101 protein-coding genes, 1 riboswitch and 1 other annotated feature (1 of these 103 running past the window's edge) are annotated in these 115,343 nt (G+C 45.8%); of the genes, 87 read left to right on the forward strand and 14 right to left on the reverse strand.

What is annotated here, in order from left to right; translation table 11 throughout:
• Positions 1-43 precede the first annotated feature (43 nt).
• From DWW60_RS08675 to DWW60_RS08710, 8 genes are all read left to right on the forward strand, one after another.
• On the forward strand, positions 44-385 hold the full coding sequence (locus DWW60_RS08675) for a DUF4234 domain-containing protein (protein ID WP_004852487.1): 342 nt from the start codon (positions 44-46) through the stop codon (positions 383-385).
• Positions 386-610: 225 nt separating this feature from the next.
• The gene (locus DWW60_RS13825) at positions 611-1,381 is read left to right on the forward strand and encodes a DUF4234 domain-containing protein (RefSeq protein ID WP_117875068.1); all 771 of its coding nucleotides are present in this window, start codon (positions 611-613) and stop codon (positions 1,379-1,381) included.
• 26 nt (positions 1,382-1,407) lie between these two features.
• Entirely contained in the window at positions 1,408-1,797 is a 390-nt protein-coding gene (locus DWW60_RS08685; RefSeq protein ID WP_015534309.1) for a DUF2752 domain-containing protein, read from the forward strand.
• Between the two features lie 190 nt (positions 1,798-1,987).
• Positions 1,988-4,024 (forward strand): methionine--tRNA ligase, encoded by a 2,037-nt coding sequence (gene metG, locus DWW60_RS08690; protein WP_022217505.1) that lies wholly within the window; start codon positions 1,988-1,990, stop codon positions 4,022-4,024.
• Positions 4,025-4,224: 200 nt separating this feature from the next.
• A complete protein-coding gene (locus DWW60_RS08695; protein ID WP_055146187.1) occupies positions 4,225-4,446 on the forward strand; it encodes a hypothetical protein in 222 nt (73 codons plus the stop codon).
• A gap of 49 nt (positions 4,447-4,495) precedes the next feature.
• A complete protein-coding gene (gene glmS, locus DWW60_RS08700) occupies positions 4,496-6,319 on the forward strand; it encodes a glutamine--fructose-6-phosphate transaminase (isomerizing) (protein WP_055146190.1) in 1,824 nt (607 codons plus the stop codon).
• A gap of 52 nt (positions 6,320-6,371) precedes the next feature.
• The gene (locus tag DWW60_RS08705) at positions 6,372-7,430 is read left to right on the forward strand and encodes a DUF6382 domain-containing protein (RefSeq protein WP_015534306.1); all 1,059 of its coding nucleotides are present in this window, start codon (positions 6,372-6,374) and stop codon (positions 7,428-7,430) included.
• 151 nt (positions 7,431-7,581) lie between these two features.
• Positions 7,582-11,562, forward strand: a complete 3,981-nt coding sequence (locus DWW60_RS08710; RefSeq protein ID WP_117875070.1) for a hypothetical protein — start codon at positions 7,582-7,584, stop codon at positions 11,560-11,562.
• 111 nt (positions 11,563-11,673) lie between these two features.
• Here DWW60_RS08710 and DWW60_RS08715 read toward each other — a convergent pair whose 3' ends face one another.
• Complete coding sequence (locus DWW60_RS08715) at positions 11,674-12,429, reverse strand: hypothetical protein (RefSeq protein WP_117875071.1); 756 nt, start codon at positions 12,427-12,429, stop codon at positions 11,674-11,676.
• Positions 12,430-12,590: 161 nt separating this feature from the next.
• Between DWW60_RS08715 and DWW60_RS08720 the strand changes: the two genes are divergently transcribed.
• From DWW60_RS08720 to DWW60_RS08740, 5 genes are all read left to right on the forward strand, one after another.
• Positions 12,591-13,484 (forward strand): hypothetical protein, encoded by an 894-nt coding sequence (locus DWW60_RS08720; RefSeq protein WP_015534304.1) that lies wholly within the window; start codon positions 12,591-12,593, stop codon positions 13,482-13,484.
• A gap of 145 nt (positions 13,485-13,629) precedes the next feature.
• Positions 13,630-16,137 carry a PAS domain-containing protein gene (locus DWW60_RS08725; RefSeq protein ID WP_117875073.1) on the forward strand — a complete coding sequence of 836 codons (2,508 nt, stop codon included), beginning with the start codon at positions 13,630-13,632 and terminating at the stop codon, positions 16,135-16,137.
• Positions 16,138-16,151: 14 nt separating this feature from the next.
• Complete coding sequence (locus tag DWW60_RS08730) at positions 16,152-17,144, forward strand: rod shape-determining protein (protein ID WP_015534302.1); 993 nt, start codon at positions 16,152-16,154, stop codon at positions 17,142-17,144.
• 39 nt (positions 17,145-17,183) lie between these two features.
• Complete coding sequence (gene recD2, locus DWW60_RS08735; protein ID WP_055146199.1) at positions 17,184-19,526, forward strand: SF1B family DNA helicase RecD2; 2,343 nt, start codon at positions 17,184-17,186, stop codon at positions 19,524-19,526.
• Positions 19,523-20,254: a ComF family protein gene (locus tag DWW60_RS08740; RefSeq protein WP_117875075.1), complete on the forward strand. Its 732-nt coding sequence runs from the start codon at positions 19,523-19,525 to the stop codon at positions 20,252-20,254. The genes recD2 and DWW60_RS08740 overlap by 4 nt, the downstream gene beginning before the upstream one ends.
• On the opposite strand, the gene DWW60_RS08745 is transcribed toward DWW60_RS08740, so the two are convergent.
• Positions 20,251-20,910: a YesL family protein gene (locus DWW60_RS08745; RefSeq protein ID WP_022217511.1), complete on the reverse strand. Its 660-nt coding sequence runs from the start codon at positions 20,908-20,910 to the stop codon at positions 20,251-20,253. The genes DWW60_RS08740 and DWW60_RS08745 overlap by 4 nt on opposite strands.
• 42 nt (positions 20,911-20,952) lie before the next feature.
• Entirely contained in the window at positions 20,953-22,365 is a 1,413-nt protein-coding gene (locus DWW60_RS08750) for an AAA family ATPase (protein WP_015534300.1), read from the reverse strand.
• Between the two features lie 191 nt (positions 22,366-22,556).
• On the opposite strand from DWW60_RS08750, the gene hisA reads away from it, so the two are divergent.
• The 21 genes from hisA (at position 22,557) to DWW60_RS08855 (ending at position 47,902) form a co-directional block, all read left to right on the forward strand.
• Positions 22,557-23,333, forward strand: coding sequence for a phosphoribosylformimino-5-aminoimidazole carboxamide ribotide isomerase (hisA, locus tag DWW60_RS08755; RefSeq protein WP_055146208.1), 777 nt, complete (start codon positions 22,557-22,559; stop codon positions 23,331-23,333).
• A 1-nt stretch (position 23,334) separates the two neighbouring features.
• A complete protein-coding gene (locus tag DWW60_RS08760; protein WP_117875077.1) occupies positions 23,335-25,608 on the forward strand; it encodes a glycoside hydrolase family 9 protein in 2,274 nt (757 codons plus the stop codon).
• A 130-nt stretch (positions 25,609-25,738) separates the two neighbouring features.
• Positions 25,739-28,741 (forward strand): GtrA family protein, encoded by a 3,003-nt coding sequence (locus DWW60_RS08765; RefSeq protein ID WP_243002938.1) that lies wholly within the window; start codon positions 25,739-25,741, stop codon positions 28,739-28,741.
• A gap of 232 nt (positions 28,742-28,973) precedes the next feature.
• Positions 28,974-30,719 carry an ATP-binding protein gene (locus DWW60_RS08770; protein WP_015534296.1) on the forward strand — a complete coding sequence of 582 codons (1,746 nt, stop codon included), beginning with the start codon at positions 28,974-28,976 and terminating at the stop codon, positions 30,717-30,719.
• Between the two features lie 157 nt (positions 30,720-30,876).
• A complete protein-coding gene (locus DWW60_RS08775; RefSeq protein ID WP_055271950.1) occupies positions 30,877-31,260 on the forward strand; it encodes a hypothetical protein in 384 nt (127 codons plus the stop codon).
• 165 nt (positions 31,261-31,425) lie between these two features.
• A complete protein-coding gene (locus DWW60_RS08780) occupies positions 31,426-31,941 on the forward strand; it encodes an A24 family peptidase (protein WP_022217516.1) in 516 nt (171 codons plus the stop codon).
• A 4-nt stretch (positions 31,942-31,945) separates the two neighbouring features.
• Positions 31,946-32,890, forward strand: a complete 945-nt coding sequence (locus DWW60_RS08785) for a hypothetical protein (RefSeq protein WP_330410625.1) — start codon at positions 31,946-31,948, stop codon at positions 32,888-32,890.
• Positions 32,887-34,143, forward strand: a complete 1,257-nt coding sequence (locus DWW60_RS08790) for a CpaF family protein (protein WP_117875081.1) — start codon at positions 32,887-32,889, stop codon at positions 34,141-34,143. The genes DWW60_RS08785 and DWW60_RS08790 overlap by 4 nt, the downstream gene beginning before the upstream one ends.
• Positions 34,137-34,889: a type II secretion system F family protein gene (locus DWW60_RS08795; protein WP_055271948.1), complete on the forward strand. Its 753-nt coding sequence runs from the start codon at positions 34,137-34,139 to the stop codon at positions 34,887-34,889. The genes DWW60_RS08790 and DWW60_RS08795 overlap by 7 nt, the downstream gene beginning before the upstream one ends.
• 13 nt (positions 34,890-34,902) lie before the next feature.
• Positions 34,903-36,234: an immunoglobulin-like domain-containing protein gene (locus DWW60_RS08800; RefSeq protein ID WP_117875083.1), complete on the forward strand. Its 1,332-nt coding sequence runs from the start codon at positions 34,903-34,905 to the stop codon at positions 36,232-36,234.
• Positions 36,235-36,262: 28 nt separating this feature from the next.
• Positions 36,263-36,433 (forward strand): Flp1 family type IVb pilin, encoded by a 171-nt coding sequence (locus DWW60_RS08805; protein WP_015534291.1) that lies wholly within the window; start codon positions 36,263-36,265, stop codon positions 36,431-36,433.
• Positions 36,434-36,444: 11 nt separating this feature from the next.
• Positions 36,445-37,893, forward strand: a complete 1,449-nt coding sequence (locus DWW60_RS08810; RefSeq protein ID WP_015534290.1) for a DUF5702 domain-containing protein — start codon at positions 36,445-36,447, stop codon at positions 37,891-37,893.
• 64 nt (positions 37,894-37,957) lie between these two features.
• Positions 37,958-38,830, forward strand: coding sequence for a TadE/TadG family type IV pilus assembly protein (locus tag DWW60_RS08815; RefSeq protein ID WP_147341854.1), 873 nt, complete (start codon positions 37,958-37,960; stop codon positions 38,828-38,830).
• Between the two features lie 34 nt (positions 38,831-38,864).
• Positions 38,865-39,311 (forward strand): hypothetical protein, encoded by a 447-nt coding sequence (locus DWW60_RS08820; RefSeq protein WP_015534289.1) that lies wholly within the window; start codon positions 38,865-38,867, stop codon positions 39,309-39,311.
• Positions 39,280-40,686 carry a DUF6382 domain-containing protein gene (locus DWW60_RS08825; RefSeq protein WP_055222453.1) on the forward strand — a complete coding sequence of 469 codons (1,407 nt, stop codon included), beginning with the start codon at positions 39,280-39,282 and terminating at the stop codon, positions 40,684-40,686. Before DWW60_RS08820 ends, DWW60_RS08825 begins: the two co-directional genes overlap by 32 nt.
• Positions 40,687-40,755: 69 nt before the next feature.
• Positions 40,756-42,402, forward strand: coding sequence for a DNA polymerase III subunit gamma/tau (gene dnaX / locus DWW60_RS08830; protein ID WP_117875087.1), 1,647 nt, complete (start codon positions 40,756-40,758; stop codon positions 42,400-42,402).
• A 48-nt stretch (positions 42,403-42,450) separates the two neighbouring features.
• On the forward strand, positions 42,451-42,801 hold the full coding sequence (locus DWW60_RS08835) for a YbaB/EbfC family nucleoid-associated protein (RefSeq protein ID WP_015534286.1): 351 nt from the start codon (positions 42,451-42,453) through the stop codon (positions 42,799-42,801).
• A complete protein-coding gene (gene recR / locus DWW60_RS08840; protein ID WP_022217523.1) occupies positions 42,801-43,400 on the forward strand; it encodes a recombination mediator RecR in 600 nt (199 codons plus the stop codon). The genes DWW60_RS08835 and recR overlap by 1 nt, the downstream gene beginning before the upstream one ends.
• A 53-nt stretch (positions 43,401-43,453) precedes the next feature.
• Positions 43,454-44,530, forward strand: a complete 1,077-nt coding sequence (locus tag DWW60_RS08845; RefSeq protein ID WP_015534284.1) for a 6-phosphofructokinase — start codon at positions 43,454-43,456, stop codon at positions 44,528-44,530.
• Positions 44,531-44,626: 96 nt separating this feature from the next.
• The gene (locus DWW60_RS08850; RefSeq protein ID WP_015534283.1) at positions 44,627-45,184 is read left to right on the forward strand and encodes a hypothetical protein; all 558 of its coding nucleotides are present in this window, start codon (positions 44,627-44,629) and stop codon (positions 45,182-45,184) included.
• Positions 45,185-47,902, forward strand: a complete 2,718-nt coding sequence (locus DWW60_RS08855; protein ID WP_055280321.1) for a hypothetical protein — start codon at positions 45,185-45,187, stop codon at positions 47,900-47,902. It abuts the gene before it with no gap.
• A 99-nt stretch (positions 47,903-48,001) separates the two neighbouring features.
• Here DWW60_RS08855 and DWW60_RS08860 read toward each other — a convergent pair whose 3' ends face one another.
• Positions 48,002-48,172 (reverse strand): DUF362 domain-containing protein, encoded by a 171-nt coding sequence (locus tag DWW60_RS08860; protein WP_015534282.1) that lies wholly within the window; start codon positions 48,170-48,172, stop codon positions 48,002-48,004.
• Positions 48,173-48,367: 195 nt separating this feature from the next.
• Here DWW60_RS08860 and DWW60_RS08865 point away from each other — a divergent pair, with 195 nt between their 5' ends.
• Both DWW60_RS08865 and DWW60_RS08870 read left to right on the forward strand, forming a co-directional pair.
• The gene (locus DWW60_RS08865) at positions 48,368-48,580 is read left to right on the forward strand and encodes a DUF1858 domain-containing protein (protein WP_015534281.1); all 213 of its coding nucleotides are present in this window, start codon (positions 48,368-48,370) and stop codon (positions 48,578-48,580) included.
• Positions 48,581-48,615: 35 nt separating this feature from the next.
• Entirely contained in the window at positions 48,616-49,395 is a 780-nt protein-coding gene (locus tag DWW60_RS08870; RefSeq protein WP_015534280.1) for a CpsB/CapC family capsule biosynthesis tyrosine phosphatase, read from the forward strand.
• A gap of 64 nt (positions 49,396-49,459) precedes the next feature.
• Here DWW60_RS08870 and DWW60_RS08875 read toward each other — a convergent pair whose 3' ends face one another.
• A complete protein-coding gene (locus tag DWW60_RS08875; RefSeq protein WP_015534279.1) occupies positions 49,460-50,353 on the reverse strand; it encodes an adaptor protein MecA in 894 nt (297 codons plus the stop codon).
• Between the two features lie 553 nt (positions 50,354-50,906).
• Complete coding sequence (locus DWW60_RS08880; RefSeq protein WP_022217526.1) at positions 50,907-51,677, reverse strand: N-acetylmuramoyl-L-alanine amidase; 771 nt, start codon at positions 51,675-51,677, stop codon at positions 50,907-50,909.
• Between the two features lie 176 nt (positions 51,678-51,853).
• On the opposite strand from DWW60_RS08880, the gene DWW60_RS08885 reads away from it, so the two are divergent.
• The 21 genes from DWW60_RS08885 to DWW60_RS08985 all read left to right on the forward strand — a co-directional run bounded on the left by DWW60_RS08885 (position 51,854) and on the right by DWW60_RS08985 (position 73,074).
• On the forward strand, positions 51,854-52,906 hold the full coding sequence (locus DWW60_RS08885; RefSeq protein WP_022217527.1) for an L-threonylcarbamoyladenylate synthase: 1,053 nt from the start codon (positions 51,854-51,856) through the stop codon (positions 52,904-52,906).
• Between the two features lie 42 nt (positions 52,907-52,948).
• Complete coding sequence (gene rpiB / locus DWW60_RS08890; RefSeq protein ID WP_015534276.1) at positions 52,949-53,374, forward strand: ribose 5-phosphate isomerase B; 426 nt, start codon at positions 52,949-52,951, stop codon at positions 53,372-53,374.
• 379 nt (positions 53,375-53,753) lie between these two features.
• Positions 53,754-54,065, forward strand: coding sequence for a vacuolar (H+)-ATPase G subunit (locus DWW60_RS08895; protein WP_015534275.1), 312 nt, complete (start codon positions 53,754-53,756; stop codon positions 54,063-54,065).
• 37 nt (positions 54,066-54,102) lie between these two features.
• On the forward strand, positions 54,103-56,130 hold the full coding sequence (locus DWW60_RS08900) for a V-type ATP synthase subunit I (RefSeq protein WP_117875089.1): 2,028 nt from the start codon (positions 54,103-54,105) through the stop codon (positions 56,128-56,130).
• Positions 56,131-56,158: 28 nt separating this feature from the next.
• Positions 56,159-56,632 (forward strand): V-type ATP synthase subunit K, encoded by a 474-nt coding sequence (locus tag DWW60_RS08905; RefSeq protein WP_004850778.1) that lies wholly within the window; start codon positions 56,159-56,161, stop codon positions 56,630-56,632.
• Positions 56,633-56,656: 24 nt separating this feature from the next.
• Positions 56,657-57,259 carry a V-type ATP synthase subunit E gene (locus DWW60_RS08910; RefSeq protein WP_022217530.1) on the forward strand — a complete coding sequence of 201 codons (603 nt, stop codon included), beginning with the start codon at positions 56,657-56,659 and terminating at the stop codon, positions 57,257-57,259.
• A gap of 14 nt (positions 57,260-57,273) precedes the next feature.
• Positions 57,274-58,245 carry a V0D/AC39 family V-type ATPase subunit gene (locus tag DWW60_RS08915; protein WP_117875091.1) on the forward strand — a complete coding sequence of 324 codons (972 nt, stop codon included), beginning with the start codon at positions 57,274-57,276 and terminating at the stop codon, positions 58,243-58,245.
• Positions 58,238-58,558 carry a V-type ATP synthase subunit F gene (locus DWW60_RS08920; protein ID WP_117875093.1) on the forward strand — a complete coding sequence of 107 codons (321 nt, stop codon included), beginning with the start codon at positions 58,238-58,240 and terminating at the stop codon, positions 58,556-58,558. Before DWW60_RS08915 ends, DWW60_RS08920 begins: the two co-directional genes overlap by 8 nt.
• Positions 58,559-58,594: 36 nt before the next feature.
• A complete protein-coding gene (locus tag DWW60_RS08925; RefSeq protein WP_117875095.1) occupies positions 58,595-60,358 on the forward strand; it encodes a V-type ATP synthase subunit A in 1,764 nt (587 codons plus the stop codon).
• A gap of 4 nt (positions 60,359-60,362) precedes the next feature.
• Entirely contained in the window at positions 60,363-61,733 is a 1,371-nt protein-coding gene (locus DWW60_RS08930) for a V-type ATP synthase subunit B (protein ID WP_004850771.1), read from the forward strand.
• A gap of 262 nt (positions 61,734-61,995) precedes the next feature.
• The gene (locus tag DWW60_RS08935; protein ID WP_015534270.1) at positions 61,996-62,679 is read left to right on the forward strand and encodes a V-type ATP synthase subunit D; all 684 of its coding nucleotides are present in this window, start codon (positions 61,996-61,998) and stop codon (positions 62,677-62,679) included.
• A gap of 73 nt (positions 62,680-62,752) precedes the next feature.
• Complete coding sequence (locus tag DWW60_RS08940; RefSeq protein ID WP_227135321.1) at positions 62,753-62,926, forward strand: hypothetical protein; 174 nt, start codon at positions 62,753-62,755, stop codon at positions 62,924-62,926.
• A gap of 22 nt (positions 62,927-62,948) precedes the next feature.
• Positions 62,949-64,406, forward strand: coding sequence for a glycoside hydrolase family 32 protein (locus tag DWW60_RS08945; RefSeq protein WP_117875097.1), 1,458 nt, complete (start codon positions 62,949-62,951; stop codon positions 64,404-64,406).
• A gap of 314 nt (positions 64,407-64,720) precedes the next feature.
• Complete coding sequence (locus DWW60_RS08950) at positions 64,721-65,503, forward strand: TraX family protein (RefSeq protein WP_117875099.1); 783 nt, start codon at positions 64,721-64,723, stop codon at positions 65,501-65,503.
• Positions 65,500-66,654 carry a M20 metallopeptidase family protein gene (locus DWW60_RS08955; RefSeq protein ID WP_117875101.1) on the forward strand — a complete coding sequence of 385 codons (1,155 nt, stop codon included), beginning with the start codon at positions 65,500-65,502 and terminating at the stop codon, positions 66,652-66,654. The genes DWW60_RS08950 and DWW60_RS08955 overlap by 4 nt, the downstream gene beginning before the upstream one ends.
• Positions 66,655-66,706: 52 nt before the next feature.
• Positions 66,707-67,600 carry a hypothetical protein gene (locus tag DWW60_RS08960; protein WP_117875103.1) on the forward strand — a complete coding sequence of 298 codons (894 nt, stop codon included), beginning with the start codon at positions 66,707-66,709 and terminating at the stop codon, positions 67,598-67,600.
• 593 nt (positions 67,601-68,193) lie between these two features.
• Positions 68,194-68,418, forward strand: coding sequence for a hypothetical protein (locus DWW60_RS08965; protein ID WP_015534264.1), 225 nt, complete (start codon positions 68,194-68,196; stop codon positions 68,416-68,418).
• A 33-nt stretch (positions 68,419-68,451) separates the two neighbouring features.
• Entirely contained in the window at positions 68,452-69,900 is a 1,449-nt protein-coding gene (potA, locus tag DWW60_RS08970) for a polyamine ABC transporter ATP-binding protein (protein WP_015534263.1), read from the forward strand.
• A gap of 14 nt (positions 69,901-69,914) precedes the next feature.
• The gene (locus DWW60_RS08975; RefSeq protein WP_004850757.1) at positions 69,915-70,715 is read left to right on the forward strand and encodes an ABC transporter permease; all 801 of its coding nucleotides are present in this window, start codon (positions 69,915-69,917) and stop codon (positions 70,713-70,715) included.
• Entirely contained in the window at positions 70,715-71,506 is a 792-nt protein-coding gene (locus DWW60_RS08980) for an ABC transporter permease (RefSeq protein WP_055146251.1), read from the forward strand. Before DWW60_RS08975 ends, DWW60_RS08980 begins: the two co-directional genes overlap by 1 nt.
• Positions 71,503-73,074, forward strand: a complete 1,572-nt coding sequence (locus DWW60_RS08985) for an extracellular solute-binding protein (RefSeq protein ID WP_117875105.1) — start codon at positions 71,503-71,505, stop codon at positions 73,072-73,074. Before DWW60_RS08980 ends, DWW60_RS08985 begins: the two co-directional genes overlap by 4 nt.
• A 125-nt stretch (positions 73,075-73,199) precedes the next feature.
• On the opposite strand, the gene DWW60_RS08990 is transcribed toward DWW60_RS08985, so the two are convergent.
• Together DWW60_RS08990 and DWW60_RS08995 are read right to left on the reverse strand one after the other, a co-directional pair.
• Positions 73,200-73,841, reverse strand: a complete 642-nt coding sequence (locus tag DWW60_RS08990; RefSeq protein WP_022217543.1) for a phosphoribosyltransferase — start codon at positions 73,839-73,841, stop codon at positions 73,200-73,202.
• Positions 73,842-73,896: 55 nt separating this feature from the next.
• Positions 73,897-74,967, reverse strand: coding sequence for a pyridoxal phosphate-dependent aminotransferase (locus DWW60_RS08995; RefSeq protein ID WP_117875107.1), 1,071 nt, complete (start codon positions 74,965-74,967; stop codon positions 73,897-73,899).
• Between the two features lie 186 nt (positions 74,968-75,153).
• Between DWW60_RS08995 and DWW60_RS09000 the strand changes: the two genes are divergently transcribed.
• From DWW60_RS09000 to rlmD, 10 genes are all read left to right on the forward strand, one after another.
• Positions 75,154-78,720: a DUF5717 family protein gene (locus DWW60_RS09000; RefSeq protein WP_022217545.1), complete on the forward strand. Its 3,567-nt coding sequence runs from the start codon at positions 75,154-75,156 to the stop codon at positions 78,718-78,720.
• Positions 78,721-78,753: 33 nt separating this feature from the next.
• Positions 78,754-80,679, forward strand: a complete 1,926-nt coding sequence (locus DWW60_RS09005; RefSeq protein WP_117875109.1) for a DUF5716 family protein — start codon at positions 78,754-78,756, stop codon at positions 80,677-80,679.
• 7 nt (positions 80,680-80,686) lie between these two features.
• Complete coding sequence (locus DWW60_RS09010; protein ID WP_117549702.1) at positions 80,687-81,523, forward strand: hypothetical protein; 837 nt, start codon at positions 80,687-80,689, stop codon at positions 81,521-81,523.
• A gap of 61 nt (positions 81,524-81,584) precedes the next feature.
• Positions 81,585-81,800: a binding site (T-box leader), on the forward strand.
• A gap of 95 nt (positions 81,801-81,895) precedes the next feature.
• Positions 81,896-84,538, forward strand: coding sequence for a valine--tRNA ligase (locus tag DWW60_RS09015; protein ID WP_022217547.1), 2,643 nt, complete (start codon positions 81,896-81,898; stop codon positions 84,536-84,538).
• A gap of 130 nt (positions 84,539-84,668) precedes the next feature.
• The gene (locus DWW60_RS09020) at positions 84,669-84,977 is read left to right on the forward strand and encodes a rhodanese-like domain-containing protein (RefSeq protein WP_117875111.1); all 309 of its coding nucleotides are present in this window, start codon (positions 84,669-84,671) and stop codon (positions 84,975-84,977) included.
• 32 nt (positions 84,978-85,009) lie between these two features.
• Positions 85,010-86,167 (forward strand): THUMP domain-containing class I SAM-dependent RNA methyltransferase, encoded by a 1,158-nt coding sequence (locus tag DWW60_RS09025; RefSeq protein ID WP_117875113.1) that lies wholly within the window; start codon positions 85,010-85,012, stop codon positions 86,165-86,167.
• Entirely contained in the window at positions 86,164-87,858 is a 1,695-nt protein-coding gene (locus DWW60_RS09030) for a lectin like domain-containing protein (RefSeq protein WP_117875115.1), read from the forward strand. The genes DWW60_RS09025 and DWW60_RS09030 overlap by 4 nt, the downstream gene beginning before the upstream one ends.
• Before the next feature lie 39 nt (positions 87,859-87,897).
• Complete coding sequence (locus DWW60_RS09035; protein WP_022217550.1) at positions 87,898-88,500, forward strand: XTP/dITP diphosphatase; 603 nt, start codon at positions 87,898-87,900, stop codon at positions 88,498-88,500.
• A gap of 61 nt (positions 88,501-88,561) precedes the next feature.
• Positions 88,562-89,086, forward strand: a complete 525-nt coding sequence (locus DWW60_RS09040; protein WP_117549689.1) for a metallophosphoesterase family protein — start codon at positions 88,562-88,564, stop codon at positions 89,084-89,086.
• 133 nt (positions 89,087-89,219) lie between these two features.
• A complete protein-coding gene (rlmD, locus tag DWW60_RS09045) occupies positions 89,220-90,872 on the forward strand; it encodes a 23S rRNA (uracil(1939)-C(5))-methyltransferase RlmD (protein WP_117875117.1) in 1,653 nt (550 codons plus the stop codon).
• A 142-nt stretch (positions 90,873-91,014) separates the two neighbouring features.
• Here rlmD and DWW60_RS09050 read toward each other — a convergent pair whose 3' ends face one another.
• From DWW60_RS09050 to DWW60_RS09075, 6 genes are all read right to left on the reverse strand, one after another.
• Entirely contained in the window at positions 91,015-91,299 is a 285-nt protein-coding gene (locus DWW60_RS09050) for a hypothetical protein (RefSeq protein ID WP_015534248.1), read from the reverse strand.
• A gap of 161 nt (positions 91,300-91,460) precedes the next feature.
• A complete protein-coding gene (locus DWW60_RS09055; RefSeq protein WP_117875119.1) occupies positions 91,461-91,904 on the reverse strand; it encodes a hypothetical protein in 444 nt (147 codons plus the stop codon).
• 3 nt (positions 91,905-91,907) lie between these two features.
• Entirely contained in the window at positions 91,908-92,366 is a 459-nt protein-coding gene (locus DWW60_RS09060; protein WP_015537323.1) for a DUF1700 domain-containing protein, read from the reverse strand.
• Positions 92,363-92,722, reverse strand: a complete 360-nt coding sequence (locus tag DWW60_RS09065) for a PadR family transcriptional regulator (protein ID WP_015534245.1) — start codon at positions 92,720-92,722, stop codon at positions 92,363-92,365. The genes DWW60_RS09060 and DWW60_RS09065 overlap by 4 nt, the downstream gene beginning before the upstream one ends.
• Before the next feature lie 562 nt (positions 92,723-93,284).
• The gene (locus tag DWW60_RS09070) at positions 93,285-93,947 is read right to left on the reverse strand and encodes a sigma-70 family RNA polymerase sigma factor (protein ID WP_054324425.1); all 663 of its coding nucleotides are present in this window, start codon (positions 93,945-93,947) and stop codon (positions 93,285-93,287) included.
• On the reverse strand, positions 93,928-94,767 hold the full coding sequence (locus tag DWW60_RS09075) for a helix-turn-helix domain-containing protein (protein WP_015534243.1): 840 nt from the start codon (positions 94,765-94,767) through the stop codon (positions 93,928-93,930). The genes DWW60_RS09070 and DWW60_RS09075 overlap by 20 nt, the downstream gene beginning before the upstream one ends.
• 233 nt (positions 94,768-95,000) lie before the next feature.
• Here DWW60_RS09075 and DWW60_RS09080 point away from each other — a divergent pair, with 233 nt between their 5' ends.
• From DWW60_RS09080 to DWW60_RS09175, 20 genes are all read left to right on the forward strand, one after another.
• The gene (locus DWW60_RS09080; protein ID WP_054324426.1) at positions 95,001-95,621 is read left to right on the forward strand and encodes a CHC2 zinc finger domain-containing protein; all 621 of its coding nucleotides are present in this window, start codon (positions 95,001-95,003) and stop codon (positions 95,619-95,621) included.
• Positions 95,596-96,969 (forward strand): DNA primase family protein, encoded by a 1,374-nt coding sequence (locus DWW60_RS09085; protein WP_054324427.1) that lies wholly within the window; start codon positions 95,596-95,598, stop codon positions 96,967-96,969. Before DWW60_RS09080 ends, DWW60_RS09085 begins: the two co-directional genes overlap by 26 nt.
• 593 nt (positions 96,970-97,562) lie before the next feature.
• The gene (locus DWW60_RS09090) at positions 97,563-97,781 is read left to right on the forward strand and encodes a hypothetical protein (protein ID WP_015534241.1); all 219 of its coding nucleotides are present in this window, start codon (positions 97,563-97,565) and stop codon (positions 97,779-97,781) included.
• Between the two features lie 2 nt (positions 97,782-97,783).
• Complete coding sequence (mobV, locus tag DWW60_RS09095) at positions 97,784-98,770, forward strand: MobV family relaxase (protein WP_117875121.1); 987 nt, start codon at positions 97,784-97,786, stop codon at positions 98,768-98,770.
• Positions 98,754-98,951 carry a hypothetical protein gene (locus DWW60_RS09100; RefSeq protein ID WP_054324429.1) on the forward strand — a complete coding sequence of 66 codons (198 nt, stop codon included), beginning with the start codon at positions 98,754-98,756 and terminating at the stop codon, positions 98,949-98,951. The genes mobV and DWW60_RS09100 overlap by 17 nt, the downstream gene beginning before the upstream one ends.
• 87 nt (positions 98,952-99,038) lie before the next feature.
• A complete protein-coding gene (locus DWW60_RS09105) occupies positions 99,039-99,284 on the forward strand; it encodes a helix-turn-helix domain-containing protein (RefSeq protein ID WP_054324430.1) in 246 nt (81 codons plus the stop codon).
• The gene (locus tag DWW60_RS09110) at positions 99,271-100,947 is read left to right on the forward strand and encodes a recombinase family protein (protein ID WP_117875123.1); all 1,677 of its coding nucleotides are present in this window, start codon (positions 99,271-99,273) and stop codon (positions 100,945-100,947) included. The genes DWW60_RS09105 and DWW60_RS09110 overlap by 14 nt, the downstream gene beginning before the upstream one ends.
• Before the next feature lie 190 nt (positions 100,948-101,137).
• The gene (locus DWW60_RS09115) at positions 101,138-101,731 is read left to right on the forward strand and encodes a DUF6037 family protein (protein WP_243002939.1); all 594 of its coding nucleotides are present in this window, start codon (positions 101,138-101,140) and stop codon (positions 101,729-101,731) included.
• 158 nt (positions 101,732-101,889) lie between these two features.
• On the forward strand, positions 101,890-102,483 hold the full coding sequence (locus DWW60_RS09120) for a hypothetical protein (protein WP_117875125.1): 594 nt from the start codon (positions 101,890-101,892) through the stop codon (positions 102,481-102,483).
• Positions 102,484-102,592: 109 nt separating this feature from the next.
• Positions 102,593-103,027: a DUF6572 domain-containing protein gene (locus tag DWW60_RS09130; RefSeq protein ID WP_117549554.1), complete on the forward strand. Its 435-nt coding sequence runs from the start codon at positions 102,593-102,595 to the stop codon at positions 103,025-103,027.
• A 61-nt stretch (positions 103,028-103,088) separates the two neighbouring features.
• Positions 103,089-103,607, forward strand: coding sequence for a type IV toxin-antitoxin system AbiEi family antitoxin domain-containing protein (locus DWW60_RS09135; RefSeq protein WP_243002940.1), 519 nt, complete (start codon positions 103,089-103,091; stop codon positions 103,605-103,607).
• Positions 103,604-103,753 carry a hypothetical protein gene (locus DWW60_RS13405; protein WP_158547590.1) on the forward strand — a complete coding sequence of 50 codons (150 nt, stop codon included), beginning with the start codon at positions 103,604-103,606 and terminating at the stop codon, positions 103,751-103,753. The genes DWW60_RS09135 and DWW60_RS13405 overlap by 4 nt, the downstream gene beginning before the upstream one ends.
• Positions 103,754-103,815: 62 nt before the next feature.
• Positions 103,816-104,493 (forward strand): GDSL-type esterase/lipase family protein, encoded by a 678-nt coding sequence (locus DWW60_RS09140; protein ID WP_117875129.1) that lies wholly within the window; start codon positions 103,816-103,818, stop codon positions 104,491-104,493.
• Positions 104,494-104,518: 25 nt separating this feature from the next.
• A complete protein-coding gene (locus DWW60_RS09145; protein ID WP_117875131.1) occupies positions 104,519-105,247 on the forward strand; it encodes a helix-turn-helix domain-containing protein in 729 nt (242 codons plus the stop codon).
• The gene (locus DWW60_RS09150) at positions 105,234-106,355 is read left to right on the forward strand and encodes a hypothetical protein (protein WP_117875133.1); all 1,122 of its coding nucleotides are present in this window, start codon (positions 105,234-105,236) and stop codon (positions 106,353-106,355) included. The genes DWW60_RS09145 and DWW60_RS09150 overlap by 14 nt, the downstream gene beginning before the upstream one ends.
• A 145-nt stretch (positions 106,356-106,500) precedes the next feature.
• Complete coding sequence (locus tag DWW60_RS09155; RefSeq protein WP_117875135.1) at positions 106,501-107,334, forward strand: hypothetical protein; 834 nt, start codon at positions 106,501-106,503, stop codon at positions 107,332-107,334.
• Positions 107,335-107,607: 273 nt separating this feature from the next.
• A riboswitch (cobalamin riboswitch) is annotated at positions 107,608-107,750 on the forward strand.
• A gap of 162 nt (positions 107,751-107,912) precedes the next feature.
• Entirely contained in the window at positions 107,913-114,155 is a 6,243-nt protein-coding gene (locus DWW60_RS09160; RefSeq protein ID WP_243002941.1) for a DUF4430 domain-containing protein, read from the forward strand.
• A 44-nt stretch (positions 114,156-114,199) separates the two neighbouring features.
• Positions 114,200-114,481: a homing endonuclease associated repeat-containing protein gene (locus DWW60_RS09165; RefSeq protein WP_117875137.1), complete on the forward strand. Its 282-nt coding sequence runs from the start codon at positions 114,200-114,202 to the stop codon at positions 114,479-114,481.
• 174 nt (positions 114,482-114,655) lie between these two features.
• Positions 114,656-115,048 (forward strand): helix-turn-helix domain-containing protein, encoded by a 393-nt coding sequence (locus tag DWW60_RS09170; RefSeq protein ID WP_243002942.1) that lies wholly within the window; start codon positions 114,656-114,658, stop codon positions 115,046-115,048.
• Positions 115,049-115,090: 42 nt separating this feature from the next.
• Positions 115,091-115,343, forward strand: the 5' end (the start) of a protein-coding gene (locus tag DWW60_RS09175) for an HD domain-containing phosphohydrolase (protein ID WP_117875139.1). Its footprint extends 1,649 nt past the window's final position; only the first 253 of its 1,902 coding nucleotides appear in the window; the start codon lies at positions 115,091-115,093; its stop codon lies off the right edge, out of view.

The raw sequence follows: 115,343 nt of genomic DNA on the forward strand, positions 1-115,343 counted from the left end.
ATTTTTATAAAAAATTTATAATTAAATCAAGGGAGGACATTTTATGATCAAACAGAGGAACATTGCTTTGTGCATAGTATTTTCAATCATTACATTTGGAATTTATGCACTGTATTGGTTCGTTTGCCTTACAAACGATGCTAATCAGGAATCCGGACAGACAGATGCAACAAGCGGTGGGGTAGCATTGTTGCTTACTATCGTTACATGTAATATCTATGGATGGTTCTGGGCATACAAGATGGGCGAGAAGATTGATGCAATAAAGACAAAGAATGGTCAGTCAGCAGGAAATTCAAGCATACTTTTCCTTCTGCTCCAGTTATGTGGACTTGGAATTGTATCATATGCTATTATGCAGGATACCATCAATAAAAATGCGTAATGAATCAAATTGCATACAAATATACATTGAAAAATGTATAGATGCAGTTGCGTACAGACAAAATGTATGAGAAAATAGTCCCGTAGACTGAGTTGTGTCTGCGGGGCTATTCTGTTATTTTTATTGCAGTTATGCAGTGGTTTACATATGAGTGGAATAATTGCAGTCATACACAAGTCCTACATAATTCAATTAAGGATTTAAGTTTAAGGAGGATTATCAATTATGATCAAACAGAGGAATATTGGAATATGTATTCTGCTTTCAATTGTGACATGCGGAATATATGGATTGTATTGGTTTGTTGTGCTAACAGACGATATCAATCAGGAGTCAGGAGAGACAGATGCAACAAGTGGTGGAATGTCGCTTTTGCTCACTATCGTTACATGTAACATCTATGGATGGTTCTGGGCATATAAGATGGGCGAGAAAGTTGATATCATAAAGAATAAGAACGGTGTACCATCAAGCAACTCAGGCATCTTATACGTCCTTCTTCAGGTATTTGGACTTGGAATTATTGCATATGCGCTTATGCAGGACACTGCAAACAAATATGCAGAGGCTATACCTCAGATGAATACAGGATATGGTCAGCAGACCTACAGTCAGCAGCCATATGGTCAGCAGGGATATGATCAGAATGCATACAACCAGCAGGGATATGGTCAGAATACATACAATCAGCAGGGATATGGTCAGCAGCCATACAGCCAGCAGGGATATGATCAGAACGCATATAACCAGCAGGCATACGGACAGCAGCCATATGGTCAGCAGGGATATGACCAGAATGCATATAACCAGAATGCATATAACCAGCAGGCATACGGACAGCAGCCATACAGCCAGCAGGGATATGATCAGAATGCATACAATCAGCAGGGATATGGTCAGCAGGCCGGTTTAGACCAGAATACATTTGGCCAGCAGTCAGATCAGAATATTAACACATCAGCAGATGCTTCAGGCAGTGATAACAGCCAGCAGTAGTCGGCGGAGACAAAGAAATACAGAGCATGGATCAGATACAGAAATCAAGAAGAAATGCGATAATTAAAAGGGATGCCATCCTCGTGGGGATAGGCATCCTCTATTATATATTCATAAGAGTGACAGGACTTGCCATACCATGTATATTCAGAAAGATAACCGGATTTTTATGCCCAGGATGCGGGATAACACGGGCTATCCTTGCGGCCGTAAGGCTGGATCTTGCAAAGGCATTTGCTTATAATCAATTTATGTTTATAGCTCTTCCGGCGTTGGCATACATAATTGTAAAAAACGATTATGTATTCGTAAGATATGGAAACAGAAAGTTATCACGATTTGACAATATACTTATATTTATATGTATTGCCGGGGCGGTGATGTTTGCCGTTCTCAGGAATGTGATGCGCTTTTGAGAGAGAGACGATGACAAGTTTATTGGCAGTGTTATAGAATGACCATCGTAACAGACTTATTTAATATCCCATCTTCTTGACAATAAATAATAAAAAGGCATATAATTTACAATTACCGAGGAGTTTTTCGGTAAAGTTGCACAAGCATTTCATTTGTGCTTGTAGTATTTTTTCAGGGAGGGTTTTTGAAATGGCAAAAAAACCGTATTATATTACAACCGCCATTGCATATGCATCAGGTAAACCTCATATAGGCAACACCTACGAGATCGTGTTGGCTGACAGCATTGCAAGGTACAAGAGATTCGCAGGTTATGATGTAAGATTCATGACAGGAACAGATGAGCATGGACAGAAGATCGAGAACAAGGCTTTTGAGAACATGCAGACCCCAAAGGAATTCGTTGATGAGACATCAGGTGAGATCAAGAGAATATGGGATCTCATGAATACTTCATATGACAAGTTTATCCGTACAACAGATGATTACCATGAGAAGCAGGTACAGAAGATATTTAAGAAGCTGTACGATCAGGGTGATATATATAAGGGACATTATGTAGGAAAATACTGTACACCATGTGAGTCGTTCTTCACAGATGGACAGCTCATAGATGGCAAGTGTCCGGACTGTGGAAGACCTGTTCAGGAGGCCAAGGAGGAGGCATACTTCTTCAAGATGAGCAAGTATCAGGACAAGCTCATGAAGCATATAGAGCAGCATCCTGAGTTTATACAGCCTGAGTCAAGACGTAACGAGATGGTTAACAACTTCCTTAAGCCGGGACTTCAGGACCTGTGTGTATCAAGAACATCATTCAAGTGGGGAATCCCAGTGGACTTTGATCCAAAGCACGTTGTATATGTGTGGGTTGACGCACTTTCAAACTACATAACTGGACTTGGATATGACGTAGATGGAAAGAGCGATGAGAAGTTTTATAAATACTGGCCGGCAGATCTTCACTTGATCGGCAAGGATATCCTGAGATTCCATACCATTTACTGGCCTATCATGCTGATGGCACTCGGACTTCCGCTTCCAAAGCAGGTATTCGGTCATCCTTGGCTCCTCCAGAGTGATGGCAAGATGAGTAAGTCGAAGGGCAACGTAATGTACGCTGACGATATGGTCAATATATTTGGCGTGGATGCTGTCAGATTCTTTGTTCTTCACGAGATGCCATTTGAGAATGATGGAGTTATCTCATGGGAGCTCATGGTTGAGAGACTCAACTCAGAGCTTGCAAATACACTTGGAAATCTGGTCAATAGAACCATATCGATGTCAAACAAGTATTTCGGTGGCATTGTGACAAATACCAACGTCACAGAGCCTGTCGATGAGGATCTTAAGAAGGTCGTTATGGACTGCAGATACAAGGTTGCAGAGTGCATGGATAAGCTCAAGGTTGCAGATGCGATCACAGAGATATTTGCACTGTTCAAGAGATGCAACAAGTACATAGATGAGACAATGCCTTGGGCACTCGCAAAGGAGGAGGACAAGAAGGACAGACTGAACACAGTTCTGTACAACCTTGTCGAGAGCATCGTTATAGGTGCAACACTCCTTGAGCCATATATGCCTGAGACAACTGAGAAGATCATGGCACAGCTCAATACCGAGAAGAGAAAGGTCACAGAGCTTGGAAAGTTTGGTCTGTACAAGTCAGGAACAAAGGTAACAGAGCAGCCTGAGATCCTATTCGCACGTCTTGACGTGAAGGAAGTTATGGCTAAGGTTGCCGAGTTCGCTCCAGTGGAGAAGGAGTCCATGTACGAGCAGGCCAAGAAGCAGAAGGAAGAGAAGGAGAATTCTGCTGAGACCAAGAAGATCAAGATAGCTGAGGCGAAGGTCCAGGCACTCAAGGCCAATCCTGATGTAGTTGACAAGCAGGAGATAAGCATTGAGGAGTTCCAGAAGATGCAGCTCATGATCGGCGAGATTGTTGCATGTGAGGAGGTTCCTAATTCAAGAAAGCTTCTCTGCTCACAGGTAAGCTTTGGCAAGAACAATGTAAAGCAGATAGTATCAGGAATCAAGGGTACATACTCAGCAGAGGATATGGTAGGTAAGAAGGTTGTGGCTATAGTAAATCTTAAGCCATGTAAGCTTGCCGGAGTCGTATCAGAGGGTATGCTTCTGTGCGCAGAGGATCCTGAGGGCAATCTGTCACTCCTGACCACCGAGAAGGACTTCCCAGGTGGATGCTTTATAAGCTAAGATATAAAATAGTGGATATAATGAGGGAAGCATCACAGGCCGGGCACACGGCCGGGATCCGTGGTGTTTCCCTGTTTTTATTTATAAAGCTGAAGTAAATTTTATGTTACAAAGATTATACGCAGAGGCCTTTCTGCATTGATTTATTAGATGTTTCATGATAGAATTTTGTTAGGTGCACGGACAGGAGGAGTGTGCCTTTGGAAAGATTTAGAAATCTTAGCGCCATGACCCCTGGGCTTTGGCTTTCAGGGATAACGAGGTTGAAGGTTATCGAATATTCGGCGGATGCCTTCACGCAGAGTCTGGATGCGCACATGATATCCAAATATGGGGGTAACTCCAAAACAAAGAATCATGACCAGACACCCATAGCTGTTATGTATGGTGGTTTCACCTTTTTTAAGTGCGCCATATTATAATATTATCAGTATACAGCGTGGTTATAAGCCGAAAGGAGATTAATTTAATATGTGTGGAATCATAGGATATGTAGGAAAGAAACCAGCCAAGGACATTCTTATTGACGGACTGGCAAAGCTCGAGTACAGGGGATATGACAGTGCGGGAATAGCACTGCTTAATGATGATGATACACTGACGATCAAGAAGAAAGCCGGCAGAGTGGAAGACCTCAGGGAGATGTGCAGCGACGACAGTCCTGTGTACAGATCAACCTGTGGAATAGGCCATACGAGATGGGCTACTCACGGCGGAGTTACGGATGTGAATGCACATCCACATAGGTGCGGAGATGTGGCACTTATACATAATGGAATTATAGAGAACTATAACGACATTGTGAGAGAATACGGACTGGCCGACAGGTTGGTATCCGAGACGGACACAGAGGTAGTAGCAGCACTTCTGGACACACTGTACGATGGCAATCCCATCGAGACTATCAGAAAGGCTGTTAAGGCTATAGCCGGTTCATTTGCACTCTGCATTATGTTTGCAGACAGACCGGGCAAGATATACGCAGTGAGAAATGTAAGTCCGATGATCGCTTCATACACAGATGAGGGATCGATCATTGCATCAGACCTCACAGCGATAATATCATTTTCAAAGGAATACTTTGTTGTGCCGGAGTATCATATACTGACACTCTCAAGCACAGGCATCAGAGTAGAAGACATGAAGGGGAACATGGTAGAGCCGGAGATGCTCAAGATAACATGGGACATAACGGCAGCTCAGAAGGGTGGATATCCGCACTTTATGCTGAAGGAGATCTATGAGCAGCCAGAGGCACTGAGAAACACGATAACTCCTCGTATAGTGAATGAGCTTCCTGATTTCACTGAGGACGGCATCGATGATGAGGTGTTTAAGAATCTTGAGAACATCACAGTGGTTGCATGCGGAACAGCTATGCACGCCGGAATAGTCGGCAAGGCCATGATTGAGAAGGAGTTAAAGATTCCTGTTAATGTTGAGATAGCATCAGAATTCAGATACAAGGAACCACTCATAAATGAAAAGACTCTCGTAATAGTTACATCACAGTCAGGAGAGACTATTGACACACTCGAGGCACTCAGACTTGCCAAGAGATGTGGATCAAAGGTTCTGTCCATAGTCAATGTAAAGGGATCGACCATCGCCAGAGAGAGCGATTACGTCCTTTATACACATGCCGGTCCTGAGATCGCAGTTGCAAGTACCAAGGCATATTCGGTACAGATGGCTGCAATGTATCTCATTGGATGCAGACTTGGCTATGTCAAGGGTATATACTCTGAGGACAGGGCAAAGGCATTCATCAGACAGCTTCAGGGCGTTATCCCGGTGATAGAGGAGACACTCAAGCAGGCAGATGAAGTAAAGACAGTTGCAAACTATATAAAGATGGCTCCGGATGCATTCTTCATAGGAAGAGGACTGGATTATACACTGTCACTGGAAGGTGCACTGAAGCTGAAAGAGATTTCTTATGTTCACGCTGAGGCTTATGCGGCAGGGGAGTTAAAACATGGAACGATAGCACTCATAACTGAGAACGTTCCGGTCATAGCTTTGGCTACACAGGAATCTGTATACGGAAAGATGATTTCCAATATACGCGAGGTTAAGGCAAGAGGCGCATACGTCATTCTTGTCAGCATGGATGAAGAGTACAATGATAAAGATGTATGTGACAAACACATATCCATACCAAAGCAGGATGGATTGTTCACGGTATTTTCGGCTGCTGTCATCCTGCAGCTTATAGCGTATTACACGTCCGATGCAAAGGGGTTGGACGTAGATAAGCCACGTAATCTGGCAAAGTCAGTTACAGTAGAATAATTGACTCCGGGACTTACATGGATATCGTGCGATAAATATCGGAGGGTTTTATATGAGTGATAAGATGTATTTGTGTGATGAGTACAAATTGTACTTTAAGATTGAAGACGATGTAGAGGTTCTTCACAATGAGGTAGAGCTGTACAATGCTCAGTTTGTGGGCAATAATGCGTTCTGCCATGAGGAATATATAGATGGTCAGAGAGCTCTGACATATTCTATTCCAGCCATGACTACCATGAATCAGTTCCTTGAGAAGAAGATACACAAGGATGAGCTGGTTGATCTGATATTCAGTATTGCAGATCAGCTCATGTATCTCAAGGCGAATGATCTGTCCATTGGAAAGGTTATACTGAATAAGGGATATATGTATATAGACTTCCAGAATATGGCTGTTCAGCTCATATTCCTGCCTATAGATAAGCCTATGGACAGATGTAATATGGAGAAGTTTATAAGGGATCTTATGGGCAATATGAAGTTTGCGAATAAGAAGGCATCCGATGCCGGATATGAGCTTATCAAATACTTTGATCACAATCCTACATTTTATCTGTCAGAATTTTATAAGTTTATAACAGACCTGAAGAATGACAATATAGCACATCCTGAGGATGAGCAGGAGCTTATGAAGTCAGCGGGAGTCAGCCCGGTCAATGTGGCTAAGGTAGAGGTTCCTGAGACTCCTCATGTTACAACTTCTTCATTCAAGCTTGCAAAGGAAGTTAAGGATTTCTCATCAAATGATATTGGATTTGATGACAACGATGACGGTTCGACAACAGTTCTCACAGCCAACAACCGTGGCAAGAGCGGCCCTGTCATCATAAGAACCAGAACAGGTGAGAGGATAAGGATCGACAAGCCGATATTCTGTATCGGTAAGTCTACACAGGGAGTTGACTATCAGGTAACTGACAACAATTCAGTCAGTCGCCGCCATGCTTACATTATCAATGTCAACGGCGTGTACTATCTGAGAGATAACAAGTCGACCAACCACACTTACCTTGGTGGCAAGATCATAAGCAGCGGAACGGATATGATGCTCATAGATGGTATCAGATTCAAGCTTGCGAACGAGGAGTTCACCTTCAAGGAGAAATAAAATAGTATATTATACTGGATAAGGAGACTTGTTTATTATTATAATGAGTCTCCTTATTTTATAATAAATCCCCTGCATGGGCGCGCCGGAGTACATGTGGGTAAAGGGGTAATATAAATAGAATGTGAAAAAAGGGGGAGTATCAAAGATTATGAAAAGAAAAGGAAGCTTATCGGGAAGGACACTGTGTAAAAAAGCAGCAACAGTGGTAATGTGTGCAGTGCTGATGCTGACGGCAGGTATTCAGACGACAGGTATTCAGACTGTTAAGGCCAGTACCCTTGACCAGCAGATAGAAGAGGCTCAGAGTGAGTTGGAACAGGTGAAGAAAGATCAGAGTGAAGTGATGACCGTATATGATCAGGGCTCTATAGGTTTTGTAGACTGGATGCTTGCGAAAAGCAACCTGACAACAAAACAGAAATATGATCTGAATCGGGCCAAGGCTGTCCTGCAGGAGGCATGTGAGGAAGATTTCTCCAAGTGGGCGGGAGGAAATAATACAGGTCTTCCGGAATCGAGAAATAACAAGGTTGTTGTTACCGGAGATAAGAAAGACGCCATATCGCTTGAAAACACAAAGGCGACATTTGCGGTATTGAATAAAATTAATTCGTTAAGGGACACAGACGAAAACTATGTCGGGGCAATGAAGAGGAATGCGGCTAAGACTAATTTCTATTTCATGGCGGTGGCACAGTCAGGCGCGGACAGAGGTGCAGGACTCACAAATCATTCACTTCTTCAGGTGTCATGTGAGAATCTGGCGTTTGGATATACTGATCCGGCGGCAGGATGGAACAGTGAGAAGGCATCTTTTAACAAGATAAGGGATGAGCTGGGATATTCATCCATAACTTCGCAGAGTCAGCTTACAGCTGTTGAACAAAAGGCGGATTCGGAGGGAGTCACGGTTGGACATTATACCAATATGTTCTGGGCAGCAGATCAGGTGATGGGAGTCGGATTCACACTCTATGGCAGGTATGGCAATACTTCATGCTTCAATGCAAGCAAGCTTTCAAACTATACTAGCCAATATGAGGTGTACACAATAGCTGAATTTGAGAAGCTGTTTGATGAATATTATGAGACTGTAGATCCGGAGAAGTGGCAGAAAAAGGTGGATGCAGCGCAGGCCAAGCTGGATAAGCTGCTTGGACAGCGGTATGATGCATGCACGGAGCATGTGTATGGTGAAGGTGTGAAAAAAGAGGCCACATGTACAGAGACAGGTGGAACAGTATACACATGCGCTAAATGTGGCTACAAAAAGATAGAGGATGAGGTTCCGGCTCTTGGGCATAGCTTTACAGATGGCGTATGTACGAGATGTAAAGTAACAGGACCAAAGACGATGTACGTGTACTGGAGATTATCGGAAACTGCTTCATCAGCCACATATGATCAGGAGTTCGAAGTAGGAAAGGATATAGAGACATACATATCTTTCTCGACGGCATCAGATAGCAAATCCGATGACAAATTCGTGTTTGATATAGCAGACCCGTCTATTATTTCGTATACCCCTTCGTCTAACTATGCTGGAACATTCCATATGAATAAGATAGGTGAGACGACGGTTACTGTATATCCGGTCGTGAATCCGGATATGAAGAGGGTAATCACTGTGTCGGTAACAGATGTGGGTGGTCATGACTATGTAATAAGTCAGGCAGAACCGGGATCTGGAGAGACAGAAAAAATTTGTTCAAAGTGCGGGACGACAAAAACGGTGACAATCCCGACGGCAATAACACGTACTGTATGGTGGAGTGATAGTAATGGATATTACAAGCCTGCTGATGTGGAAGTAGGTGATGAGATCAATCTGGAAGTAGATTATGCACCAACGAAGGTCGACAACTCTGAGTTTATAGTTACATCATCGGATGAAGGTATTGTAAAAGTGAGTGATCCGGAATCTTCTTATAGAAGATATGATGCTAAGCTTACGGCGGTCGGAACAGGTGATGTAACCATAAGAATAGTTCATAAATATGACAGCTCAATTTGTCAGGAATACACGTTCAATGTGGCAGATCAGGGGGGACATGAGTATGTCATATCAGAGGCAGATGAGGGTGAAAGCCAGACAGTAGAGACGTGTTCAAAGTGCGGATATGAGAAGATCGTGTCACTTCCTACCAGTATCAGATATGTGTATTGGCAGGAGAAGGACAGCGATAACAGGACTACTTCACCAAGTGAGTATGAAATTGGAGCGGAACTGAGTATAAATATAATGGATTGGCCAACGAGAGCGGACATACATGAGTATGCGGTTACATCGTCGGATGAGACTGTTGTAAAGGTGAATGAAGTGTCTAGGACTGCGGCATCACTTTCGGCAATCGGCAACGGCGTTGTAACGATTACGGTTGCCAGTAAATATAATCCGTGGGTGAAGGCTGAGTATGAACTTGATATAACAGAGATAGGCGGACATTCATACACTGCGGAAATAGTAAATGATGAAACTCTTGCACAGGCTGCGACCTGTACAACTGCTGCGAAATATTATTATTCCTGTGATAACTGTGGAAGAGTGAATCGCAAAAAGACATTTACACATGGGGATAGCCTGAGACATGATTACGCCCCAAAGTATGAGTGGTCAGCAAATGGCAACACTTGCAAGCTGGTTCTCACCTGTACCAGAGATTCGAGTCATGTGATCAGTGAACCGATGACTGTAACAAGCAAGATAACGCAGGCATCCTGCGAGAACGATGGTGCAAAGGTGTGTACAGCAAAATGCACGCTGAATGGCAAGAGTTATCAGAGTACCAAGAAGATAGCCATTGGTGCATTGGGACATAGATGGGATTCAGGCGTGGTTAAGAAAAAAGCTTTGTGTGCAGCAGAAGGTCTGATCAGATACACATGTGAGCGATGCCAAAAGACAAAGGATGAGAAGACAGAGCCACTCGGACATACCCAGGGAAAGGCTGTGTATGAGAATGTAAATCTGGCTACATGTCAGGCTGAAGGCAGCCGAGACAAGGTTATATACTGCACCGTGTGCAAGGCAGAACTCAGCAGGACTACTGAGATTCTTCCAAAGACAGACCATGATAGAACGCTTGTAGGAGAGAAGAAAGCTACCTGTATGGGCGGCGGATATACAGGAGATGTTGTCTGCAGCATGTGTGGTGAGATTTTTGAAACCGGTACAGCAACAGACCCAGTCGATCACAGCTACACAGCAAAGAAAACAACTGCACGATATCTGAAGAAGGCAGCAGATTATGATTCTCCGGCAGAGTATTACTATGCATGTGTATACTGTGGAGAAAAGGGTGAGACTAGCTATGCGTATGGCTCAAAGCTCACGCGTAAGAGCATATCGTCAGCAAAGGTTACACTTAACAAGACAGAATATACATATGATGGTAATTCGAAGAAGCCGGCTGTAACAGTAAAGCTTGGCGACAAAACGCTGGAGAAGGATACAGATTATACGGTTTCATACAATAAGAACAAAGCAGCCGGAACAGCAGAGGCTGTAATTATAGGCGCTGGCACATATCAGGGACAGAAGACGATCAATTTTACGATCAAAAAGGCGCCGAACAGCATAACGCTGAAAAAGCGCAGCTACAGAATAGAGATGTCAACCAGCTCGAAGAGAATATCTATTTCACAGAGCGTGAGCGCACGTGCCGGAAAGCTCAGCTACAGCTCGGATAAAAAAGCTGTAAAGGTAGACTCTGCTGGAACAATAACGATCGCAGCCCGGTATATAGGCAAGGCAAACATCACCGTATATGCTGGAGATTCGAATCATGTGAAGGTGAAGAAGATAATACCTGTTACTGTCAGCCCGAAGATACCAGGTATAAGCCAGATAAAGAGCCCATCGGCTGCGTCTGTAAGATTAAAGTGGGGAAAGATAAGCTGCGCAGATGGCTATCAGATCCAGTATTCAACAACATCAAACTTTAAAAAGGGTACATATGCATTCACGGTGTTAAGCGGTGGAAGCAAGACGACTGCGAGTCTTGGAGCAAAGCAGCGGATTAAAGGCGGAAAAACATATTATGTAAGGGTTAGAAGCTTTTCGAACAAGTTTGGCACAAGATGCTACTCAGCATGGAGCAAGACAAAGTCAGTCAGGGTGAGAAAGTAGCCGGAGATAACATATATATAAAGCTCAGCCTGTGTGATGGATTCAGTAGAAATCACACAGGCTGAGCTTTTCTTAATGTATATTCTTAAGACACATTCTTAATGCATATAGTTACTCGGCGGTCTCGCCACCCGAGGAGATATCGCCTTCGTCTGAACTGTCCTCGCTTGAGCTGTCAGAGCTGTCAGAGCCTGAGCTCTGCTGGGAACCCTCTATTGCAAGCATGGATGCATCAACCTGGGACAGCCCCGCCGGGTCAACACAGTAATAGTCGCCGTCATCGGTTATCTTCACAGAGACCACAACAGGACTGCGGTAATCCATGTCTGCGGCTTTATTCTGAAGGATATCCGACACGCCCTGGGCAAATTCTTTCTCGTAATCTTCCTTTGTGGTGTTGTTGAAATCGCCGGCGCTGATCTTCTTGTTATAGTCGTCGATATATGCGAACACATCGTCAAATGCCTGATTGAGAATGTCCATAGGATACACGGTCACGTCCACATAGTAGTCGCTTCCGCTCTTATAGGCTCTTGACACCTCGTATTTGGCCTTAGAGTAGATGACCTTTGCGGTCTCGTCAAATATAGCATCCACCTCGTCTGTCTCTGCGTTGTTCAGTGAGTAATGATTGATGAGCTGGCCGGCCAGATAATCTATGCTGTCGCTGTACATGGCTGAGGCGTCCTCCTCGGAGCCGTCGTTGTCCTTCACGTATCCGTCAAAGCTTCCTTTGTAGTTGACGTCGAGAATGTTCTGCATGTATGTCTGATAGGTGGTCTTCTTGCGGTGAAGACAGCCTGTGAGTGATGTCATCACGAGGGTTGCCGCGAGACCTAATATGACAAGTTTTGAATGGTGTTTCATCTATATGATCCTCCGTAAAATTTAAATTCAATGAGCAGTTACAATATAGCATAAAAAAAGTGGTTTGTAATCATAAAAGGTAAAAATACTTTGCTTACAGAATTATGTGTGCTATAATTACGGAGTATCTACAATAGGATTAGTTTTTCGGAGGTAAGGTCATGGCAAAACAGGTAGAAGATGTTGTAACTGACGATAGAGTAGAATCACTGAAGACAGTGAAGTTTGGTGGATATGATAAGGCATCCGTTGATTACTATATTGATGAACTTAAGGAAAAGCACAATAAAGAAGTAGAGGAGCTTAAGGCGAACGTCAACAAGCTCAGCGAGGCTGTTCTGAGTCTCAAGACCATGAGAGAGGTCAATATGACAGAGTCTTCCAAGACCATAGAGACTCTCAAGAAGACCAATTCAGAGCAGGAGAGCGAGATAGAGTCACTCAAGGAGCAGATCAATGCATACAAGCAGAGAGAGCTTGAGAATGCAGGAAGATACGAGTCAATATCAAGAACACTTCTTGAGGCCCGTGAGAGCGCAGACGCACTGATCGCACAGACTGAGAAGGAGTGCACAGACAAGAAGAATACTATAACTGCAGAGCTCGAGGCATACGAGACAGATGTCAAGGAGAGATGCACAAAGCTCCAGACAGATACAGAGATACAGTGCCAGCAGATGTATGATCAGACCGAGGCAAAGTGCAACAGCATGAAGGATGAGGCATACTCAGAGGCAGAGAAGACAAGAAATAAATCTCACGCAGATGCAGAGGCTCTGTCGGCAAAGACAGATTACGAGTGCAAGGTTATGAGAGAGGAAGCTCAGAAGGATGCTGCCAATACAAGAAATGCAGCCACAGATGATGCAACCAGACTTCGCAACAATGTGAAGAAGGAGTGCGAGAGCGTAAGCAGATATATGTCAGATCTTCTGTCATCACTGGACAATGTTATTTCTGCATGTGCTTCAACAAAGGATGTTGCCGACAAGGCATTTACCGGACTGAAGAGCGAGGCAACTGCTATGGTTAGTGATGCTGAGGATGCACAGTAGTAATATATGATATATGGTAACATGAAACTTTTCTATGTGATGGGACATAGGAAAGTTTTATGTGCATTAAGGGGTAAATAATATACGGGGTGTATAATAATGGGATAAAACTGCACTTGTGCAGTGGATATATGGAGAGATATTTATGGAGATAAACAGACTTAGTGGTTATTCAGATTTTCTGGGAATAGTTGAATATCCTGCGGTTGTGTTCTGCGAGGATGGTGAAGTCCTCAGCATAAACAATGCCGCAGTTAAGATCGTGGGTTCGGATGTTGAATCCATTGCCATGGAGCCGGATAAGTTTATGGTCAGCGATGAGTTCTGGCCGACACTTGACGACAAGAAGGCTATCATATGGCACAGACTTGGACTTATAGTTAACGACAAGGACAGATATGTAGTCAGTGGATTTGTCAACCAGTTTGAATATGGTGACAAGAAGGCGTATATGGTATTGTTTGAGCTTCGATCAGACGTTACGATAGGAAGCGTGAGTCTTGAGAGGATCATAAACCATATAGGCGTTATAGCTCTGTATCTGTATAAGCCGGAGGGTGTATGGAGAACGAGATACGTATCTAAGAACATATCTGAGTATGGATATACAGATGGCAATTTCTACAGTGGGCTGGTGGGACTCAGCGACCTGCTCCCTAAGAGTGATTATGACCTTCTGATCGGACAGCTCTACAAGGTTCAGAATACCGGAGTGGATGATTTTGAGATGGAGACTAGGATCGTATCAGCTCACAGAGATATAAATAAGATGAGACTTAAGTGTCACATCGTGAGAACCACAGATGGCGACATGGATGGAATAGAGCTCCTGTTCATAAAGGACAAGGAGACCGGATACAATGAGGATCAGGCGGCGTATATATTATCTGCCATGTCTAAGATCAAGAGCTTTGTCATGGTACAGCAGTACGAGAATGGCAGACCGATCTTCAAGTATATAACCCCGAACGCCAAGCAGATGGGAATAAATGTGGATGCCATCAAGCTTGGTGACAGACTCATAGAGGATTATATCCATCCGAAGGACAGAAGCAGGGTTATGGCGAATGTCAGAAACGCCACGAAGCGCGAGGACAAGGACTACGAGGAAGAGTTCAGGATAGTCAACGACAGAGGCGAGGTTATTTGGGTGAAGTCCCAGAGCTCTGTGACACAGGCGGCTGATAACACATACACGGTTGAGTATTTTATATCTGATATTACGGACAAGAAGGCTCTTGAGAACAGTGTTGAGCGCGCTAAGAAGGAGTTCGATGACAAGCTCTCATACATTATGAAGACAAATACCCAGTCGGATGAGGAAAGGAATCAGATAGATACCGAGAAGTGGACTCTGATAACGAAGGCGTTCTCTGCACTCACAGGACTTTATACAACTATCATAGATCCTGTGGGCAAGAAGATGGTTGAGCCGGCCGGCCCTCAGAAGCATATGGGTTATTTCTATGATATGTTTGAGAAGCCTCAGTATAAGCAGATATATATGAAGTTAAATGAGGTAGTTCTCAGGAACAATGTTCCGGTTATGATGGAAATGGACGATGACATCACGGGAAGTATGATCTGTGGTGCACCGATCATGATAGATGGCAAGCATGTGGCAACATGGATATGCTGCTCATATGATGACGAGGATGCGAAGAAAATGGAGAGCGTATACAAGGTGCAGTGGCAGCTTGGACGCATTTTCTCCGAATACGCATTCAGCTCTCAGATCCTGGCAAAGGAGGCGATCCGTGCCAAGTCAGAGGAGGTCATAATGGAGAACAAGCTGCAGTGGCAGAAGATTCTGCTTGATGCCCTGAACACTTCAGATAAGAGCTCCCAGCAGGTTATCAATGACGTGATAGCACAGGTGGGCGAGGTCTTAAATGCTGACGTGGCAGCCCTGTATGTGAAGGACAAGCAGGGAGATCTGGATTGCCAGTATATCTGGTCCAAGAATCAGAGCATGTCTGCGGAGGAGTATGTGACAGAGTGGCAGCGCGCCAACATGAAGTTCAGATCATGGCAGAATGGTCAGGGCTCGGGCAAGCTGGTGGACAAGGGATACCTTGTGATAGATGCAAAGCATATGGATGAAGCAGCTAAGAAGATCATGTCAGGGGGGCCTGTTAAGAGCTTTACCGCAGTTCCTGTGTATGTCAATGGCAATTATGGAGCGGTATTTGTGTTGGCGAATACCTCTATCAACAAATTGTGGACCACAGAGGAGATTGAATTTGTAAAGCAGACAGGTGATGTACTCAGAAGTGCCATTGAGAAGATAGAGAGCGATGACAGCGTTAAACGCATAAACAGTGTTCTCCTCGATACATATAACTATATTGATGAGGGTATATTTATTAGAGAAGTTGATACTGGAAGAGTGCTGTTCTCGAACAGGACTCTGAACGATATGCTTGGATATGATTTTACAGACAAGGACAGTAAGCTCCTTATAGAGAATCTCAGAGATAAGTACAAGCTCATGGGAGGTCCGGATCAGCATCTGGCTACGGACAGCAAGGAGGTCCACTGGAGAAGCTATATAAGAAGTCTCGACAAGATCATGGATTTGACTGAAGTTAGCATGAAATGGCTTGACGGCAGCAATGCATCTCTTGTAATATTAAGGGACGTGAACGAATAGAAGGGAGACTTGTGATGGCAAGCGCAGATATTGGTATAGATTTAGGTACAGCCAGTATACTGGTGTATGTGAAAGGCAAAGGAGTCGTACTCAAGGAGCCTTCAGTAGTTGCATACGACAGGGATACTAATAAGATAGTGGCTATTGGTGAAGAGGCGAGACTTATGCTTGGAAGAACTCCGGGTAATATAGTGGCCATCAGACCTCTCAGGCAGGGCGTAATCTCTGATTATACGATAACAGAGAAGATGCTCAAGTATTTCATACAGAAGGCTGTCGGAAGGAGTTATTTTGGAAGACGACCTAGGATCAGCGTATGTGTACCTTCTCAGGTTACAGAGGTTGAGAAGAAGGCAGTTGAGGATGCAACTTATGCGGCCGGTGCCAGGGATGTGTCCATAATTGAGGAGCCTGTGGCAGCAGCCATTGGCGCAGGAATAGATATATACAGACCATGTGGTAACATGATAGTTGATATAGGTGGTGGAACTGCCGATATAGCAGTCATCTCTCTCGGAGGTCCTGTTGTCAGTGCATCCATTAAGGTGGCCGGAGATGATTTTGATGAGGCAGTTGTCAGATTCATGAGAAAGAAGCATAACCTTCTCATAGGAGAGAGAACCGCCGAGGAGATCAAGATCAAGATAGGTACATGTTACAGAAGACCTGAGAATATAACGTTGGATATACGAGGCAGAAACCTTGTAACCGGTCTTCCGAAGACTGTTACGGTCACATCGGATGAGACGGAGGAGGCACTTCGTGAGCCTGCGTCCCAGATATGTGAAGCTGTTCATTCAGTTCTGGAGAGAACTCCTCCTGAGCTTGCTGCTGATATTGCAGATCGTGGTATAGTTCTGACTGGTGGTGGTGCGCTGCTCCACGGACTTGAGGAGCTGCTTGAGGAGAAGACAGGAATAACCACCATGACAGCGGAGGATCCACTCAGAGCGGTGGCCATTGGTACAGGAAAGTACATCGAGCTTCTCAGCGAGAAGAACAATTAAGACAGGAGCTGAGGACTCAGTCTTCAGAGGAGAGAAAACTTGGTAAGAGAAGGTTACGTAGAGAAAGTTATATATAAGAATGAAGACAATGGGTACGCCGTCTTCGCCGTTGAGGGCGAGGACGGCGAAGATATTTTTGTGGGGAATCTTCACGGCGTTGCAGAGGGGATCTATGTATCGGCGGAGGGGGATTATGTAGAGCATCCAACTTATGATTTGCAGTTCAAATTCACCTCATGTGAGATCAAGATGCCGGATGATGTGCTCAGTATTGAGAAGTACCTCGGTTCGGGCATCATAAAGGGTGTCGGAGAGGCTCTGGCAAAACGTATAGTGAAGAAGTTTCGCATGGACTCACTCAGGATAATCGAGGAAGAGCCGGAGCGCCTTGCGGAGATACGTGGAATATCAGAGAGGAAGGCCAGAGACATTGCCGTGTCATACAACGAGAAGAAAGAGATGCAGGATGCGCTCATGTTCCTGACCGGTCTCAATATCCCGGTGAACCTCGCTGTAAAGATCTACAATGAATACGGTGACGAAGTGTACGACATAGTGAGGACAAATCCCTATAAGATAGCAGAGGATATAACGGGCGTTGGATTCAGGACAGCGGACGAGATTGCGGACAGACTTGGTATCGGAAGAGATTCTGATTTCAGGGTAAGAGCCGCTATTATGTATGCCCTATCCGGTGCAAATGGACTTGGCCATATGTATATTCCCCAGAAGATGCTGGTAGACAAGACATATTCATTGCTGATGAATGAGTACATGCCATATGATCCGGAGCTTGAGATGTCTATATGCAATCAGATACTTGAGCTCAGCGTTGCCGGCAAGATAATCATAAAGGAGTTGAAGGACGATCCAGATTCAGGGGAGCTCCCAGATGTGAGCCTTGATGATCCGGTGGCTGACATAGACATGGATTTGCTGGATACGGAGTCAGAGTCAAACGTGACAAATGCCGTGTATGCAGCACCTAATTATTATATGGAGCTCAATTCGGCAAGACTTCTGTGTGAGCTCAACATAGATTTCTCAAAGGCAAAGCTCAAGATAGACAAGGTTGTTGAGACGGTAGAAAAGTCAGAGAATATGAAGCTGGCTGATGCCCAGAGACTTGCCATAAGAAATGCCGTGGATCACGGCGTTGCGGTCATAACCGGAGGCCCCGGAACCGGAAAGACAACGATCATAAATGTACTTATCAAGATATACGAGAGCTTCAGGATGAAGATAGTTCTCGCTGCGCCTACAGGACGTGCAGCCAAGAGGATAACAGAGGCCACAGGATACGGAGCACAGACCATACACAGAATGCTCGAGCTTACGGGCGGAGTGGAAGGAGAAGAGACTTCTGCGTATACATTTATGCGGAATGAGAGCAATCCACTTGAGGCCGATGTTATCATAATAGATGAGATGTCCATGGTTGACAGCAGCATTTTCTACAGTCTGCTCAAGGCTGTGGCTCCGGGCACAAGACTTGTGCTTGTGGGTGATTCGGATCAGCTTCCGTCAGTTGGCCCGGGAAATGTGCTCAAGGATATCATAGCGTCCGGTGTGTTCAGCGTGTCGGTGCTGGACAGGATATACAGACAGGGCGAGGACAGCGATATCATAGGCAATGCCCACAGGATAAAGGATGGAGAGCATGTGGAGATCAAGAACAAGAGCAGGGATTTCTTCTTTGTTCCAAGGAATGGCTACAATGAGATCGTGGCAGAGCTCAAGGTGCTTCTGACAAAGCAGCTTCCATCATATTTTGGTGTGGATAAATCGGATATACAGGTGCTGACACCTATGCGTAAGTATGATATGGGTGTTGAGAACCTCAACAAGCAGCTTCAGGATGTCCTCAATCCGGAGGGACACGGAAAACCCGAGCATGACCGGGGCGATGTGGTGTTCAGACAGGGCGATAAGGTCATGCAGGTCAAGAACAATTACAAGCAGGAGTGGAAGATACTGGATCCGTCGGGCAGATTTGCCAAGGAGGAAGGAGTCGGAGTGTTCAACGGCGATATTGGATTTGTAAAGGCTGTTGACGACTACGAGCAGAGGATCGTGGTGGAATTTGACGATGGAAGACAGACTGAGTATCCATACAACCAGCTTGAGGAGCTTGAGCATGCATTTGCGATAACCATACATAAGTCGCAGGGAAGTGAGTATCCCGTGGTTGTGATCCCGCTTCTCAGATGCCCACCTAAGCTTTTGAACAGAAACCTGCTGTATACGGCGGTGACGAGAGCCAGAAGAAGCGTGGTCATAGTGGGCAATATAGGACTGGTAAATACGATGATAGACAATGAGGATGAACAGAAGAGATACACCTCATTTGCACTGAGACTCAGGGAGATGGAGAGAAGATGAAACGATGCGCAGATAAGTTCGGGTTCGGACGACTGCTCACGGATCTCCTGTATCCCCGCCGGTGTGCGATATGTGACGAGGTGCTTCCGATGGGAGAAGGGCTGATATGCAGAGGGCATAACAGCCTTCCCTATGTGAAGCCTCCGTCATGTATGGTGTGCGGCAAGGAGGTCGACAGTGAAGAGCGGGAGCTCTGTCTGGACTGTGAAAAACATTCAAGAAATTTCGAAAGAGGTTTCCCCGTATTTAATTACATGGAACCCGTCAAAGCCAGTGTTCTGGCGATAAAATACCATAACAAAAAAGAATATTGTGATTTCTACGGAGCTCAGATGGCGGAGAAGGTGCGCCCGTATGTCAGAAGGTATGAAATAGATGCGGTCACCTGTGTACCTTTGCACAGGAGAAAGCAGAGACAGCGCGGCTACAATCAGGCGGCTGTACTGGCGAAGGTTGTCGCTGATGAACTGGGGCTTCCATTCTGTGAGGATATGCTGGTGAGAAGAAAGTACACCACACCGCAGAAGAAATTGGACAACCTGGAGAGGGCAAACAACATAAAGACATCCATGGACATAGGCAGAGTGTACCCGGAGTACAGAAATATCCTGCTTGTGGATGACATATATACAACCGGTGTCACCATAGACGTGTGCGCCGGCCCTCTGAAGAAAGCCGGCGCACGCCATGTATATTATTCATCTGTATGTGTTGGCAAGGGGTGTTAGTCCTCGTCTGTATCGTCAACTATATGGAAGTCCTCGTCGCTCTTCTCTTCCTCCTCCGGCATGTACTCGTTGAAGATGTGTACAAATACCAGTGAGCACAGATAAGCGTGAAGTCCTGCGACACATATGAGCATAAGACCGAGCACGGTGGAGCTGAAATAGCATCCCGCTGCGATCGCTGCCGTTATCGCAACCATGAGAAGTGTCCATGGAAGATTCTTGATGGACATGAGGAATGCGTTCTTGATGGTCGCTTTGACTGTGTTCTCAAACTGCGCCTGAAGTGGGAATACATACAGTACAGTGAACAGGTAGATAAGTGACATGATGGTGAATATGACCAGCATACTTTTGATGTTCCTGCTCACGGCGAACCACATGTCAAATGCACACAGGACACCGGCAAGCAGAGCCAGAACTCCTATCCCTGTGGCCTGTTTGAAATTCTCCCTGAAGCTCTTGAAGAACAGCTTGACCACGCCGCCCTGACCGTTTCTGATGCATTTCATGGTGGTGTAGTAGAGTGCTGTGGTCGATGCACCTATCGTGAGGATTGGCAAGGAAGTCAGCAGCCACAGAAAATGCAATATTACTATATCGCACACTATGGTTAGAAAATTCATGATAGGATTATCTGTCGATAATGATCTGTTCAAAATAAAATACCTCTCTTTCTTTATCCAAAAAATATTACAAGCCTAAGCCATCAGATCTTCCTTTGTAAGGGTCTCAAGTGTGGCTACGTCAATGTTGTCCATGGAAACTATTCTGGTGGCCTGCCTGGATATGGCGGATTCCATAAAGTTACGGACTTCACGGGCGTTGGCAAATGTATCGTCGTGATGTGCGGCTTTGTCGTGCCAGTATTCTGAGGCGTATGCGCGGGCATCATCGTCCAGCTTGTATTCCTGCTTGGAACACATGCTCTCGAAGATGGACATAAGCTCGTCCCCGGTGTAATCCTCAAATGTGATGAATTTGTTGAATCTGGAACGAAGTCCCGGGTTGGAGCTCAGGAACCGTTCCATGAGATCCGGGTAGCCGGCAACTATGACTATGAGATCATCTCTGTGATCCTCCATAGCTTTGAGCAGCGTGTCCACTGCCTCCTGGCCGAAATCATTCTCACCTTTGCCTGCGGTGAGAGTATAAGCCTCATCTATAAATAAGATCCCGCCGAGGGCTGATTCTATGACCTCGGTTGTCTTGACGGCTGTCTGACCAATATATCCCACAACAAGTCCGCCTCTGTCGACCTCGACAAGCTGTCCTCTTGACAGTATGCCCAGACCCTTATAGATATTTGCAAGAAGTCTTGCCACCGTGGTCTTTCCTGTTCCCGGATTGCCGGAGAATACAAGGTGGAGAGATACGGACGGTTGTTTCATGCCGTTTTCCTCGCGGAGCTTCTTGATCTTCAGAAGGTTTACGAGGTTGGTGATGTCCTTCTTCACGCTCTCGAGTCCGGTCATGGAATTCAGTTCCTCGAGAAGAGTGTCCACATCCTTGACGGGTTCAGCCCTTTCGGAAGCTGTCGACTTAGCCGGAGTCTGTGAGACTGGGGAAGCACTCTTTGGGAGTGCGTTGTACTTGTCGAGCAGTGGGCTTGGATCTATGGCGTACAGGTTCATGGACTTGAGATATTTGTCGAGCATGAGGCAGTAGCCTGTGAGCCTTGCTATCTCGTTGTCGTCAGTCATGTTGTTGCAGGCGATGAATTCCTGACCCATGAGCTTGAACATTCTGACGTAATCTCTGGAACGGTATACTGATCTGGGATTTACCTTTGCCCGGGCCAGATCGCCCTGTACAAAATATGTAAGGGATCTAGGTGGTGTCACGGCAAAATCCCCGGTTGTTCTCTCATATTTGAATGTGCGGAATTTGTCTGTTGTAAAGTGCTGGTTCAGGTATTCGCGGACAAATTTTATCTCCAGGGTAAGTTCTGCCTGGTCGGAGCTGGACAGATATGCAAGAAACTGAAGCAGGTCAAACTGAAGCATCTCTCTTGTCTTGAGTCCTGTCTTCTGGCGCGCACCGTAGCCGTCGTTGTCCAGCGAATCGGCATAGGAATAGCAGTTGTCCAGTTCGGCTTTTAGTGAGTAATTCATAAGTTGTTCCCCATCCTTTCCATAAAGCACATAATTGTATCTATTGTAAAGCCTTTGGCCCATGTAATCAAATAAAGTTTTGCCTGGTTAATCCATTTATTGTGTCATATTTGTATTTTGTATGATAAAATAGCAGTTATATGAGCAAAATTTACACCAAAAGGTGACAAAAGCGACAGGAGACAGACGATATGAGATTCAGACCATGCATAGACATACACAATGGACAGGTAAAGCAGATAGTTGGAGGCAGTCTCTGTGATGAGGGTGACAGAGCAGATGAAAACTTTGTATCACAGAAGGACGGAGACTTCTTTGCTGAACTGTACAAAAGCTATGGACTTAAGGGTGGTCATATCATACTTCTCAATCCTGCGTCCAGCGAATACTATGACGCCGATGTAAGACAGGCACAGCTCGCTCTGGCTGCATATCCGGGAGGACTGCAGATAGGCGGGGGAATAAATGCTGACAATGCACAGCGGTTCATAGATATGGGTGCGTCACACGTCATAGCCACATCATTTGTGTTCAGGGATGGAGAGATCAACTACGACAACCTGAAGGCACTTGAGAAGGCTGTGGGCAGAGAGCATCTGGTGCTGGATCTGTCCTGCCGGAAGAGGGACGGAGAGTATTATATTGTCACTGACAGATGGCAGAAATTTACAAATGTAAAGGTGGAGGAGGCAACGCTTGACCGGCTCTCAGAATACTGCGACGAGTATCTCGTTCATGCGGTGGATGTGGAGGGCAAGGCGTCAGGCATAGAGACCCATGTTGCGGACATGCTTGGAAGATGGGGAAAGCTGCCGATGACATATGCCGGAGGTGTGGCATCATTTGACGATCTGGAACAGCTCAGAAGTCTCGGAAGGAACAGGATAGACGTGACCATAGGGAGTGCACTGGATATCTTTGGGGGACATATGGCGTTTCAGGAGATTATAAGGTTTATGGAGGGTTAACATGGCAAAGATGAAGAAGGTGCTGGCCATTGCGATGGCTGCGGCTATGGGTATGTCCATGCTGGCTGGCTGCGGAGGTCAGGGCAAGGACGATGTGACAGAGGCGACAAGCCAGGCGGAGACCAGCGAGGCTGCGACCTCGGAGGAGAAGACAGAGGAGGCTGCTTCGGAGGAGGCTGAACAGGAGAAGACAGAGGTCAAGGCAGGGGATGTCCTGATAGACCTGAACTTTGATGACAATGACACGGACGAGTGCCATACATATTCAAATGGCGGACAGGCCGTACTCGGAGCAGAGAACGGAGAACTGTGTCTGGATATAACCGGAACAGGAAGCCTGGATTATGCGAACCAGATATACTATGACGGATTTGAGCTCAACCAGGATTGTGTGTATGAGCTGTCATTTGACGTGCACAGCACCATTGAGAGAGGAATTCAGTACAGACTTCAGATAAATGGCGGTGATTACCACGCTTATGTGATGGATGACATAACGATAGGCACTGAGACACAGCACATATCCAACCAGTTCACCATGAGTGAGGCATCGGATCCGGCACCTAGAATGTGTATGAATCTGGGACATTTCGAGGGCGTTGGTGATGACAGCGTGCCTCACAAGGTATACTTTGACAATATCAAGCTCACTGTAGTTGACGCCTCAAGCGCACAGAGCGTTGAGGGTATTCCTGATCCAAAGCTGGTTGGCATCAACCAGATGGGTTACGGCAAGGATGCGAAGAAGCTTGCCACAGTGACTGACAGAGACGCCAAGAGCTACGAGGTAAAGAGCGTCGCTGATGACAAGGTAGTCAGCAAGGGTGACGTATCTGGCTGGGATTACGATCCTGCTGTGGGCGACAAATGTGCGGTTATAGATTTCTCTGATGTCAAGGATCAGGGTACATACAAGATAGTTCTCGACACCGGAGCAGAATCATACGAGTTCCCTGTTGGGGATGGCGTGTATGACGATATATACAAGGCGTCAGTGCTCATGTTCTATGACCAGAGATGTGGAACAGAGCTTGATTCAGCCATAGCCGGTGATTTTGCACACGCTGCATGTCACACGGGAACTGCCATAGTGTACGGCTCAGATGTTGCAAAGGATGTGACCGGCGGATGGCATGATGCCGGAGACTACGGAAGATATGTTGTTCCGGGCGCAAAGGCGGTACAGGATCTGCTCCTTACATATGAGGATTCAGAGTATGCGGCAAAGGACGACGCTATCGGAATACCTGAGAGCGGCAACGGTGTTCCTGACGTTCTGGATGAGGTCAGATACGAGCTTGACTGGATGCTCAAGATGCAGGATGAGACCAGCGGCGGAGTTTATCACAAGGTTACCGGAGAGGTGTTCCCTGAGATGGTGGCTGCTGTTGAGGAGACTGCACAGATGATACTCTCACCTATATCCAACACAGCAACAGGCGATTTTGCGGCTGTTATGGCAAAGGCTTCAGTTGTATACAGAAAGTACGATGCAGCATTTGCAGATTCATGTCTTGCTGCAGCTCAGAAGGCATGGAAGTATCTTGAGCAGCATCAGGGAGATGCAGGCTTTAAGAACGTTGGAAGCATAGTTACAGGTGAGTATCCTGACAGCAATGACAGCGATGAGTACCTGTGGGCAGCAGCGGAGCTGTATATCGCAACAGGTGATGAGTGCTACAATGATTATGTGAAGACAGCCATCGAGGGAAGCGTTAAGTACGGCCTTGGATGGGCGGATGTCGGATATTATGGAATATATGACTACTGTGTAAATGTAAAGGACTGCGCAGCAGAGAAGGAGATACTTAAGAAGGGTGCTGACAAGCTTGTAGATAACTATGCCGGCAGCGGCTTCGGTTCAACAACAGGCGGCTCTTATGTATGGGGAAGCAACATGGTCGTTGCGGATAACGGAATCCTTCTGCTCATGGCATCAAAGGTTCTGGGCGACGATTCATATGTGGACTATGCGGCAGACCAGCTCAACTATATACTTGGAAGAAATGCAGTCAGCTACTGTTATGTGACAGGATATGGTTCACAGACTCCTGAGAATCCACACCACAGACCTTCAGAGGCACTGGGCAAGGCAATGCCTGGAATGCTTGTGGGCGGTGCCGATGGAAACCTTGAGGATCCATATGCGAAGGCTGTTCTTGCAAAGATTCCAAAGGAGAGATGCTATGTCGACAACGCACAGAGTTATTCATGTAATGAGGTAACGATCTACTGGAATTCACCTCTTGTATATCTTCTTGCGAACTTCAAGTAGCAAATATTTAAGAATATGTAACTATAATTAGTACATCATATTTGATATAACTATTGAATATCATGTAAGGAATCGGTATGGAAATATGAATGAATATGTAGACAAAATAAAAAAGCTTATGGAGAAAGAGATGGTCAGATATGTTATAGCCGGAGGAATGACCACGGCTGTGAATCTTGTATCATTCTTTGTGTTGAGACTTGTGACGGATCTGTCGCGAAGTGCGGCGAATATCATAGCGATAATGCTTGCCATATTATTTGCCTACTTTGCAAATGGATTTTACGTGTTCAGGTCGGAGCAGAGGAAGAGCGTAGGCCGGATCATAAGGGAGTTCATATCATTTGTGGGCATGCGTCTGTTTGCCATGGTGGTGGAGGTCGTTGGAACCAACCTGCTGTGCGACTCCTTCAGATACAATGAGTTTATATCAAAGATAATAATTCAGGTAGTTGTACTTGTAATAAACTATATATTCAGCAAATGCTTCGTATTTAAGAAGGATAAAAAGCCTGTAAAGGATATATTGGCTGACAACTATATCATGATAATCGCTTTTATCATCCCGGCGATATTTATGTTCGTGCTGTGGGTGGTGGCGGAGATAGGACCATTTGGCGGACACAGCCTTACCATGGTGGACAGTCTTCACCAGTATCTGCCATTCTTCTCTGATTATCATGACAAACTGGTGAACGAGGGAAGCCTGTTCTATACGTGGGACATAGGCATGGGAAGCAATCTGCTTGACATAATCGCCTACTATATGGCTTGCCCTCTGAACTTTATAATCGTGCTGTTCAGCAGGGAGCATCTGTACATAGCGATGTGCCTGCTCATAAGTATCAAGATAGCTCTGTCCGGTATGACCATGGCGAGCTATCTTGGATACAAGTGCAGGAACAAGAACAACCTGCTCATCATTCCATTTGCTGTGGCATATGCACTCAGCAACTATGTCATAGGATATTCATGGAATCTCATGTGGATGGACTGTATACTGATACTTCCGCTTATCATGCAGGGCTTCGAGCAGATGATGGAGGACGGCAGCAACTACAGACTGTACACACTCAGTCTGTTCTATGGACTTCTGTGTAACTACTATATATGTTTCATGATATGTGTGTTCCTGGTTCTCCAGTTTATACTCACCAATCACAAGAACATATACAAGGGCGCAGAGGACACTTTGAGATTTGCGGGAACATCTGTCATGGCTGCGGCTATGTCTGCGTTTCTGCTGATCCCGGCTTATATCGGGATTAACACCACGGCGTCTGCCACCAGACATTTCCCTAAATGGGAGTGGTACGGAAGCATATGGGATATGATAAAGCAGATGTTTGTCTTGACTGAGCCGATAAAGAGCCAGCAGTTTGACGGCGGTGTGAACCTGTACTGCGGTACATTTGCCATACTGCTGATAGGAATATATATTTTCAATACAAAGATCAAATGGTACGAGAAGCTTAAGAATGTGATACTGATCGTATTTCTCATGATGAGCTTCAACAATACGCTGCTCAACTATATATGGCACGGCTTCCATGATCAGTACGGAATCCCGAACAGATTTTCATTCCTGTTCATCTTCATTCTGCTGAGCATGGGATACGAGGCCATTGCAAATACAGACAAGAAGCAGATACCGGGAATAGCCCTGGGAATCATCGTGGCGTTCGGTTTACTGGTTTATGCAGACAAGAATATTGATATGGACAGGACGGTAATTATCCTCACATGGGTGCTGTTTGCTGTGTACTCGGCGGGAATCCTGGTGCTGGGACTTGTCCGCGGCAAAGGCAGATTCGCAGTGGCAGCTATACTTTCAGTGTTGTGTCTGACTGAGATCGTGTTCAGCGCGGCAAAGGGATACGAGAGCAACGGAACGGTGAACATACCGGATTACTATGGCGATGCTGCTAGTGTGCAGGCCGCTATAGATTCTGTTAAGACAGGCCATTTTCCGTATAGAACGGAGCTCAACAACACCAAGGTGGTGGATGAATCTACCTATTACAATATGCAGGGAGTCAGCCTGTTTGGTTCGACGGTTTCAAATGACCTTGTGAATGCCATGCACGGACTTGGTTTCTACACAGGTGCCAATGAGTTCCTGTTTGACGGAGCAAATCCGGTGTCAAGTTCGGTTCTGGGCATAAGATATTTGTTCAGGAGACAGGATGAGCATATGTCCTACGATATGGACTATGTGGATACAGTGGATGGCGTTGATGTATACCAGAACAGCCGGGCGCTCAAGCTGGGCTTCATGGTGAATAACGAGCTGAAAGACTGGACTTCTGACGCATCGAATATGTTTGACAGTATAAATAATTTCGTGGAAAAGTCGACTGGGGTGGCTGGTACGTTCAGCCAGATATATCCGGAGGTAACTGGCTCTTCAAATGACATCACGATAACACATGACAATCCGTACAGTGAATACTTTGGACTTTCCGATATCACACCGGGTATCGTGAGCTTTGGACTCAGCTTTGACATAACAGAGGAACAGAATGATCTGTACATCATAGCGAACTGCAATGGAATCACCAAGATAAGGATATATGTGAACGGTGAGGAGCAGAATTACGAGAGACTTCAGTACCAGACATACCATGTGGGACATCTGATAAAGGGAACCAACGTGGAGGTCGAGTATTATTTCTCTGCGGGTGTACCTGACAATACATCTGCAAGACTTACGATAGCCACTCTCAACGGTGCTGCATTTGACCAGGCGTATGAGGGATGGGCTGACAATCAGTTAAATATCAACAAATTTGAGGATGGATATGTGAAGGGACATATATCAGTCGATGAGGCTGGCCTGATGTTCACATCCATACCATATGATTCGGGCTGGACTGCCTATGTTGATGGCAGAAAGACCGATATACAGACTGTTGCGGGAGCATTTATCGCACTGGATCTTGAGAAGGGAGACCATGTGATAGAGTTCAAGTATTTCCCTAGAGGACTCAAGAGCGGCCTGATATTCACATTTGCCGGATGGCTTGTGTTTGCACTGCTTATGAATGCGAAGACCATCAAGGAGAAGCGCGGAAGTAAAAAGGGGAAGCCAGAGGATGAGGATCGGACAGATGATGAAGCAGCGATAGAGTAATGCAGATCTGTTGATAGATAAAATATACATAATAACGAGGTGGAATGGCTGAAAAGTCATAAAAAGTAGTCCAATATGTACAAAATAACAGAGAAAATTTGTACATTATTCAGCATAAAAAACTATATGAGCGTTGACCTTAATAATTATTTATAATATAATGTATCCATGTGGATATGCATAGGAGTGTCTATGTGGCAAACGCAATATTTATAGAAACAGAGGTGCATTAATGGACAAAATTAAGGAAATTGGGATTAAGCCGCTTGCACTGGCCATGGCTGTTCTGGCTTTGCTGGCGGGAGTGCTGGGAGTCGCCGGTATAGGTGTGGGAGCTATTATATGTGGCGTCCTGGCAGCGGTCGTTGCTGTTCTGGTATTACTGGTATTCGGAGATGGCAACATGGGATCAGCAGGAAAGTCTGATAAGTATAAGAAGCTTTTCATGAACCTTCCTATAGGATTTGCACAGGCGAGGATCGTTAATGATCCTGTCAACGGAACAAACTACGAGATAGTAGACGCCAATGAGATATTTGGGGAGTATTTCAAGCTCGATGTGTCTGACTACAAGGACAAGATACTGAAGGAGAGCAAGATAGAGGTACTTCAGGATATCAATGCATGGTTCACAGCTTATAACAACTCCGGCACCAAAGAGGGAGATCTGATGGATGTTGAGATCACCATGGAGTCACTTCAGAAGGTGTTCAACACGGTTATGTATAAGTCAGAGGCTGATTACATCAACATGGTAGTCATAGATGTGACCAAGCAGAAGGAGACTGAGGAGAAGCTCAGCAAGGCCATCGTGGATGCGAATGCAGCATACAAGACACAGGCCGAGTTCCTTGCAAACATGAGCCACGAGATAAGAACACCTATCAACGGTATTCTCGGTATGCTCCAGCTCACACTTATGGCTGAGGATCTTCAGGCTGATTACAGAGATAACCTTATCACAGCTAAGAACTGTGCAGACACACTGCTCAGACTTATCAATGATATTCTTGATATAAGCAAGCTTGAGGCTGGTAAGTACAAGATCAAGGAAGAGACATTTGACATCAGGACTGCCATTGAGGACACAGTTGCTGCACAGGTTCCGATCGCAACCAACAAGGGACTGCAGCTCGACTGTTCATTTGGAAGCAATATTCCAAAGCTTGTCCGCGGTGATGGACAGAGAATCCAGCAGGTTCTCAACTGCCTGCTTTCAAATGCTATCAAGTTTACATCCGAGGGAAGCGTAAGAGTCAAGATAGCATCCATGGATGATGGGGACAACAAGATTAAGATCAGAATGGCAGTTGCAGATACCGGTATAGGTATCTCAGAGGCTAACATGAGCAAGCTGTTCATAAGATTCAGCCAGGTAGATGCATCAGATACAAGAAAGTACGGTGGTTCAGGTCTGGGACTTGTCATCACCAAGCAGATCGTTGAGCTGATGGGTGGTAACATCACAGTTCAGAGTAAGGAAGATATAGGTTCAACATTTATTGTTGAGATACCTCTCAAGGTCATCAAGGCTGCGGATGCGGCAGATGAGTTTCTCAAGGAGAAGGAGGAGCCAGCGGTATTCTCCATCAATGCACACAGCAAGGCAAGGATACTTGTTGCAGAGGATGAGCCGGTCAACCAGCAGGTTATCGGTAAGCTTCTCGGTATGGCAGGATTCTCATACGATATAGCTGAGAATGGCCAGAAGGCTGTTGAACTGTTCAAGACCAAGATATATGATGCGGCACTGTTTGACGTACAGATGCCAGTTATGGACGGTATAGCAGCTACACAGGAGATCAGGGAGATAGAGCGCAAGGAGAAGAGAAAGAGACTTCCGATCATTGCGGTTACGGCGAGAGCCATGTTCGGTGACAAGGAGAGGATCCTTGAGAACCAGCTTGATGATTATATCGCAAAGCCTTATAATCTCAATGATGTGGTTGATACACTGAATAAGTACATAGACGACTGATGTGAAAGGTCATAAGTATACATGACATAGTGAGAAACAAAGTCAAATTAAAAATCGGGGATTATGGAATCAACACCCATATTCCCGGTTTTTTTAGTTTTACATGGATATATTAAGGCAGATAAAGAAAGATCTATATTACATGGAGGTATATGATATGTCAGATTTTTTCCAGGATGTGTTCAACAAGACCAAGAAGTTTGCAAATAATGCGGTGGATGAGACGAAGGACGCAGCGCAGAAGGCAAAGCTCAACAACAAGATATCAAATGAGGTGCAGATGATCGACAGGAACATGGTCGAGATTGGCAAGTATTTCTACGAGCAGAACAAGGAGAATCCACCTCAGGAGCTGCTCCAGTATTTCAACAATGTAAAGGTTCTTCAGGACAGTATAGCCATAAGCAGGAGCGAGATACAGAACATTGATAATGCCATGGCGGCAAGGAAGCAGGCTGATATGAATCCTAATCAGAGTCCTAACCAGAACTATAACCGGAACCCAAATAACAATCAGAACATGGGAAATGGACAATTTTAGTAAAAAAAATTATATATACATGCTGTAAAATCAGAAGCCCGTTCGTAACAGGACGGGCTTTTTGTATATTGAAATTGGGCAATATACAGCCTGTATATAGCCGCAATTTATAAAATTTTCTTTATGAAATCCCCCCTTTACAAAGGCTGAGAGAGGGTGTAAGGTGTGCTTACAACTCAGAGAGAAGGGAGGACAGAGATCATATATTATGTAATACCATTGATCGCAACTGTGAGCATGGCGGTGGTATCGGACTTCAGAGACTGGAGGATTCCGAACAGGCTTATCGCAGTTGGCATGATACAGGGATTCCTGATGTCGGCAGTTGTCAGAGGACCGTGTGATGGACTTCTGAGCAGTGTGGCAGGCTGTGTTATTCCTGTGGTGATCTTGTTTGTATTATTTCACAAAAAAGCCTTGGGGGCAGGTGATATCAAGCTGCTGGCGACGGCTGGCACATTTGTAGGAACCGATGTGATCCGGGTGATTGTTTACTCCTTTTTGGCCGGAGGAGTTATATCTTTATTTTTTCTTTTAAAAGAAGTTTTAATGTCAGTTACGAATCGTAAAGAAATTTCAACAAAACAATTTTATAGGAATCTGATGAAGTCCAGGGTACATTTCTCTGCTGCCATAATGGGCGGAGTCATGTATTACGTGTGCACTACAGAGTGGAGGTGACAAAATTCAGCAGTACAAGATTGGAATACTAGATGGTGACAGGGCTTACATGATAAGTCTTATGAACCATATCAATTCGGACAGGGACAATCCGCTGTTTGCGCTTGCATTTTCATCGGAGGGAGAACTGTATGGGTATCTTGAGACTAAGACTCTGGATGTTCTGCTGATGGATGAGAATATTCCTCTGGATGAGAGCAAAGTGCCGGTGGCCTGCCGGATGATATTTATGACGAGGGATAGAGTCGATGGATCAGAAGAGATCAGCCATAACAGGATATTCAAATATTCCAGGGTACGGAACATTTCTTCAGAGATCCTCAGATATATGAATATAGACGATACGGACCGCAGAAGAAAGCTGTTCAGGTCGTATGCAGTTATATCACCCATAGGGAGGTGTGGTAAGACAAACCTTGCGGTCAGCCTGTGCATGAATGATGAGGTGCGGGGCGGCCTGTATGTGGGCATGGAGGAGTACAGTGCATTTCACGACCATGAGGACGTTCTGGCGAATGTGATATATCTGGTGAAACAGAGGTCACCGGATCTGACCGGATATATGGAGCAAAATATCGTGGAGCTTGAGGAATACAGCGTGCTTGGATATCTGGGATCGTACATAGATGCACTGGAGCTGGACACGGAGGATATGGTGTGGCTCATAGACGAGTTCCGCAGATGGGGCAGATATACAACGGTTGTGTTTGATATGGGACAGGCGGTTCTCAAGGATCTGGCGATACTTGGGGCATTTGACGAGATAATGGTTCCTGAGCTTAAGGATGAATTGTCCCAGGACAAGCTTGGGATGTTCGAGAGGGTTCTGGAGAGAAGGGAGCTCGGCAAGATTGCTCGGAGGCTGCACAGGTTGAACGTGCCGCTGGCGGTTCCGGGAAGTGCGGAGATGCTGAGATTTATAGAAAGTGAAATAGGAAGCAGAAGATGAAACAGGATGACAGACAGTTGATACGAAGCAAGGTCATGCAGAGTATAGATATGTCGGGTGACATAGGAGATGAGCAGGTCAGCGATATGATCGACAGGTGTATTCTCGAATCTGAGTCCGGGAATGTGCTGAGCGTGAGGGATAAGCTTGCGCTGAAGAAGGAACTGTTCAACAGTCTGAGGAGGCTTGATATATTGTCAGAGCTTCTCGACGATGAAGCGGTGACTGAGATAATGATAAATGGCTGCAGCAATATATTTGTCGAGCGGGCAGGAAGGATGTACAGGTATGACAAGGCATTTGAGAGCGAGGAACGGCTCAAGACCATAATCCAGAGCATCGTAGCGGAGTGCAACAGGATAGTAAATGAGGCATCGCCGATAGTGGATGCAAGGCTTAAGGATGGTTCGAGAGTGAATGTGGTGCTGCCGCCGGTGAGCCTGAGCGGCAGCGTGATGACCATAAGAAAGTTTCCGAAGGACAAGATGACCATGGACAAGCTGGTGGAGATCGGATCAGTCACCATGGAGGTTGCTGATTTCCTGAAGAATCTGGTCGTGGCGGGCTACAACATAATCATCTCGGGAGGAACCGGCGCGGGCAAGACGACATTTCTGAATGCCCTGTCAGGGTATATACCGGCGGATGAGAGAATTGTCACGATAGAGGATTCGGCGGAGCTTCAGCTTGCGGGCATCGACAATCTGGTGAGCCTTGAGGCGAGAAGTGCAAATGTCGAGGGCGAAAATGCGGTGAGCATAAGGGATCTTATCAAGACGAGCCTCAGAATGAGACCTTCACGGATAATAGTGGGTGAGGTCAGGGATGCGGCGGCGATAGATATGCTTACTGCCATGAACACAGGACACGATGGAAGCCTGTCAACAGGACATGCAAACTCTGCCCGGGACATGCTGACGAGGCTTGAGACCATGGTTCTGATGGGTGCGGATATGCCTGTTCTGGCGATAAGGCAGCAGATAGCGTCGGCGGTGGACATAGTTGTCCAGCTTGGAAGACTGAGGGACAGATCCCGAAGATGTATAGAGATAAGCGAGGTCACAGGACTGGAAGGAGGTGAATTTGTCATGAATAAATTGTATGAATTTCATGAGAGCAATATGGGAAAGGACAGGGGGCGAGTGGAAGGAATGCTTAGAAAGATAAATGATCTTCACAACACATCAAAGCTCGTGGCGGCTGGATTTATAAGCGTTAATGAGAGCAGTGATTCAAGGAGGGATGTGTGCTGAGACAGGGTATAGATTATGATTCTTATAAACTAAGTGTCAGGGAAATCGTAACCGGTATCGCTGTGTATTCAGTCATAGCGGTGATGGTGTCGGTGCTCTTCTTTGACAGTCTTATACCGTGCCTGGTGTTCACGCCGGGGATTCTGGTATTTCTCAGGAAAATTGCCGATGGTAAATGCCGGCAGAGAAAGAATAAACTTAATAATGAATTTAAGGAAATGCTGCTGTCCCTGTCCGCAAATATGGCGGCGGGATATTCATTGGAAAAAGCGTTTGTTCCAGCTTGTCACGAGCTGGACGGAATGTATCAGGGGAAATCTTATATCAGACAGGAAATGCTGCTCATAATAAACGGCCTTGAGATGAGCTCTGATGTTGAAAGTCTTTTGAGGGATATGGCGGACAGGTCAGGACTTCAGGATGTGAAGGAATTTGCTCATGTGGTCGCAGTTGCAAAGGGCTCCGGGGGAAATCTCATCAGGATGATGAAGAAGATGGTTGAAAATATTGACAGGCGTCTGGAAGTGGAGGAAGAGATAGACACGATGATAACGTCAAAACGGCTGGAGCAGAATATCATGTCTGCCATGCCATTTGTCATCATTCTGTATCTGAGGGTGTGTAATCCTGGATATATGGATGCGCTGTATGGCAATGCTCTGGGGATAGCTGCCATGAGTGCGTGTCTGGTGATCACGGCGGCGACGGTGATATGGGGCAGAAAGATCACAGATATACATATGTGAAAGGATGATGGATATGCTGAAAAGGGCTGCGGGAAAAATATACGGCTGGATAGAACCGCATATGGACAATGACAAGATGCTCACGAAGATAAAGAGGGTATACATATGTACGGATGCCGCGGCGAGGGATAAATGTGCGGAGATGTACACAGACATTATTGCGAAGATTCTGCTGGCGCTTTTGGTGACATGTATTCTTGCGGTGATCCTTGTGGCAAAGGAAGCATTTGCGCCTCATCAGGTGGTGCTCACCAGAGATGGGTACGGAGGGGATGTGTCCACCGTCACTCTGGAGACTGACATAGATGGAGAAAAGACTGATTTTGATGTGGATGTCATGCCGCTGGAATATGATCCTGACGATATGGAAGCTGTGTTTGAGCAGGGATTTGGTGAGATTGAAGACCTGTATCTTGGGGAAAATGAATCCCCCGACGAAGTGATATATGATCTGGAGCTTGTGGATCACCTGGATGCGCTCGGACTCGATGTGCAGTGGATAAGCGAGGACAACGAGCTGGTGTCGTCCGATGGACGTATCGGCGATATAGCGGAGGGAGAAGACAGAATAGTGTCCATCACGGCTGTTCTTACATACAGGGAGCTGAGCGCGGAGAGAACATATCAGATACGCGTGTGCGGAAGGGAAGAGACAGGCAGGAAAAAGGCTCTGAAGGATATAAGGGAAGGCATCAGGGAGATACAGGCGGGAAGTGGAGATTCGAGCGAGGTGGCGCTGCCGGAGCAGATAAACGGATATGCGGTCAGGCCCACCTCGGGAGGCGGAAGCGGTCTTATGATACTGTTTCTCGGTGGTTTCGCAGCCATTTGTATATGGGGTGGAAACAGGTCGAAGATCCGGGGAATGGAAAAAAAGAGATCCGACGAGCTCATGTCGGAGTACCCGGAGTTTGTGGATAAGCTGACGCTCTATCTTGGAGCAGGAGTCACGGTCAGAGGTGCATTTGCAAGGATAGTGAAGAGTGGCAGGGAAGATTGTGCCGGTACGGATCAGGGCGGGAGTGTCCTGACCAGGGAACTGATTTATACGCTAAATGAGATCCAGGCAGGAGTATCCGAGAGTGAGGCTTACTACAACATGGGGCACAGGATAAATCTGCCGGTGTATATAAAGCTCATGTCGCTTTTGTCACAGAATGTGAAGAAAGGCACGAGAGATATATTGATCATGATGGCGGGCGAGGAGCAGAACGCAATGCAGACCAGAAAGGAGATGGCGAAGAGAAAGGGGGAGGAAGCCGGGACAAAGCTGCTTCTTCCGATGGTGGTTCTGCTGGGAGTGGTCATGGTAATAGTCATGCTGCCCGCAATAATAAATTTTTAAGATAATAAGTTTTAAGGAGGAAAAATGTATGAAGAGATGGGAAGATTTTATGGAAGATGAGTCAGGTATGGGAGTGGTCGAAATAATCCTTATAATGGTGGTCTTGATCGCGATGTGCGTCATATTCAAGCAGCAGATAACTTCTCTGGTGAACAACATATGGAACTCGATCAACAAGAGTGCAAAGAAGATATATTAAGGGGGAGCTGTATGAGAAATCAGGGACATGTAACGGTTTTTCTGAGTATAATCCTGATCTCCATGCTGCTTCTGGGGCTCTCCGTGCTTGAGATGGCGCGGATAAGAATGGGCAGTGCCAAGGCCGCAATGGCGGCCGAGGGCGCAGCCTGTGATGTGAAGGCGGCGTACGACAAGGAGTTGTTTGAGGAGTATCATCTGCTGGCAGTCGACAGCACATTTGGCGGACACGGTGAGGGAAAGCTTGAGCAGATGGCGCAGGATTATCTGGAATATACTCTGGAAAATGGTCAGGGCGACAATATGAGCGTTGAAGATGTGGCGCTGGCAGAGTGCAGGGGACTTCTGGAGAATGACTGCGAGAATATGAAGCTGCAGATAACCGACCATATGAAGGTGTACATGGAGGAGAAGGGAATAGAAGACATTCTTGAGATGATAACATCCGGGGATAAGGCCATGGAGGATGCTTCTGGAGCTGTGGAAAATGGTAAGAATGAGTCGAATCAGGATGAGAGCAGTTGGAGCGGTACGGATCCTAGAAAAGCGCTGAAAAGCATCCTGACAGGTGGACTTCTGAATGTTGTCACGCCATCCGGGCGGGTGGTGTCAGATCAGGCATACGATCTGGATGGCTTTCCGTCAGACGGACAGGCGGAGGATACGAGACAGTGGGAGGACATAGAATTTGACGATCTGGATAAATTCCAGAGGCAGCTCATGTTGGATGGAGAGAGATCACAGACCGGAATAGTGGATGACATATATGGTGTCGGGTATGCACTGGCGAATTTCAATACATTTACTGACAGGAAACAGGACAGACCATTTGAGTGTGAGGTGGAATACATTATCGCCGGAAAGGATAATGACCATGACAATCTGCAGGGGGTCGTGAACAGGATAGTGCTTCACAGACTGCCGCTCAATCTGGCATATCTGCTCTCAGACAGCGCAAAGATGGCCGAAGTGTCATCCATAGCTGCGGTGCTGGCTCTTGTGCCGGGGGTCACCTATGGGGCGGCGAAATATCTGCTGCTCGGATGCTGGGCTTATGCTGAGACAATTGTTGATATAAGGCTGCTGCTTGACGGCAAAAGCGTTCAGTTTATGAAGACAGACGAATACTGGGTGACGGACATCAACAATCTTGACAAGCTGATGAATCTGGATTCCGTGGACTATGAAGGCGTGGATGCTGTGAGCTACAGGGATTATCTGGCGATACTTCTGATAGAGAATAAAGGAGGCATGTATTACAGGATGGCGGATCTTATACAGCTTAATTTCAGACAGACGGATGAGTCGTTTGAGATGAAGAATATGATGTATTCTCTGACATTTGATGTTGAGGTCAGTCAGGACAGGAAATTTGCATCGTTTATAGAAGATCACGAGGGCGTATCGAAGATAGATGACGGACTGTACAGGTACAGCTTCAGGCAGTGTGTGAGTTATTGAGATATGAAAATATCCTGAAGGGGGGTGTTATATGTTCTCTTGTTGTATGTTGAAAAGTAAATATATGAAAGATAAATCGCCTCTCCAAGCGCATATTACTATAGATTTTGTTCGGATCAGGTATGGCAGGAGAATATATAAGACAGCTCCTTTGGGATGTGACCGTGGTAGTGCCAGTGTGGAGGCATCGCTGGTGCTGCCAGTGTTTATATTTGCCATGCTGACTGTGTTTGCCATGGCCGGATGTATACGGACACGGACTGTGATATATGAGGGCTTACATGAGACGGCTGCGTATCTTGCGGAATACAGCTATGCGTATGAGCTAGCCGAAAAGGGCGCGGACATGGGGCCGTATGCTGAAGGTATGGCAGATGGTGTGTCGCTCGTGTTGGCGAACAGGAAGATCAGGGAGTACATAGATGACAAAGGCACGGTGAACACATATGTCGACGGCGGAATGTCCGGGGTTAAGGTGATAAATGCAGAGCTGTCGGATGACGGATTTGTGTGCCTCAAGGTCAGATATATGCTGAAGATCAATCTGCCATTTGCCGGAGGATCCACCGTGGGGTGCGTGGACAGGATAAGACAGAGGGCGTACCTGGGATATGACAGGTCGCAGGATGATGACGATGATGATGAGTATGTGTATGTGGCTGAGAATGGTTCGGTGTACCACAACTCGCGGAGCTGTTACCATATCAGGATATCTGTGAGAAGCGTGAGTGGGGAGGTTCTGGATGACAGATATTCCGGGCTTTCGGTGTGCAGGATCTGTGGAAGATATAAAAGCAATGGTGTGATTTATGTCACTGAACAGGGAGACAAATATCACTATTCGCTGGGCTGCTCCGGCTTGAAGCGGACGATATACAGAAAGAAAAAGTCAGAGTGCGGGGGACTTCCTCAGTGCTCTGAGTGCGGGAAAAGATAGGAGAAGAGAAGAAAAGACAGGAGGAGTCAGATATATGGATGACAATGGATCTATAGTTCTGGAGATGTGCCTGATAACACCGATACTTGTGTGTGCCGTGTTTGTGGTGATGAACATGTTGTTTATAGCGTTTAACCATGCGGCGGCATCGGGGGAGGCATATCTGGTACTGTACAACCGAGAGGAATACAGGATCAATGAGAGTGGTGAGGGGGATACGGACAGTGCAGAGAAAGCGATGTCCACAAATGTATCCGAGACCGTGATATGTGCCGATGGTGTGAATGCGGAAATGGCCATGAATGGGAAGAATCTGGTTGCGGAGATAACTTACAGAGAGTCATTTCCGGGGATACAGATATTGATAGATGACGGCAGATGTGACAGAAAGACTGCGGCCAGACAGGAGATAAGGGATGTAGGAAATGAACTTAGGAGGTGGCAGGAATATGGTAAGTTATTGCCAGGTAGAGGGAATTAACACTTTTTTTGTGGTGGAGGTCAGTGCAGCGGCCATAAATTCCTATGAGACGGACATGCTGTACAATAATTTTGTCGAGGGAATAATACAGCCGGAATTCAGGGCCATCAACGGAGATATGTTCATATACTGCAAAATAAATGGCATGAAGAGCCTGGACGATATATCTGACAGGGGGATAATGTCCATGGAGCAGGCTGTTGCTCTCATAAGATCGTTGTGCAGTGTGGTCATGGAGACGGGAGAATACATGCTTGAGCCGGACAATCTTCTGATAGAATCCGACAAGATATTTTACTCGGATGCAGAGAAGAGTTTCAGATACGTGTATGTGCCGGGACAGGGAACGGATGTCAGAATGGGAATAAAGAATCTTGTGGAGAAGATCATAAAGAGGGTAGATCACAGGGACACTGAGCTTGTGGATTTTATGTATGAGATATATGACATGGTGGTGTCGGCAAATTATGACATGGAGCGGATGCAGAAATATGTGGATGAGGTTTCTGCCCGTGAGCAGGAAAAATGCTGCTCCGGCAATAGAAAAAGAAATGTGGAATCTTTGGCTGCGGCCCGTGAGCAGGAGCTTTTGATGGATGAGGTGTTCGGAACGGATCAAAGCAGTGCGGCGGCGTTGACGATACCGACAATGGAGAAAAACAAATATGATAGGATATTTTTCATACTCATAGGATTTACTGTGGTGGCATTTACGGGAATAGCGGCTGTTCAATTTTATATACAGGGGCATGCGGCGGATGTGAGATTTATAATGCTGGCACTCATCGTGCTGTCCGTGGAGTTATTTGTCTATGTGGAGATGAAGAGGAAGCTGTCTGCTGCTGAGGATGAACGGCGGGGACAGGAGGGCGTGGAGTGCTCAGAGCTGCGATATGCGGAGGAAGATGAAAACAGAAGACCTAAAAAACAGAATGTTGATGCATTGGAACATGTAAGTCTGGCTGACGAAATACCTGGCGATACCACGGTGCTTGGCTCGGAGGATGACTGTACAACCCTGCTTACACAGCATAATCTCGATGGCAGAGAGTCCGCACAGGAGCAGAGACTGTCTGTGAGACTGATCGAAGACGGAGGCATTGTGGCTACTGAATTCCCGGTGACGCCGGAGGGAGTTGTATTGGGGCGGGACAGACGACAGGCGGATCAGGTTATAGAGGATATCAGCGTCAGTAGAAGGCACATAAGGATATACGAGGATGCAGAGAAGATCTATGTCGAAGATCTTGATTCCACAAATGGAACTGTCATAAATGGGATCAGGCTTCCGGCGGGCAGGAGCTGGCAGCTTGCGGACAGAGATGTTCTGTGTATAGGCACCAGGCAATACCATATTCAAATATTGCTTATCTGATTGATATAAAATGTAAATTCAGATATAATAGTCTGTGTGAGTTTTATGATACAAAGGTAGGTATTGGTGATGTCGTATGTAGCTTTATATAGAAAATGGAGACCTGATACTTTTGATGAGGTAAAGGGGCAGGATCATATAGTTACCACTCTTAGAAACCAGATTAAGAATGATAGACTTGGTCATGCCTTTTTATTTTGCGGTACGAGAGGAACAGGTAAGACTTCGATCGCCAAGATATTTGCCAAGGCATGTAACTGCGAGCATCCGGTGGACGGAAGCCCATGTAATGAATGTGCAAGCTGCAGAGCCATATCGGATGGATCATCGCTTAATGTCATTGAGATAGATGCGGCCTCCAACAATGGTGTTGACAATATAAGGCAGATAAGGGAGGAGGTAGCATATCCTCCTACTGAGGGCAAGTATAAGGTATACATCATAGATGAGGTTCATATGTTGTCTCCGGGAGCGTTCAACGCTCTGTTAAAGACTCTCGAGGAGCCGCCATCATATGTAATATTCATACTGGCTACCACGGAGTCCCACAAGATACCTATAACCATATCGTCAAGGTGTCAGAAGTACGACTTCAGACGTATCCCGGTGGATGTCATCTCGGATCGACTGGAGGAGCTTATGGACAGGGAGGGACTTGATGCGGATAAGAAGGCGATAGATTATATCGCAAAATCCGGCGATGGTTCCATGAGAGATGCCTTATCTATTCTGGATCAGTGCGTTGCATTCAATCTCGGACAGAAGCTTACATATGATAATGTGCTTGAGACCATAGGAGCTGTGGACATAGATACATTTGCAAGACTTCTGGAGTGCGTGCTGGAATCTGATGTTGAACATGCAATAGATGTGGTTGACGAAGTTGTGTGGCAGGGACGTGAGCTTGGCCGTTTCGTAAATGAATTTACATGGTTTCTCAGGAACATACTCGTTGTCAAGCTGTCCTCGGCGGAGGGCGACAGATTGGATATGACCAAGGAGAATTTGGAACGCATAAGAGAGATATCCGGTCATATGGAGGAGAGCACCATAGTAAGATATATAAACGTGTTCTCGGATACAGCCGCCAGCATCAAGTATTCCTCACAGAAGAGGATAGTGCTTGAGATGGCTGTCATAAAGCTGTGCAGACCACAGATGGAGGTTGATACCACAAGTCTGATTGAGAGGGTAAGGATGCTTGAGAAGAAGCTTGATGACCTTGAGGCAAATGGCATACAGGCTGCGCCGGTTCAAAGTGCTGCCCCCGTAAGCCCGGCTGACGATGTGATAGATCAGAAGGGCATGAAGGAATATCAGGACAAGCTGGCAATGGAGCTTCCAAAGGCAGAGTTCGAGGATCTGCAGAGAGCTGCGGAGAACTGGAATGATATACTGGAGAAGCTGTCGGTTCCTGCGAGAAGATATCTCAAGAGAAATGATGCTGATCCGGCCATAAGGACGAAGCTCATACTGTCCGATGATCACAGAAGACTTCTGCTCATGATCCCGCTGACGGATGACGATATGCCGAAGTTATACTTTGACAAGCCTGAGAATGTGGAGCATGTGAAGAGTGTGATCGAGGAATATCTTGGAAGAGAGATTGAATTTGAGATACTTTGTACAAGGAATTCCCACAGTGATAATGGAAGGCTTGAGACGGAGAATATACTGAACCTGAACAAGATCAACTTTCCAATAGATAAGAAATGATGATATCATATTATAAATTATTTAATCAGAATAAGGAGGACTATTGTAATGGCTAAGAGAGGCGGTTTCCCAGGAGGTATGATGCCTGGTAATATGAACAATCTTATGAAGCAGGCACAGAAGATGCAGAAGCAGATGGAGGAGACAACTAAGACACTTGAGGATAAGGTGTATGAGTCATCTGTAGGTGGAGGAGTTGTCACTGCAAAGGTGTCAGGTAAGAAGGAACTCATGGAGATCAAGCTTGATCCTGAGGTTGTTGATCCTGATGATATAGAGACACTTGAGGATCTTATCATATCGGCTGTGAACGAGGCACTGAGAGCACAGGAGGATGACTACAATAGCAGTATGGGCAAGATCTCAGGTGGAATGGGACTTGGAGGATTGCCGTTCTAATGGAAGTTTATGGAGGAGAAGTAAACAGACTTATAGAAGAGCTGGGAAGACTCCCGGGAATAGGCTCCAAGACGGCTCAGAGACTGGCGTTTCACATAATCAGTATGCCTGAGGAGAGGGCGCTGGCGTTATCCGATGCCATTGTGAATGCAAAGAAGAACATAAAATACTGCAGTTGTTGCTACACGATAACTGACAGGGAGGTATGTCCTATATGCAGTTCACCAAACAGGAATCACAAGGTGATAATGGTGGTGGAGACCCCGAGGGATCTGGCGGCATATGAGAGAACAGGACAGTTTGATGGTGTTTACCATGTGCTCCACGGAGTTATAAATCCTGCCCTGGGTATCGGCCCAGCGGATATCAGGATATCCGAGCTCATGAGAAGGCTTCAGAATGAAGATGTGGATGAGCTCATAATCGCTACAGGTTCAGGCCCGGAGGGTGAGGCGACTGCGATGTATATATCAAAGCTTGTGAAGCCGGCTGGTATCAAGGTCAGCCGTATAGCAAGCGGTGTGCCTGTAGGCGGAGATCTGGAGTGTATAGATGAGGTTACGCTTCTGAGGGCTCTTGAGGGAAGAGTATACTTATAATGTATACAGACAGTCTGTGTACATAAGAAAAATAAAAGAAAGAGGTGCAGAGTATGTTAAGAGTAGGTTTTTTGACTAGTGGTGGTGACTGTCAGGCATTAAATGCAACTATGCGCGGAATCGCAAAGGGTTTGTATGAATTGTTTGACGAGGTTGAGATCTATGGATTCCTTGAGGGTTACAAGGGACTCATAAGAGGCAACTATATCAAGATGAAGCCGGCTGATTTCTCAGGTATTATCAACAAGGGTGGAACGATCCTCGGCAGTTCAAGACAGCCATTCAAGCTCATGGGAGAGCCAACTGAGGATGGTCTGGACAAGGTAAAGTCCATGAAGGATACCTATAAGAAGCTGAAGCTGGATTGCCTGTGCGTTTTAGGTGGAAATGGTTCACAGAAGACCGCAAATCTCCTCAGTGAGGAGGGACTCAATGTCATCGGTCTGCCAAAGACCATAGACAATGATCTGTGGGGAACTGACATGACATTTGGTTTCCAGAGTGCTGTTGATATAGCGACCCAGACAATAGACTGTATCCACACAACCGCTGCATCGCATAACAGAATCTTTATCGTTGAGATTATGGGCCACAAGGTTGGCTGGATAACTCTCCACGCCGGAATCGCCGGTGGCGCAGATGTGATCCTGCTCCCGGAGATCCCATACGATATCGATAAGGTATATAAGGCTATAGACAAGAGAACAAAGGACAACAAGGGCTTCACGATAGTTGCAGTTGCCGAAGGTGCTATTCCGAAGGAGATCGCAGAGCTTCCAAAGAAGAAGAGAAAAGAAGCGATAGCCAACAATCCATATCCATCAGTTGCGTATGAGCTGGCTGATAAGCTCAAGGCGTACACAACACAGGATATAAGAATAGCAATACCTGGACATACCCAGAGAGGTGGAAGTCCGGATGCATATGACAGAGTCATATCATCAAGATTTGGAGCAAAGGCAGCAGAGCTCATAAAGGCAAAGGATTTTGGAAAGCTTGTTGTATTCCTTGACAACAAGGTTACAGCTATCCCACTCTCAGAGAGTGCAGGAAAGCTCAAATACGTATCTCCTGATGACGACATCATCAGCGAGGCAAGAACACTTGGCATCTCATTCGGAGACAGATAAAGTAAGCTCTGAAAAAAGTAACAGAGATATTCACACATTCTCCCCATCTGCATATCTATGTAATAGACACACAACAATGCAGATAGGGAGATTTGTATGAGTGAAGAATTTAAGTATATTCCTTACAGCCCGGACGATGAAAACCTCAGGGGGCTTATAAGGGATGGAAATGTCTATAATATCAAGACACCTGTGATACCCGGTATGGGTGAGACTGGTGGATACAGTATGAGTTCGACAGGAATCATGCTTCCTGACTGTGATGATGGGACAGATGAAATGATGAGGGATATTGAGTACATGAAGGAGATGTACCCGGAAGAACTCCGAAAGGTCAGTATGGCCGTGGAGGAGGAGTGTGACAAGCTCGAGTATGAGGGCAGTCCGATGCTTGTTCAATATCCTGACAGAGAAGAGATGCGCCGTGTTGCGCGAAGGGTGTACGATGATCTGAGCGAAAGTGGGCAGATATCGGAGGATTGTTATGCAGGAATGGCTTCGGCAGGTGAAGCTTCGTACGAGGAACCGCCATATGTTCCAGAGGGACCCGGATGCGCCAATTGTGTTATGAGAAATATAATCGAACTGCTTGTGTGCAATGAATTCTGTATGAGACGCGACAGGCATAGAAGACGTAGAAGAAGGTTTTATTAAGTGAAGAAGAAAATAAATGTACTTGTAAGAATACTTGTGATGGTAGCAATATTTGTGGTCACAATATATTTGGTCAATATATTTCAGAATAGAAGTTACAAGAATCTGGCTGCGGAGATGAAGGATGCAGAGTTGCCATTAGCTTATGTGTGCTATGGCGATTCGCTTCTCAATTGTATGCATGGTTATACAGGGGAGGTCGACCTCACACTTCTCAGGGACTCTGTGACGCCGATAGATGAGAATAAGAATCTTGAGATAATGGTGGAGAATGATGCATTTAAGGATGCGTCGTATTCGTATGAGATCAGGTCGATATCCGGAGATTCCCTTATAGAGAAGGGTGATCTGGAGGCGGCCTCGGGAACTGATGGCTACGATGTGCTTGATATAAGTGCGAGAATGGATCTCAAGCAGGATATGGAGTATATGCTGGTTGTCAAGCTTAAGAGCGGTGATGGCAGGAGTGCTTCATACTATACCAGAGTGGTCGTAAATGACAATTATCATGAGTCTCAACTGCTGAATGCCGCAAAGGATTTCCACGATGCGACATTTGCATTTGACAAGCTGGAGTCGGAATCTGTCATAGGAACCTACAAGCAGGAATACACGGGCGGCGGAACGGGAGATTCCTACGGACTGGGACATGTGAATCTTGCAAATGCATACTCGGATCTCCTCTGGGATGGACTTAAGCCTACGGTTATAAGCGATGTAAACACATATATAAAGGAGATAGATGTCAACTATGCGGTGATCGAGATGGAATATAAAGCCATGTCCATCACATCGCAGGATGTCATGAGCTATTATACAGTTAAGGAGTTCTATAAGATCAGCTACAAGGATGTGCCTGTTGCCAGCCAGACTGATGAGGCGGACGGAGCCGGCACTGATGGAATATATTTTGACGAAACAGCTTCGTATGATGAGGCCTATTCGGATGAACAGGATGCAGATACTGTTACGGAGACTGAGCCGAAGATCACCATGCTCAGCTATGACAGATATGTGGACGAGTATTTTGACAAAGACGGCATAGATGCCATAAACAATGTGTATGAGATAGGTATCGTGTCATCGGATGATCTGGAATACCGCTACACAGAGGATAACAAGAAGATCGCATTTGTGAGAAATGGACAGCTCTGGATGTATGACTACGGCGATGGACAGATAACTCTGGTGTACGGATCAGGAATGGATGACCATGCAAATGATTCAAACACTTACGCCGACCATGACATGAACATCATAAGCTTTGACAAAGATGGAAATATGACATTTGCGGTGTATGGATATATGAACAGCGGAGATCATGAGGGAAAGCTCGGAGTTGCGCTGTATACATTTGATTATACGACTCTGGAGGTGGACGAGCTTCTGTTCGTCGAGTGCAATGTGCCTTATGAGGCTATGAAGAGCGAGACCTCCAGACTGACATATTACGACGGAGATAAGTTTTATTACATGCTCGGCGGAAAGGTGAACGCCGTGGACATGAAGACGAGACAGCAGTCTTATATTGCGGAGGGACTGTCAGCCAGCGATGTCAAGGTGTCGGTGAACATGGAAGTTATGGCGTATGGAGAGAGCGAGGACCAGAGCAGCAATACAAAGCTGACTCTGATGAATATGCATACCGGAAAGAGTTATGAGATAACCGCCGGAGCAGGGGAATGTCTGATATGCTATGGCTTTAAGGACTCAGATATGGTATACGGAGTGTCAAGCATATCTGATGCGCAGGTTGATGTGGATGCCGAGTCGTTTGTTGGTACGAGGTACAGCGAGGAGTCCAGAGATAACATACCTGCATCCAGATTGTATATAGTAAACAGCGATGGCGAGCAGATAAAGGAATACGCAAAGAGCGGGTATTATCTGATGCAGGTTGATGTGGATACGAATCTGCTGTATCTGACAAGAGGAGAGAAATCCGACAGTGGATTCAAGTCTGTGGACGATGATTTCATAACCTTCAAGGAGGACGATACAAAGGAGACGATAGGAACTACCCATCTGTCATCCATAACCGGATATGACAGGCTGTATTTTACGGTCCCGTCAAATATGTATCTGAGCTATATACCGGCGCTGAACATAACAAAGGAAAAGATAGATCCTGATGCTGCAAGTATGATAATGACAGTAGTGCGTGATAAGGTGACCTATCATGTGTACGACAATCTTGGACTTTCAAAGATATATGACGTGGCGGGTGATGCGATAAATTATGCAGTGTCTGTATCAGGTATAGTGGTGTCAAGCGAAGGCGAGGTAATATACAGGCAGGCTGAGAGCCAGGAATACAACACCATTGCCTCTGGAATATTCCATCGCAGTACACGAAGTGTGGATGCGTCACTCGGCGACTGTCTGTACATGGTTCTGACGTATCAGGGAGTACAGGTGACAGAGGATGATATAGCACAGTATACAGATCCTGTCGAGGCTCTTAACTCTCTTGGAAAGAGACAGGGCATAGATGTTACAGGTCTTTCGCTGGATATGCTCCTCGGTTATGTGAGTTCGGGAATACCGGTAATATCGAGGATAAGCGATGGCAGATATGTTCTCATAGTGAGCTATAATGAGGCAGATATAAGATATTATGATCCTGTCGAGGACAAGGAGATAGTTGTGTCAAGAGATGAGTATACGGATATGATGCTCCAGTGGCACAATGAATCCTACACTTATGTTGAGGAATAAAGATAAAAAGAAAACGGAGCGAGTTACCGCTCCGTTTTCTTTATAATAGTTGTAGTATAAGTTACTTAGCATGGATCCGAATGTTACGGATCATGTAGATTACTCCTCTGCGATTGTTCCTACTGGACAAGAACCAGCACAAGCACCACATGAGATACACTGTGAACCATCGATAACAAATACGCCGCCATTATCGCTGATAGCACCTACTGGACAAGCACCAGCACATGAACCACAACCGATACATGAATCGCCAATAACGAATGCCATAATTGTTTCCTCCTTATAAAGTAAAAATAATCACACGCTTATTGTAAAACAAAACTCATTAATTAGCAAGTGATAATAATATTTATCAACAACGGGTTTTATCAATAAGTAACAATAAAAGGGATAGACATTTAAAATTGGGTATAATATAATGTGAATGCTGAGTAAGAGCGCAATCTAAGGAGGATATAAATAATGGTAAAGATAAGTAAAGACATGCTTATAAATGACATTCTTGCAGTTGATGCAGGAAATGCAGCAATACTGATGGCAGCAGGTATGCATTGCATAGGATGCCTTGCAGCAGCAGGAGAGAGTCTTGAGGAGGCAGCAGCCGTTCACGGACTTGATGCAGAGGAGCTTGAGCAGGAGATCAATGATTATCTTGCAAAAAAGGAGGCTGAGTAGTATACTTGCCAAAGTAACCAGGTGTACTATAAAGGATGGAGAGATATATGAAGACAGACGGAACAAATCCTCCCGGGCAGGGAATATTTGGACTGATAGATATTAATTGTCATATTTTACCGGGAACAGAGGATGGACCGGATAATTTCCGGGAAGCGGCAGAGATGCTCAGAATAGCGTATGATGAGGGAATAAGGACGATAGTTGCCACCCCGCCATACAACAAGAAGAATCCGATAATGGATGGAGACAAACTGGACAGACTTGTGGAACAGCTCAACGTTGAAGCTGGGAAGATAGATCCGGATTACAGAGTCTATCTTGGAAGAGAGATAGAGTATAACGATGAGAACCACCAGAAGATCATATCTGGTCAGTTGGATTCCATGGCAGACAGCAAGTATGTTATGATCAGATTCCCTTACGATGTGGATTTTGAGACGATATCTGAAGCTATAAGAGACATCAATATGGACGGATATATACCGATAGTTGCCAATGTAGAACAGTATGAATGTCTTGAGGAAGACGAGGACAAGGTCGAGGAGCTCATTCAGTTTGGTGCATATGTACAGATAAGTGCATCGGCTGTGGTTGGAGATCTTGGACATGACATCAAGAATTTTTCGAGAAAGCTTCTCAAGGGAGAGCTTGTTCACTTTGTGGCAAGTGATGCATTGGATTCAGAGGATAAAGCACCATACCTCAGGGAGTGTGCTGAGTACATAGAGCGAAAGTATGGAGAGGATTACATGACGGAGCTCTTCTACACCAATCCAAAAGCAGTTATCGAGAATGATGATATTGACATATAAAACAAAAAGACGTATCGCTTGTGCGGTACGTCTTTTTTGCTGCGCCGGAATCTCTGGCTATTACTTATAATGCTGACAGTGTCTGAAGTGCTTCCTCCGGCATAATAGCGGTGAAGTGCTCCTTGAAATGTGCCGGCATGGCATATGTGAGCTTCTGTGCTGTTCCGTATTCTGCAAGGATATTGCAGACTCTCACAAATTCCTGGCTTGTGTTATTGCTGTTCGTGAGAACCAGATAATATCTTCCGTTGGAAGGATTCTTGTACAGGCAGTTCTCGCTGAAGTAGAAAGAAGCAACCTGTTTTGCTGCACTTATGATGGTTGCAAGTGAGTCAAAGATGTACAGTGAGCACATGCTCTCCCTTGCTGAACCTGATTCCTTTGTGCTGCCTGTTGTACTGGCGGCAGTGCCTGTGGTGCTGTCATCAGATGATGTATTGCTGCCATTTGCCGCAGCGGCAAAATCTCCTGCGGTTCCGGCAAGTCCGGATATGGTGTTGAAAATGCCCTCAAGTGCCTCTCTTACGCCCTGTGGAACGGAACCGGATCCACTGATCTCAAGTCTTGCGATGGTTCCGTTGTTATCCCTGGACTCATCGTTGTCGTCAAGATCGTCATCTATGTCATCATCATCCATGTATTCGTCATCGTCATCAATATCATATTCGCTGGTCTTTGAGAATCTGGAAAAGCGGGTATCCAGTTCTTCCGGATCTTCAACCTTTGTCACAATGAGTATGAGACAATCTGGTGATACCGGTATGGCTTCGATCATAAGTGGAGTGTCGTCAGCCTCAAAGCCTAATTCTACAGATGCCTGCTGCATCATATCCTTGAAGAGCTCTTTTGCCTTCGGTGTGCCATAGGCAAGCTCGGAGATCTTGAGCTGCTTTTCGGTGAGATCGGCTTTGTTGAGTGTGCATCTTATCTGATTTTCACTTAGACGTTCAATCTTCATAGAATCGACCCCCTTCAATAATTTAATGGTATTAAAATGTGTATTATAGTTTACCACATTTGTCAAGCAAGTAAATAGGATATATGGAGAAAATATTGGAATTTTCCGTGAAAAAATATCCCTAATTCTACGTTATGTATACTTTTATGAAAATTTCATAAAATATGCTCAAATGGGGTTGGAAAATGGCTTTTTATGCGTTATTGTGGAGTTGTGAGCGGGACGTGCTCAGGATATTTAGATGAGCTCATTTCTTTATTTTTCTACAAATTCTGTCTGATTCTTATCGTCTCAGATACAATTCCCAGAGATAGTGATATGACAGTGCTCACACATTTCCATAACTGACACATGGCACATAAAAGGAGAATAATACATCACAACACATCTGTCTTTACATTGCATGGCAGGGATGGAAAAATAAACTATTTGGGGGTGATGCCTATAGGGGGTTAAAAGGCAGCAGTAGCATATAGAACATAATTATATGCACAGAATTACACTTAACATCTATTTGGGGGGCTCTGCCGCTGTCACAGCAGAGCTCCTGGTTTTATTTGGCGTGCTGTTCATGCCATGTACAGACTGCATTGCAGATGGCGTTTGCTAGGGCGGTCTGGTATTCATCATTGCACAGATCGGAACATTCCTTTGTGTTGCTCAGAAAGCCGCACTCAACGATGACGGCGGTGCATGGACTTTCCCGCAAAACAAGGTATTCGGAATTGCCCTTTGCCGCCCGTGTGTTGGATGGATCGGCTTCGGAGATGAGATGCTCCTGGATGCACTCCGCCAAGGCTTTACCACCGGAGGAAGTGGAGTAATAAAATACCTGCGCTCCGTGGACATACTCGGCTGAATAGCTGTTCTGGTGGATGCTGATGTAGAGATCAGCGTTTACATTTGTGGCGAGGTTGGTGCGGGCTTTCAGATCTGAAGTCTTCTTGCTGGATGCATTTTCACTGTTCAGGGACTTGTCGGAGTCTCTGGTCAGATACACGGAAAATCCCTGATCCGTAAGTGCCGATGCCAGCTTTGAGGCGATGGCCAGATTTATATCCTTTTCCATGATCCCATCCGGGCTGACCTTACCCGGGTCAAATCCGCCGTGTCCCGGATCGATGAGGATCGTAAATGATTTTGCCGCATCTGTGGTGTCCAAACCTTCGGTGGATGTGTGCTCATTTCCTGTATTGGTGGAAGTATCCTGCCCGGCTGTATGGTCTGCGGGACGGACTATAAATATGTAGCAGAGGATTGGAGGAAGTATTACTGCAAATATTATGGCAAATACAAGTATGTATAATTTGGTGGAAGTACGCATCGGTGATACCCGGGAAGTGTAATTACTATTTTATATGACGGCGGCGGACGTTATATGATATATGTTACCCAAATGTAGCCTAAACATTTGACACACATGCAGTGCTGGGCTAAAATATGGGCGTATATGCAATAATATAGAAGCGATAACAATTTATTATAGAAGAAGGTAAAGTGATGAACACTATAATTGCAAAAGCAGGAGTGGATGACGACCGCATGTACGAGCAGGCGGCGGAGATACTTAAGAGAGGTGGTCTTGTAGCATTCCCGACAGAGACAGTGTATGGCCTTGGAGGAGACGCGCTGAATCCGGATGCGTCACATCGGATATATGCGGCAAAGGGCCGGCCATCGGACAATCCGCTCATAGTCCATATAGCAGAGACATCAAGCGTGTATGAACTGGCGGAGACAGTAAGTGACGACACGAAGAAGCTCATGGAAGCATTCTGGCCGGGACCACTCACCATCATACTCAACAAGAAAGAGGTTGTTCCGCACACGACCACTGGCGGACTTGATACGGTTGCCATCAGGATGCCATCACATCCGGTTGCCATGAGGCTCATAAAGGATTCGGGAGTGTATATCGCAGCTCCAAGTGCCAATCTGTCCGGACGACCATCCCCGACCACTGCGCAGCATGTGCAGCAGGATATGGACGGCAGGATAGATATGATCATCGACGGCGGGGCAGTCGGAATCGGTATAGAGTCGACGATAGTGGACATGACCGGAGACAGACCGACTATATTGCGGCCTGGATATATCACTCCGGAGATGATAAGGGATATCGTTGGCGATGTGACTATAGATCCGGCGATAACAGGTATGAACAATGCTCTGAGACCTAAGGCTCCGGGGATGAAGTACACACACTATGCTCCAAAGGGAGAACTCAGCATAGTAGAGGGCGATAGACTGGCTGCGGCTGAGAAGATAAGAAGTCTTGTTGCGGAGAAAAAGGCGCAGGGATACAAGACTGCGGTACTGTGTGACACTGACAATGTCAGTCTTTATGATGACGGAGTATGCGAGAACGTATACGATGCCGGAAGCAAGAAGAACGAGATAACTGTGTCTGCCGGACTGTACAGTCTGCTCAGAACCTGTGATGACATAGGTGCACAGTATATATACAGCGAGTCATTTGAGGAGGGGGACATGGGCTACGCCATCATGAACCGTCTCATCAAGGCTGCAGGACACAGGATAATAAGCTGTTAGTTAATTTCGAAAAAAATATTATATAAAAAGGAGAATCAGAACATGATAGCACTTGGATGTGACCACGGCGGATATGAGCTTATGCAGGAGGTTATAAAGCATCTTGAGGAGAGAGGCCTTGAGTACAAGAACTTTGGCTGTTACAGCACAGAGTCAGTTGACTACCCGGTATATGGACAGGCAGCAGCAAAGGCAGTAGCCTCAGGTGAGTGTGATAAGGGAATCATCATCTGCGGAACAGGAATAGGAATATCGATCTCAGCGAATAAGATAAAGGGAATCAGAGCTGCACTCTGCCACGACTGCTTCTCGGCACAGGCGACAAGAGAGCACAACGATGCAAATATGCTGGCTATGGGTGCCAGAGTCATAGGACCTGGACTTGCACTTAAGATAGTCGACATATTCCTCGACACACCATTCTCAAATGATGAGCGTCACGTAAGAAGAATCGGAATGATTGAGTAGTATAATAAGTTATGCCGTAAGGGGGACCCCGTTCATACTCAAAAAAGAATCCCATGACAGTATGGTCAAGACTGTCATGGGATCTTTTTTTATACGGTTTTCGTCAAACTGCATCATTTGTTCGACATATAACCGCGTTAAAAGGAAGAAAAATGATTAATGGATAAACATAAGTATTATCAACATAGTCACATTGTACATTAACAATAAAAAAATATCAAGGGGGTTGTACAAACTTTACAAAATGTTTATTTACAATATAGCCAACTCATTATAAAATAATATTACTTGAGTTTTGACATAATAATCTAAAGTGATGCTTTGATGAAGTGTTTATGGAATTGAGTCTGCTCATAAATTTTTATAAGGGAGGAATGTTATGCTGCAGGAGACTATGAAGAAGATAACCGATGCAGAGTCTGAAGCTGACGAGATCATTCGCAAGGCCAAGGAAGAAGCCGACTATACAGTAGCTGCTGCAAAGAAGGAGGCTGCGGATATGATCGCGGCCGCAGGATCAGCTTCGAGAGAAAGCATGAAGAGTGCCGAGGGAGCCGGCAGATCTGAGGAGGAGAAGCTCACGGTGAAGGCGATGGATATTGCCACCGCTGAGATCGCACATCTCAGGGAACGTGCAGCGTCCATGGAAGGCGAGGTTACTTCCATGATCATCGCAGAGCTGGTGGGATGAAAAGCCCTGCAGGCATTTTAAGAAAGGGGGTAAATGTATGGCGGTACTTCCTATGAAGAAGATTGAGATCTGTGCCATGAAGAGGGACAGAAAAGCAATTCTTGAGAAGCTCCAGTCGCTGGGAATGGTTGAGATACAGACTGATAACGAAGAGACTGATGACTTCAGGAAGATGAGTACCACAAGCCAGAGAGCAAAGTACGAGAAGAGAGTACAGAATACAGATGAAGCCTTACAGATAATTGATAAATATGCTCCGGAGGAGAAATCCATATTTGCCAGCCTGGAAGGACGGCAGGAGGCGTCAGAGGCTGACATTCAGGAGATCATAGCTGGAAGATGGGATTATAACCGTAAGGTTAAAAAGATCCAGGAGATCAGCAAGGACATAGCCGGCTGTGAGGCGGGAATAGTCAAATGTCAGGTGGCTATAGACGGATTGGCGCCGTGGCTGAATATGGACATACCGATCAATACCACAGGGACCGAGAAGACGGATGTGATGATCGGAACTATGCCACCGGGGCTCACGGAGACGGATATTCAGGGGTATATAAGCTCTGCGGAACCGGAGATAGCGGGATACACAGTCACTGTTGTAGGATCTGATAAGGACCAGACTTGTATGGTGGCAATAGCCATTAAAACTGTATCACAGAGGGTGGAGGAGATATTGAGATCCCATGGATTTACAAGAATTTCGTATTTCTCCAAAAGAACACCTGAACAGAAGACGGATAAGTACAGGGCGGATATAAGGGAGTTCGAACAGTGGATAGAGGACAAGAAGAATGAACTAGTATCCATGGCTGATGACAGAGACAAGCTGAGACTTCTGGCTGACTATTACCGCATAAGGGCGGATAAATATAAGGTCCTTGGAAGCCTTCTCCAGTCAAAGAGCACATTTGTCATATCGGGATATGTGCTGGAGAGAGATGCAGACAGGGTAGTGGCTGTACTCAATGAGAATTTCAGCCTGATGGCTGATGTATATGATGTTCCGGAGGATGAAGCGGCACCTATACAGCTTCAGAATCCGAAGATGTTTGCATCGGCGGAGGGTGTACTGGAGTCATTTGGACTTCCGGGAAAAGGTGAGATGGATCCAACCACACCGATGGCGATATTCTATATATTCCTGTTCGGACTCATGTTGTCCGATGCGGCGTATGGACTCATCATATTCCTGGCATGTTTTATTTTGATCAGGAAATTCCCGAAGATGGAGAACGGACTTCAAAAGTCCCTGCGTCTGTTCATGTACTGTGGTATATCCACACTGATATGGGGAATATTATTTGGTGGTTTTTTCGGAGACCTGATAACGGTGGTATCGAGGACGTTTTTCCACCACGAGGTGACGTTCAAGCCGGTATGGTTTGCACCGCTGGATGACCCAATGAAGCTTTTGTTATTCTCTTTGCTGTTCGGACTTATACATTTGTTCGGCGGACTGGCACTCAAGGGATATATGTGTCTGAAGAAGGGAGATGTGAAATCATTCATATGCGACGTGCTTTCGTGGTTCATGCTCATTACAGGACTTGTGCTGATGCTCATGCCGACGGAGCTGTTCGCATCTATAGCACAGATGCAGTTCAATTTCCCTGGCTGGCTTAAGAATACAAGCTACGGACTGGCGATTGTGGGAGCTGCGATCATCGTGCTCATGTCGGGAAGAGACCACAAGAATCCGGTGCTCAGACTTGCGCTTGGGCTGTATGACATATACAACCTGACAGGCTGGCTGTCAGATCTGCTGTCGTACTCAAGGCTTCTTGCTCTGGGACTTGCGACGGGAGTTATAGCACAGGTAATAAACCAGATGGGAAGCATGGCTGGCGATGGAATATTCGGAGCCATAGTGTTCATCATCGTATTTGTAATAGGACATCTGTTCAATCTTGCGATCAACATGCTGGGAGCATACGTGCACACATGCCGTCTCCAGTATGTAGAGTTCTTCGGCAAATTCTACGAGGGCGGCGGCAATCCATTCAGGCCGTTCAGAGAGAATACGAAGTACGTTGATATAGTAAGTGGTACAGAAACACAGAAATAAGAAACCAATTTTAGGAGGAGAAAATATTATGACAATGGGAACGGTTTTGGCATTAGTGGGAGCTGCGCTTGCAGTAATTCTTGCAGGCATGGGATCTGCATATGGAGTAGGAGTTGCTGGTCAGGCGGCAGCAGGTGTAGTAAGTGAGGATCCAAGCAAATTTGCAAAAGTTCTTATCATCCAGCTTCTTCCGGGTACACAGGGTATCTACGGACTTCTTGTTGGATTCATAGCATTGTCCAACATAGGAATCCTTTCAGGAACACCGAAGGAGCTCACAGTAGCACAGGGACTTATGATGCTTGCAGCATGTCTTCCAATAGCGGTAGTTGGTCTTGTATCAGCAATGCACCAGGGCAAGACAGCAGTTGCAGCAGTTGGAATAGTTGTAAAGAAGCCTGATCAGTTTGGTAAGGCGATGCTTTTCCCAGCCATGGTTGAGACATATGCGATCCTTGCACTTCTGGTATCAATTCTTGCGGTAAATGGAATCAAATTATAACTTTTTGTAAGGAGGATGTACTTTATGACGGGATTGGAAACAATCGTAGAACAGATCCTTCAGGAAGCGCAGAAGGAAGCTGAAGAGATCAAAGCTCAGGCTGCCAGAAACGCGGATTCCATCATTGCAAATGCCAAAAAGACTGTGGATAAGATGAATGAGGAGACCAGAGAGAAGGTTGCCCAGGCAGAAAAGTCCGGATCATTCAGGGCAAAGTCCTCATCAGAACTTAAGAAGAGACAGGCGATACTTGCGGCAAAGCAGTCCATAATTGGAAATATGCTGGATAAGGCATATGACGCAATGGTGGCGCTCCCGGATGAGGAGTATTTCCAGGTGATCGTCAAATGTCTGGAGAAGTCGGTACAGCCGAAAAGCGGAGAGATATGTTTCTCTGGGAAAGACAGAAAACGACTTACACCACAGACTGAGAAGCAGATAGAGCAGATAGCTGCAGCTCACGGAGGAAGCCTTAAGGTGTCCAATGGGAACTGTGATATAGATGGAGGATTTATCCTGATCTACGGAGGAATCGAGGAAAACTGTTCATTCAGAGCAATGCTGGACGCGAACAGAGAACATTTGGCAGACAAGGTAAATGAATTATTATTTGTTGATAACAGATAGCTGGAGGTAGGCAGATGGCAGACAAATATATATATGCAGTTGCCAGGATCAGGGCACTTGAGATGACGCTTATGAGTCAGGCAGTCATAGAACAGCTCGTGGCCACGGATTCCTACAAGAAGGCGGTTCAGTTCATCATAGAGAAGGGCTGGGGCGATAGTGATAAAGCCAGTATGGATGAAAATGACATACTTAGGGCGGAGACTGACAAGACGTGGGCTGCTGTGGCTGAGATGGTGGATGATATGTCCGTGTTCGATGTCATAAGACTTCCAGATCTGTATCACAACCTCAAGGCGGCGATCAAGACTGTGGTTGCCGGGGAGACTCCTGCCCATGTGTTCTTCGACAATGCCGAGATAGACGGTCAGAAGATGCTGTCCATCGTAAGTGACAAGGCGTGGGACAGACTTCCAGAACACATGAGAGACTGCGCGAGGGAGGCTTGGGACTGTATGGCACAGGCTGGAGATGGACAGATGTGCGATGCTGTGATAGATCGAGGAACACTGCTGGCGATCATGCAGGCTGCAAAGAAGGCAGATGACAGCCTGCTCAGGGATTATGCAGAGACGACGGTGGCTGTTGCAGATATCAAGATAGCGGTGAGATCCATGAAGACAGGCAAAAACAAGAATTTCATGAAGAGAGCCATGGCGGAGTGCAACACTCTGGATATTGACAGGCTGGCGACGGCTGCGGTGGCTGGCATGGAGGAGATAGAGAGATACCTTGCAGATACAGCATACGCTGGTGGGGCAGAGGCACTTTCTGAGTCGGCATCGGCATTTGAGAGATGGTGTGACAACCGTATCATAGAAACGATAAAGCCTCAGAAGTACAACCCATTTACGGTGGGACCGATAGTGGCGTACATTCTGGCGAGGCTCAACGAGATAAAGACAGTCAGGATCATATTGACATGCAAGCTGAACCAGCTTCCGGAGGAGGCTATCAGGGAAAGGGTAAGGGAGATGTATGTATAAGATAGCTGTTATGGGCGATTATGACAGTATATACGGATTTGCAACTCTGGGCCTGGATACATTCCCTGTAGATAATCTGGATTATGGGGTCACGTTGCTGAAAAGGCTGGCGGAGGACGATTATGCAGTCATATATATGACCGAGGCACTGGCTTCGGATCTCAATAAAGAGATAGACAGATACAGAGAGGTTATGAAGCCTGCGATCATTCTCATACCGGGGATATCTGGCAATACAGGGGCCGGAATAGCGGGAGTAAAGAAATCCGTTGAGCAGGCTGTAGGCTCGGATATTTTATTTAATGAAGAGTAGTGGAGCATACAAATAGAAGGGAGCGTGAGCTGTTAAGTGGCTACAGGAAAGATTAAGAAGGTCGCCGGACCACTGGTCATCGCAGAGGGCATGCGTGATGCAAATATGTACGACGTGGTGCGTGTAAGTGAGAGCAGACTTATCGGCGAGATCATAGAGATGCACGGAGATCAGGCATCAGTTCAGGTATACGAGGAGACATCAGGACTTGCACCGGGAGCACCGGTGGAGTCAACGGGAATGCCTCTGTCGGTTGAGCTGGGACCGGGACTTATAAGCAGTATATACGATGGAATCCAGAGACCGCTGGATGATATCATGAAGATATGTGGCAATAACCTGAAACGAGGAGTTGAAGTTCCATCGCTGAAGAGAGATGTCAAGTGGACATTTGTGCCGACTGCCAAGGTAGGTGATAAGGTGTCGGCAGGCGATGTGATAGGAACAGTTCAGGAGACTGTGGTCGTCACACAGAAGATCATGGTGCCTTATGGTGTGACAGGAACCATCAAAGAGATAAAGGCAGGAGAATTCACAGTTGAGGAGACTGTGTGTGTGGTTGAGACAGACAAGGGTGACAGGGAGCTGACACTCATGCAGAAGTGGCCGGTTCGTAAGGGCCGTCCATATCAGGAAAAGATACCACCGATCATGCCACTTATCACAGGACAGAGAGTTGTAGATACATTCTTCCCTATAGCAAAGGGAGGAGTGGCTGCGGTTCCCGGACCTTTCGGAAGCGGCAAAACAGTTATCCAGCATCAGCTTGCAAAGTGGGCTGAGGCGGATATCGTTGTCTACATCGGATGCGGAGAGCGTGGAAATGAGATGACAGATGTTCTGAACGAGTTCCCAGAGCTGAAGGATCCGAAGACCGGACATTCACTCATGCAGAGAACAGTCCTCATAGCCAACACATCGGATATGCCGGTTGCGGCCAGAGAGGCATCTATATATACGGGTATAACTATAGCTGAGTATTTCCGTGATATGGGTTACTCGGTGGCACTCATGGCGGATTCCACATCGCGTTGGGCTGAGGCGCTCAGAGAGATGTCAGGACGTCTGCAGGAGATGCCTGGTGAGGAGGGTTACCCTGCTTACCTCGGTTCAAGACTTGCACAGTTCTACGAGAGAGCCGGAATGGTCAAGGCTCTCGGCAGCGAGGGCAGAACCGGTGCACTGTCGGTTATCGGTGCGGTTTCTCCTCCGGGTGGTGATATTTCCGAGCCGGTTTCACAGGCAACACTTCGAATCGTCAAGGTATTCTGGGGACTGGATTCATCGCTTGCGTACAAGAGACATTTTCCTGCCATCAACTGGTTGACTTCATACTCTCTGTATGTGGACAATATGGGCAAATGGTTCGAGGAAAATGTAAATGAAAAGTTCATGGTCGACAGACAGAAGATGATGACCCTGCTTCAGGAGGAGGCAGAGCTCGATGAGATCGTTAAGATGGTAGGTATGGATGCCCTTTCAGCGGGAGACCGACTGAAGATGGAGGCGGCGAGATCCATCAGAGAGGATTTTCTTCACCAGAACTCATTCCATGATGTGGACACATACACACCGCTTCACAAGCAGTTTCTGATGATGGAGCTCATCATGGCATTTTATGAGGAGTCAGCGCAGGCGCTGGCCGGTGGAGCAAGCATAAGAAATATTCTGAACATGCCGATCAGAGAAAAGATCGGACGATTCAAATATGTGCTTCCTGAGAATGTGGATGAAGAGTACGAGAAGATATCCAGGGAGCTTGACAAGGAGCTTCAGGAAGCTATAGAGAAGGAGGACTAAGACTATGCCAAAGGAATATAGAACTATACAGGAAGTTGCGGGTCCTCTGATGCTGGTGCACGGAGTTGAGAATGTAGCTTATGATGAGCTGGGTGAGATTGAGCTGGCGGACGGCGAGATCAGACGATGCAAGGTCCTTGAGATAAATGGTGAGGATGCCCTGGTACAGCTCTTTGAGAACTCGACAGGTATCAATCTTTCAAACAGCAAAGTAAGATTCCTTGGAAGGAGTATGGAGCTCGGCGTATCAGAAGATATGCTTGGCCGTGTATTTGACGGACTTGGAAGACCTATAGATGGCGGTCCTGAGATACTTCCTGATGAGAGAAGAGATATCAATGGTCTGCCGATGAATCCGGCTGCCAGGAACTATCCGTCTGAGTTCATTCAGACAGGTATATCAGCCATAGACGGACTGAACACACTGGTAAGAGGACAGAAGCTGCCGATATTCTCGGCTTCAGGACTTCCGCACAGCCAGCTTGCAGCACAGATAGCAAGACAGGCAAAGGTGCGCGGAACAGATGAGCCATTCGCCGTCGTATTTGCAGCCATGGGTATCACATTTGAGGAGGCAAACTTCTTCACAGAGAGCTTCAAGGAGACTGGTGCCATAGACAGAACAGTCCTCTTCATCAACCTGGCAAATGATCCTGCGGTTGAGCGTATCGCCACACCTAGAATGGCACTTACCGCCGCTGAGTATCTTGCATTTGAGAAGAACATGCACGTTCTGGTAATCCTCACGGATATCACGAACTATGCGGATGCACTTCGTGAGGTATCAGCCGCAAGAAAAGAGGTTCCGGGACGCCGTGGTTATCCTGGATACATGTACACTGACCTGGCAACTCTGTATGAGAGAGCCGGAAGACAGAAGGGTAAGAATGGAAGTATAACCATGATACCGATCCTGACCATGCCTGAGGATGACAAGACTCATCCTATACCAGACCTCACGGGATATATCACAGAGGGACAGATCATTCTCTCAAGAGAGCTGTACAGAAAGGGAGTCACACCGCCTATCGATGTACTTCCATCATTGTCCAGACTTAAGGATAAGGGAACAGGTGAGGGCAAGACCAGAGGAGATCATGCCAGCACCATGAACCAGTTATTTGCAGCTTATTCAAGAGGAAAGGATGCCAAGGAGCTCATGACTATCCTGGGTGAGTCGGCACTTTCGGATATAGATATCATATATGCAAAGTTTGCAGAGGCATTTGAGAAGGAGTATGTATCCCAGGGGTACGGCACCGACAGAAGTATTGAGGAGACACTTGCCATAGGCTGGAAGCTTCTCTCCATTCTTCCTAGAGCCGAGCTGAAACGTATCGACGACAAGTGGCTTGACATGTATTACGGAAAGTAGTGGGTAGGCAATTTTGTGGGAAGATTGTGGAATATAGCATTCGACTGCATACCTGAGCAGGAGCGCTTTCGCTCGTTTCACCCTGCAGCGGTACTAGCGCTCGCATGCTCGCTGAGTACCGGCGGGCTCAAATGTCCTGCCCATGGTAATGCAGTGGATTGCTATATATTTAAAGCATTCGTGCAAAATTGCCATATACACGTTGTCTTTGTAATACATGTCAAGTAGCATGAAAATATATTTGGAAGAAAGGAGAAGACAGATGGCTAATGTTGTGGTTAATCCAACCAGAATGGAGCTGACAAGGCTTAAGAAGAAGCTGGTCACGGCATCCAGAGGCCATAAGCTCCTGAAAGATAAAAGAGATGAGCTGATGAGGCAGTTCCTTGACATGGCAAGAGAGAATATGGAACTGAGAAAGAAGGTTGAGGCTGGCATCAAAGCTGCCAACACAGGCTTTGTAATAGCGAAGGCGGGTATGAATGAGCAGACATTGAGTACGGCGCTCATGGCTCCGAAGCAGGAGGTGCGGATCGCCCTTGGCGATAGGAATGTAATGAGTGTTGATATTCCTGTGTACGACTATAAGACGAAAAGCGCAAATTCAAATGACATCTATTCGTATGGATTTGCATTTACATCTGGAGAGCTGGACGATGCAGTGAAGTCCCTCTCGGATATACTTCCTGATATGCTGAGATTGGCGGAGGTGGAGAAGTCTTGCCAGATGCTCGCAGCGGAGATAGAGAAGACCAGAAGGCGTGTAAATGCTCTTGAGCATGTTATCATCCCGGAGACTCGGGAGGGAATAAAGTATATAAGCATGAAGCTTGATGAGAATGAGCGAAGCACCCAGGTCAGACTTATGAAGGTCAAGGACATGATGCTGGAGGAGGCTCATCACTACAAAGAGCATCAGTTCGAGCATGCGCAGCAGACAGAATGATATTTAAACTTATAGGACAAAAGTTTTGATAAAAACCGCCCACACCTCAGATAAATAAAGGGGTGTGGGCGGTTTGATCTTCTTGTGGACGGGAAATGAAAATAATCTGTATTTCCAGTTTGCGGGAAGCAAGACTGTTGCAAGAGTATCAAAGTATGAGATAAGCCAGATAGGCGACAAGGTTTCGTTCGTATTCATGCCACATAAGCTGCACTTCTTTGACAGCACAACCGAAAAAACAATCTAATCAAGCAGAAGGAGGTCACAGTATGTATACATGCCAGAAGGCAGATGAATATATAGAAAAGAACAGAGTAGACAGAGCAGACAAGCCGGAGTTCCATCTTACAACTCCGGTGGGCTGGTTAAACGACCCTAATGGATTTTCCATATATGGAGGAAAGGCACATTTGTTTTATCAGTTCCATCCATACAGCACGGAGTGGGGACCTATGCACTGGGGACATTCCACCTCAGATGATTTTATAAGATGGGAGGAGCTTCCAACAGCACTGGCACCTGACTCGGATTATGATGCATTTGGGTGCTTTTCAGGAACTGCAATAGAGAATGACGGGAAGCATGTATTGTTCTATACAGGAGTAGTTGAGGAAAAACTGGCTGATGGAACTAAGAATGTTATACAAAACCAGTGTATGGCTGTAGGCGATGGAATTAGTTATGAAAAAATATCCAGCAATCCTGTTGTTGATGGGAAGATCATGCCAGAGGACTGCAGCCGTGCTGATTTCAGAGATCCGAAGGTCTGGAAGGATGCGGACGGCAGGTACTATATGCTGGCTGGAAACCGGACATATGATGGAATCCCTCAGGTTGTACTGTTCTCTTCAGATGATATGTACAACTGGAAATTTGAATCAGTATTTGCAAAGGATGAAACAGGCAGATTTGGCGCAGTGTGGGAGTGCCCAGACTATTTTGAGATGGATGGACATAAGGTGCTTATAGTATCCCCACAGGACATGTCAGCAGATGGAGAGTTTCACAATGGAAATAACGTGGTATTCTTCACAGGCGATGTGGATGAAGAGAAACATATTTTCAAGTATGAAAAAGCAGTATCTGTGGACAGTGGATTTGATTTTTATGCACCACAGACTATAAGAACACCTGATGGCCGAAGGGTGATGATTGGCTGGATGCAGTCTTGGGACAGCGTAAATACGCTGCCACGTGGACAGAAGTGGGCATGTATGATGTCAGTTCCAAGAGAACTAATGATCTCTGACGGCAAGCTGATTCAGACTCCGGTCAGAGAGCTTTGTGGATACAGGCAGAACAAGCTGGTAGTTAATGATACTTTGCGTGGTGAGAAGACATATGAAGGCATTAACGGCAGAGTTATCGATATGACAGTTGATATAAAGAAAGCTGAATGCGGACATTTTACAATGCACTTTGCAAAGAATGAGATTCATGAAACCAATGTCAGCTATACCCCGGGAGCACAAATGCTTGAGATAGACAGAACATTTGCGGGATGGATACGTGATACAAACTGTGTGCGCAAGGTCAAAATCAAGAATGGCAATGGACTTTCAAAAATGAGAATAGTGATGGATTGGAATTCCATAGAGATATTTGTAAATGATGGAGAACAAGTGCTGTCTACAGTTATATATACACCGCGCAATGCTCAGGCTATTGTATTTGAAACTGACGGATGTGTGGAACTTGAGGTGGAGAAATACGATCTGAACATATAGGTCATATGCTCTGATTGACACAGAGGGTGATCGAATACCAGCTTGCAAAGATTAGAAAAACATCTGATTTTGCAGACTGGTATTTTGTTTATTTATCCAGCAAATATGCTGACTACATGTAAATGCGCAATGTCATAAATTTAAGCGTATTGAAAAAAAGTTAAGCTCTGTTATTCAATGCAGTTATGTTATACTTATAGTGAAAACACAGTTGAAAAGTGTGGTAGTGCATCAGTGCGGGGGCCTAAAAACGACTACTGTACTTATTAGGACTAAAACATCAGTAAATGTTGGAAAAACAAAGGAGAAATTGCATGAAAGTTCATAATTATAAAATAGAAAATAACTTTGAGCAGGCAGAGGGTGCAACTTGTGAAACGTGCAGAAAAATAACATTGAACGGAATAGGTCTGCTTTCCGGAGCACAGCTTAAGTATATAGCGTTCATTTCAATGCTCATAGATCATACGAATAAGACATTGCTGTATCCGTATCTGGATGGTGGAATAATATCGGCTGTAAGTGATGTATTTGATGTCCTGGGGCGGATAGCTTTCCCGATATTCATATATATGTTGGTGGAAGGATATTTTCATACGAGAAACAAGTGGAAGTATCTTGGAATGCTGCTTATATTTGGCGTGATATCTGAGATCCCTTATGACATGTTCTCCAGTGGCGTATTCTTTGAATGGAATGCAAATAATATTATGTTTACATTGGCGATGGTGCTGGCAATGATATGGATCATTGATGTGCTGAGGAAAAAAATGGAGAAGCTTCCCAAGGCAGTATGGTTTATAGCAACGATACCGATAGTTGCCATAGTGTGTCTTATATCGATGAATCTTGCGGTTGATTATGACTACCACGCCATACTTATAGGATATTTCCTGTATATATTTCATGAAAAGTCCGCAATTGCAATACCGTTCTGCTACCTGGCGATGTTCAAGGAACCGTGGGCACTGTTGGGGTTTGGACTGACTTTGACATACAATGGCAAGCGCGGCAGGCAGAATAAGCTGGTGAATTACCTGTTCTATCCAGTGCATATGCTGATACTCGGTATTATAAGGATGTGTCTTGGGCTGTGATAGATGAGAAGGAGCACGGAGGCGTTATGGAAATTGACAAAGAGCTTATGACAAAGATATATGACCTCAGACGCAGGCTTCACAGCATTCCTGAGGCTTCGATGCATGAGATGCGGACTAAGGCGATGCTCATGTCGTTTCTCAGGGAGAATACTGACCTTGAGATCGTGGATAGAGGTGCTTGGTTTTATGCGGTGCTGAAATCTTCTTATGACATAATAGGGGATGAAGAAAGAACGCCGATCGCGTTCAGGGCAGACATGGATGCAGTGTGTGGGCAGGATGGAAAGCCGGGACATTACTGCGGGCATGATGGACATAGCAGTATATTATGTGGGGCTGCGGCCTGGTTGTCCCGTGCAAGCCAGAATCAGATAATTAACAGGGACGTCTATTTCATTTTCCAGCCAGGCGAGGAGATTGGTGCCGGGGCAAGGCTGTGCAGAGATCTTATAATTGAGAAGAATATAGGTGAGATTTACGGACTTCATAACATACCAGGATATCCGAGAAATCATGTGCTGACGATAGATGGAACATTTGCATGCGCATCAACGGGGCTTGAGATACATATGATAGGGACAGCCAGCCATGCGGCATATCCTGAGGCGGGAAAGAATCCGGGGCCTGCGCTTGCCAGGCTGCTGCTGGAGATAGAGAAGCTTACGGAGGAGTACAACCGCAGCAGGGGATTTGTCAGGATGACGCTCATCGGAATGGATATTGGAAGTGCCAATTACGGTGTGGCTGCATCAGAAGGAACGCTGCGCATGACGGTGAGGGCTGAGAGAGAAAAGGTATTTGCCGGGTATGTGGATGAGATAAAGCAGATTGCACAAAATACTGCGGACGATGGGGGCTTCACCCTTGATATACAGGAGATAGAGCGGTTCCCGGCAACGGAAAATCATGCTGTGAATGTGGACAAACTGAGAAAATGTGCTGCTGACCAGAATATTGTGGTTACAGAACTCGCTGAGCCGATGAGGTGGTCGGAGGACTTCGGATACTATCTGCAGGAGACAATGGGAGCATTCTTCGGCGTAGGCGATGGTGAGGATCATGCCCAGCTCCATACGGCGGGATTCGAGTTCCCGGATGAGATCATAGAGACAGCAGTTAAAATGTTTGTGGGGCTGGCATTGATGTAGTGCATGTAAGAGATAGTAAGTTATTTGATGTTCAAAAATGGGGTGAAGTCGTATGAAGATAAAATATGACAGGCGCGTAATGCGTATAATTCTGATCACCGCGGTGGTGGTATCTGTTCCTACACTTGCAGGAATGATCTGTGGTGTGTTTTTTGATGATGTTGTCAGTACATTTTGCGATGTTATGATGGTGACCAGCGTTATTACATTTTGCCCTATGGCTGGTTTGTGGCTTGCCTACCTGGACGCATGGCTGTACCTGAGAGAACTGATCAAGGCCGGATATGAGGTCCCAGACGACAGAAGGAAATATAATTGTGTGCTGGAAAATCTGCCGAGAGAACGAGAAGATTATTGCATCGTTGATGGAAGGGACAGGGATAGCGTGATATCAGCATGTATCACGGCTGCATGTGCACTTTGTTTTGCGGTGGTGGTCATAAAGTATTATGTAGGGTGGTGGCGCTGGCTCCCCGGAGTGTCGCTTCCTGGAATATGTCTGTGTATTGTTGCTGTATTCTGGGTGGCTGGGGCAGTTGTATATTATAGGCAGTCTGACAATAGAAGATATAGAGGAAGGCTTGAACCAGTCGATGACAGAAAGGTAAGGACCTATCTGTTTAAGAAGATAATGACTGTACTTTTGGCTGGCTTTGTATCCGTGATTTTTGATCTGGCTATGTTTTCTGCGGCTGGTTACATGGCCAAAGCGCAGGTGGAGGCGGATGTTGAGAAGGTGAGATACGAGGTCGCTGGTATCGGCGATGTATCTCGTGACGGTCAAGATGGAACATACCAGCCAGGAGAGATAGACACGGACAAGCTGGGCATAGATTTTCGGATGAAAGACGGACATCTTGAATGGCAGTCAGAGCACGGGCAGATGAAGCTTACGTATGTATATACATGGAAATATGGGAAAACGGAAAGAAGTATCATCAGATGATTTTTGCGTAAACTTGTGCCTGTTCAGGCATAAAATCCCTCTCGTAGAACATAATAATAACAAGTTGTAAAAGGGATGTGTGTGGAGGTTCGGCATGACAAAAGCGGCAAAGATATATCTGGTGGTTCTCATATGGCTGTCAGCACTGGTGCAGTTGGCGGTACTTCTGATCTAGAATTTATTAGCTATTATTTGAATAGCGATTCGGATTTGACGGATTCAGTAAAATGTGACTGCCTCTTGAGTCATTCCGGAATTGTTCAGAATGAAATAGCAGGTAACGACCTGTTTTGTTAAAGAATTAAATGAAAATATATATCATTACCAATGATTATATGTTAGAATAAATCGACTTTGTTTCAAATTGCAGGGATGCAGCCGCGAATATGCGGAATGTTTGGAGACAGGGTCGATTTTTCTGCATAAAATGCAGAATGATCTTCATGGATTTTGGGAAAAATAGGAAGTCTGTTAGCTATTTTACCCTGGATACCGTGCCTTAAAATGTATCTCGACATGGAGAGGCAGGTGGATAGGGCTACTAACCGTGATCCATGCCATCACCCGGTATCATAAAGGGGTTTTTTCTTAACATGTTTTTGATTCCCCGACAGTATGAGGGCAAGATAAAGTTGTGCTCATGCGAGGAGAGCTATCAGATAGGCTTTTCGTTATTTGCTCCCCGGGCTGGTGAGATATACAGCAGTGATACATGGAGCGTGGATTTGTTGTCCGCTGACGGCGGGGCGGTCGCTCTTGTCGTCCATTTGGAATGGCAGATGACAAATGCGCTTTGTTGGGGCACTGTAAGTAAGTGACGGAGTATGTCATGATACTTAAGGAGGAAATAAATGGAAAAAAACAACAATAATTCCAACAATATCATTGAATTGAAAAACATTGTCAAGACCTATGACAATGGATTCACAGCAGTTGACGGCTTTAACCTCGAAGTGAAGAGAGGCGAGTTCGTCACGTTCTTAGGCCCTTCAGGCTGCGGAAAAACCACGACACTTAGAATGATAGCAGGATTCGAGATTCCTACTTCAGGAGAGATATTACTGAATGGACAGGATATCAGCAAGCTTCCACCAAATAAGAGACCTATCAACACGGTCTTTCAGAGGTATGCGCTGTTCCCACATCTGAATATCTTTGACAACATAGCATTTGGCCTCAAGCTCAAGAAGCTTCCTAAGGCAGAGATCGTGAAGAAGGTCAAGAAGGTCCTTGAAATGGTTGACCTTGAGGGCTTTGAGGACAGAAAAGTCGCCACGCTTTCGGGTGGACAGCAGCAGAGAATAGCTATAGCGAGAGCTCTTGTCAATGAGCCAGAGATACTTCTTCTGGATGAGCCTCTTGGCGCACTGGATCTCAAGATGAGAAAAGAGATGCAGATAGAGCTCAAGGGAATGCATGACAGGCTGGGAATCACTTTTATCTATGTAACACATGACCAGGAGGAAGCACTCACCATGTCAGACAAGATAGTTGTCATGAGCGAGGGTGAGATACAGCAGATAGGAACTCCTGAAGATATATATAATGAGCCAAAGAATGCATTTGTTGCGGATTTCATAGGCGAGAGTAACATCTTCAACGGAATTATGACGGGCAAGTTAAAGGTAAGATTCTGTGGTGCAGAATTTGTCTGTCTGGATGACGTGGAGATTGGAACAAAGGTGGATGCCGTAGTAAGACCGGAAGATGTGATGATCACTACACCTGAACAGGGCGCTGTAAAGGGAGTTGTGACATCTGTTGTGTTCAAGGGTGTACACTATGAGATCACCGTTGAGTCCGGAAGGAATGAGATAGTTATTCAGACCACAAAGTCCGCCAAGGTTGGAGACAAGGTTGGCCTCAATGTTGAACCTGATGGAATACACATCATGATATCGGAGACTGCAATCAACAAGATTGAGAGCTCAGTCAATAGAAATTATGCCCTCGGCGTATTTGACGGTAAGGTATCATGCGACCTCACGGAGATCGTTCCGGGTTCAGCCATGAAGGATGGCGTGCTGGTGGATGCAAATGGTGAGGCGATAGACCGTGAGAAGATCAAGGTAATAGTATCTATACTTCCAGAGGATATCGACATGAGTGATGACGAGGAAGCTGGTATAATCTGCGGACATATCATCAATCTTATATATAAGGGAGACCACTACAGCTATGTGGTGAGAACTGACAATGAGGAGGACTTTATCGTGGATGACGAGTACCTGTGGAACATGGAGGACAGAGTCAGCCTGATAATTCCAGAGGATAAGATGAAGTTTTCACTTAAGAAATAGATGGAGGGATGAACATGAACGGCTTACGTTTTTCAAGAAAACAGCTGGGCATCCCATACGCATTATTTCTCATATGCTTTGTAGTTGCACCACTGTTTGTAATTATTTATTATGCCTTCACCAACGGCGAGGGCAGGTTTACATTTGACAATCTGACGGGATTCTTTACCAGCCCGAACACCATAGGTACTCTGGCATACAGCTTTTTGCTTGCCATAGCGACTACTTTGGTGTGTCTGCTGCTGGCATATCCGATCGCATATATACTTGCGAGAAGTGAGATGAAAAGGAAATCGGTAATTGTCATGATGTTCGTGCTCCCGATGTGGATCAACTTCACACTGAGGATCACAGCACTCAAGGAAGTGCTCACGGTTATAGAGGGCAATCTGGCATTCCACCCGTTTCTCAATTCGGTTATAGGAATGACATATGATTTCCTGCCATTTATGATACTTCCTATATACACAACCATATTGAAGCTTGATGGCAGTCTTATGGAGGCTGCTGTGGATCTTGGGGCAAATAGCTTCCAGACATTTGTCAAGGTCACACTTCCGCTCACCGTTCCGGGAATCGTCAGCGGAATAGTTATGGTATTTTTACCATCTATGACTAACTATGTTGTGCTTGACATGCTTTACAACAGCACATACATCATGGGTAGTCTGATAGGAAGCTACTTCTCAGCATACAACTGGAACGGCGGTTCCATGATAGCACTCGTCCTTCTTGTGATAATACTTGTATTCACACTTGTGACAAACAAGTACACGGATGACGACGGTGGAAGCAGAGGAGGTGCGTTGTTATAATGAAGAAATGGTCTAAGATTATATTTATATGCATTATGCTGCTTCTCATATATATGCCTATACTGATACTGGCTGTGTACAGCTTTACGACATCGGCAAATATCGGAAGCATTCACGGATGGTCGCTCCACAATTATGTGACTCTGTTCACCAAAGATGAGCTGAGGTCAATGATCGTTGGAACTGTTCTTCTGGCTGCCGGTTCAGCACTGATAGCAACCATTCTAGGAACACTCGGTGCCATAGGTGCTTTTTATTCAAAAAAATGGGCTTCAGCATCGATAAATGCCATGAATGAGGTGCCTGTTGTAAATGCAGATGTTGTGACAGGTTTCTCTATATGTATACTGCTCATAGTTGCATTCGGCATGAGCAAGGACAGCTATGTTCCGCTTGTCATCGGCCATGTGGTTTTGTCGGCACCTTTCGTATATCTGTCGGTAGTGCCAAAGCTCAAGCAGATGGACAGCAGTCTGTATGAGGCTGCGTTAGATCTGGGAGCTACACCTTTCCAGGGACTCACAAAGGTAGTGATACCTCAGATACTTCCGGGTATTATCTCGGGATTTGCGCTGGCTGTTACACTGTCACTGGATGATTACTTCATCGCGACATACACCAAGCCTGCGACATTTGACACCATAAGTACTTACGTTGTAAATGCGACAAAGGGTTCACAGACGGAAGTTAAGACAGCCCTGTGGGCGCTCTCAACAGTCATTTTTGCACTGGTTGTCATAATCGTTGTGGCTATGAATGTGGCCGGAAGAAAGAAGGAGGTGGAGCGATGATAAGACATATATGTTTTGGACGTTCGATTTCCAGAAAGCTGGCGGCAGCAGTCATGGCTGTTTCATTGCTTGCCGGACAGATGCTGCCGGTAATGGCAGCGGAGGATATAGGAGATGCTGCTTCTGTCAAGAGTGACGGCGCATCTGCTACTGAAAAAGAGGTCACTCTCAGGGTGTGCAGCTGGGAAGAGTACATTGACGAGGGTGGCTGGGATGAAGACGAAGCCCTGGAACTGGACAATGGAACAACTATATTTGGTGAGAATTCCATGGTGGAGGATTTCGAGAACTGGTATTACGAGAATTATGGTGTGAAGGTGAATGTTCAGTATTCGTGCTTCGGCACCAATGAGGATCTCTATAATATGCTGACTCTCGGCGATGTGTATGATCTTGTATGTCCTTCGGAGTACATGATCATGAAGCTTATGTCTGAGAACAAGCTTGAGCCTTTATCTGATGGCTTTTTCGATGAGAACAACGACAAGAATTATTATATAAATGGTGTGTCGCCATATATTCGAGATACATTTGAGACTCATGAGATAAATGGTGAGACCTGGAGCAAATATGCGGCTGGCTTCATGTTTGGAATTACGGGAATTCTGTACAATCCGGAGAAGATGACTGCTGACGAGGCGGGAACATGGACAGTCCTCAACAACCCTAAGTTTGCAAAACAGATCACCATAAAAGACAATGTCAGAGATTCCTACTTTGCCGCAGTCGGAGCACTGCAGAGAGACAAGCTGATGGACACTGAATTCAGGGCTCAGGATGATTACTCAGAGCAGCTCAAGGATATCATGAACGATGTCAGTCCTGAGACTATAGCAAAGTCACAGGATCTTCTTCAGGACATAAAGGATAATGTGTATTCATTTGAGACTGACAGCGGTAAGGCAGACATGATAACAGGAAAGGTTGTCGCGAATTACCAGTGGTCAGGAGATGCAGTTTATGCCATGGATCAGGCTGAGGAGGATGGTGTGAAGCTTGACTTTGCGGTCCCTGAGGAGTGCACAAATCTGTACTTTGACGGATGGGTCATGCTGAAAAATGGAATAGACGGTGACGCTGACAGAAAGCAGGCGGCCGAGGCGTTTATCAACTTTGTGTCAAGACCTGACAATGCAGTCCGCAACATGTATTACATTGGTTATACCTCAGTCATAGCAGGTGGGGATGACGATACGGTATATTCTTATCTGGATTACACTTATGGTGCAGAAGATGACGAGGAGGATGTTGTTGATTATCCACTTGGATATTTCTTCACAGGGGACAACTCAGATCCTGACTACGTTCTCAGAGCTCCTGCGGAACAGGTCAACAGACAGCTTGGGGCTCAGTATCCGTCACAGGACGCCATAGAGAGAAGTGCGGTCATGGAGTATTTCGATGAGGATGCCACCAAGGATATCAACCAGATGTGGATCAACATCAGATGCTACAATATCAAAGATGTGCCGATATGGGCATGGTTTATTGTGGCAGCGGTGATCGGTGCACTGGCCGGAGTGATCGTATATCATAAAAGGTCAAAGAAATTTTATCTTGGAAAATAGAATAATATAAAATAAGCGGCTGCCTTGATGGTGTGTGGTTTTCGGTAAGAAAGGCCATATGCCATCGAGGCAGCCGTTTTAGTTTATGTGAGCGGCGAGGGAAAGGTTGTGTTGTTTCTGTGGTATTACAGCATCGAATAACCATAGCTGTTGACAATGGCTTCTATCTTCTTGCCGGCCTTACACATAGGGCACTCGTCAACGGAATAAGAAGCATAGTCGTCGATATCCTTCTTGCTGAACAGAGAGTGAACCTCGTGGCCTGCAACCTCGTCTGTAGCTGAGAAGATAGCTGATATTCCTGAGATGCTTCCACCGTAGTATTCAATACATTCGATGCTCTGCTTGATTGTCTTGCCGGTGGTTGCCGATGCAAGGAGAAGGAGAACGTTCTTGTTCTTGATCATTGGCTGAAGGTTGTCACGGAATATGAGCTGGCCTGAAGAATGAACCTCAGGTGTCATGATGTATATGGTCTGGTGCTGGTTCATGGACACGATACCGTTCTCTGTGAGGGCATTTGCAAGGTAAGCACCGATAACCTCTGTTCCGTCCATGCAGACGATGGTGTCAACGATCGTTGTTGCAACATACTCTGTAGCCATGGATTTGGCAGCAGCGAGAGCCATCTTTCTTCTGCTTTTGATGGTTGTCATATCGATGTATCTGTTGATGTGGGAATGGTTAGTTGCAAAATGTCCGTCAACTACTTTGATGTCCAGTGCATTGTTATAAGACGATGTGATCTTGGTTGTCATGTTTTCCATAGTTTAAATTCTCCTTTTCTATTATTATGTTGTCTGTAAATAAAACAGTAATTTCCTAGACTATTTCCAGCACGGTGTTGACCAGCAGGTCATCCTGTTTTGGATTCATAAAACAGAATCTTATGTATTTGTTGTCAAGTCCGCCTATATCAGCACAGCTTCGTATATAAAGACCCTTTGGCATGCAGTAATCCACCACATCACCCGCGGAAATAGCATCCCTCAGGATACGGATCAGTATGAAGTTGGCGGCCGGTTTGTACAGCTTGATCGACTTGTGGGTGGACAGTGCCGAGTACACAAGGTTGCGCTCGGTTCTGATGAGCTCTCTTGATTCGGCAATGTATTTTTCGTCGGTGAACATGGCGACTCCGGCGGCCTCCACAAGCTTGCCTATCGCAAATGGCAGTCCGGTGATCTCAAGTGTTTTCTTGAGAACAGGATTCGATGTGATCATATATGCCAGCCTGAGTCCGGGAACTGCAAAAAATTTCGTTGTGTTTCGCAGCACGATAACATTCTCGTATTCCGATGTGAGAGGAATGGCAGAATTACTCTCCAGATCATCAACAAAATCCATGTATTCCTCGTCAACGACCATGGTTATGTTATTGCCATCGCATATCTTGGCTATAAATTCCAAAGACTCTGCATCGATTATCTGTGATGTTGTACCATTAGGATTCGATATAAATATAATATCGATGTCCTCTGACAACTTCGATATAAAATCTGCGATGTCGAGGGTGAAATCCTCCTCCTCAGGTGTGGAGTAGTAGATTATCTCACAGCTGTTCATAGAGAGCAGCTTTTCGTAATTCTGTGCTCCAGGTGTTATCAGGATAGCTTTCTTAGGCGAGGTAAATTCGCACAGTATCTTGACAAATTCATAGGAGCTACCGCCGACGATTATGTCGTCTGTCTTTGCTCCGGAGTATGCGGATATGGCCTCCTTTAATTTCTTTGTGTTGTGATCAGGGTATACTGATAACTGACTCATGTTGTCCGCAATAGCTTTAGTAACAGATTCGGGAACTCCCAGTGGATTCATGTTAAGATCTGCACGAACAGTTTCGACCTGACTGAGGAGATTCTCTGTTTTTAGATTGATAACCCCATTTTTCATAAAAAAACCCCTTTTTCAGTTGTTTTAAGTTATTTTTCTGTATATATTGTTTAAAAAGAGACAATATTTTGTTATAATCTGAATATATGTCTTTTTGTCAATTATACCGATTGGAAGCTTCAAATACAACCACTATGAGTGATTTTTGACAAAAAGACAATAGAAATAGATACAGGAGACCAGACGATGAAGGGAATAGTTGAACAGTATGCTCGTGGTGAGTTTAAGGTTGACAGACCAGCGGTAGCCATATCAGTCAGCAAGATAGAATTGAATATCGAGGCGGGAACTGTGTATGATGGAGAGTTTACAGTGGATTCTTCAAACAGTTGTGCAGTGAAACTGATGGTATACGACAGCCGCTATATACTGGATTTTAAGAGTCACACATTTGTGGGCAGGAAGAACAGAGTCAGCTATTCATTTGACGCCCGAGGAATCGAGCAAGGCAAATCCTTCAAGGGTCATATAAATATAATCACTGATGGGGGAGAGTTTATCATCCCTTATCATATAGCTATAGTCGCTCCATATATTCAGGTCGAGGGTAAGAAGCTCGAGGATCTGTTCCAGTTTGCAGCATATGCAGAGGAGAACTGGGAGGATGCCATAAGGATATTCGGAAGCGAGGATTTTGTGCGCACTTTTATAGGCAGGGATGAAAAGCTTCAGAGGGTGTATGACACACTGGGAATGTCACTGTCCATAGGACAGGCCATGGAGGAATTCCTTGTGTATACACACAAGAAGAGGGCACTCACACTGTCCGTGGCTCAGAACGATCTGCTGGTTGAGATGCCATCCGAATTGGTCAGGGCATCGGTTACGATCACCAAGAACACCTGGGGCTACACGAATACCAAGATAGCATCGGACTGCGATTTCCTCATACCGGAGACCAGCGTGCTGAAGTGGAACAGCTTCGATGGCAACACATTTGACCTCAGTTTCCTCATAGATCCGCAGAAGATCCACGACGGGGAATCATCGGGTTACATTTATATATGGAACACTTATCAGAATATGAGAATACAGGTGAGCATCAGAAAGCCTGAGGTCATCAAGATGACTCCAAAGAGCAGGCAGACGAGATTCACCATCAAGAGGGCGGAGGAGGCTCTGATCCGTGCATATATTGACTTCAGAACGGACAAGATCGATCTGAAGAAGTACATAGCGGAGACCAGGGATGCCCTGAACACCCTTATAAAATACAGACCGGAGTATGGCATGTACAGGCTGGGACTGCTCCATATGCAGATCCTGGAGGGACACACGGAATTTGTCGAGCAGGAATTTCTGAGAATAGATGCGGATGCCAATTTCACAAGCATGGAGGACATGGAGAAGTGTTATCTCAGTTACCTGAAGTCGCTTCTGCGCAGGGAGAAGTTCATTATAGACAGAACTGCTGCCATGGTCAGAGAAAGGTTTGAGGCAAATGACAAGAACAGGCTGTTCTATTTCTGGATACTGTTATTTGTGGATGTGAATTATACAGAGGACAAATGGGTTCTCTACGAGGATATACAGAAGCTGTTTAACTCAGGTGTAAACAGTCCGGTAATATACTTTGAGATATGCGACATGTTCAACAAGCAGCCTCTCATGATGAAGAAGATCGCACCGCTTGAGATCGCAGCCCTCAGATGGGGCATGAGAAATGAATTTGTCTCAGAGGATGTCATCGTGGAGTTTGTCAAGACTGCTTCGAGACAGAAGGATTTTGACGAGCAGGCATTTAAGATGCTTGAGCAGATATACGATATGAGGCATGACAGGACGACTCTGGATGCCATTTGTGGAATACTGATCAAGAATAAGATGTACGATCCGTGTTATCACAGATATTACAGTGACGCATCGGACAAGGATCTCAAGTATGTTGGTCTGAATGAATGCTTTATCAGGAGCATGGACAAAAACCACTACGATGAGATACCGGAGGCTATACTCAGATATTTCAGTTACAAGAACGTTTTGACGGACGAGGAGCTGGCGTATATATATGCAAATGTCATCATGAACAAGGAGAACCAGAAGTCGGTGTACAGGGATTTTGTCCCTGCCATTGAGCGTTTCATGGAGAAGATGATACTTCAGGGAAATGTGAGCGATGACCTGACAGTCATATACGATGAATTCCTTGATCCTGATACGGTGAAACCGGAATTTGCCACAAAGCTCATCAACATAATATTCAAGAGAAAGTTCGTGTGTGATAATGAGAATATAACACACATACTGGTATCCCACAGTGAGCTTGGCGGAGAGGTCAAGGTTCCGGTGGTTAATGGTGAGGCATATGTAGAGATAATATCGCCGTCTGCCATAGTCACACTTCTGGATGACAACGGCGGCAGATATGTGAGCACCGTACAGTACAGAATGGAGAGAATCGTAGACGAGAGGAGCTATCTGGACATTTGTCACGAGTACAGTCCAAGGGATTACAGATACCTGTTGTTCCTCTACAACGATATAGATATATTTACACACAGGGATGCAAAGGAGATAAATCTTGCCAGAGATATCGCACTCTGCCCTGAGGTGAGCTACAGGGTGAGACAGGAAGCGCTTACCCATATGGTTGAGTATTATCATGAGAATTTCGATGCGGACATTCTCGGAAAATATTTGTCCAAGATAGATCTGGATTACGTGGATCCTTCATATGCTTCCAGGATAAATACATATTATATAGCTCTGGATATGTATGAGAATGCATTTGAGGGAATGTACAGATTTGGCTATGTGGATGTGGATATAGATGAGCTGATCAAGATAGCCGAGTTTGGAATCGATGACAAGAGATACGATGAGAGCAGGCTGCTCATATCCATATGCGTGTATATATACAGGAGAGGGTACGCCGGACAGAAGATACTGTCATATCTCATCAACAATTACAACGGATCACTCGAGGAGATGGCAAATCTCTTCAAGTCGGTCAATTCAAATTACAGAAATATTGATATGCTGTCTGAGAACATACTCGCACAGATGATGTTCGCGGACGGATATATAGAGTCCATATACGATATATTTGAGGTGTACTATCGCGGCCGCAGCCGAGGCATGGTGGTGAAAGCTTTCCTCAGATATTGCGCGCACCAGTATTTTATAAAGGATCAGAAGATCCCTTCGTATATAATGGAGGATCTGTACAAGGAGATCGCCAAGGGCAATATAAAGGACGAGATATCCAGAATGAGCCTGCTGTATTATTTTAGCAACCGAAGTGGACGATACACTGAGGAGCAGCAGGAATGGATCAAGGCAAATGTAAAACAGTTTATAGAATACAGCAAGATACTTCCGTTCTTCAGAAAATTTGAGTCAATCGTAAAGCTGCCAGGGGATATGAGATTCAAGACATATGTCATATTCAAGGGAGAAAGCGGAAAGCAGGTATGGGTCAGCTACAGCTTTGGCCAGGAGAGCAGCAGTATGGCAAACTACAAATCCGAGAGGATGAATGAGATAATTCCGGGAGTGTATGTTAAGGAAGTTGTCGTATTCCACGGAGAGTCGCTTGTCTACTCCATCGATGGAGTGGTTGGAACTTCAGTCGTGGTTGAGAGCGACATACTCAAAAATGAGACATTCCATAAGGATGGAAGCAGCAGCTTTGAACTTATCAATAGCATGCTGGTTAGCCAGGAGACAAGAAATGACCATGAGCTCATACAGGCAATGGACACATATCTGTACAACAGCCATTTCTTCGACGCCAATTTGATGTTGCTTTAACTTTTTGATTTTTCACAAGGAGGGGCATAATTTATGTCTGACACACAGTTATATCTGGGTCTGGATCTTGGCCCGGAATATACACAGCTTAGTTATTATAATGTTGACACGCGGGAGCCGGAATCGGTGTACCACAAGGAGGCGAGGGATACATATATGCTCCCTAACATCATGTTCTACAGCGCGTACAACAAAAAGACGGATGACGGACAGAGTGAAGCTTACAAGTTCATAGATCTGGCTGGCTGGTGTGCAGGGGCGAAGGCTTCAGCCTGCAGGTTCGAGGAAAATGGAACGGTTGTGGATCAGGTGTATGAGCGTACCCTGAGAAATGAGAATATAGAAGTTGCGGGGCGTAATTATAAGGCGGGAGATCTTCTTGTGAAGATGATGATACTGCATATAAGACAGTTTACCGAGCAGTTTGAGGGTTTTGTGATAAAGAAACTGACAGTCACAGTGGCTGACACAGATCCGCGCATCATAGCTGCAGTCAGAGGACTTAAGTCGGCACTCCGTCTGACCCATGACCAGTTTAATATAGTGAGCCATCTTGACAGTGGCCTGTGCTATATATTTGCACAGCCTGAGCCGCTCAGGAATAACAGCGTGGGACTGTTTGATTTCGGCAGGAGCGGGCTGGATTTTTACAGGATAGATATGACAAGGAAATATCCTTTGATAGTGACCGTTGAGCATGTGAACTTCCATGACAGGATGAACATGAAAAGATTTGGAAAATACCATGAGGATATGGATGAGGCATTTGCGGATATAGTTAAGGAATGTATGTCACAGGTGTTTATATCCTCTGTATTCCTCACGGGAATAGGATTTGCTGACAACTGGATGAAGCAGTCGGCGTCGGTCCTGTGTCAGGGCAGAAGGGTATTTGTTGGACAGAATATATATACAAAGGGTGCATGTTACAGATCGCTTGGCGGTGTGTACACGGAGGCGCTCAGCAGATATTTTATAGATACGGAGCAGACGGTCAAGACAAATATCGGAATAAATCTCATGGATGAGAAGAAGACGTTCTGGCCGATAGCATACGGCGGGCTTGAGTGGTTCAACACCCGCGGAAGCATAGAGGTATTCCTCGACAACACAAGAAGGATACAGATCGTATACCAGGATATACTGACTGAGGAAGAATGGCGGGAGACTGTGGAGATATACGGACTTCCGGCGAGACCAAAGAAGACGACAAAGCTGTCGATATCCGTGGAGTATTATGGTGCGGATAAGGGCGCGATAGTCATCCGTGATCTTGGATTTGGAAGTTTGTATCCTACCACAAATAAGATATACAGAAAAGAATTTGACATAGGAGCCATCAGGAGAAAGCATGCGGAGAAGCTTGAGGCGGCGCGAAGGGAAGAGGAGCTCAGGATACGCATGGGTGACACCGAGGAACTGAGAGGCGAAGATCCGGCGGTGGAGCATGGTAATGCAAAGACGGTGGAAGCCGAGCCGGAGGTACATGAAGAGCCTGTGGTATATTACGGAACAGCGTCACCTGTGGAGCCGGAGACTGTGGAAGAGCCGGATGATTTCGGAACGGAAGCAGAGGATGTTGTGGAAGAGATTGACGACGATGCGGGGGATATGACGGAGGCTGAAGAGTTAGAAGATGATGCGGTCTCTGATCCTGAGAACATTTCAGATGAAATTGATGATGACGAAACGGAATCAGTGGATGCTGCATATGAGGTAGATGATGACGAAACGGAATCAGTGGATGTTGCATATGAGGTAGATGATGACGAATCAGAATCAGATGACATTACAGACGATGCAGATGACAGCGAGACTGAGATCGACGAGTCAGAGCCGGACGATGAAGAAACCATAGATGAAGAGGATCTGGATGACGAAGATTCCGATGAGTATGAGCAGAGTGCGTTCAGCATCCCGTCATACCTCAGAGGACAGCATTTTGATCCGGGAGAGTGATACACATATGAGTGGAATTATTATTTGTAAGACAAAGACAGCGGACAATCCGTACACATTCCTCAATACGAAGATAACCATATATTCATATGAGGAGCTGTGCTACTACATATTCAACAATATGGTGCTCATAGGTAAAGACGACCTTGCGGACAGACTCAGCAACTGGCTGAGAACGGCCATAGACATGGAGGATCTTGCGGACAAGATAGACGCGCTCAATGCCAAGAATGCGTATATCCAGGATATCATGGTGGAGATACTTACATTTGGTGAGTTCTACAGCAAGGATGAAGTGAAGGAATTCATGGACGAGTGCAAGAGAATCAGGACTCTCAAGCCGTATGAGCTGGACAAGAAGAGAGCTGACAGCTACATGATGTACAAGCATTACATCAAGGCTGACGCCATATACGATGACATCATAGAGTACAAGGAGTCACATGGTGAGTACGATGAGTTCCTTGGAAATATATATCACAACAAAGGCGTTGCGCTGGCGGGCAATCTTCAGCTTGAGGAGGCAAAGGATGCTTTCATCAGAGCATTTGCGCTGAATAAGAACAATGAGTCATTGATAGAATACTTCTGTGTAATGGCGGTGACGGTGGACACGGCGACACTCCAGAGGGAGATAAGAAAGCGCGGTATGCCGGCCGGATTCCTGGACGATCTGATGAACGAGATCGCTGATTCAAAGGAGGATGTACATGAGATGTCCATATACAACAAAGTCCAGAAGGCTGTGTACAACAGAATGCACGGCGACATAGAGGACTATGACAGGCGTATGAATTCCATCCTGAGTGCACTCAAGGATCAGTTCAGAAATCAGATAGGATGACTTTGTGCTTGACGTACAGCCAGCCTATGTTGTACTATCACAATGAATAAAGAAGATATATGCAAATGCTGTGACGAAGAGGAGTAGCATGTGGAGTCAGACAGAGAGAATGGTTCGTGGGCTGTGAGACCGTTCCTGACAGAGACTTGTGAAGGTAGCTTCTGAGCTGCATGGCTGAAAGATCATGATAAGGATAGGCCATGCCGGGGCGTTCCCGTTATAGGATAAGATGAGATACAAAACAAGGTGGTAACGCGAATATTTACTCGCCCTTCTGACAGAATGTCCGGAGAGCGGGTTTTTTTGTGAAAAATTTTGTAAAAGTATATATCAACATGTAAGAGATCAGAAAGAATAGAAAGGAAGAATGAGATGAAAGAGTTAGAGAAGACATATGATCCTTCCCAGATAGAGGACAGACTCTACAGAAAGTGGGAGGAGAAGAAGTATTTCCACGCAGAGGTTGACAGGAGCAAGAAGCCATTTACGATCGTAATGCCACCTCCAAATGTAACAGGACAGCTCCACATGGGACATGCCTTGGACAATACAATGCAGGATATACTTATCAGATTCAAGAGAATGCAGGGCTACTCAGCACTGTGGCAGCCTGGTACAGACCACGCAGCCATCGCAACCGAGGTCAAGGTTACAGAGAAGCTGAAGGAGCAGGGAATAGATAAGAAAGAGATCGGCCGTGAGGAGTTCTTAAAGCATGCGTGGGCATGGAAGGAAGAGTACGGCAACCGTATCGTGAGCCAGCTCAAGAAGATGGGTTCATCCGCTGACTGGGACAGAGAGAGATTCACCATGGACGAGGGATGTTCCAAGGCAGTCAAGGAAGTATTTGTAAGACTGTACGAGAAAGGCTACATCTACAAGGGCTCAAGGATCATCAACTGGTGTCCTGTATGTAAGACTTCCATATCAGATGCTGAGGTTATACATGAGGAGCAGGACGGATTCTTCTGGCATATCAACTATCCTGTAGTTGGAGAGCCTGGAAGATTTGTGGAGATAGCAACCACAAGACCGGAGACACTTCTCGGAGATACAGCCGTTGCAGTAAATCCTGACGATGAGAGATACACAGATATAGTAGGAAAGATGCTGGAGCTGCCACTCACAGACAGACAGATCCCGGTTATCGCAGATCCATATGTTGACAAGGAGTTTGGAACAGGATGTGTAAAGATCACACCTGCACATGACCCTAACGACTTCGAGGTTGGAAAGCGTCACAATCTTGAGGAGATAAATATACTGAACGATGATGCAACCATAAATGAGCTCGGAGGCAAGTATGCAGGCATGGATCGCTACGAGGCAAGAAAGCAGATGGTGGCAGACCTTGACGCACTGGGACTTCTCGTAAAGGTAGTTCCACACAGCCACAACGTAGGAACACATGACAGATGTAAGACAACTGTAGAGCCTATGATCAAGCCTCAGTGGTTCGTCCGCATGAAGGAGATGGGACAGGCAGCACTTGACATCATCAAGACCGATGAGCTCTCATTTGTGCCTGAGCAGTTCGACAAGACATACATCCACTGGCTTGAGAACATCCGTGACTGGTGTATATCAAGACAGCTCTGGTGGGGACACAGAATCCCTGCATGGTACTGTGACGAGTGCGGCGAGACCATCGTCAGCCGTGAGACACCTACAGTATGTCCAAAGTGCGGATGTACACATCTCACACAGGATGAGGATACGCTCGATACATGGTTCTCATCTGCACTGTGGCCATTTTCAACACTTGGCTGGCCGGATAAGACACCTGAGTATGAATACTTCTATCCTACAAGCGTGCTTGTAACCGGATACGACATCATATTCTTCTGGGTAATCCGTATGGTATTCTCAGCACTTGAGCAGACAGGCAAGAGCCCATTCAAGCATGTGCTGATCCACGGACTTGTAAGAGACGACCAGGGACGTAAGATGAGTAAGTCACTTGGAAATGGTATTGACCCGCTTGAGGTTATAGATAAGTACGGTGCAGATGCCCTTCGTCTGACACTTATAACAGGAAATGCTCCTGGAAACGACATGCGTTTCTACTGGGAGAGAGTTGAGAATTCCAGAAACTTTGCAAATAAGATCTGGAACGCAACACGTTTCATCATGATGAACATGGAGAAGGCAGATTTCACAAATGTGAAGCTGTCAGACCTGACAATAGCTGACCGCTGGATCCTGTCCAAGGTCAACACACTTGCAAAAGAGATGACAGACAATATGGAGAAGTTCGAGCTTGGTATCGCTGTATCCAAGGTATACGACTTCATCTGGGAGGAGTTCTGTGACTGGTATATCGAGATGGTTAAGCCTCGTCTCTACAACGATGAGGATGAGACAAAGGCAGCAGCACTCTGGACACTTAAGACAGTTCTGATCCAGGCACTTAAGCTTCTTCATCCATACATGCCATTCATCACAGAGGAGATCTTCTGCAACATTCAGGACGAGGAGGAGTCGATCATGATCTCCAAGTGGCCTGAGTACACAGACGAGTGGAACTTTGAGGCTGACGAGGCCGCTGTTGACACTATCAAGGCAGCAGTCCGTGCCATCAGAAACCTTCGTACAGGAATGAACGTACCACCTAGCAGAAAGGCAAAGGTATATGTCGTATCTGCAAAGGAGGACGTGAGACATATATTTGAGTCATCAAAGAGCTTCTTTGCCACACTGGGTTATGCCAGCGAGGTACACGTTCAGGAGGACAAGACAGGAATCGATGAGAATGCAGTATCAACACTGATCCACGATGCCGCTGTATACATTCCTCTTGAGGAGCTTGTGGATATCGACAAGGAGATCGAGCGACTTGAGAAGGAGGCTGCTAAGCTTGCCGGAGAGATCAAGCGTGCATCAGGAATGCTTGCAAATCCAAAGTTCGTTGACAAGGCCCCAGCCGCAAAGGTTGAGGAGGAGAAGGCAAAGCTTGCCAAGTACACTGAGATGTCTGAGCAGGTTGCCGAGCGTCTTGCACAGCTTAAGAAGTAATTATAAGGTCCCGACAGACGGAATTGGCTTTTCGCCTGCCGGGATCTTCGTTTTTATTGTGTCGATGAGACATTTCCTTCATATCATATAACAGAAGAGGTTTTTCTGTCGGTATGAAGGAGGTGGAGAAATGGGATTCACAAGTATTCCCATACGTAACATCATACGTGAAGCTGTTGCAAGGGGCGGCATAATAGTGGATGTCAGGGACCGCGATGAATTTCTGGAGGGACACATCCCCATGGCGGTAAATATTCCATTTGAGTTGATAGAAGCGAGGGAGTATACTCTTCCCAAAAGCAAATATCTGCTGGTATACTGTGCTCATGGGGTGAGCAGCATGAAGGCTGCGCTCATCATGAGCGAGGATGGATACAGAGTTATCAACACGGTGGGAGGCCTGGCGCAGTACAGAGGCCCGCTCACAAGACAGAGATAGAACAAATATACAACCCACAGAAAGGGCAGGAAATGAGTAGAGTAGAACTTATAGCTCCATGTCATTTTGGACTGGAGTCGGTACTGAAAAAAGAAATACTTGATCTTGGATACGAGATAGTCCAGGTGGAGGACGGAAGGATCACATTTGCCGGAGACGAGAGTGCGATTGCAAGGGCAAATATTTTTATAAGGACAGCCGAGCGTATCATGCTTAAATGTGGCAGCTTCAAGGCCGCCACATTTGACGAGCTGTTCGAGGGAACAAAGGCCATCGCCTGGGAGAAGTATCTGACAAGGGATGCAAAATTCTGGGTGTCCAAGGCGACATCAAACAAGAGTGCACTCTTCAGTCCATCGGATATACAGTCCATAGTCAAGAAGGCTATGGTTGAGAGATTGAAGCAGACATACAGAGTGTCATGGTTCACGGAGGATGGTGCAAGCTATCCGGTGAGAGTATTTATATTCAAGGATATAGTGACCATAGCACTTGACACGTCAGGTGTGTCACTTCACAAGAGGGGATACAGAAAGCTGGTTGGAAAGGCTCCTATATCGGAGACGCTGGCGTCCGCGCTGATCATGCTCACGCCGTGGCACAGCGACAGAGTCCTTGTAGATCCGTTCTGCGGAAGTGGAACATTTCCGATAGAGGCGGCCATGATAGGCGCACACATCGCACCGGGAATGGACAGGGAGTTCACGGCCCAGGAGTGGTCCAAGATCTGTGACAAGAAGATATGGTACAATGCGGTGGATGAGGCTCATGATCTCATAGACCGCGATGTGAAGATGAACATACAGGGATATGATCTGGATGGCGATATGGTGAAGTGTGCCATGGAGAATGCCAGGGCAGCAGGAGTGGAGCAGCACATCCATTTTCAGCAGAGGGATGTGAAGGATCTGAGAAATCCGAAGAAGTATGGATTTATAATCACAAATCCACCTTACGGAGAGAGACTTGAGGAGAAGGAGGCTCTGCCTGAGTTGTACAGGACCATCGGCGAGAGCTATAGGAATCTTGATGACTGGTCAATGTTCCTCATCACATCGTATACGGATGCGGAGAAGTATATCGGCAGAAAGGCTGACAGAAACCGCAAGATATACAACGGAATGATAAAATCATATTTCTATCAGTTTATGGGACCAAAGCCGCCTAAACGAAGGAGAGAAGAAGCTTGAAGAAATTTGTATATATAATTCTGATCCTTGCCATAGGTGCTCTGGCGTATTACGGAACAAAGGAGCCGTCGGGACGTCTGGAGAAGAACGAGGAGGATCAACACGCAGTTTCCGGCATGTCTGAGAAGCTTGCGGGCGATTACAATGAAGCGGGACTCACACTGTATGTAAATGGCAGTGAGGTGGAAGAGGACGAGTACAAGCCGTATGTAAGCAATAATCTTCACCTTATGATGCCGCTGAAGATGCTCAAGGATAAGATGAAGTGCACATACATAGAGTATGTGAATGGCAGTATCGTGATCAAGAGGAATGAAGGAGTCGCCAGACTGGTGCTTGATTCCCAGGATGCAGAGCTGGACGGCAAGGACGTGAAGATCGCGGATGCGCCGATAAAGAAGGATGACGAGACATTTGTCCCTATAGAGTATATAGCGGACACGCTTGACTATACATGTGAGTACAATTATGACACAGGCCGTGTATCCCTGCAGAAGGTCGGTGAGGACAGTAAGCTGCCGGCCGCCTACGACATGAGAAAAGAGGGCAGGGTCACAGAGGTCAGAGACCAGGGAGACTCGGGAACATGCTGGGCATTTGCGTCGCTGGCTGCGCTTGAGACAACTCTTATGCCGGATGAAAAGCTGCAGTTCTCTGTGGATAACATGACCATGAACAACGGATTTGGCGTTGAACAGTTTGAGGGTGGCCAGTACAGGATGAGTATTGCATATCTTGCATCCTGGAAGGGACCGGTTCTCGAGAAGGATGATCCGTACGGGGATGACAAGACGAACTCCAAGCTTAAGGCCGTGAAGCATTTGCAGGAGGCGGAGATAATTGACGACAAGAATCTGAAGGCTGTGAAAGAGGCAGTGTACACCAAGGGCGGTGTGGAGACTGCGATATACAGCGATATGATAGATGCCGACAGTAGCTCGGAGTATTACAACGAGGAGACTCATGCGTACTATTATGATGGTTCAGAGGGAATCAACCACGATGTGGTAATAGTAGGATGGGATGACAATTACAGCAAGAACAACTTTAACAAGGCGCCGAAGAAAGATGGTGCTTTTATCTGTAAGAACAGTTGGGGAACCGAATTTGGCGAGGATGGATATTTCTATATATCATACTATGATGCGCATATTTGCGAGACCAGTGTTGTGTACACCAGACTTGAGGGTGCAGACAACTACGATAAGATATACCAGTCGGACAAGCTGGGCTGGGTAGGAGTTCTTGGATTTGACCAGGAGGATGCCTATTTTGCAAATGTTTACACGGCAGGCAAGAGCGAGGAGCTCGAGGCTGTGTCATTCTATGCTACTGATGCAAAGACGACATATGAAGTATATGTGGCTACAAATTTTGAGGACACTGACGATCTGGCAAATAAGAAGCTTGTCGCGTCAGGCGAGATGGAGTACGCAGGATACTACACGGTCAACCTGGATGATGTGGTCAAGCTCCCGGATGAAAAGAAATTTGCGGTCATAGTACATATAACCACGCCGGGCAGCAAATACCCGATAGCCATAGAGTATGATGCGGATTCCATGACCGACAGCTTTGACATCTCCGATGGAGAAGGCTATATAAGTCTGTATGGAAATCAGTGGTACAGTGCGGAAAAAGAGAGAAAATGTAACGTCTGCCTCAAGGCATTTACGGATAAGACAGAATAAACAGGAAGTGTATGTAAGCTGTGGGAAAGGAGAACTATTATGGACAAGCTGATATTTGCAACGGGAAATGAAGGAAAGATGAAGGAGGTCCGCATGATACTTGCTGACCTCGGATTTGAGATACAGTCCATGAAGGAGGCTGGGATCGATATAGACATAGTGGAGGACGGACAGACATTTGAGGAGAATGCTCTGATCAAGGCGAGAGCCATCAGCAAGGAGAGCGGATGCCTGGTACTTGCGGATGACTCAGGACTTGAGGTCGATTATATGGACAAGGCGCCTGGCATATACAGCGCGAGATTCCTAGGCGAGGACACATCGTACAGGATAAAGAACCAGTACATAATAGACAAGCTGGCCGGGGTTCCAGATCCTGAGAGGACAGCAAGATTTGTGTGCGCTATAGCAGCAGTGTTCCCGGATGGAAGCGAGTACACAGAGCGCGGAACCATAGAGGGAATCATAGGCTACGAGGAGCGCGGCGAGAACGGTTTCGGGTATGACCCTATATTTTACCTTCCAGAGCTGGGCAAGACCACTGCGGAGCTTGATCCTGAGGAGAAGAACAAGATCAGTCACAGGGGAAATGCACTGAGACTGATGAAGAACGTCATCAGAGCGCACAGGGAGAGTAAGTGAGAATCAGGAATAAATCAGTTAATGATCAGTGGGATCGATGGATTCTCGTTAGGAGGAATAGATGAAAGTACTGATAATAAGTGACACTCATGGCAAGAGTAGCTGCTTAAAACAGATACACGATATAGTTGGCGACGTGGAAATGCTGATACATCTCGGAGATGTTGAGGGAGATGAAAAGCTGATACATGATCTGTTTGACTGTGAGATCCACATGGTGAGGGGCAACTGCGATTACAACCCGGAGCTCCCGATATATGACGAATTCAACATCGGAGATAAGAGGGCATTTATAACGCATGGACACAGGTATGGTGTGAACAGCGGTATTTCATATCTGGAGGAGCTTATCGACACGGAAGGATATGACTTCGTAATGTATGGACACACCCACCGCCGTGACCTGACGAGCTACAAGGGTTCATATATAGTGAATCCGGGAAGTCTGGCTCTGCCGAGGGACAACCGGATTGGAACGTATATGCTGCTTGATTTTGACCAGCACGGAACGCCGTTTTTTGCGCAGAATGAGCTACCGAGGGTAGAGTCGAATGTGTCAAGTTTTCGAAGAAAATTTGACATGTAGCATCAGCCCTGCCGAAGGCAGCTTTAAATGGCTGATGTTCCATACCGGAGGAGAAGAAGAGGAAGAAGTTTTTTGAGGATCTGTGGGGATAGGGCAGACCGTTCCAGAAAAATAAATAAGGATTGGAAATAGAATGAAGAAACACGATATAGTTGAAGGTGTGATAGACACATATGAGTTCCCGAACAAGGGAAGCTTTCATATGGATGACAGAAAAGTAACAGTTAAGGGTGCGATAAAAGGCCAGAAGGTGAGCTGCCGCATAACGAAGCTGAAGAAGGGCAAGGCGGACGGAAGGCTCCTTGAGGTTCTTGAGAAATCTGAGCTTGAGGATGCTTCACCGGTTTGTTCGCATTTTGGTATGTGCGGTGGCTGCAGTTACCAGACGCTCAGCTACGAGAACCAGCTCAAGGTGAAGGAGGAGCTTGTCAAAGGCCTCCTTGACGGAGTGATAGACAGCGAGGTTCACCCTTATGAGTGGCAGGGGATAATTGCATCTCCTGTGACAAAGGGATACAGGAACAAGATGGAGTTCTCATTTGGCGATGAGTACAAGGATGGTCCGCTGGCACTGGGACTTCACAAGAAGAACAGCACGTACGACATCGTACAGATGGATGACTGCTATATAGTAAATGATGATCTGAACAAGATAGTGAAATATACTGTCCAGTTCTGCAAGGAGGCGGGACTCCCATATTACAAAAAGATGCAGCACGAGGGGCTTCTGCGCCATCTGGTTATCAGACGTTCGGCGACAAATGGCGATCTGCTGGTGAATCTGGTGACAACCACCCAGAATCTGGCGGCTCTCGACCTTGATGCATACGTGAAGGGGCTGTTGGAGCTGCCGCTTGAGGGAAAAATCGCAGGAATCCTCCACACGGAGAATGACTCCATGGCGGATGCGGTCATCAGTGACAGGACAAATCTGCTATACGGAACAGAGTATATATATGAGACGGTCCTCGGACTTCAGTTCAAGATATCGCCGTTCTCGTTCTTCCAGACAAATACAAAGAGTGCAGAAAGGCTCTATGACAAAGCGCGTTCATATGTGGGTGACACAAAGGATGCCGTCATATTCGACCTCTACAGCGGAACCGGAACGATAGCCCAGCTTCTTGCGCCTGTCGCAAAGAAGGTCATCGGTGTGGAGATAGTCGAGGAAGCTGTGGAGGCTGCCCGTGTGAATGCCGGGCTCAATGGCCTTGACAACTGTGAGTTTATTGCGGGGGATGTTCTTAAGGTCATAGATGACATAGAGGAGAAGCCGGATTTCATAGTTCTTGATCCGCCTCGTGATGGAATCAATCCTAAAGCTTTGACGAAGATCATCAACTATGGTGTGAAGGAGCTTGTGTACATCAGCTGCAAGCCTACCTCACTTGCCAGGGATCTGGTGACTCTGCAGGAGAACGGATATTTCGTGACTAAGGCATGCGCTGTCGATCAATTTCCGGGTACTGTTCATGTAGAGACGGTTGTTTTGCTTTCCAAGGGAGAAATCGACTCGAAGAAGGTGCGGGTGGAGTTCTCGCTGGAAGATATGGATATGTCCGGCTTCCAGAAGGGCGCGACTTATGAACAGATCAAGGCGTATGTGTTGGAGCATACCGGTTTGAAGGTATCTTCCCTGTACATCTCACAGATAAAGCGCAAGTGCGGGCTGGATGTGGGGCAAAATTATAACCTGTCAAAGAAGGAAGATGCCAAAGTGCCAAAATGTCCGCCGGAGAAGGAAGCGGCGATCAGGGATGCGTTGAAATATTTTCAGATGATTTAAGAGTCTATTGAGCAAAAAAGCAGTAAATCAATTTCAGATTTACTGCTTTTGCTGGCCGGGCCGGTGAGCTACGAGCATTCATGACTTTTTGATAACTTGTTCCATACTGATATATTAAGCGGAAAGTTGTGGCCCTGTATTTTCAGAGGGAAACGAATGCTCCTTGAATATATCCCACAAAATATGCCATCGCTATACTCAGTGCAATGCAACATATACATAGTATTTCAGCAATTACCTTTTTTTCGATTATTTCATTTATGGACTTTCCGTAATCAATAGTAGACCATACCATTGAAAGCAAAAATAGAATTGAAATCCATTGAGTATGAAATGATAGTCCCATGCTAACAAATACATAGTTTGAGATGATGTAAAAAGCGCTTCTGACTACAACTTCTGTCACTTTTACAATCCGATTTCTCATAGAATTCTCCCTCTCTGATAATACTGGGGGCGGCAGCACTCCTTGCTGTCGCCCCTTGATTGCCTATCTGCAAAGGCGGGCGGGGCTGTCAACGGCGGCGCTTGCGCCGTTCATCTTGACCGTTGACTGGCTCGGCTGGCTTTGCTATTCCGTGATCTCTTTCAGTTATTGTCAAAGGAAATGTAGATAGTTAGACTATTGGGTATGTAGCTGACACTTAACCACTTTTCGTCGTTTGATAAAAGTGTCCCGATAGAAACATAGTTTTCTCCCTCGATTTCCTCTGACACATTTTCAATTACGGAAAAGCCTTCTTGGTTCAAAAGCTCCATATACTCGTTATAGTCGTTTTCGCTAATACCGGTAAGGTTGATATTACAATTCTCATGTTCTGTATCAAGTGTAGCCCATGCAACCGTACCAGGCGCAACAGGAAGCCCCTCTGTGTACTCATTCTCAGGCCAAACACCCTCGTCCAATTTTGTAACACTATTAGATTGCGTATTGTTCTCATTGCTTGTCGGTGTAGATGAGGTATTTTGATTAGAACACGCAGCCAAAAAAATCATAATCATGATTGTGAATACAGAAATATATTTCTTCATTGGTTACCTCCTGTTTTTGTGTATGGTTCGGATAATTAACAAAAGAGCAATAGCTGTTGCTGCAAACCCAATAGCCAAAAGGATTTGCGAAATATCAAAGGCAAACGCGCCCTCAATCTGTATATTTGTTGTCGCGTCGGCTTGTCCGATTGCTCCTTCTGGTACTTTTCCTGATTGTGTAACAGCATATACCGAAAAGGCAGCAGCCGCGATAACAAGCGCAGCAAGAGTAGAAATGATACCGTTCCTTTTTTTCGATTTGGTGTTATCAATGCCAAACTGTTCTGCGGTGCTGTCTGCAAATTCTTTTGGCGTCCCCAAACGCTGGATAATCTGCTGCTCTGTTTCTCCATGCTCCATAGCAGACGCAAAAACTTCATTCAAGTCACGTACAACCTCTTTTTTCATTTTGCGTGGTAAAGATAGTTCCTTTTCAACCTGTTTGATATATTGTTCTTTCATTTGGATACCCTCGCTTGTTGATAACTTTCTATAAAGCCGTTTACGCAGTTTTCATAGCTTGACCAAAATAAGATTAGTTCATCAAGTACATTCCTGCCTTTATCCGTTAAAGAATAATACTTTTTTGAGCCGCCATTTGCCGCAGCCGGAGCCAATCGGCATTTGATTAGTTCTGCTTCCTGCAAACGATACAAAATGGGGTAAATGGTTCCCTCTTTCGCATATCCCAAAACAGACGCACTATTGTTCAATTCAGTTATAATTTCATATCCATAAGTTTCCTTGCGTCCGATTAGGCATAAAAGTATCATTTCCAGAGAGCCTTTTTTGAATTGCTGGACATATTTGTTATTCATATCGTCGCCTCTCTTTAGCTTTGCTATTTAGGCTCACTAAGTAGCAACTATATTATATCTCTTCCGAAGTATCAGAGTCAATAGGCTTAACGAAAAAGTTACAAGATGTCTGTGTAAGGTAATGACAGAATAGCGGTGTGCTGGCGAACTATGCTTTATTTTGTTTTTTATCTAAATCATTCAATAGGGCGGTAGCATCCCTATTGGCAAGGGGATTCCAAAAGGGAACAGCGTTCTCCTTTGTCTGGGGTGTTCAGAGGGGATAGTGTTCCCCTTTGACCGGAAGAATCCAAAGAAACCGGCGGTTTCGTGGCACACGATTTTCCGTAGGAAAGTCTAGTGTGTTATACCTTTGTGGAGCAGATGGCAGCCGGAATTGTAGCACACCCTGAAAAGTGTGGCCACAGTTGCGGCGTTCTGGCGGGAAAGGTTGCCCCTTGCGGGGCAGCATAAGCGACAGAAAAAGGCTGGCAGGCGGTGCGGGCAAGCACTGTCTGTCAGCCGTGTCATTTGCGGAACAAAGGTATATCAAAGCCCCCGTCAGCCGCTGCTTCCCATCGTATCAGAACCACCACGGCAGCTTTCCGCGCAGGCTGTCCATCGCCTCGCCCTCCACCTTCTTTGTCCGGCTCTCGCTGAGATGGAAATGGAGCGCCGCGCCGATCAGCGGGTGCTCGATTCCATCGGTAAAGCCATAGCGGTACAGCAGATAGGTCTGCTCTCTGGCTGTCAGCTTGTCCAGCGCCGCATACAATTCTATCAGCTGCTCTTTTTGGATATAGATTTGCTCCGGCGTTTGGGTGTGAGGGTCGGCTATGGCTTCGATCCGCAGCATCCGTTCATCCTCTGAGAGAACGTCATCCAGATATACTCTCTGGAAGCCGGGGCCGTCTTTCTTATCCGCCATCCGTTGCTCAAATAAACCGAGGGCGGCGCGGATGCAGTCCGTCATGGCGTTGCGGAGCGCCGGTGCTGCATAGGTCAGAAATTTCATGCCCCGTCCGGCATCAAACAAAGGGATCGCGTTCAGCAGGCCGATACTTCCCTCCTGCATCAAATCATCCAAATCAATTCCAATATCATTTTCATCCAGCCCCATGTTTCGGTATTGCTCCAGCGCAATTTTTCGGATGAATCCCAGATTCTTTTCCAGCAGAATGTCACGGGCAGCCGTATCCCCTTTCTGTGCCAGTCTGCACAGCTGCTCATTGCTCCGGGTCGGCATTTTGCTTCTCCTGCGCGTGGTCTAAGGTGGATTGGAGAAATTCCGTCAGCGCCTGACCGAACTTGTCTAATGCTTCCTTTTGCACACCGTCCATCCCCGCTGCGCTCTGGGTGACGGCGGCGGAAATCATTTCGGGCGTGATGGTCGGAGTATGAACATCCGCCCCTTTGGTGAGTTCGGTAAACATCTGCTGAGTGATGCCCTTGGTCAAGGACTGCGCTGCTGTGAAATCGTTGCCGATCTCTTTCTTCACTTCCCGCAGCGCCGCCATAAATGTGTTCTGTATCATCGTCAGGTCTGCCTGATATACGGGAACTTTCTGCCGGTTGACAGTTCTGGCCGCCTGCACCGCAGCGTCTGTTTTATTGTTTCGGCGCAGCATGGCGCTGAGAGTAGTAAGCATCTGGTTCTGTCCGGCGAAACCGGCGGCCAGCGTATCGTCAAAATATTGCTCAATCATATAGGTGACTTCTGCAAAGCGAGGGCTTTCCAAAAGGCGGTTGACGATCTCTGCATTGGCTTTTCCGGTGTACAGATTCCGCGCCGCCTGCACCGACAGGCCCAGTTCTTCAATATCAAAATTTGTCCGGTCGGGCGTGTTGACTTCCCCCAGCAGGAAATCTGTGGAGACTTCAAACACTTTCGCAATGCGGAGCAAATGTTCTGTGCTGATCTTATCAGTCTTACCGCTGACAAACCGGCTGATGGCGCTCTCGGTGCTGCCGATGCGGGTCGCCAGCTGTGCCTGGGTAATTTTATGTTCCTTCATAAGCTCCTGCATCCGCTGCCGGATATTGCCGGGCAGATAGGCTCCCTCCATGTGACGCACCTCTCTTCTGAAAACTCTCTTTATCCATTATACCTGATAAAACCAGCGCGGGCAAATGCTTTCCGCTGGCTTCGCCGCTCTGAGGTCTTGCATTTTTGCAAGATTTCAGGGCGGCGTTTTTTCATTTCTTGCACTTTTAGCGGATTTTTCGGTTTATAGGCTTTTTCCCCGTATATTCAGGCAGACGGGCAGATACCGTCAATAAATAATGGAGGACAAAGCCTATGAATTTATTTGAAACTGTAAAATCCGCTGTCACCGTGAAGCAGGCCGCCGAATACTACGGCTGTAAGGTCAACCGGGGCGATATGATCTGCTGCCCCTTCCACGATGACCGGCATCCCAGCATGAAGCTGAACAGGGATTATTTCTATTGCTTTGGCTGCGGGGCTACCGGGGATGTGATCGATTTTGTGGCGCGGCTGTTCGGCCTGAGCAGCTACGAGGCCGCAAAGAAGCTGGCCTATGACTTTGGCATCGACCCGGACAAGCCCCCGGCAGCGATGGCTTTGAAAAAGCCCTATCCGCTGGCGCAGGCTTTCCGCAACGATGAGATACACTGCCAGCGGGTGCTCTGCGATTATCTGCATCTGCTGGAACGCTGGAAGGTCGAATATGCCCCGCAATCGCCGGAGGATGAACTGGATGACCGCTTTGTGGAAGCCTGTCATATGATCGAGTATGTAAATGATTTGTTGGACGTTCTCATGTTTGCGGAACTGAAGCAGCGTGTGAAAGCGGTGGATATGCTGCTGAAGGACGGCACTATCACCGCGCTGGAGCAGCGGCTCAGACGTCTGGAAAAGGAGGTGCAGCACCATGGCGAAGAACGAGCAATCGCGTGAGGCCAACCAGCCCATCTGGTTTGACGGCAAGAGTATCAATGAAGCCCTGTTTTGTGATGATTTTCTCGGCAGACACAAAATCATCTACACAAACGGGGCTTTTTTCACGCCTGATGGCCGCGTGACCGATGAGCTGCCACTGCGTGGAGAAATTTTTGAGGAACTGAAATGCTGCGCGGTCAGCAATATCCCCCGCAAAATCAGCAATATCGTGGAGCTGATGAAGCTGGCGGCGCTGGTAGAGGATTTCCCGCCGGAGGCTGACCGCATTCATCTGGCAAACGGCACGTTGTTTCTGGATGGCTCCTTTACGGAGGGAAAACCGGACATCGTGCGTTGCCGCCTGCCGGTGGCCTATAATCCCGATGCGCCCACGCCGACCCGCTGGCTGGCTTTTCTGGATGGGCTTCTTTACCCGGAGGACATTCCCACTTTGCAGGAATATATCGGCTACTGCCTGATCCCCAGCAACAAGGGACAGCGCATGATGGTCATTAAGGGCAATGGCGGCGAGGGTAAGAGCCAGATCGGCGCGGTGCTGTCCGCCCTGTTCGGCAGCAACATGAAGGACGGCAGCATCGGCAAAATTTCCGAGAACCGTTTTGCTCGCGCTGATCTGGAACACATTCTGCTGTGTGTGGATGACGATATGCGGATGGAGGCCCTGCGTCAGACCAACTATGTCAAATCTATCGTCACCGCCCAGGGCAAGATGGACTTGGAGCGCAAGGGCAAGCAGAGTTATCAGGGATGGATGTGCGCCCGGCTGCTGGCATTCAGCAATGGCGACTTGCAGGCTCTCTTTGACCGCAGTGATGGCTTTTATCGGCGGCAGTTGGTGCTGACCGCCAAAGAGAAACCTGCCGACCGTGTGGATGATCCCGACCTGGCAGAGAAGATGAAGGCCGAGGTGGAGGGCATTCTGCTGTGGGCTTTTGCGGGATTGCAGCGGTTGGTAGCGAACAACTTCAAGTTCACCGAGAGCCAGCGCACCAAAGAGAACCGGGAGGCCGTCAAGCGGGACAACAATAACGTGTTTGATTTTCTGGAATCCGAGGGCTATATCCGGCTGAAAGCGGATGCGTCCATCAGTTCAAAGGATTGCTACGACATTTACCGGATGTGGTGCGAGGAAAATAGCCTGACTGCACTCAAACGCCGCAGCTTCAGCGATGCGCTGGTGGCAGCCTGCGGTAAGTACAATCTGGAACACTGCAACACGATTACCAATTCGGCAGGACGCCGGGTATGGGGCTTTATGGGGATCGAGGCAGTGGCAAGGCCGCATATAAACGAGTTTACGGACGCTTCACAGTGTACGTACGTACCGGAAGACTGGCGGGATTGATTTCCGATCTGGTCGCCGGTACGTATGTACGCAGCGATTGACCCTGTTACCTCATATATTGTAGAGGCGCTTCATTTGGATAAAGTGGTCGTGCCCATTTTGGGTACACCTATTTTGATGTGTAAAAGTGGTTATGGATATTTTGTCCAACACCAGAACCGTGAAATTCTTCGCGCTTTTGTGCTGTGAAATAGGTGTGGTCATTTTGACCACACCTGAAGCGGTCAGTAAAAGCGGTGATTTTGCAGGCATATTTTAGAGCAATCTCAAAACAGCGAAATGTTTCTCTTTTATCCGTATACAGTTCGCCGGATGGCGGCTCACGGAACGACGTACAGATTGCAGCATTTTGTGACAATACAGCCCGAACAGTGAAAAGTCCCGCATTTCTGTAAAGTCGAATATTCCGCCGTTGACCAACGATACGCAGGGAATCATTTCTATCGCAAAACAGCATTTGCACAAATTTCACCATTGACCAAAGCCGGTGCGCTCCCCAGCGTAGCCGGTTCTTTTTATGACGCAACCGAAAATCATGTTTTATCTATCAAGTGACAAAGGGCTTCACTTGCGAAAATGGAGGAATATATTTTATGAAGTCAAGTATCCGAAACGAAATCAAGGCGCAGATCATCCGCGCCGGTTACACCATGCAGGAAGTCGTTGACCAGCTGCACGATGAGTATGGGTGGAGCGACAGCGTATCCAATCTTTCCGGAAAATTGCAGCGGGAATCGCTGCGGTATCGGGAGGCCGTGGAGTTGGCTGACGTGCTGGGATATGACATTGTCTGGCAGAAACGGAGGGATTGAGTATGGAAAAAGCACAATACGCGATTATGCGATTTGCCAAATATAAGGGGCCTGAAATCGGCAATATCGAGGCCCATAACGAGCGCACAAAGGAAAAGTACGCCAGTAATCCCGATGTGGATACCAGCCGAAGCAAGTACAACTTCCATCTGGTCAAACCGCCCGGCAAGTACCGGGCCAAGTCAGAGAGGCAAATTGCCGCTGCCGGATGCCGTACCCGGAAAGACAGTATCCGTATGATCGAGACGCTGTTCACAGCCAGCCCGGAGTTCTTTAAGGGAAAGAAACGGGCGGAAATTCGGGTATTTTTCGAGGAAGCTCTGCACTTTCTGGAACAGCATCAGTCCAAAGAGACAATTATATCCGCCGTGGTGCATATGGACGAGAAAACGCCCCATATGCACCTTTGTTTTGTCCCTTTGACGGAGGATGGCAGGCTCAGCGCCAAAGACATCATGGGCAATAAAAAGAAGCTGACCTGGTGGCAGGATGAGTTTTGGAAACACATGGTCAAGAAGTTTCCAGATTTGGAGCGTGGCGAGAGCGCCAGCCTGACCGGGCGCGACCATATCCCGCCCCGCGTATTTAAGGAGATGACCAGACTGACCAAACAGAAAAGCAAACTGGAGGATCTGCTCACTGGAATCAATCCCTTTAACGCCAAAAGCCGGGCGGAGGAAATCTGCAAGATTCTGGATAGCTATATTCCCAGCGTGGAGAAGATGGACACGCTGCTGCGGAAATATGGCGTGGCTTTTACGAAAACAGCATCCGAAAACAAAAAGCTGAAAACGAAAAATGCCGAGCTGGAAGAATCTCTTGCATCGGCGCAGAAGGTCAGCACCCTAAAGCAGATCGAAGACCTCAAGCTGCGGCGCGACTATGACAGTGCCGTGGCGATTTTGGAACAGATACCGGCAGAAGTTTTGAACATCTATGCGCAGAGCAGCCATAGAGGAAAGGAGCGGCCTATTGAGCAAAGTTTATGATGATCCAAAATATAATGCGGCATTTGACCGCTGTGTTGATGTGATGGCGCGGCTGTTGCAGAAGTACGGGCCGCAGCTGTTGGAGCAGATGCAGGAGACTGCGAAGGATGGCTGTACACAGTCTGCGGTATCAGGAAAGCAACCCGTTCCTGTGTATCAGGAATTTGACAAAGCCGCTTGATATAAATTAAATTTACACGTTGCGTATTTGTTTAGCGTATGCTATAATAAATACGCAACGTGTATTTTGCTTTATGGGGTAAATGAAATGGACTGCAAAACCAAAATAAAAGAACTGCGGGAAAGCACCGGCATGAACCGCAAGGAATTTTGTAAATATTTTCGGATTCCCTATCGGACTGTGACAGAGTGGGAACTGGATAACCGCCATGCGCCGGAATATGTACTCCGTTTGTTGGAGTATTACATTCAGAATGAAGGTCTGGCGAAGAAGAAAGTAACGGATGAATGTTCAGAGCTGGAAGAAAGGAGCGGCCTGCATGAAGAAAACTAAAACAAAATGTTATCTCTACACACGGGTATCTACATCCATGCAGGTGGACGGATATAGTCTGGATGCTCAGCGAGACAAGCTGCGGAAATACGCTGAATACGAAGATATGGTAGTGGCCGGTGAATATTCTGACGAAGGCTTTTCCGGCAAGAATATTCAGGGCAGACATGAATTTCAGCGGATGCTGCAAGACATTCAGGACTGCAAAGACGGCGTGGAATATGTGCTGGTATTCAAGCTGTCCCGGTTCGGCAGGAATGCCGCTGATGTGCTGAATTCCTTGCAGCTGATGCAGGATTTCGGCGTCAATCTGATTTGTGTGGAAGACGGCATTGACAGTTCCAAAGATTCCGGCAAGCTGATGATTTCTGTCCTTTCTGCGGTGGCAGAGATTGAGCGTGAGAATATCCGGACACAGACGATGGCTGGACGAGAGCAGAAAGCCCGTGAGGGAAAATGGAATGGCGGCTTTGCTCCTTATGGATACCGCCTTGAAAAAGGCGAATTACTGATTGCCGAGGATGAAGTGGATGTGATCCGTACTATCTTTGACCGTTATATTCACACCAACGATGGTGTCAGCGGCGTGGCGAAATATCTGAACCGGCAGGGCTTTGTGAAGAAGTTGCGGCAGAACGGCACCATTCCTGGTTTTTCTGCCAGCTTTGTGAAAAGTATCATTGATAATCCGGTATATATGGGGAAAATTGCCTATGGCAGACGCCGGACAGAGAAGAAGATCGGCACACGGAATGAGATGCACGTGGTTGAGCAATCGGAGTTCCCTGTGTACGAGGGGAAGCATGAGGCTATCATTTCAGAAGAAGATTGGAACCTCGCGCAGGAAAAACGGAAAATCAATGCTTACCGGCGTGAGAAAGTCAATGACCCTACCCACGCACATATCTTGTCCGGTATTCTGAAATGCCCCTGCTGCGGCAAAAGCCTGTACGGGAATATTGCGAAAGCCCACAGTAAGGACAAAAAGACCCGCTATTACTATTACTGCAAGAATACCGTTACACCGACTGGTCATGAGTGCACTTTCCGGCTGAACATTGAACAGACAGAGATGAACCGCATGGTAGCGTCAATTATCTCCGCTATGGTCAGCGACCCACGGTTTGCGAATGCAATCAAGGCGAAAATTGGCTCCGCTGTCGATACGAACGATTTGGAGAAGCAGCTGGAAGCATTGCAAGCGCAGCTTCGGCAGACGTTAGGCACAAAAGCCCGCCTGGAACGGCAGATGGACGGTTTAGATGTGAATGACCCGTATTATGACCGGAAAATTTCTGATTTGCAGCGCCGATATGACGAGCAATATGGCGCAATAGATGAGATTGAAGTCCAGATTGACGATGTGCAAAGCCAGATACGGAGTATCCGGCAGGAGAAGATTTCGGGTGATAATATCTACCGCCTGTTGCTGGCATTCGATCAGGTCTATGAAGCAGCCTCCGAAGTGGAGCGGAAGGAGTTCATGCGGGCGTTTATTGAGCGGATTGAGTTATTCCCGGAAAAGCAGCCGGATGGCAACTGGATTAGGAAGATTATCTTCAACTTCCCTGTCCCGGTGAATGGAACAGAAGTGAAAGAATTGCCCTTGGAAAATGAAACAATAGTCGAAACAGTCTGCCTTCTGTCGAGAAAAGCTCAATAAATCAAAGGATTTTGCCATTTGGGGAATAAAATAGATGTGCGTTTCTGTTTCCGTAGAGTGATGATATAAGTGGAGGTTTACCCCAGGGGATAGGCTTGGGGGAACAGGAGATATACATTTTGGCGAAAGGATACTTTTCGCCAAAGTGATATAATGAAATTGATATTGGTATAAGAACGAAGGTGATTGGATGAAAATGTTTGAATTTACTGGATTAAGAACCCTGCATAAAGACATGATGAAAAAGGGAGAAGAGAGAGCAACATTTCCATTTGGGTTTAATGGAAAAATTTTTAGTTGTATTTTCTTGACGGATATAATTCCATACCGCTTGTATTTGACAACTTTAGGATTATATTCGGTGGTATTTGAATTGGAAATAGAGAAAGGGTATAAGGCCAAATGTTTTATTGATGATTATAAAAAATTGGTAGATTATCTTGAAATAAAATATGATCCAACGCATAAATTTGTTCCGCTAGACTTTTTTGAAGCGTTAAATAAAAGAATTCCTAAAGAATTTATGATGCGCCCAGATTATAAAGAGACATTAAAAATTGCTTCTAAAAAAAGAAAAATTGAAGAAGAAGCTAAGGTATATTTTTGTGGTTGGAGAAGGAACGCAGCGGGGCAGAATGTACGAGAGAAAAATCTTGAAAAAACGAGAAGCGCATTTGGAGATGCAAAGGCAGAAATATGTAAAAGAAAAAATATTAGTTCCTGTTGGACAGATTGTGCCTATGAAGAAGAATTGAAAAAATTGAATGATATAATTACAATGTGATTTAGAAAAGATATACTTTTTTGTGGTTTTGGAGGCAATAAGATGACTACAGAGTTAGAGCACAAGCCGCTACTTGACGGGAATGAACCAAATGGGCCCCATTGAAAGATACGAGGAAGCAGTTAGGCAGAGATATTAGTTTAAGCGGAGGATGGATCATGAGCTTTTTAAAGTTATTACATGGTACGAAAAAAAAGAAAGATTTATTTGATATTGCCTGTGATTATGATGGCTATGACATTGTTTATGAAGAAGAGACAACTGACATAAATTTGTATAAGTTTTTTAATGAGATTATCACTAATTCAAGATATGACATCACAGTTCTGCCTGAGTATCGATTATTAATGGAAAATAATACAGAAGATGCATTTAATGAGTTCTATGATGCATGGGTTGATGCATTAATTGATCGGGGGTTCCTGTTTCATTTGGATGGTGAGGTGTCTATGGAGCAGTTTACGAAGGGGATTAATCGTATATTATCCGATATTGGATGTGAGAAACAGTTAGATTTGACTTTATTGGATCGGATGTATCAGGAAGAATTACAAAACTACTGTTTAAATGGGAAGGAGATTCATGAAGAAATCAATTATGATATTTTACAAAGCAATGTGATTGCTCGTGAATTGAGGTTGATAGGTTACGAACTAATAAGTTTGTTCAATGGATTTGATAATTACGATAAAGCTGTTATTCCTATTATAAAAATAGATGATTTAAAAGGAATTGAATCTATATTTAAGTAAAAATGATGAAAGCTATTTTGATATAGTTCTGAATTCGGAAAGGAGAATGGTACTATAGCAAAGAGAAAGACGCTGCCGAAGGATTTTGAGCAATTGGTAGAGGCTGGAAATGAGCAGGAAATCAAAAGTGTATTCGAAAAATGCGACATCAATGCATACGGAGGATACAATAAAGGAAATAGGTGATGATATGGAGTTAGAGAATAACGATGATAAGTTTAATATTGAAAAAACAGATACCATTGATGGCTTGGCATATGAACAAGACACCTCCAGCTTGTTACTTCTTCTTACAGACGGAATGGACTGGTCAGATATGAATCGACATTTATTGCTGTTGCAAGATAAACTCAATACCTATATCTGGTACATAGATTCAGGACAATATAAAGAAAAGTACCCAAATGTTAAAAGCGTAGAACTGCGTGTTAGTTTTTTGTTTGAGGAACCAGAGATATGCCGTAAGCTTTTAGAAAGAGCAAAGCAGGTGTTTGTCGATGTATTTGAGAATGTTGAGATGATTGTGGAGCATGGAACAAAATAGATAAACGGTGCTAAATCAGAAAAACATATGAAGGAAAATGTTGCTGTCATATCAGGAGTGTTTGGAAAAATATGGAACGGATTATAAAATTAAAAAATGTGTTCAAGAAGGGGAACTGTATGTAAAAGAAAAAGGCATCTATTCTGATAAGAGATATGTGCCGGAGCTGGAGATTATTTCTAAGAAATATCCCAATGCAATTATAACTCTGAATAGTGCCTTTTATTACTATGGATTGACGGATACCATACCAAATTTTTATTATGTTGCGACACCGAAAAATACAAGAAAAATCAGCGATGAAAGAGTGAAGCATTTTTATGAAAACAGCGAAGCATTTGATATGGGCAAAACTACAATGAATTATGATGGTGTGGATATTGTAATTTATGATAAAGAGCGTCTTCTTGTGGAACTGATACGGAATAAAAGAAAATTTTCTTTTGATTTGTACAAAGAATTAATTGCAAGTTATAGAAAGATTGTTCATGAACTGGATATGACTTTAGTTGCAGAATATGCGTATGAATTACCAAAGTCAAACATGGTAATGGAGACACTTAGATTGGAGGTTTTATGATGATAAATATACAGAAGCTTATTGAAGAAGCAAATGAAAATGGTTATCAGGGAGATAAGGCGTCAGCGAAAGTGTGTCAGGATATTGTGTTAAAAGCGTTATCGATTGGCCCATTGAGTAGAAATGTTACGATTAGGGCCGATTAGGTTAAGAATAGACTAGAACGTCGAGAAACTTTGAAGAAGAGAGGAAAGTAGAGGGGACTTCAATGAAAAATAAAGTAAAATTTGTATCTATTTTGGGTGATTCTATAAGTACATATTCAGGATATAATCCGATTGGATATAAGGTGTTTTATGATGAGTACAACTCTTTAAGAAATGACATGACATCGGTATATGATACATGGTGGGCAAAGGTAAACCAGTTCATTAACGCCTACATTTGTGTTAATAATTCTTATTCTGGAAGTAAGGTTGCAGGTGAAAAATTCCCTAGTGGAAATTGTGATCAGCGTACATCAAATTTGCATACAGAGCAGTACACACCTGATATGATTCTAATATATTTAGGGTTTAATGATTTTGGAAACGGTGTTCATATTACAAATGATAAGTTGGGAAGCCCTTCATTTTTCTCGTCCTATTATAATATGTTGCAAAAGATAAAGATGAATTATCCGAAAAGTAGAATTATATGTGGGACATTGATGGAAAGTTATATGAAAGGCGATAATAGTTGGAAATTTCCACATAAATGGGCTGGTGTATCGATATATGAATACAATGCGGCAATAAAAATTGCTGCAGAAATTGCGGGAATTGAAGTTGCAGATCTGGCATCACAGAATTTACGTTATGAAACATTAGACGGATCACACCCTACAAAAGAGGGGCATATAACTTTGGCAAAAGCATGGATTAATTGTTTGAAAAAAACAGTATAACAGATGGAGATAAGGAGGAAAACAAATGCTGCTTATAGGATCCAGGATTCAGGAGTACCGGAAGAAAGCCGGGCTGAATCAGGAGGAATTTGCGGAAAAGATGGGAGTCAGCAGACAGGCTGTGTCCAAGTGGGAGAGGGATAAGGCGTATCCTGATTTGGACAGGCTTGTGTGTATATGTGAGATTCTGGATGTACAGGTTGGAGAACTTATATATGGAAAGGGTGATGAGCCGGAGGCGCCGGAAGAGGTGTCCGGGGATGGGACTTCAGCGAATAATGCTGTCCATCTGAAGAATCTCAGGGGAAAAGGCAGGCTTGCCAGATTGAAAATATTATTTTGCGTGATGGCAGCCATATGCGTTTTCTGTGTAATTGTGGTGGCGGTGCTGTTTGTGAGGAACGAGTGGACCAGCCATTCAGATAAGAACGGAAATGTGCGCGTGGAGAAGGTGTATCAGCAGTATACAAAAGCTGATCTGGCATATTTGGATGACAATGGCCGAAAGATCATGGATACTGTGTGGCTTGATGTACCGGGGGTACGAGATGGAGATTACATACAGTTGTACACAGGGGCGGACGGTAATGGACTGTTTCTGAATTACAAGACATCAACCATAGTTGCCGCAGCATTTGTCATGCTGGTGTTTATTATTCTTCTGACCCTCATTGGGCTTGAGATAAGAAGGATGAAGAAAGAAGATACACTTCAGATCATACTTGAGGATAAGACAGCCGATGAAAAAATGTAAAAAAATTGTCTGCGCGATCGTAATAGCATGCATACTGGCGGGAGCTGCATTTGTCGCTCTTGAGTTTATGGGCGTTATTGATCTGAACAGTGCGCAGAAGACGGAAGAAAAAAGTGAAACTGAACAGGATGGAAATAAAATAGCTGACGATGAGACAGAGCCTTGGCATATAGTGTTCAAGGGATATGCCTTCTCTGTGAATCCGGTAGGACAGGCAATCATACATGAGAGTGGCTGCCTTAATATAAGAAGCTGTGATGATTATCTGATACAGATCGATGTGGAGGATAAGACGATGGCGGATTTCTGGGACAACAGAGAGCAGCGCAAGAAAAATATTGAGGACGCAGGTTATGTGATGGAGCTGGAGCCTGAGAAGTTCGAGATACAGGGGAAGGAATATATCAGATACATAGCGAGTCTTGCAAATGAACGAGGTGCGAAGTTCGACAGATCATATTTTTATCAGCTTATATGTGATGCCGGGGAAGGGCAGCGTTTCTTTACTTCGATAAGATTTGATGAGATAGATATAGATGCGCTGAGCGGGTCGGAGAGAGCTGAGGTATATGAGAAGGCTGCCGATGAAGCTGTGGCTATTGTTGCGGGGGCCGTTCCCACAGATGAGGCAAATGATATGACAGGCTCATACTGGCAGGAGGACGAAGCTATGGAGACGGGAGTAGTGGACAGTGTCGTGAATGGAGATACTACCGTGTCATATGAAATCCCTGAAAAATACAGCCTTCAGAATGAGGATTTGTCAGGTAAGACATACTATTCAGACGGTGATAAGATCACGGTTGTGACTTCGATCGTACCGTATAGTTGGATGACAGCATCTGATATGGCAGACAGAAAGACCGGGGCCGGAATATCAAAGGTAACAGAGGAAGGTCAGTGTGAGGTAAATGGTGTGACATTTTATTACTACACATATTCGACCTTATATATAAAGGACGGCAAGAGAAATATCACATACTATTTTAATGCATATGCTGATCTGAAGGATGGGAACATATATACAGTCAGCGGATTTGCTGATGATAATCCGGATGCCATGGACAGAGACACTTATTATAGTTTCATGAACATTACGGAGAAATAAACACTATAGATTACAAAAAAGTGACGAAAACACCTATGATTTCGGTTCGCTACCCATAGTTGCCCCGTTGCAACCGATTACGGCTTGATAAAATATAGTGACATTCTTAATAATAAAGCCACTAGGTTTTAAGGAGGATTATTATATGAGGAACAAGAAAATGCTGATTGCAGGACTTATCACGGTGGTGATGGGAATTTCTATAGTTGGATGTGGAAATGATGGCAAATCCACCAGAGAGACGGAGTCAACAGAGCAGGTAACCGAAACAGAAGTGGCAACGGAGGAGGAATCTGAGGCTGAGGATACAGGTGATACTGAATCTGATGATTCATATGCAGATGAAACCGATTACAGTGATGACAGTGAGAAATCCACAGAATTTACGATGCCTGTATATGAGGATTTCACATTGGCATCGGGACTCAGCGAGAATTACGCAGATCTTGACAATAGGTCATTTGTATATAATGGAAAGAAATTCACTTTAGGTGAGTCCACCTTGAAGGATCTTATAGACGGTGGAATACCATTTGAGCAGAATTCTCTCAATAACAGTGGCAACAATGTAAATAAAAATTACGAAACTGACAGATACACAGCAGAAATCAATGACTACGTAACGATGCAGTTTATGTTTGGCAACTTTACTGACAGTGAGCGGAAGGCAGAGGATTGCGTTCTCTCATATGTAAGGTATTCACACCTTTTTGTGCCAAACCCGGATTATGATGCCAGCATGAATGCAGAGATCAGTGAGATGATGCTTGACGGCGCAAAGCAGGTGAACTTCTCATTCCCTACAACTATCACCAAGGATCAGTTGCTTGAAAAGTGCGGTGAGAATGCAGAAGTAGATGGCAAGATAGTCAAGTACAGTGTAGATTCTGAGGTTTATATGGGAAGCAGCGGCTATACATTTGAGTTTGACGATACAACAGGACAGCTCAAAGAGGTCAGAATAAGCTGGCTTCCGTAACTAAAAAGTAATCAGAATAAGAGCCAGAAGAAAAGCCGGATATCTCTATAAAATAGGGATACCCGGCTTTTGTAAACCAAATGTATGCTGTGGACAGCAGAATGAAATCCAAAGGTATTCTCAGTAATTTCTCTCTACTTACATATTATGCAGAAATGTGTGATATGGATAAAACACATATCTCACCTTACTAATAAAATATGACAAAAAAGTACATTAAGTGGTACTTGGAGTTGACAATTACCCGATTCACAATTACTATAAACCCTGTGATTTCATAGTGAAAATCTGCTCGGATGCCGTCCTGAAAAGCATCCGATCAGGGGGAAATTCGGTGAGATTCCGGTGCAACCGCCATTACTGTGTTAAGACTTGTGTCTTTCAGTCAGAATGCCCGCAGATTTTATGAGATTTCCGGCCGCGTGACGGCGTCTGACAGACACAGACAGCCGGGATATGCGGAGTACCCGGATGCGGATGACACGACAGTTCATCTGTTAGCTTTTGGGCGTGGGAAAAGCAGAATACATATTCCCTGCTTTATAACCTACAATTAAATAAAGAAAGGAAAATAGGAGATGAAACGAATCAGGACATTGATGCTTTCATTCTTATTGGCATGCGCAGTTTTAGTGGCACCATTTGCTTCAAATGCAAGCTGGGGCTATGTTCAGGCTGCCGCCGCAGAGAGTGATGGCGAAGTTGATTACAGCACTGAGTACGTTGTGCTGTCTCTTGAGGGATTTACTCTTGGTCAGGGCTTCTATATCGAGCCGGAGAGAATGTCCTACAAAGAGATCGGTGAAGTCTGGAAAGAGGAAGGCATAGACATCGACCTGTCTAAGCTTACCGTATCACAGGCTACTTACGCGTTTTTCAAGAAAGAGGGACTTGAAACAGAACCTTCAGGAACAGACAAATACAATAGTTCCGATTATTATCTTGCCAACATAAAGGGCATTGATAAGGGAGCTGCAAATGTTCCACAGGAGCTTAAGGATGCTTATCAGAAGAAGAATGGAAAGGCACTTGAGCTTAAGGACAAGACAGGAAAAGATCTTGGCCAGTTTGATTATTTCAGCATGTCTGGCTGGATGAACACAGTTGACAATATACTGGGAAATGTCGGCGCAGGAGAATATCAGGTAGATTCTGCAGCCGGAGTAGACAATACACACGTTATCCGTTGGCAGTTCACGCTCGCAGATTATGGCGCAGATCTGGGATATGGCTACAATCCGGATAAGAATACATTTGACTCTGAGTATGCATACTATGAGACTCAGGACAAGACAGAGCTCTATGTGCTCTATGCAGAGCATGCAGATGAGATAGCTAAGGACGAGGCTCTACGTGAAGAGGTTCAGGCGGTCATGACAGATCTCACTGCAACTGCAGATGAGGTTCAGGCAGTTGAGAAGAAGATCAGGGGTGACAAGAGAAATACAGTATCTGTAACCATGAATTATTCTGCTCCTTACATGACTCTGGCTGATTCAGAGGGCAATGAGATTGAAGTTGGAGAGCCTGATGGCAGCAAGTATACCCTTGAGCTTGAGCCGGGTACATACCGTCTGTCAGCATATCAGAAGAGCGGTGACGAGAAGACAGATATGGGATCTATAGATCTCGTAGTCACAGACGATCCACAGCAGTCATACAGCATATACAGCATCACAGATATAGCATGTACAGGTTATGACACTGTAGATGGCAACAAAAAATATTGGAAGGAAGACGTTGATTATACCGTCACAGGTAAGGTTATGTCTCCTGACAATGTGGACAGACATGCAGAGTTTGTAAAGACCAGGGAGGGGTCAGATGACTCCTGGGCAAAGTATGCAGGACTGTTCTACTATGCTGATATGGTGTCAGTGACATATGATCCGGTTGGAGATAGAGCAGATGACTATATCTCTAAGACTGTGTCAAACACACTTACATCCAACAGAAGCTACGGTTATTCAGTAGCTCTTGCAGCGGCAAAGACAGTAGAGTTCACAGTTCCAGAGGGAACTGAGCTCAGAGTTGGTACACTTTCAACATACTATATATATAAGGATGAGGCTGGCATCAAGATAGACAGCAAGGATGCCGGATATGACACATACAAGTATAAGCTTGGAAGTGGTATCACATATTACTACCGTGTAACTGGTGGAGAGGGAGTTACATACTGGAACTGGTTCTCCACAACCACAGATGCTGAGTACAAGGTAACAGCCGAGGATATGTACATCGGCGACAGCACATATGGCCCTGGCACAGTTGTACATGACATGTCAGCCAACAGCTCAGATGTCGCAGATATCTACATGACATCCAATGAGAAGGGCTATGTGTCAATGCAGAAGGGTGACAAGTATCACCTTGAGTGCTTCCGTAACTGGCAGGCTATAGAGGGTATCATGAATGCAAAATCAGCAGAGCCTGATTATCACTACACAGTTATCGATGAGAATGGTAACCCATCAAGTGATGTGATCAGCGTTGTACCTGGCGAGCATTCAGAGATAGCAGAGATCGAGGCAAAGTCAGAGGGAACAGCGATACTTCTCGTAACCTATGATGCAGAGATCAACAAGCCTGGTATGGGCGGTTCATTCTTCAGTGCGATCTGGCCTGAAAACACAGGTGTAGTCGTATTCACTGTAGGAAATGACGGCTCAGACATTCAGACAAATATGACATTAAATGCAGGACGCAACACAGAGACTGCTAAGACTGCTGTAGACAATCTGGATGCACAGATCGATGTTCTGTATTATCTTGAGGGAGCAGCCGGTGCAGAGTACACATTTACACCGGAGGATGGAGTGGCAGTATCAGTTCTTCATCCACAGATCACGGGAAACAAGCTTACATACAGTGGATTTACAACAGCAGATGTCAAGAAGAATGATGATGGAAGCTACACTGTAAGCGGTCTCACAGAGGGATCAAACATAATAAAGGTGACAAAGGACGGAGTTAGCACATATCAGGTAGTACGTGCAAAGGAAGTCCCGGTATCATACACATATAAGAACGCTGATGGTGACGAGATCTCAGCAGATGAACTCAGAGCCGGTGATACCATAGAGGTTTCATATGGTAAGCGTACAGAGGATGGCAAGAAGGCATACGACGGTCTGTATATTCCGGCCAACAAGCTTGCAGGAATTTACAACATGGCCGGAACTATAAAACTGTCAGATGGTGAGGGAAATGAATTCTCAGGAGCAAGCAACCAGTATGCATTTGCATCATATCCTGCTGCCCAGACAGTTACAGTCAAGATACCTCAGTATTTTGCAGGTGACGAGTACACGCTGAGCGGAGTTCTGTATGAGGGCGGATTTGGTTCGCCATACGGTTCACACAGAGAGGTCCGCCATGCAACAGGAAAGCCTGTACAGATGGCAGCAAGCGTACGTGTGGCATACCTTGGAAGTCTCCCGGATATGTCATTTAAGCTGGCAAAGACAGACTTTGTCCAGGTAAAGCTTGATGTAGTGGATGGTGCTACAAACGAAGCAGTAGAAGGATATAAGGTAAGCATAAAGGATACTGAAGGAAATGCCGTAACAGTAAATGACGGCAGCTTCAATGGTCTTGCAGGCAGACAGTACAATTACACTATGAAGTGTGCCGGATACATGTATGCCGAGGGAACATTTGAGATCCCGGAGGATACTTCCGGCGAGATGTCACAGACCATCAGCCTCACAGCGTCAAGTGCAACTGCTTGGGATGGCGAGAGCAAGACCGAGCCCGAACAGGTTGACGGAGTATACCAGATCAGCACAGGTGCAGAGCTGTACTGGTTTGAAAATGAGGTAAATGTCAATAAGAAGGTCGACATAAATGCAGTGCTCACAGCGGATATCAACCTTGCAGGATATAGCTGGACACCAATAGGTACATCGGGTGCCATATACATGGGTTCATTTGACGGCCAGGGACATACTATCAGCAATCTGTATCAGAATGATATAGGCTACTCAGGAATATTTGGACAGGCGGGTGCAAGGATCAGCGGCCTCACAGTAGAGGGAACTATCATCATGAGCACCAAGACTGCAGCAGGAGCGGTTGTGGGATACCTGTATCAGGGAACCACAGATGCACCGGCAAGAGTAGCAGGTTGTACATCTAAAGTAAATATCACTTACACAGGCACAAATACATCAGCTTCGATAGGTGGTCTGGTAGGATACTGTAACACGAACAAAATAAGCAACACAGTGATTGAGAACTGTGTAAATCATGGAACTATTAAGGCAGAAAACGGTGGTACCGTCGGCGGAATCATAGGATCTATGAGCAGCCGAAATATCTGCGTACAGAATTCGACAAACTATGGTGACATCACAGCCAAGACAAATGTTGGTGGAATACTCGGAAGCCACAATGAATACTATCCACAGGATCCTGGATGCAAGATCATTTCATGCTACAATGCAGGAACGATCACAGGCCAGACAAATGCAGGCGGTATTGCAGGTGTTTTCAAGGGTAATACGTCAAATGACGCAGGCGTGGAGATCACAGACTGCTACAGCGCAGGAACTGTAAATGGCAGTGACGCAGCCACAACAGGCGTATTTGCAGGTTATTCAGAGGATCTGACAATATCAGGATCTGCATATTCATGCACAGCCGCAGCAGATGAGAGCATCACAGAGAATCAGGCTTCATATGTATCGGCTGCTAATATAGAGGCAGTCAAGAAGCTCACAGTTGACACAGTTACCAAGATCAATGACGGAGAGGCCATCTTGAACGTGGCACCTGCAGCAGAGATCATGGCAAATGTTCCTCTGACAGCAGAAGATGGAGAATTTGTAGAGACATACAAGAAGGTAAGAACTGTAATTGACGGAGTTACTATCTTCAACATAGGTGTATATGACTACACAGCAAGTGCAGCCGGAATAAATGGTGCATCAAAGGATGGAGTTATCCTTGAGAACACAAAGGTTGAGGCAGCTTCAGCGGTTGACGCTGTAAAGCGTGCACTGGATAATGCCGGAATAGCCTACGATATTCAAGAGTCAGCTTATGGCCCATATATCGTATCTGTAAACGGACTTGCATCAGTTGCTGACTACTCAATGTCAGGATGGATGCTGTCATACAACGGAGACGACTTTGACAACGGTGGGCTTGGTTCACTGGATGCAAAGGATAACGACACTATCGAGCTTCACTATGAGCTCACAGGAGCAGATGTAGCAGCATCATTCTCAGGACTTCCTACATTTGAGTCCATGACAATAGATGGAACAGAGATAACATTTACCACAGAGACAGAATACGATGAGAATTGGAATTCTATCTACACATACAAGGCAAATGGAGAAGTTCTGAATGGAACAGGAACAAAGGCTGATCCATTTGAGGTCGGTGTTGTATTGCCGGAGAGCGCAGATCTTGTAAAGCTTGACATGACATACAAGACAACTGCGGATGGCCATTATGTTGTGGTTGACGGACTTTCAGCCAAGATCAACCTGACAAATGATGTTGTGTGCAGGATCACATCAAGAGGTGGAAGGACTGCATGGTACAAGATCATGGCAGTGACAGCACTCACTGAGGACAATACAAAGCTTGAGATAGCAGACGCAGAGTACACTGGAGAGGAGCTCACACCGGAAGTTACCGTATATGTAAATGACAAGAAGCTTGATCCAAGCAGCTATGAGGTTACATACAGTGATAACGTAAATGCCGGAAGGGGTACTTGTACAGTAAAGGGAACTGGTAAGTTCTCTGGTACAATTCAGGGCGAGTTCGAGATAAAGAAGTCTACAAAGACGATAACTACAGAAAAGACTGAGATCGAGGTTCTTGAAAATGCAGAGCCATTTGATCTCAAGGTTACAGGACAGGGTACACTTACATTTGCATCATCTGCACCAGAGGTGGCAGAGGTAGATCCTGAGACAGGACGTGTGACAGTCAAGGCTGTCGGTGAGACTGAGATCACAGTTTCATCTGAGGGAACAGAGAACTACGAGGCTGGACAGATCGTTATCAAGATAACAGTCAAGGAGGTTCCTGTAGAGCCAGAGGAGCCGGATACAAAGGTTACACTCACAAAGGACAACACAGTTATAGAAGTTGCAGATATGACATATACAGGCAGGGCACAGAAGCCTGAGGTTACAGTAACAGTTGACGGTAAGAAACTTGAGGCGGCTGATTATACAGCATCGTATGCAAATAACGTGAACGCCGGAACAGCCAAGGTAACTATAACAGGTAAGAACGATTATACAGGCAGTGTTGAGCAGACCTTCAAGATCAATAAGGCAGACCAGACAGTGACAGGCAACACATTATATGTATACAACAGATATATAACCGTTAAGGCTGCCGGTAAGGGAACTGTAACTTACTCATCAACAAACAAGAATATTGCGATAGTGAACAGCAAGTCAGGTCTTGTGAGAACCAAGAAGCCGGGCAGAGTACAGATAAAGATCACTGTCTCAGGCAACAGCAATTACAACAAGGCAAGCGGAATCGTAACTCTGATAGTTACCCCTGCAAAGTCATCAATAACAAAGCTTGCATCAAACAGCAGCAGAAGTCTTAAGGTGACCTACAAGAAGGTAAGCGGTGCTACCGGATATCAGATAACATATGCTACAAACAAGAACTTTAAGTCTGCAAAGACAAAGTATGTGAGCGCAAAGTATGGCAGTGCAACTATCAAGAATCTAGCAAAGAACAAGAGATACTATGTGAGAGTAAGAGCTTACAAGACAATAAATGGCAAGAGATACATGGGACTTGGCAGCTCAGTGAAGTCTGTCAAAGTAAAATAATTCTCAGGCCATAGAAACGCAGAGATGATCCGGAGGAAAGAGGTATGGAGAACAAGAGAGCTGGCTATACACGTGAAGAATGTTGTCAGATGCTTCTGGACGCATATATTTCACTTGGAAGATATCCGAAAAAGTCAGACTTTACACCGGAGCAGGTTGGCTGGATAAAATCCTACCTTGGGCCATGGCCGAGAGCCCTTGAGGCCTGTGGCATTCTTCCTGACCGGTCTGCGGAGCGGGCTGAGGCGAAGAAGCATAAGCGCATAGCTTCCAAGAGAAAGATGACTCGGTACAAGCTTGCGAAGCAGAACGGTAAGGCTGAATAAATAATTTTAAACCACAGGTTTACTTTTAACCTGTGGTTTATTTGTGTTATAGTATCTGTAGATTCCTTCTGACATATTTTATTATTAGTGTTCGGGATATTGACCCAGTTATAAGACTATTGGAGATATTGGTAGTCAGATAGTTTATAGCATTTACAATGGGAGGTATCATTTATGACACAGAACAATTTTCCAATGATCGATCTTTGCGCAACAGGCAAGAGGATCAAAGAAGTGAGAGAGCAGAAAGGAATCACCGTAAAAGCATTGCAGGCATTTCTCGGGTTCAATGAACCTGTATCGATCTACAAGTGGCAGAGGGGCGAATGCCTTCCTACATTTGACAACATGTATGCAATGGCCTGCCTATTCGGGGTAGGAATTGACGACCTTCTGGTGGGAAACCGCCAGGAGGTTGTTTTTGTTTGCGCGCCATGGGCGCGCTCTAACGGGTGTCATTTATCTCTGGGGACGGAGGTGGCGGGCACCTCCGTCCCCATTAAATGTTTGATTAATGTTGGTAGTATGTTACAATTATATCTATATGTAAGTATAAACCTGAGCTGATCTGGGACCGGAATAATGTGCGTGAAATGGGGGGGGTTCGGTATGAAGAATGTAAGCAAGAGGCAGTATATACTGACGCTGATAGTGAGTTTTGTGGCGATTGTGGTACTGTCGTTGTGTACGATCATGACATTTTATAGAAAATCGGTGAATGATACCCTGTCTTTGGCGGCAGAGACAGTTAAGCAGGAGCAGGAATATGTGAATTCTTACCTGAACCGAGCCGTGGATGCGGTGGAAGTTACGAAGATCACTGTGGAGCATATGATGAGAGAAGGCCGGTCGGGGCAGGATA

It is taken from the genome of Coprococcus sp. AF16-22 (assembly GCF_003461545.1).
GTDB lineage: Bacteria > Bacillota > Clostridia > Lachnospirales > Lachnospiraceae > Coprococcus > Coprococcus aceti.

Coding starts and splice junctions, on each gene's coding strand:
- DWW60_RS08720 (WP_015534304.1), top strand. CDS start 12,591: ATGGCAAAACAGGTAGAAGATGTTGTAACTGACGATAGAGTAGAATCA.
- DWW60_RS08915 (WP_117875091.1), top strand. CDS start 57,274: ATGGCAGACAAATATATATATGCAGTTGCCAGGATCAGGGCACTTGAG.
- DWW60_RS08770 (WP_015534296.1), top strand. CDS start 28,974: ATGGACAAAATTAAGGAAATTGGGATTAAGCCGCTTGCACTGGCCATG.
- DWW60_RS08740 (WP_117875075.1), top strand. CDS start 19,523: ATGAAACGATGCGCAGATAAGTTCGGGTTCGGACGACTGCTCACGGAT.
- DWW60_RS08870 (WP_015534280.1), top strand. CDS start 48,616: ATGGAGAGATATATGAAGACAGACGGAACAAATCCTCCCGGGCAGGGA.
- DWW60_RS09130 (WP_117549554.1), top strand. CDS start 102,593: ATGAGCAGGAAATCAAAAGTGTATTCGAAAAATGCGACATCAATGCAT.
- DWW60_RS09080 (WP_054324426.1), top strand. CDS start 95,001: ATGAATTTATTTGAAACTGTAAAATCCGCTGTCACCGTGAAGCAGGCC.
- DWW60_RS08975 (WP_004850757.1), top strand. CDS start 69,915: ATGAACGGCTTACGTTTTTCAAGAAAACAGCTGGGCATCCCATACGCA.
- DWW60_RS08810 (WP_015534290.1), top strand. CDS start 36,445: ATGAGAAATCAGGGACATGTAACGGTTTTTCTGAGTATAATCCTGATC.
- DWW60_RS08800 (WP_117875083.1), top strand. CDS start 34,903: ATGCTGAAAAGGGCTGCGGGAAAAATATACGGCTGGATAGAACCGCAT.
- DWW60_RS08725 (WP_117875073.1), top strand. CDS start 13,630: ATGGAGATAAACAGACTTAGTGGTTATTCAGATTTTCTGGGAATAGTT.
- hisA (WP_055146208.1), top strand. CDS start 22,557: ATGAGATTCAGACCATGCATAGACATACACAATGGACAGGTAAAGCAG.
- DWW60_RS09050 (WP_015534248.1), bottom strand. CDS start 91,299: ATGAGAAATCGGATTGTAAAAGTGACAGAAGTTGTAGTCAGAAGCGCT.
- mobV (WP_117875121.1), top strand. CDS start 97,784: ATGGAAAAAGCACAATACGCGATTATGCGATTTGCCAAATATAAGGGG.
- DWW60_RS09120 (WP_117875125.1), top strand. CDS start 101,890: ATGAGCTTTTTAAAGTTATTACATGGTACGAAAAAAAAGAAAGATTTA.
- DWW60_RS08860 (WP_015534282.1), bottom strand. CDS start 48,172: ATGGCATTCGTTATTGGCGATTCATGTATCGGTTGTGGTTCATGTGCT.
- DWW60_RS09075 (WP_015534243.1), bottom strand. CDS start 94,767: ATGGAGGGAGCCTATCTGCCCGGCAATATCCGGCAGCGGATGCAGGAG.
- DWW60_RS08895 (WP_015534275.1), top strand. CDS start 53,754: ATGCTGCAGGAGACTATGAAGAAGATAACCGATGCAGAGTCTGAAGCT.
- DWW60_RS08820 (WP_015534289.1), top strand. CDS start 38,865: ATGGATGACAATGGATCTATAGTTCTGGAGATGTGCCTGATAACACCG.
- DWW60_RS08730 (WP_015534302.1), top strand. CDS start 16,152: ATGGCAAGCGCAGATATTGGTATAGATTTAGGTACAGCCAGTATACTG.
- DWW60_RS09005 (WP_117875109.1), top strand. CDS start 78,754: ATGTCTGACACACAGTTATATCTGGGTCTGGATCTTGGCCCGGAATAT.
- DWW60_RS08920 (WP_117875093.1), top strand. CDS start 58,238: ATGTATAAGATAGCTGTTATGGGCGATTATGACAGTATATACGGATTT.
- dnaX (WP_117875087.1), top strand. CDS start 40,756: ATGTCGTATGTAGCTTTATATAGAAAATGGAGACCTGATACTTTTGAT.
- DWW60_RS13825 (WP_117875068.1), top strand. CDS start 611: ATGATCAAACAGAGGAATATTGGAATATGTATTCTGCTTTCAATTGTG.
- DWW60_RS09015 (WP_022217547.1), top strand. CDS start 81,896: ATGAAAGAGTTAGAGAAGACATATGATCCTTCCCAGATAGAGGACAGA.
- DWW60_RS09110 (WP_117875123.1), top strand. CDS start 99,271: ATGAAGAAAACTAAAACAAAATGTTATCTCTACACACGGGTATCTACA.
- DWW60_RS13405 (WP_158547590.1), top strand. CDS start 103,604: ATGATGATAAATATACAGAAGCTTATTGAAGAAGCAAATGAAAATGGT.
- DWW60_RS09090 (WP_015534241.1), top strand. CDS start 97,563: ATGAAGTCAAGTATCCGAAACGAAATCAAGGCGCAGATCATCCGCGCC.
- DWW60_RS08790 (WP_117875081.1), top strand. CDS start 32,887: ATGAAACAGGATGACAGACAGTTGATACGAAGCAAGGTCATGCAGAGT.
- DWW60_RS09105 (WP_054324430.1), top strand. CDS start 99,039: ATGGACTGCAAAACCAAAATAAAAGAACTGCGGGAAAGCACCGGCATG.
- DWW60_RS09145 (WP_117875131.1), top strand. CDS start 104,519: ATGCTGCTTATAGGATCCAGGATTCAGGAGTACCGGAAGAAAGCCGGG.
- DWW60_RS09165 (WP_117875137.1), top strand. CDS start 114,200: ATGGAGAACAAGAGAGCTGGCTATACACGTGAAGAATGTTGTCAGATG.
- rpiB (WP_015534276.1), top strand. CDS start 52,949: ATGATAGCACTTGGATGTGACCACGGCGGATATGAGCTTATGCAGGAG.
- DWW60_RS08760 (WP_117875077.1), top strand. CDS start 23,335: ATGGCAAAGATGAAGAAGGTGCTGGCCATTGCGATGGCTGCGGCTATG.
- DWW60_RS08765 (WP_243002938.1), top strand. CDS start 25,739: ATGGTCAGATATGTTATAGCCGGAGGAATGACCACGGCTGTGAATCTT.
- DWW60_RS08995 (WP_117875107.1), bottom strand. CDS start 74,967: ATGAAAAATGGGGTTATCAATCTAAAAACAGAGAATCTCCTCAGTCAG.
- DWW60_RS08835 (WP_015534286.1), top strand. CDS start 42,451: ATGGCTAAGAGAGGCGGTTTCCCAGGAGGTATGATGCCTGGTAATATG.
- DWW60_RS08985 (WP_117875105.1), top strand. CDS start 71,503: ATGATAAGACATATATGTTTTGGACGTTCGATTTCCAGAAAGCTGGCG.
- DWW60_RS08885 (WP_022217527.1), top strand. CDS start 51,854: ATGAACACTATAATTGCAAAAGCAGGAGTGGATGACGACCGCATGTAC.
- DWW60_RS09150 (WP_117875133.1), top strand. CDS start 105,234: ATGAAAAAATGTAAAAAAATTGTCTGCGCGATCGTAATAGCATGCATA.
- DWW60_RS09065 (WP_015534245.1), bottom strand. CDS start 92,722: ATGAATAACAAATATGTCCAGCAATTCAAAAAAGGCTCTCTGGAAATG.
- DWW60_RS08960 (WP_117875103.1), top strand. CDS start 66,707: ATGAAGATAAAATATGACAGGCGCGTAATGCGTATAATTCTGATCACC.
- DWW60_RS09070 (WP_054324425.1), bottom strand. CDS start 93,947: ATGCCGACCCGGAGCAATGAGCAGCTGTGCAGACTGGCACAGAAAGGG.
- DWW60_RS09055 (WP_117875119.1), bottom strand. CDS start 91,904: ATGAAGAAATATATTTCTGTATTCACAATCATGATTATGATTTTTTTG.
- DWW60_RS09140 (WP_117875129.1), top strand. CDS start 103,816: ATGAAAAATAAAGTAAAATTTGTATCTATTTTGGGTGATTCTATAAGT.
- DWW60_RS09170 (WP_243002942.1), top strand. CDS start 114,656: ATGACACAGAACAATTTTCCAATGATCGATCTTTGCGCAACAGGCAAG.
- DWW60_RS08825 (WP_055222453.1), top strand. CDS start 39,280: ATGGTAAGTTATTGCCAGGTAGAGGGAATTAACACTTTTTTTGTGGTG.
- DWW60_RS09040 (WP_117549689.1), top strand. CDS start 88,562: ATGAAAGTACTGATAATAAGTGACACTCATGGCAAGAGTAGCTGCTTA.
- DWW60_RS09000 (WP_022217545.1), top strand. CDS start 75,154: ATGAAGGGAATAGTTGAACAGTATGCTCGTGGTGAGTTTAAGGTTGAC.
- DWW60_RS09115 (WP_243002939.1), top strand. CDS start 101,138: ATGAAAATGTTTGAATTTACTGGATTAAGAACCCTGCATAAAGACATG.
- DWW60_RS08930 (WP_004850771.1), top strand. CDS start 60,363: ATGCCAAAGGAATATAGAACTATACAGGAAGTTGCGGGTCCTCTGATG.
- glmS (WP_055146190.1), top strand. CDS start 4,496: ATGTGTGGAATCATAGGATATGTAGGAAAGAAACCAGCCAAGGACATT.
- DWW60_RS08990 (WP_022217543.1), bottom strand. CDS start 73,841: ATGGAAAACATGACAACCAAGATCACATCGTCTTATAACAATGCACTG.
- DWW60_RS09025 (WP_117875113.1), top strand. CDS start 85,010: ATGAGTAGAGTAGAACTTATAGCTCCATGTCATTTTGGACTGGAGTCG.
- DWW60_RS08900 (WP_117875089.1), top strand. CDS start 54,103: ATGGCGGTACTTCCTATGAAGAAGATTGAGATCTGTGCCATGAAGAGG.
- DWW60_RS09020 (WP_117875111.1), top strand. CDS start 84,669: ATGGGATTCACAAGTATTCCCATACGTAACATCATACGTGAAGCTGTT.
- DWW60_RS08675 (WP_004852487.1), top strand. CDS start 44: ATGATCAAACAGAGGAACATTGCTTTGTGCATAGTATTTTCAATCATT.
- DWW60_RS09060 (WP_015537323.1), bottom strand. CDS start 92,366: ATGAAAGAACAATATATCAAACAGGTTGAAAAGGAACTATCTTTACCA.
- DWW60_RS08685 (WP_015534309.1), top strand. CDS start 1,408: ATGGATCAGATACAGAAATCAAGAAGAAATGCGATAATTAAAAGGGAT.
- DWW60_RS08910 (WP_022217530.1), top strand. CDS start 56,657: ATGACGGGATTGGAAACAATCGTAGAACAGATCCTTCAGGAAGCGCAG.
- DWW60_RS09160 (WP_243002941.1), top strand. CDS start 107,913: ATGAAACGAATCAGGACATTGATGCTTTCATTCTTATTGGCATGCGCA.
- DWW60_RS08775 (WP_055271950.1), top strand. CDS start 30,877: ATGTCAGATTTTTTCCAGGATGTGTTCAACAAGACCAAGAAGTTTGCA.
- DWW60_RS09035 (WP_022217550.1), top strand. CDS start 87,898: ATGGACAAGCTGATATTTGCAACGGGAAATGAAGGAAAGATGAAGGAG.
- DWW60_RS08865 (WP_015534281.1), top strand. CDS start 48,368: ATGGTAAAGATAAGTAAAGACATGCTTATAAATGACATTCTTGCAGTT.
- metG (WP_022217505.1), top strand. CDS start 1,988: ATGGCAAAAAAACCGTATTATATTACAACCGCCATTGCATATGCATCA.
- DWW60_RS08980 (WP_055146251.1), top strand. CDS start 70,715: ATGAAGAAATGGTCTAAGATTATATTTATATGCATTATGCTGCTTCTC.
- DWW60_RS08965 (WP_015534264.1), top strand. CDS start 68,194: ATGTTTTTGATTCCCCGACAGTATGAGGGCAAGATAAAGTTGTGCTCA.
- DWW60_RS08750 (WP_015534300.1), bottom strand. CDS start 22,365: ATGAATTACTCACTAAAAGCCGAACTGGACAACTGCTATTCCTATGCC.
- DWW60_RS08845 (WP_015534284.1), top strand. CDS start 43,454: ATGTTAAGAGTAGGTTTTTTGACTAGTGGTGGTGACTGTCAGGCATTA.
- potA (WP_015534263.1), top strand. CDS start 68,452: ATGGAAAAAAACAACAATAATTCCAACAATATCATTGAATTGAAAAAC.
- DWW60_RS08950 (WP_117875099.1), top strand. CDS start 64,721: ATGAAAGTTCATAATTATAAAATAGAAAATAACTTTGAGCAGGCAGAG.
- DWW60_RS08945 (WP_117875097.1), top strand. CDS start 62,949: ATGTATACATGCCAGAAGGCAGATGAATATATAGAAAAGAACAGAGTA.
- DWW60_RS08710 (WP_117875070.1), top strand. CDS start 7,582: ATGAAAAGAAAAGGAAGCTTATCGGGAAGGACACTGTGTAAAAAAGCA.
- DWW60_RS09085 (WP_054324427.1), top strand. CDS start 95,596: ATGGCGAAGAACGAGCAATCGCGTGAGGCCAACCAGCCCATCTGGTTT.
- DWW60_RS08805 (WP_015534291.1), top strand. CDS start 36,263: ATGAAGAGATGGGAAGATTTTATGGAAGATGAGTCAGGTATGGGAGTG.
- DWW60_RS08875 (WP_015534279.1), bottom strand. CDS start 50,353: ATGAAGATTGAACGTCTAAGTGAAAATCAGATAAGATGCACACTCAAC.
- DWW60_RS08705 (WP_015534306.1), top strand. CDS start 6,372: ATGAGTGATAAGATGTATTTGTGTGATGAGTACAAATTGTACTTTAAG.
- rlmD (WP_117875117.1), top strand. CDS start 89,220: ATGAAGAAACACGATATAGTTGAAGGTGTGATAGACACATATGAGTTC.
- DWW60_RS08850 (WP_015534283.1), top strand. CDS start 44,627: ATGAGTGAAGAATTTAAGTATATTCCTTACAGCCCGGACGATGAAAAC.
- recR (WP_022217523.1), top strand. CDS start 42,801: ATGGAAGTTTATGGAGGAGAAGTAAACAGACTTATAGAAGAGCTGGGA.
- DWW60_RS08880 (WP_022217526.1), bottom strand. CDS start 51,677: ATGCGTACTTCCACCAAATTATACATACTTGTATTTGCCATAATATTT.
- DWW60_RS08905 (WP_004850778.1), top strand. CDS start 56,159: ATGACAATGGGAACGGTTTTGGCATTAGTGGGAGCTGCGCTTGCAGTA.
- DWW60_RS08815 (WP_147341854.1), top strand. CDS start 37,958: ATGAAAGATAAATCGCCTCTCCAAGCGCATATTACTATAGATTTTGTT.
- DWW60_RS08715 (WP_117875071.1), bottom strand. CDS start 12,429: ATGAAACACCATTCAAAACTTGTCATATTAGGTCTCGCGGCAACCCTC.
- DWW60_RS09010 (WP_117549702.1), top strand. CDS start 80,687: ATGAGTGGAATTATTATTTGTAAGACAAAGACAGCGGACAATCCGTAC.
- DWW60_RS09155 (WP_117875135.1), top strand. CDS start 106,501: ATGAGGAACAAGAAAATGCTGATTGCAGGACTTATCACGGTGGTGATG.
- DWW60_RS08935 (WP_015534270.1), top strand. CDS start 61,996: ATGGCTAATGTTGTGGTTAATCCAACCAGAATGGAGCTGACAAGGCTT.